This is a genomic window from Luteibacter sp. dw_328, from assembly GCF_018449605.1.
GTDB lineage: Bacteria > Pseudomonadota > Gammaproteobacteria > Xanthomonadales > Rhodanobacteraceae > Luteibacter.
In genome coordinates this window covers 57223-169557 of sequence record NZ_JAAVUW010000011.1, presented here as the reverse complement: position 1 = coordinate 169557, position 112335 = coordinate 57223, and the positions used below count along the sequence as shown (strand labels likewise).

Genomic DNA, 112335 nt, shown 5'->3' with positions numbered 1-112335 from the left:
GAAGACGGTCGCCTCAATGCCGTGCACGTGGAGTACCCGGGCCAGTGTCAGGCCGCCCAGGCCGGCACCCACGATCGCAATGGGGATATGCATGCAGTTTCCTGGCTCGCCTAATTTACTGGAACGTCGTTCCACAATATTGGAACGGCGTTCCAATCATGTCAATATGAGGAATGGCCAAAAAATCACCGGGCAGCCAAAAGCGGGAAGATTCACTCTCACGAGAGCGGATCATCGATGCATCGATCGCCCTGCTGGACGAAGCCGGAGAAAGCGGCCTCACCTTTCGCGCCCTCTCCCTCAAGCTAGCCACCGGCCCCGGTGCGATCTACTGGCACGTCGCCAACAAAAGCGAACTGCTTACCGCAGCATGCGACGCGATCGTCGCCCGTGCGATGAACGCACCACTTGCCGACGCGACGCCGGAGGCAACCCTCCGCGCCATTGCGCTGGGCATGTTCGACGCGATCGACGCCCATCCCTGGGTTGGCTCGACACTCGCTCATGCGCCAGGGCAGTTACCCGCGGTGCGGATCCTTGAACGCATAGGCCAGCAGCTTCGTCATCTGGGTGTTCCGCGCGAATTCGAATGGACAACCGTGTCCGCGTTATTGAGCTACATCCTCGGCGTGGGTGGCCAGAACGCGGCAAACGCGCAATTCGCCCAGGCAGAAGGGCTCAATCGAACCGATTTTCTCGCGTCCGTGGCGAATACATGGTCCGAGCTCGACCCGGCTGAGTATCCCTTCGCTAGCAGCATCGCAAAACAGTTGCCCGATCACGACGACCGGGCAGATTTTCTTACCGGGATCGATCTGATCCTCAAAGGCATTGGCTCGCGGTAACCTCGCGACAGTCATTCATCTGCCAGCCAGCTACTGAGCTCCATTCCGCGTAGCCTTTCGCCGAACCCGCTGTCTGGCATCGCCCTCATGACTGATCCGCTGCATCCGCCCCATGATCGGGCGGCGCTTCCGCTCGCCCCGGCTTTGGACCCTGCCCTCGCGCAAGCCCACATGCCAAGCCGCTTGCCGCGCATTCGTCGGCGGTTGGTCGCGTCGACATTGCTAGCCATGGTGCTTGGCACTGTCGTTGCGTTCATCGCGTTCGGCCTCACCCGGCTCATCGCGCTGGTCACGCAACTCGCGTTCTTCGGACACTGGAGCACCACATGGATCAGCCCCTCGACCCACCAGCGCGGCGCATGGGTCATCGTCATTCCCGTGATCGGCGGCCTCATCGTGGGGCTCATGGCGCGTTGGGGTTCACGAGCCATCCGTGGGCACGGTATTCCGGAGGCGATGGAGCAAGTGCTCACGAATGAAAGCCGCATTGCCGCGCGGATGATCTGGTTGAAGCCGCTGTCCTCGGCGGTGGCGATCGGCACGGGTGGCCCTTTCGGCGCGGAAGGTCCGATCATCGCGACAGGCGGCGCGCTCGGCTCGTATGTCGGGCAATTGCTTCCCGTAACTGCCGACGAACGCAAGACACTCTTGGCGGCCGGTGCGGCAGCGGGTATGGCGGCCATTTTTGCGGCGCCGCTGGCAGCGGTGTTGTTGAGCATCGAGCTGCTGCTGTTCGAGCGACGCGCGCGATCGCTGGTGCCGGTGGCCATGGCCGCCGCAACCGGAGCGGCCGTGCGCTTCGCTCTCGAAGGGCCGGGGCCCGTGTTTCCCATGCTGGCCCTCGGTCCGGCTTCGATCGTAGCCCTCGCGTTCTATACCGTGTTGGGTCTGATCTTCGGTGTGGCGGGCGTGGTCGTCACTCGCCTCGTGTACGGTCTGGAAGACGCCTTCGAAAAGCTTCCGATCCACTGGATGTGGTGGCCAGCGATCGGCGGCCTCGCCGTCGGAATCATTGGTTATGTGGTGCCGTCAACGCTAGGCGTGGGCTACGAGAACATCGTCGCCGTCATCGGTGGCCATCTGACCATCGGTGCGCTGGCGATCCTCGCTTTCGCAAAACTCGTTTCATGGTCGATCGCGCTGGGCAGCGGCACGTCCGGTGGCACGCTCGCGCCGCTGTTCACCATCGGCGGCGCGCTGGGCGGTCTGCTTGGCCTGGCCCTCGCGCAATGGCCGATCACCCAGGTGGATCCCCGCATGGCCGCCCTGGTAGGCATGGCTGCACTCTTCGCGAGCGCCTCGCGCGCGATGCTGACCGCCGCCGTGTTCGTCTTCGAGACCACGATGCAACCGCACGCCTTGCTGCCTTTGCTAGCGGCAAGCGTCGCAGCCTATCTGGTGTCGGGGCTGATGATGCAGCACACGATCATGACCGAGAAAATCGCCCGGCGTGGTGTGCACGTACCGACCGATCTCGTGGCGGATCCCACGCCACCGCAGTCGGCGGCTGGCTGACCGGCAACCTCAGTGCTCGTCGCGCTCCCGCGCCAATGCATGCGTGCGCTCGACGAAGTCCGCCTGCAGAGGCGTCGGCATCCAGTCACGTCGACGCGTCAAGGCGATGCGTCGACGTAGTTCCGCACCGAGGTTGCCGATCTCAGTCAGCGTCCCAGCGCGGTATTCGAAGAGAAACTGGTCGCGCGATACAAGCGTAAGCCAGTCGCCCTGAAGCAGCAGCCCACGCGTTACCAGCACCGAGCCACATTCGATACGAAGGCGCGGCGGCTCCACGCCGCGGCTGGTGAAGATCTGCTCCCACTTGTTCCGCAACGGAATGCCGGGTGCCGAGATGACCCACGGGTAGCCCAGAAGGTCCGACAGCTCCAGTTGCTCCTTGCCGCGTAACGGGTGATCCGCGCGACCGACAACCACCGGGTCGTCATCGAACAGCTCCTCCTGCACCACATCGCGGTGGGGTGCGGGATCGCGACGGGCGCCGATGATCAGATCCAGATCGCCCTGGCGAAGGCCGGCAAGCAGGTCGCGATACGAGGCCTCGACCACCTTCACCGCCGCGGACACGTGGGCCGTGGTGAACCGCGCAAGCAGGTCGGAGAAGAAGATGGCACGCGCGCTGGGCAGGATGCCAACCGTCACCCGGCCAGCATCGTCCGTGTTCATCGCCCGGACCTCGTCGAATCCTGCGCGCAATTCCGAAAGCATGAGACGGGCGAAGCGAACGAACCGGCTCGCGACATCCGTGGGCCGCACGATGCGGCCTACCCTCACGAACAGATCCGTACCGAGGATGTCCTGCAGCTCGCGCACGGCACGATGGACGGCGGGCTGCGACAAGCCGGTCAGCTCCGAGGCCTGCACGTAGCTGCTGTTGCCTTCCACTGCGATGAGCGCTCGCAGCTGCACCATGGTGACCCGCCGCTCGATATGCGGCAGCGGCGAGAGCCGGGCGGACCTTCTTACCAACCGCCCGCCGTGGGCGAGGTAATGCAGTGCACGATCGATGCGAAGCATCATGATCCGGCCCGCTGTCGTCGGTGTGACGCCGGCCGGCTGCCGGTCGAACAGACGCTCCCCGAGTACTCGCTCCATCTTGGCCATCGCCTGCGCAAGCGCCGGCTGGGAAAGATTCACCTCGCGCGCGGCCGCACTCATGCTGCCCGAGCGGCCGGTGACCAGCAGCGCATCCAGATGCCTGAGGTTGAGCTGGAAAATCTCGTTCACGAGCAATCAATCGTATTTACTTATACCTCGATCATAAAACGAAATAGCAAAGTGCGCACGGGACGGGCACGGTAGCGTCATCCCAAGCTACCGAAAACGGGCATGCCCACAGTCAATACCAAACTCCAAAGGCCCGGCAAGGCGGTTATCGACGAGCTTGCTGCCCTCGGGGTGGCCACGATCCACGAGGCGCAGGGCCGCAAGGGCCTCACCGGCCCGTACTTGCGCCCCATCTATGCGGGTGCCCGCATCGCAGGTTCGGCGGTCACCGTGTCCGTTCCCCCCGGCGACAACTGGATGCTCCATGTCGCCATCGAGCAGCTTCAGGAAGGCGACATCCTCGTCGTGGCACCGACGAGCGACTGCACCGACGGCTATTTCGGCGACCTGCTCGCCACCTCCGCCCTGGCACAAGGCTGCCGGGGCCTGGTCATCGACGCCGGGGTCCGCGATGTTCGCGACCTCACGGCCATGGGCTTTCCCGTCTGGTCCAAGGCGATCTCCGCGCAGGGAACGGTCAAGGAAACACTGGGCTCGGTCAACGTGCCGCTCGTCTGCGGCGGTGTCTGCATACGTCCCGGCGACATCGTCGTGGCGGACGACGACGGCGTATGCGTGGTCCTCCGTGAAGAAGCGGACGAGGTGCTCGCGAAGGGCCTGGAACGCGAAGCCCGCGAGGCACAGGTGCGCGATCGATTGGCGAAGGGCGAACTCGGACTCGACATCTACGCCATGCGTGAGCGCCTGGCGGCCAAGGGACTCGTGTACCGCTGACGGCGACCCCTGCGACAAACCCTCCCCACCTTACGACCCATAAGAGCCCCATGAAGATCTTCGATACCCACACGCATGTGATCTCCCCCGATACCGCGACGTACCCGACCGACCCCATCGGCGGTCATCAGTCGGAGTGGTCGCAGAAGCGACCCGTGGAAGCAGGCGGCCTGCTCAAGGCTATCGATGAGGCAGGCATTGCCAAGGCCGTCGTCGTGCAGGCATCGACGGTCTACGGGCACGACAACCGCTATGTCGTGGACACGGTGCGCGCGAACCCCTCCCGCTTCGTCGGCGTTTACTCGATCGATGCACTCGCACCGGATGCCGTCGAGCAGATCGACCATTGGCAGGCCCAGGGGCTGTCGGGATTTCGCCTGTTCACCACCGGCAGCACCATGCCCGGGCAGTCCGACTGGCTCGGCCACAAGGATTCATTTACCGCCTGGGCACATGCCGAAAAGCTCGGCATCCCCGTCTGCCTGCAGATGACGATGGAAGGGCTTCCCGCCCTGCGAGCGTTGCTCGAGCGCTTCCCCGCCGTTCGCGTGTTGCTCGACCATTGCGCGCGACCGGACCTGTCCGACGGTACGCCCTTCACCGCATCGCAGGCGCTTTTCGATATGGCGGTGTTCCCGGGTGTCTACCTGAAGCTCACCAATCGCACCCTCACCGCCGCAACAGCAGGCAAGTCGACCCCGCAGGACTTCCTGGCCCGGACCATCGACACGTTCGGTGCGGGGCGCATCGCCTGGGGCTCGAACTTCCCGGCGGCCGAAGGCACGCTGCCGACGCTCGTCGCCGCCGCACACGAGGCACTTTCCAGCCTCTCGCACGACGACCAGGCCATCATCTTCAGCGGCACCGCGGCAACGATCTATCCGGGCCTTTCGGGGAACGGCAAGCATGGCTGAGTCCACACGCCTGCGTACCGTCCTGGCCGACTCGCCGTTGTCCGCACCGATCAAGAGCGGCGCGCTCAGCAGCCCGGAGGTCACGTTCGATGTCGTCGAGGTCTCCCCGGTTCATAAGGCCTTCGCACCCATGGTGCGCGATCAGAGTTTCGACATCTCGGAACTGGCCATCGTCACCGGCCTCCAGGCGATCGCATTTGGCCGGCCCATCATCCTCCTGCCTGCGGTGGTCGCATCGCGCTTCCAGCGCGGTTGCCTGATTACACGGCGAAGCGGCGGCGTGACCACACCGGAAGGCCTGGTCGGCAAGCGTGTCGGCGTGCGCGCCTATACGCAGACGACCGGCATGTGGGTGCGTGCGCACCTCACCGAAGACTATGGTCTGGCAACGGACAGCATGCACTGGCTGACGCGCGACGCTGCGCATGTGGAGCAATACAAAGACCCGACCTTCGTCGAACACGGCGACGACGACCGCAGCCTGGTGGAGCTGCTTCGCGAAGGGGTCATCGACGCGGCTATCCTCGGCAACGACCTGCCGAAGGATGAAGAATTCATTCCGGTTATCACGGACGCCGCGACCCTCGACCGGGCGTGGTACGACCGGCACGGTTTCGTGCCGATCAACCATGTCGTGTCGGTGAGCACCGCCGTCGCCCAGCGCAGCCCGTCGGCCGTACAGGCGATGTATCGCCTCCTTCTCCAGTCGAAGTCCCGGCTCCGGGATGCACCCGGTACCCCTTCGCCGTATGCCTTCGGCTATGAAACGCTGCGCGAGCCGGTGGAATATGCCATCGACGCCTGCGTCGAGCAGGGACTACTACCCCGCCGCCTGAGCATTGACGAAGTATTCGGCCCGGCGCAGGACATACTTGACGGGGTCACCGAATGAACGCCGCGAAAGGGCTGAACGGCCCCCACCTGGAAACGCCAAGGTAATGAGCAAGCTGACCGCCACTACTGCCGCCACGCCGCTCAAGGCGCGACGCCCGTTCTACCAGGACCTCACCTTCCAGGTCGTGACGGGCATGGTGCTCGGCGTCCTGTTGGGCGCGTTGGCACCGGACATCGGCAAACAGCTCAAGCCACTGGGCGATATCTTCATCCGCCTGATCCAGATGGTGGTGGGGCTGATCATCTTCTGCACCGTCACGCACGGCATCGCCAGCGTGCGCGATCTGGGCAAGGTCGCGCGCATCGCAATCAAGGCCATGGTGTATTTCGAGGTCGTCACAAGCATCGCGCTGGTGCTCGGCCTGGTGACGATCAACCTGCTCAAGCCCGGCGTGGGCATGCACATCGACCCTGCCATGCTGCACACCGGTGTCGCCGTCGCCAAGGACGGACACACGGCCGTGCCGACCGGCGCGGGTGACTTCCTGGTCAACCTGGTGCCGAACTCCGCACTCGATGCCTTCGCCAAGGGCGATATCCTGCAGATCCTGGTGTTCTCGGTGTTGTTTGCCTGCGGCCTGGCGTCGCTCGGCGAGAAAGCCCAGCCGGTTCTGCATGTGGTCGACACGGTGCAATCCGCGCTGTTCTGGATCATCCGTCTGGTGATGAAGATCGCACCGATCGCCGCGTTCGGTGCCATCGCTTTCACCGTCGCGCAATTCGGTCTGGCCACGCTGCTGCCACTGGGCGCGTTGATCCTCGAATTCCTGCTCACCTGCGCCCTGTTCTTCGCACTGGTGCTCGCGCCGATTTCTGCCTATGCCGGTTTCAACCTGCTCAAGCTGATGCGCTACTTCCGCGAAGAACTGGTCCTGGTCCTGGGAACGAGCTCGTCGGAAAGTGTCTTCCCGCAGCTCACGGCGAAGCTCACCAGGCTTGGCGTCAACGAATCGGTGGTGGGCATGGTCCTGCCGACCGCGTACAGCTTCAACCACGACGGCACATGCCTGTACTTCGCTGCCGTGGCGGTGTTCCTGGCCCAGGCCACGGGCACCGCGCTGGGCTGGGAACAGCAACTGGGCCTGCTCGCCATATTGCTGCTCACGTCCAAGGGAGGCGCCGGCGTGTCCGGATCGGCCATCGCCGTCCTGACCCTCACGCTGGCCGCGACCAAGACGATCCCGGTCGGCAGCATCGCCCTGATTCTCGGGATCCACCGGATTCTCTCGGCGATGTTCGTGTTCACCAACATCGCAGGCAATTGCGTCGCCACCGTGGTCGTCGGTAAGTGGGAGAAAGCCGTCGATCACGAAAAACTCAAGCAGGAACTGGACACGGGTTACCAGCCCGCCTGATTCCGCCACATCGTCCGAAGTACAAGCCTCGCGAAGTCCCTCGACTCCGCGATCGGGGAGGGATTGCTCAAATGAACCGCAACACTTACATCGCCACCGCTCTATGTAGCCTCGCTGCCGCCATCGCACCGACGCTGGCATGGGCCCAGAACGTGCCCTCCGCCGCGCCCGCGCCGAGCTCATCGACCGCGGACGTAGCCGAACCTGACTCGGCAGGCAGTGGCCTGAAGTCGAAGGAAGCCTCGAAAGGCCCGCTGTCGGATGTCGCAGCGTCTTTACGTGACAAGGGCATCAAGCTACGCAGCGCGCTGATCGACCAGTACGCCAACAACACCACCGGCGGCATCTATCAGGGTCATAGCAATGTCGGCCAGTTCAACATCGGCGCCGATTTCGACCTCGACAAGATGGTGGGAATCAGTGGTGGATCGTTTCACTTCACGGTGTATCGCGACTACGGCGAAAGCCTGAACAAATACGTGACCGGTACGTTCACCAAGCAGCAGTACATCTACAAGAACGAGTTCTACCGCTGGCATCTGGGCCTGTTCGCCTATGAGCAGAAGTTGCTCGACGACAAGCTCGACATCACCGCGGGTCGCCTGGGCACGACTACGTACTACGGTCATCTGGTCACCAACTGCCAGTTCGAATCGGCCGATACCTGCGGTGAGCCACGCATCCTGGTTTCCGAAGCCGGCTTCAGCCTGCTTCCGTCAGCGACGTGGGGCCTGAACATCAAGGCACGGCCGACACCGCATACGTACATCGAAACCGGCGTTTTCGAGGTCAATCCGACGACGTCGGCGAGCAACGGCCTGGATTTCTCGGTCGGCAGTGCGACCGGTGTCACGATTCCGGTGGAATGGGCCTGGCAGGACGCCGATCCGACGAAAACACGTTATCCCTTCGAGCTCAAGGTCGGCGGCTTCGTCAGCACGGCACCCCTCACCGATCCCTACTACAACACCGCGGGACGCTCGAAGGCCCTGTTCGGCGGCACGGCGCGCACGATCAACAGCAGTCGCGATGGCGTCTACATCATGGGTGATCGCGTCATCTGGCGGCCGAACGATGCCAGTGCGCAAAGTTTCAATGTGTTCGGCGGCATCGTGCAGCAGCTGGACGAAGCGGAAATCATGCGCCAGCAGATCTATGCGGGCTTCGTCTGGACGGCACCCTTCGCCAGCCGCCCGACCGACACGCTGAATTTCTCCGTCTCCGAGTTCGAGCTGACGCCGCGCGAGCGCGAATTTCTCCGCGATGCGCGGGCCAAGAAGGGTGGCCACGGCACGAATGCCGCACACCAGACGGCTTACGAGCTGACATACGGCTGGCGTGTGGCTCGTGGCCTCGAGCTGATGCCGAGCCTGCAATACATCGTGCACCCCGACAACTCGAGTATCACCAACACCGCCATCTTCCCGAAGAACATGTTCGTCTACGGCGTGAGCCTCAAGATGGACCTGGGCACCATGCTCGGCTTCGACAAGACCGCCGGCGGCGACTGACCCTCCTCTACGAACGGATCCCCTCATGAGCAAGAAAACCGCCTTGGTCGTCAGCGCGCACTCGGCTGACTTCGTCTGGCGCGCCGGCGGCGCGATCGCCCTGCACGCCGCGGCCGGCTGGGATATCACCGTTGTCTGCCTGTCGTATGGCGAACGCGGCGAATCGGCCAAGCTGTGGCGCAAGCCCGGCATGACGCTGGACAAGGTGAAGTCGGAGCGCCAGGTCGAGGCCGAGAACGCTGCGAAGCACCTCGGCGTCGCCGATATCCAGTTCTGGGACCTCGGCGATTACCCGATCACACTGACTAACGACTCACTGTTCCGGCTCGCCGACCTCTATCGCTCCGTGCGGCCCAACTGGGTCATGACCCACTCCAGGAAGGACCCGTACAACGCCGACCACGTCGCGGTCAGCGCGTTTGCACAGGAGGCCCGGATCGTCGCGCAGGCGCACGGTCACGACCCGGAGACACCGGTGATCGGTGCCCCGCAGGTCTACCTCTTCGAGCCGCACCAGCCCGAACAGTGCGGTTGGAAGCCGGACACGATCCTCAACATCACCGATGCGTGGGACAGGAAGCGTGCGGCGATCGAGTGCATGCAAGGCCAGGAACACCTGTGGGAGTACTACACACGCGTGGCGCTGCAGCGCGGCGTACAGGGCGGTCGCAACTCCGGCACGCCGATGACGTACGGCGAGGCTTATGAATCGGTGTTCCCGGCGGTGGCGAGCGCGTTGGGCTAACATCGTTTTCTGGACGCGACTCTCGGGTGATGAATGTCTCGCGAAGACTGGTATCGAAACGTCGACTGGAATGATGGCATCGCGGCAGCGTTCGAGGAGAAGCTGTCGCGAGCACGCCACAAGAGCGATTACCTGAGGATCCAGGCCTGCAGCCTTACCGACAGGCATCCGCGAGTAGCGCTTGCCCTGTTGGATCGGTATTTCGCACTCGGTGAGCACTTCGATCATGCTCAGGCATATGTCGACCGAGCGACATCCTACCTCGCCCTTGGCGATGTCAATCTCGCCATCCAAGCTTACGAGGCGGCCCTGGCCAGAGAGGCGACTTATCCGCAGATGAAAACCTGCGCTTACTCGGACCTCCCTTACCTGATTGCCACCCTGGGTCTGGAGAGCCATTTCGATCGCGCAATGGAAGTTCTGGAACTCTCGAGCGGGCGCCTCATGTTTCCTGTCGATCGTTTCAAGCACCACGCTACTCGCGCGATCATTCTTGCCCGGCGCCATAGTCCGGAATGCCGAGCGCAGGCACTAGCAGCTCTCGAGGCCGCGACGATCGATCACTCGGGATTCCAGTACCATCCAAACATAGGGCTCGTATCTGAGAAGCATGCTCTATCCCTCTCTCTGCTTGCCAAGATAGTAGGTCTCCACTAGTCACAGGTAGCTCAGCCACCACGTTTTGTGAGTGGCCCGGTACCGCGCGTAGCGGCTTGCGATCGGATAGAGCACGACCAGCACCGCGAGCCACACGGCATACGTGCCGGCTAACGACAACCCCCATCCATCGGCGCGAAGCCGCGACTGATCGCTCAACGTGCCGATGAAGTGCGCCGCGGGCACGCCGTAGAACTGCGCGATGATCACCGCGAACGTATGCGCCAGATACAGGTGCAGCAGGTACGACAGCATCGGCGTGCGGCCGAAGGCCAGGAAGGGTTTCAGCAACCATGCCGGCGCACGGCCCAAGGCGAGGCCGAGCAGCGTGGAGATTCCCAGGGTGACCAGAACATAGTCCAGCGAAGGTGGGTACTTCGCCACCGACATGACTGCCAACGGTGTCAGTGAGCGATCAGTGGGAACCGTCCAGGGATGCGGGTCGCCATAGACGTTCGGCAGGCGAAGCACGAAGAACAGAAGCAACATGCCGATGGCCAGCAGCGCGAGCGTCCGGGTTCGCCGCGATGGCTCCATCAGATAGATGCCGCCGATGCCGTAACCCACGCACATGATCCCGAACCATGGCAGCACCGGGTAGGCAATGAAGCCGAACGGCAGCGGACCCGGCTGCATCAGCAGGTGCCATGGCAGCCCCCACACGCCGAGCGTGCCGGCATCCACGCCATCGAACAGGTTGTGCCCGGCGACCAGGGCGACGCCAATCCCCAGCACCACGCGGCGCGGCAGATGCACCACGGCGGACATCAGCACCATGCTCAGGCCGATTGCATAGATCACCTGCAGGAAGACGGCGGGACGGAAGTCGAAACCAAGGTCGACGAAAGTGACTTCGAGGAACATCAACCAGAGGCCGCGCGTGAGCAGGAACCGCGAGAGCGGCCAGCCCGTCTTGCCTCGATGGACCTGTAGGAAGATCGAAACACCCGACAGGAGAACGAAGGTCGGCGCACAAAGGTGCGTCACCCAGCGCGTCAGAAACAACGCCACCGACGTCTTGTCCAGATCCAGCGGATCGAACAGGAAGGCCTGGCGGTTGACGAAGTCGCGCGTATGGTCGAGCACCATCAGTGCGATGACGAGGCCACGTAGTGCGTCGATGAAGTCCAGGCGAGGCAGCGGCGCCGTTGAAGCCACGGTTGCGTTCGAAGCGTGCGGTTCCACCATCGCCAGTCACCCCGGAATCCAGACCCAACCTGACCGTTGTAGCGCCTTCGACCCGCGAGGTGAATCGGAGGAATGGCATAGGCCGCCGTCTATGGCGCAGCAAACCGCTGACGGTAAGCGCCCGGACTGGTGCCCAGCTTGCGCCGGAAGTGATGTCGCAGGGTGGTCGCCGTACCGAGCCCGGTCTGGCCGGCGATCAGGTCGATCGATAACGCCGAGCTCTCCAGCAACTCGCGCGCCCGATCGACTCGAAGCGTCGTCAGCCAGTCCGCCGGCGTGGTTCCCGTCGAAGCCTTGAAGCGACGGATGAAGGATCGCTCGCTCATCGCCGCCATGGCGGCGAGCGTGGCCAGCGGCAGGTCGTCGGCAAGGCGGCGACGCATCGCGTCCATCACGGGGCCCAGCAGGTCGCGTTCGCGCTGGGCCACGGGGCGCTCGACGTACTGGGCCTGGCCGCCGTCCCGATGCGGTGGGATGACCAGCCGCCTCGCTACGTGATTGGCAATGGCCGGGCCGCGGTCACGCCGGATGAGGTGCAGGCAGAGGTCGAGACCCGCGGCGCTGCCCGCCGAGGTGAGCAACTGACCCTCGTCGACATAAAGCACATCCGGATCCACCTCAATGGTGGGATAACGAACGCGCATGGCCTCCGCGTAGCGCCAGTGCGTCGTGGCACGCCTGCCGTCCAGTAACCCTGTGGCGGCGAGCACGAACGAACCCGAGCAGATGGAGAGAAGCCGCGCCCCACGTGCATGGGCACGATGAAGCGCGTCCACGACGGCTAAGGGCACGGGCTCGTCAACGCCCTTCCAGCCCGGCACGATGATCGTCCCCGCCTCCGCGAGCCGATCCAGATTCCCGTCGGGCTGAAGGCGGGTGCCGTACTGGCCCCGGACCTCGCCCTGCTCCGCGGCGCAGGTCTCGAAGCGATACCAGTCCTCGCCCAGTTCCGGCCGCGCCATGCCGAACACTTCGGCGGCACTGGCGAACTCGAACATGCACAGCCCCTCGTAGACCAGGGCCACGACGAGCGCATTGGGCGGCGCAAAAGGGATTGGCATGATCTGATCGCATGATGGCGTTCACGCCACTATGCCGCGCTTGCGCCATCGGGACAATGGCTTGCACACCCACCGCACGAGAGCACTGCCATGTCGAACGCCGTCACTCGCGTCCCCGCCGCCCCATCGGACCTCGCCATCGCCCATTTCGAGTCGGAGCTCAGCTTTGAAACCGACTGCTGGGATACGCACGACGCACTCGCCCTCGACGACCCGGGCTTCGTCCTGCTCGATGTCCGCAGCCCTGCCCTGTTCGCCCAGGGCCACGTTCCAGGCGCAATCAACCTGCCCCACGGCAAGATCATCGCCTCACGCATGGCGTCGTGGCCCGCATCGACGCTCTTCGTGACCTATTGCGCCGGGCCCCATTGCAACGGCGCCGCGCGAGGTGCCGCAAAGCTGGCTCGCCTTGGCCTGCCAGTGAAGCTCATGGCGGGCGGCGTGACGGGATGGATCGACGAGGGCTTCGAACTCACGAGCCACGCTCAATAAGTACCCGTTGCATCCGTGCCAGCCGCCGCTACGTATCAAGTGACCTGAACGGAACGCGCGCGCGTTGACATGGATGGCACAGGGCTTGCCTCTACCATCCCACGCTACTTTCAACCTCCGTTGCCGAGAATGGACATTCGGCCCGGCAGATACAGGTCATGTTGTTGGGATGGGATCAACTTTGATGATTTTTCAGCAGGACGCCCGCGTACCTCGCGCAAGGCTGTGCCTGGCGTTGTTTCTGGCCCTGCATGGGCCCGCGGCCTGGGCCGCGGTACCGCCCGAACGCGATGCACTCATGGCAAAAGTGCGTCAGGAGCGTGACCAGGGTCATCGGGTGGACGCATTGGCACAGGTCCAGGCAATCCTCGCCCGGTGGCCGGACGACCGCGAAGCACAGGCGCTCAACGTCACTTTGTTGACGGAAATCGGCGCAACGACGCGCGCCAGGGAACTGGCGTCGACCCTACAGCCACCGCAGAGTCCTGCGGACAGTGCGCGTCTCGACGCCGATCACGTGGCCCGGGAAACCCGGTGGGCCGAGGGTTCGCCGGCCGATCCGCGTGCACCGTACGCCGAAGCCGATCGCGCGGTCGTCGATGCACGACGACTCGCGGACGACCCCCTCCTTCCCGCCGACATGCGCCTTCGCGAACAGTTCGACCTCATCGTGGCGCTGGATCAGGCAGGACTCATGGACGAAGCCGTGCAGCGCTACGACGCCCTGCACAAGCAAGGGGTGACGCTACCCGCTTACGCCGAGCGCAACGCGGCCGACGCCCTTCTCGCCAAGCGCCGCCCGGCCGAGGCCGCACAGGTTTATGAAGACAGCATCGCCAGGGATCCCGGTCCTTACGACGCCGCCGATCTCGATCCGCGCATCGGACTCATGTACGCGTACCTGGAGTCGGGACAGACCGGCAAGGCGTTCACCACCATCGACAATCTGGCGGCGAAGGAACAGCCGTGGGTCCGTGTTCCCGGCATTCGCCTGCCCATCCAGAACCCGCGCAAGTTCGACGCCGAATCGGCCGCCATCTCGGCACGCAGCATCGTGGATATGCAAGCCGACGCGTATGCGCGCATCGTGCCGCTCAGCCGCGAGGCACCGGCCGATTCGGACATCCGTCGCCAGCTGGGCATGGTGGAACTGGCCCGCGGCTGGCCCCGGCGCGCCCAGGACGACCTCGCGATTGCCGATACCCTCAATCCGCGGGATGTCGATTCCTACCTCGACGCCGCGGATACGAAGCGCGCCCTGCACGATTACGAAGGCATCGACGACGATCTCGCCGAGGCCAAGGTGCTCGGCAGTCGCACTGACCGCGTCGACCGCGCCATCCAGTCGTGGGATCGCGAGCGCGGCTGGCAGTTCGACATCAGCCAGGAGAACGGCAAGGGTTCCAGCCCCGACTACGGCGACCGCGACAGCGCCACGCTGGCGACGATCGAAAGCCCGCTGATCGACGATCACTGGCGCGTCGTCGCGCTGGGCCGCTATTCCACCGCCGACCTGCCGGAAGGCGACGTCCGCCGGACGCGGTTCGGCGTCGGCGTGCGTGGCTACGCACGTGGCCTCGAAGCCTATGTGCAGGCGTTGCCCGCCGCGGACAGGTACGTGGGCAAGACCGCCCTGGAAGCCGGCGTGAACTGGGCGATAACCGACCACTGGGCGATCGCCACCGACTTCAGCACGGCCGGCGAAGACACGCCGTTGCGCGCGCAGTACTACGGTATCTCCGCGAAGACCCTCGAAACGGCCGTGACATGGCGGGCGAGCGAGCTCACGCAGGCGCGACTGGGTGTGGCCCGCGACAATTTCAGCGACGGCAACAAACGCACGAGCTGGCTGGCTGCCTTCACCCAACGCGTTTACACCGCGCCCAACCTCGCCCTCGACGGCGGCGTGGAAGTGGGCGGCTCGATGAACACGCAGACCGATCGCCCTTATTTCAACCCGCGCCGCGACAACAGCTACGCGCTCACTGGCCGGCTGGAAAACCTGCTCGGCCAGTTCTACGAACGCCAGGTCACCCAGCGTATCGACGTCGCCGTCGGCGAGTACGACGAACAGGGTTATGCCAGCGACTGGATGGCCAGCGTGCGCTACGGCCAGATCTTCCAGCCACGCGCGGGCATCCGCCTTGGCTGGGGAATCGGCTGGCACAACCAACCCTACGATGGCCGCCGCGAACATCGCGTCGTCCTCGACCTGACCCTGCACTGGGGAGAATGAGAGTCATGCGTTCGCTGTTGTTCCTGCTAGCCCTGCTCGGGCTCGCGCTTCCCGCATTCGCGCAGACCGTCGCTCCGGCGCGGCCCACGCTGATCGTGCTCGCCTATCACGACGTTCGCGACGATGTCGGCCTGCAGGCCGACCGCGATCCCGATGCGACCAGCACCGATCACCTGATCTCGCACTTCGACTGGCTCAAGGCCAGCGGCTACAACATCGTCAGCCTGCAGCAGGTCGTCGATGCCAGCCACGGCGGTGCCAGGCTTCCCCCGAACGCCGTGCTGCTCACCTTCGACGACGGCCTGGAGAGTTTCTACACCCGCGTCTATCCCCTGCTACGCGCTTATAACTATCCCGCCGTCGCCGCCATCGTCGGCTCCTGGATGGACATGCCCGCCGGCAAGCGCATGCCTTATAACGGTTCCGACTGCGATCGCGACTGCTTCCTCACCTGGGACCAGGTGAGCGAGATGCACAAGGGCGGCCTGGTCGAATTCGCCTCGCACTCCTGGGGTATGCACGAAGGCACCGAGGGCAATCCGCAAGGCAACCTGTTGCCCGCCGCCGCCTCGCTGCGTTACGACGACAAAGCCCACGTGTACGAAGACGAAGCGCAGTACCGCGCTCGCGTCGGCGCCGATCTCCAGCACAGTGCGGACGAAATCGCCGAGCACACGGGTGTTCGTCCGCGCGCCGTCGCATGGCCTTACGGCGCCTATACCCGTGTGGGTCGCGCCGTGGCCGCGGAACATGGCATGCCGGTGACCTTCAGCCTCGGCGACCGACTGCCCACCCTCGAGGTCGGCAAGACCATTCCTCGCCTGTTGGTCAGCGGCAATATCACCGCGAACCGCCTGGGCTGGCTGATGCGCCATCTCGATCGTGTCGAGCCCACGCGTGCCGTGCAGGTGGACCTCGATTACGTGTACGACCCCGACCCGGCCCAGCAGGATCGCAACCTCTCGAAGCTGCTCGATCGTATCAAGCGCCTGCACCCGAGCCAGGTCTGGTTGCAGGCCTATGCGGACCCGGACGGCGATGGCGTCGCCGATGCAGTGTATTTCCCGAACCGCCACCTGCCGATGCGAGCGGACCTTTTCTCCCGCGTGTCGTGGCAGTTGCGCACCCGCGCCGGCGTGCGCGTGTACGCCTGGATGCCCGTCCTCGCCTTCCGTTTTCCGGACGGCAAGGACCTGCCCTCGCTCGCCGGCGAACCTAAGCCCGGCGGCGACCATTATCGCCTTGCGCCGTACGACCCGAAGGTGCGCGCCATGATCGGCGATGTCTATGAAGACCTCGCCATGCATGCCGATGCCGCAGGCGTGCTGTTTTCCGATGACGCCTATATCCGCGACACCGACAACCTCGGCCCGTGGGCGAAGAACACCCCGGCGCAGAATACGCAGGCGCTCATCGATTTCACGCTCGAGCTCTCCGAACGCATGCAGAAGTGGCGCCCGCAGTTGCGTACGGCACGAAACCTCTACGCCCGGCCTGTCCTCGAGCCGAATGCGGAAGCCTGGACGGCGCAGAACCTGCCCGCCTTCATCAAGGCCTATGACATGACGGCCGTGATGGCCATGCCGCAGCTGGACCAGCAGTCGGACCGCATCGGCTGGTACAAGCACCTTGCCGCGAAGGTCGCGATGGTTCCGAACGGCTTCGAGCGCACCTTGTTCGAATTCGCCACGCAGAACTGGCGTACGCACCAGCCCATCGACGACCGCGACCTCGCCCAGCGCATGCGTACCATGCAGGCCGCGGGTGCGTGGCACATCGGTTACTACCCGGACGACTTCCTCCACGACCATCCCGACCTGGAAACCATCCGGCCTTATATTTCGGCATCCGACTATCCCTATCCGGAGCCCATCCGATGAACGGCGGGATTCTCCACATACTGCTGGAATTTGCGTTCTTCTATCCGCTGGTGATGTCGCTGCTTTGGATGACAGGCGGCGTGATCTATTTCATGCGTTGGGAACGTAACGAGCCGGTACGCGTCAAACCGCCCGAGCTGCCGGAATACCCCATGGTCACCCTCGTGGTGCCCTGCCATAACGAAGGCGAGCAGGTACGCGAAACCATCGCCCACCTCGCCTCGCAGCAGTACCCGAACTTCGAAATCATCGCGATCAACGACGGTTCGACCGACGATACGGGCGCCCAGCTTGATCAACTGCTCGACCAGTATCCGAAGCTGCGCGTGATCCACATGTCGAGCAATCAGGGCAAGGCCATGGGTCTGCGCGCCGCCGCCCTGGCGTCCAACGCGGACTTCCTGGTCTGTGTCGACGGCGATGCCCTGCTCGACGACTACGCCACTCACTGGCTGCTGTCGCACTTGCTCGATAGTCCCCGCGTCGCCGCGGTCACCGGCAATCCGCGCATCCGCAATCGCTCCACCCTGCTGGGCAAACTGCAGGTGGGCGAATTCTCGTCCATCATCGGCCTGATCAAGCGTGCGCAGCGCGTCTATGGACGCATCTTCACGATCTCGGGCGTGATCGCCGCGTTCCGCAAGAGCGCGTTGCACGACGTCGGTTACTGGAACACCGACATGGTCACCGAGGATATCGACGTGAGCTGGCGGCTGCAGATGCGCCACTGGGAAATCCGCTACGAACCGAATGCCCTGTGCTGGATCCTCATGCCGGAGACGATTCGCGGCCTGTGGAAGCAGCGCCTGCGCTGGGCCCAGGGTGGCTCCGAAGTGCTGCTGCGTTACACGAAGAAGCTGTTCGCCTGGCGTCAGCGTCGCATGTGGCCGGTCGCCATCGAATACGTGATGAGCCTTGTCTGGTCGTACACCATGGCGATCATCGTCACGCTGTGGGTGCTCGGGCTCTTCAGCGATCTGCCGCCGTCGTTGTACATCGAAACCCTGTTGCCGCAGTGGCACGGCGTCGTCCTCGGCGCGATCTGCCTGCTGCAGTTCCTGATCAGCCTGCTGGTCGACCGTCGCTATGAAACGCGCATCGGCCGGAACTACTACTGGATGATCTGGTACCCACTGGTGTACTGGATACTTAACACGGCGACCTCCATCGTCGCGATGCCCAAAGCCTTGATGAAGCGCAAGGGCACGCGTGCGGTATGGGTCAGCCCGGACCGGGGACTGCGATGAAAGCCGAAGCCATCCTGATCCAGCGGCCCGAGCGCCAGTCGTCGATTCAGAAAGCCATGTTCAGCGTGGTCACCGTCATCGCGTGGCTGTTCTGGGCATTTCTCTGGCTGCCGCTGATCACCCTCGGCGCCTGGGCCTTCGGCGTGCGCAACGCCTGGTTGCAGCTCTACGTCCTGCAACCCTCCCACAAGGAAGGCGACCTCAATGTGGTGCTGATCGCCGCCGTCATCTGCGCGCTCATATTCAGCACATGGTCGGGCTACAACCGTGCGCGGTTCTCCGGCAGACAGAAACGTCGTGGAAACGATCCTGTCGGCATTGAAGCGACGGCACGCGTGATCGGCGCGAGCACCGAAGACGCCGTGAGTATCCAGGCGCACCGCCGTGCCGTGGTGAGTGTTAGTGACGCCGGCTACATGACGGTCGACGAAGTGCGCTAGACCAACGCGAACACGCCAAACGCGGGATCGGGAGAAATCCACTCCCGGTCAACTCGCCAGCCACCGGCGGCGGCAAGACGCGCAAACGACGCCGGTGTGAACTTGTGCGAGTTCTCCGTGTGGATGGACTCGCCGGCGGCGAAGCCGAAGCGTTGGCCTGCCACCGTCACCTGCTGCGCTACGCGGCTCACCAGGTGCATCTCGATGCGCTCACGTTCCGCGTTCCACACCGCGCGATGCTCGAAGGCCTGCGGATCGAAGTCCCCACCCAGCTCACGGTTGATGCGTACCAGCATGTTGCGATTGAACGCCGCGGTCACACCCTCGGCATCGTCGTAGGCCGCGACCAGCGTATCCACCGGCTTGACCTGGTCGGCGCCAACGATGAAGTGCGCCTCGGGGCCGAGCCTCTCGCGCACCGACCGCAATAGCGCGATCGCCTCTTCCGGCACGAAATTGCCGATCGTCGAACCCGGAAAGAACGCCACCACTGGCCTGCCGGCAAGGGCGCCAGGCACGTCGATGGCGCGGGTGAAATCACCGACCACCGGATACACCTCCAGCGCCGGATACGCCGAGCGCAGCCGCTCTACCGCCCCGTTGAGGGCGTCCACGCTGATGTCGACCGGGACGTAAGCCGAAATCTGTGGCGCCGCGTCGAGAAGTACACGCGTCTTGTCACTCGCGCCGCTACCCAGTTCGAGCAGCACGGCGCCATCCGGAATGGTTGCCGCCAGTGCCGGTGCGATGTCGTGCAACAACGCCGTTTCGGTGCGCGTCGGGTAATACTCGGGCGTGACGCAGATGGCTTCGAACAAGGCCGATCCAGCGGCGTCGTAGAAGTACTTCGGCGAGAACGCCTTCGGCGACGCCGACAAACCTGCGAGCGTGTCACGCAGGAAGGTCAGGCGATCGTCGTCCGGAGAACTGCCGACATCGCGCGCCAGGCGCAGGCCGGAAAACATCCAGCGCTGGCCCGGACGATAGAAATTCCGGTAAGACGGCCGGACGTGATGCGGCGGCGTCACGCTGGCGCCACCCCGCAACACCATCTGGCCACTCATGAACTTGCCGTTGTATTCACCGACGGCATCATCCGTCGCACGGAAACCTGGATACGGCGAATAGGCGCTGGCGGTCCACTGCCAGGCGACATCCGAAACCTGATCCAGATCGGTACGCGTGCGAACGGCGTGCTCCCACTCGGCTTCGGTCGGCAGGCGTGCGCCGGCCCAGCGGGCGAAGGCTTCCGCCTCGTAATAGCTAATGTGCGTTACCGCAGCATCGGGGTCGACCGGTTTCCAGCCACCCGGCGTCATATGCGACCAGACATCACCCTCGCGACGCCAGTACAGCGGTGCCTCCCAGCCCTCCTCCTGACGTTGTGACCAACCGTCGGAGAGCCAGAGGTCCGCCCGGCGATAGCCTCCCAGCGCCATGAAGGCGAGCCACTGTCCGTTGGTCACGAGACGATCGGAGATTTCGAACGGTTCCAGCCACACCGTATGGCGAGGCCCTTCGTTGTCGAACGCGAAGTGCTCGTCCACGACGCCAATGCGTACCGGACCACCGCCGATGCGACGGAAGCGGCCGCTGGGGCCGGGTGCCTCTGTGGGCCATGCTGGCGCAAGCGCCGGCTTGAGCGGCGACTGGGCGAACAGGTGCTGCACGTCCATCACCAGCAATTCCTGGTGCTGTTCCTCGTGGGCAAAGCCAAGGCGCAACAACGCCTCCAGTTCCGCCGAGGGCGTCTCCCGCAGGAAGGCACGCATGTGCGTGTCGACGTGGTGGCGATACGCGACCACCTGTGCCACCGACGGACGCGTCAGAAGGCCACGCAAGGGGCGCGGATGTCGCGGTCCCACCGTCTCGTAGTACGAGTTGAAGAGGTAGCCGAAGTCGGCATCGAATACCTCGTACCCGGGCACGTTGGGCCCGAGCACGAAGGTTTCGAAGAACCAGGTGGTATGCGCGAGGTGCCATTTTGCGGGACTGGCATCGGGCATGGACTGGACGACCATGTCCTCGGCGTCTAGCGAAGCGACCAGTGCTTCGGTGCGCGCACGGACGGCGTCGTAGCGGGCGAGAAGCGACTGGCCGGCGTTACATCGGGTCGCCGCCGCGTCTTCGTCGGGACGAAGAGCGGCGGCACCAGGCGCCCAGGTGGTATCGACGATGGCTTGCATGTTCAGGTTCCCTGCGCGGGCCGATCAGCCCGGCGTATGCTCGATGCTGACGCGATCGGCGTAAAAGGCGAGATGTTCGCGAATCGGCGCGACCGCGTCGTAAGGCGTCTCGTAGGTCCATATGGCGTTGATCGCTTTTTCGGCGTTGCCCGGCAGGCTGAAATACGACGCCTCGCCCTTATAGGGGCAATAGGAATGGTGTTCGGTCTTCGTCAGCGCGGCCATGTCGGCATCGGCGCGAGGAATGTAGAACACCGCCGGATAGGTGGATTCCTTGAGGGTCAACGCGTTGCGGGTGTCGGCGAGCACGCGGTCGCCATCACGCACGACCACACGGCCGCCCGACGGGGTGACAGTGATCGGGTGGTCTGGCCCTGGGATACGAACGGGACGGGAGGACATGGCAATCTCCTTCATGCGGGTTTGCTGCAAGCCACACATCGTGCGACCGCGGACCGCCGTTTCCAAGGCGACAATCCGGAATAGGTGACATTACCCGCAGGCAAAGCTGGCCGGATTGGACGTTTCTGACAGCCTAGCGCGGTTTGGCAAAGCGGTAATGGGCCACCAGCCACTCCTGGCCACCGGCGTAACCGAACAGCTCCGCGCAAGCCATCCAGAACATCCGCCAGCGCTGGAACCACAGGCCGGACGCCGGACCGTAGGCCCCCTGGAGGACTTTCATGATCTCTTCACGCGCCAGATCCTGATTGGCCAGCCAGTGATTGGCCGTGCGCTGATAGTGCGTCCCATCGACGTGCCAGCGGCGTTCGATGCCCAGGTCCCCCTGGAACCACAGCAAGGTATCCGATGCGGGCATCAGGCCGCCGGTGAAGAAGTGCCGCCCCATCCAGTCGTCCTCGCCTTCCGTCTCGAACGGATACATGAGGGTCCGGTGGGCGAAGATGTGGACGAACAACTTGCCGCCCGGACGCAACCACAGCGCGACGCGCGACAGCAGGGTTTCGTAGTTGCGCATGTGCTCGAACATTTCCACCGACACGCAGCGATCGAACTGGCTCGGTCCCAGCTCCAGGGTGTTCGCGTCCGCGGTGATTACGTTGACGTTATGAATGCCGCGCGCTGCGCAGCTGGCTTCAATGTGGCGTCGCTGGCCCGCCGAATTTGACACGGCCGTAATGCGGGAACGCGGATAGCGCTGGGCCATCCACAAGGTCAACGAGCCCCAGCCACAGCCGAGCTCGAGAATCGACTGATCGTCGGCCAGCTCGGCACGCGTACCGTACAGCTCAAGCATCGCCTCTTCCGCCTCGGCCAGCGACTCGCTGCCGGTCGGATAGTAGCAACCCGAATACTTCAGGCGAGGCCCGAGGCACAGTTCGAAGAAGCGCGACGGCAGTTCGTAATGCTGACCGTTCGCCGCATCCGTATGGATGGCGACCTCGCTATGCTTCAGCCCGTCGATACGCTTCTGGTAGCGCGCGGCCACCGCGGCAAGTCCACCCGCACCCTCCTCCGCCAGACGCTTGTCGCATAGCCGGCGGATGCCGGCGCGCAGCAGTACATCGGGAACGAGGCCGCGCTCGGCAAGGCCAAGCAAACCGGGCGCGGCGCGATCTTCACGGACGTACGAAGCGGGACTGACGGCGGTATTCATGCGTTATCGCTCTCATGTTTCGGAAACCACGGAAAAAACATCGGGGTGTCACGCTGATAACGACGGTAGGCCTCACCGCGAGAACGCAAGGCTTGCGTTTCGGTGTAGGGCACGCCGCTGACGAAGCGCAGGAACAGGAACATCACCACCGGGCCGCTCCATGCCAGCCACCACAGCGGCGATCCGATCGCCAGCACGACGTAAGCGAACCAGTGCAGCCACTCGAAGAAGTAGTTGGGATGGCGCGAGTAACGCCACAGCCCGGTACGGCAGGTTTTACCCTGGTTGGCAGGATCGGCGCGGAACGCGGCGAGCTGTCGATCGGCGAGGGATTCGCCACCGACACTGACCACCCAGATGACGACAGCCAGAAGCATGCCGGTGATCGACACGGTCGGATTCGCGGCCACCGCGAGGAACGGAACGGCGAAGAGGCCAACAAGGAAGGCCTGGAACTGGAAGAAGCCGAAAAACTTCACCTGGCTACCTTTCCAGTGCTCGCGCAACGCGCGATAGCGCCCGTCTTCCGCTTCACCGGAGACGCGACGCCAGAGGTGCCAGGCGAGCCGAAGTCCCCAGAGGCCGCCAAGCACCGCCATCACCAGGCGTGGTCCGGCAGCCCCCGAACCGATGAGTGCGGCCAGCACCGCGGACCCACCGACGCCGGTCGACCAGAGCACATCGACGATGCCTGCGTTGGTGCGACGGCGTTGCCAGGCCCAGCCCGCCGTCATCAACCAGGCCGCGGCCAACCAGATAACCAGCAAGGTATTCGTCGTGCTCATGCGATTGCCCTCGCGCTGGACCACCGGTGGCTCAGTGCCGCGAGCAAGGGCATGGCCACGGCCCAACCCACGCCGAGCAAGGCCAGCGCTTGCCATTCAGGCGCATGAAACGTCAGCGCGTCCCATCCGCGCGCAGCACCCGCGTAGGCGAGCGGACCACCGATGCCGCCGAGTACGACGGCAAGCAGCGGTCGCGTCCCCAGCGCGCGCAACGGGCCGCCCAGCGTCAACGAGAAACACGCCCAGAGTCCGAGGATCCACAAGGGCGCACCACCGCCTGGCAAAGCCGGCGCCGCAGCGGCGTAGTCGGCCAGGCGCAGCCCATGCACGAGACCGTCGATCACCACGCCGCAGACGACCGCGATGACCAGTACCTGCAATGCGGCGCGACGCTGCGGTGATACGGCTACCTGCCACGTCACGAAAACCAGGGCCGCGATCACCCCAGGCCATGGCTCGCCGCGCCCGGCGTAGATCACCGCGACAAACCAGACCAGCTGGTAGCCAACGATGTTGGACCAGGCAGCGATCATCCGGACACGCTCCCGTGCAGCGGCTTCTCCATCAGCAGATGCGATACGCCGATGGAACGTTCGCGGAAGCCGCCTTCGCAATAGGCGAGATAAAACTCCCACGAGCGGATGAAGCGTTCGTCGAAGCCCTGCCCGCGCACCTGGGCCAGACTGGCGAGAAAACGTTCACGCCAGGCTTCCAGGGTCCGCGCGTACGACAGCCCGAAATCCTCGAGGCGGACCAGGGCAAGGTCCGTCACGCGTGTCTTCGCAGCGAGCATCGCGTTGATCGAGGGAATGAAGCTGCCCGGAAAGACGTGACGCTTGATGAAATCGACCGACGCCAAGGCCTGCGCGTAGCGGTGGTCCTCAATGGTGATCGCCTGCACGAGCGCCCGGCCGCCCGGGCGAAGCAGGCTGCCGAGTTTCGCGAAGTAGATATCGAGATAGCTCGCGCCGATGGCCTCAATCATCTCGATCGAGACGAGCTTGTCGTACGTACCGGTCAGGTCCCGATAGTCCTCAAGCAGTAGCGTGACCCGATCGTCCAGGCCGGCCTCGTCGACCCGCGTGGCGGCCAGGGCATGCTGCTCGCGCGAGATCGTCGTCGTCGTCACATGGCAGCCGTAGTGACGGGCGGCATGCACGGCGAAGCCGCCCCAACCGGTGCCGATCTCGATGACGCGATCGCCCGGTTTCAGGTCCAGCCATTGGCAGACACGGTCGAGCTTGCGCGTCGAGGCCGCTTCCAGCGTGTCGCCATCGCCGCCCCACAGCGCGGACGAATACATCAGGTCCGCCGAGAGAAACAGGCCGAAGAAGTCGTTGCCGAGATCGTAGTGGGCCGCGATGTTGCGGCGGCTGCCTTCGCGCGTATTCCGCCGCAACGCGTGCCAGGCCTTCATGGCCAGGGCGCCGAGGCGTGCCATTCCGGACTCCATGTCGTCCAGCAGATCGCGATTGCGCACGAGCAGGCGAATCAATCCCACCAGGTCGTCGCAACGCCACAGGCCGTCCATGAAGGCCTCGCCAGCTCCGACACTGCCGTTGCTGGCGACAGCCCTATAGAACGCGAGATCATCCACGTGCACGTGTACGACCAGGCCCGGGTCCGCGTCCATCGACTGCCCGCACTCCACCCGCCCCAACGGGTCGTGGATGACCAGGCGGCCATGACGCATGCCATCCATCCGCGCCAGCAACATATGGCGCAGCAGGCGCAGGCCTCGCGAAGCCGGCGCGGCATCTTCGTTGCTGACGATGGCGTTCATGGGTTTCTCACCGGATGATCGTGAATGGGATTGCGCTTAAGCCATAGGCGAAGCGCTTCGAAATGGATCGCGCCAACGACTTTTGCCGTCATCAGCGGATAGCGCCAGAGAACGCGCGCCAGTGAGGCGCCCGTCAGTTCACGGCGATGCAGCGACAGGTGGGCGTCGAACTCGCGTACCCCATCGCGCAGCACGTCCATGTGCACGCGGAGCCGGTCGTCGGGACGGGTGAAGCGCCAGCGATACTCGCGTTCCATCGGCATGAAGGGCGACACGTGGAAGGCCTTGGGAAACGTCTGGTCGACGACATGCCCTTCAGCCTGGCCGTCCACGCGAAGCACGTAGCTATGCCGTTCGCGCCAGGGGGTATTGGTAATCTCGGCGACCACGCAGTCGAGCGTCGTGCCGTCCAGCCGGTAGCAGTAATAGAACGTCACGGGGTTGAACACGATGCCTGCATAGCGCACGTGGGTGAGGATGCGCACCGGACCCTCCGGGCGATAACCCATCGACTCGCTCGCGCGGTCGCGCACGGCGTCAGCCAGCGACATTTCCGGTGGACCGAAGTAATCCGAGCGACGAAACTCGGCCACGTTGCGTCCCTTTGCCGACCATAGCCAGCGGCCGGCGAAGACCCGATCGATCTCGTCCAGGTCCAGGTAGAGCTGCGCCATGCGATAGCTGAAGGCGTGCTCGTGGGGCGCATGGCGGTGATGCGTCACGACGCCTTCGTACACGGCGCTGGCAAGACGTTCACTCATGCGACTGCCCTGCCCCGTGCCGCCAGGACGTGCTCGAAATCGCGTGCGAGTTCCACGGCGCTGCGCATGCCGTCCTCATGGAATCCCCACCCCCAGTACGCACCGGCAAACCATGCGCGACGGCGCCCCTGGATCTCGGTCTTGCGCCTTTGTGCAGCGACGGACGCATGCGTATACACCGGATGCGCGTAGCTCATGCGCCTGAGGATCCGGCGCGGGTCGATGGCGTCCGTCCGGTTCAGGGTCACGACGAACGGATCGGGCGAGTCGAATCCTTGCAGCACGTTCATGCAGTAACTCACCGTGCAAGCGCCGCCGGGCTCTGCAGGAACGAAGGCGTTCCATGCCGCCCATGCCTTGCGAGAACGCGGCAGGATGGAGGCGTCGGTATGCAGCACGGTGTCGTTGGTCTGGTAGGTCATCGCACCGAGGACCGCGCGTTCGGTCCCGTCGGCATCGAGCAGCAGCGCCAGCGCCTGGTCGCTGTGGCAAGCGAGCACCACGTCATCGAAGACATGCGTTCCGGCATGCGTAACGACCTCCGCGCGGTCGTCATGCCGGCGCACGGCAACCACCGGGGTGCTCAGGCATTCCTTCACCGACCAGCGGGCGCGCATCGCATCCACGTAGGTTCGCGAGCCCCCTGTGACCACACGCCACTCCGGTCGGCCGGAGAGGGCCAGCATCTGATGATTGGCCATGAACTGCACGAGATATCGCGCCGGAAAGCCGAGCACCGCTGCCGACGGGGACGACCATAGCGCCGACGCCATCGGCACGAGGTGCTCGTCGCGGAACGCCACACCGTAGCCACCCCGTTCCAGGTACTCGCCGAGCGTGGGACCGTCGCCGGCGTCATCGAGCAAACGAGGGGCGTCGCGGTAGAAACGCATGAGGTCGCGAATCATGCCAAGGAAACGCGGTGAGAGCAGGTTGCGACGCTGGCAAAACAAGGTATCGAGGTTGGCGGCGTTGTACTCGAGACCGCTGGCCTGGTTGCGCACCGAAAAACTCATGGCGGTCGGCTGGGTCGCCACCCCCAGCTCATCGAACAAGGCCGACAACAACGGATAATGCGCGCGGTTATGCACAATGAAACCCGTGTCTACCCTGTAGTCGCGGCCATCGAGCCGGATGTCATGGGTATGCGTATGCCCACCCGGGTAATCATTGGCTTCGAACAGGGTCACCTCGTGCTTGCGCGATAGCAACCACGCCGAGGCGAGCCCCGCGATGCCCGAGCCGATGACGGCAACGCGCATCGTCAGCCCCTCGCCTTCGCGGCGACCCAGGCGGGGATAGGTTTGAGGTCATGGACCAGACCCAGCCACGCCATCACGCGCAGACCGTAGTACGTCATGTCGATTTCCCACCAGCGAAAGCCCTGACGCACGGTGCCGGGAAAGAAGTGATGGTTGTTGTGCCAGCCTTCGCCGAACGTCAGCAGTGCAAGCCACACGTTGTTGCGGCTGTCGTCTGCGGTATCGAAGCGTCGGCGACCGAAGCGATGCGCGAGCGAGTTGATCGTCACCGTGGCATGAAAGAGGATGGTGGTGGAAATGAAGAAGCCCCACACCAGCATCTGCCAACCCGTGGTGCCGAGGCCCGGCGCCACATGCTCAAGAAGTTTGCCGAGGCCGAATAGCGCGACGGCGAGCAGTACAGGGACCGCCGTGTCGTAGCGGTCCAGCCAACGCAGCTCCGGATATTTCGCCAGGTCGGGGACGCGCTCGATCTCGGTACGAAACCCGTTGGGGGTCAGAAACCAGCCGACGTGGCTCCAGAGGAACCCATGAACGCCCGGCGAGTGGGGATCCAGCGGCGTGTCGGTATGACGATGGTGGTGGCGATGATGAGCGGCCCACCACAACGGGCCCCGCTGTACGCAACTCGCGCCGATCAGGGCGAAGAAGAACTGCACCGGACGCGACGTGCGAAACGTACGATGCGAGAAATAGCGATGGTAGAAGGCCGTCAGGGCGAACATCCGGACCGCATACAGGGCGATCGCCACGCAGATCGCCACAGTCGACACGCCCGTCCAGAGGGCCCCGATACACGCCAGATGCATGACCACGAACGGCGACGCACGGAGCCAGTCGATACGGTCACCCCGGGATGCGTCGACCGACGCGGCGCCAGAGGTATCGAACCATCGGCGCAGCGTACCGACGCGAAGTGCCACCGGGGGTGACTCGGGCGTGGCGTTGAGGCGGACGTTCATGCGGGCTCCCGTGGTGTTCCCTTACCTATACGGGGCGTTACGGGTTACGGATGCACGAACCTGGCCTAGATGGTGCAGCGACCGTCGAGTTTCGTGGCCAGCGCCTCGTCCACGGCGGCGTCGGCGATGTTGCCTTCGCGCTTGTCCGGCGGAAATTCGATACGTACGGGACGAAGCTTGCCGTTCTCCCCCCGGATCGAGCCCATGCCCTCGAAGCGGCGCAGGGTGCGGTCGGTCGTGGTGTAACTGAGCACGACCGTGGGTGCCGCGAAGGCGTACCAGGCATCGAGCTTCATCGTCATGCGCCGGACCCCGCCGCTGGTCTGCCCGTCCACCAGGCGCACGTCGTAGAAGGCGAAGCGGCCCGGCAACAAGAAGGGAATACCGTCCCCCCGCTTGCCAACGCTATCCCAGTGGGTACGGACGTAAACGTCGAAGCCCGCGTCGATCACGCCGTCCTTCTTGTCCGGCAGGGGCTTGGCGACTTCTCCACCCGCGCCACGCTTGGCGTAAACGCTGCGGGTGCCCCCGCTCGAGCGCACGCCCTCCGCGTCGCCGTTACGCGCATCGACAAAACTGAAGTCCGGACCGATGACCGTGCCACCGCCCTCCAGAACCTTGCGCGCGAACGCCTTCCCGTCGGGGCACTGGTACTGCACCACCTGGCGCCCGGTACCGACCGTATGGACCTCGCGGTACAACAGCTGCCCGTTGTCGGGCGCGTACGCATCGCCGACAAAGCGCTCGGTGGCGGCAGGGGCGGAGGCGCTGGCCAGGCAGGCGGCCGCGGCGAAGGGGACCATCGGAGCGGATGAAAGTAGCCTCACGGAGTGCTCGTCCTCGGCGGTAATGCGTGACAGTGGATACGAGAAGATGTGAAGGGCGGATGCGGATCGCGACGTGCTCACCACGGTCATGTTATAGATCGGCCTGCACTGTTCGACCGCCCGCCCGCCTTAAGGACCCACGCATGCCAGCCACCAGCCCCGCCGATCGCGACGAGCTGAATCGACTGTTGCAACGTACCGCGGAGGAAGACCAGCGCGCGTTTGAAGAGCTGTACCGGCGCACCTCATCGCGACTGTTCGGCGTCTGCGTGCGGCTGATGGGCGACCGTGAGGAGGCCGAAGAGGTGCTTCAGGAAGCCTTCGTCACCGTCTGGAAACGCGCCCGCAGTTTTGACGCGAAACTCTCCAGCGCCCTGACCTGGCTAGTCACCGTCGCCCGCAACAAGGCCATCGACCGGCTGCGCCAGCGTCCCGACCTGCGTCCGGTCGAGGTCGATTGGGAGACCCTCGTCGACGACGGCCCCGGCCCAGCGCATGGCGCGGAGAGCGACGAGGAGTATCGACATCTGCAGGCCTGCCTGGCCGAACTGGAAACCCAGCAGCGCCGCTCCATTCGTGAAGCTTTTTTTGGCGGCGCTACGTATAACGAGTTGGCGGAACGTGCAAAGGTGCCCCTGGGCACCATGAAAAGCTGGATTCGTCGCGGTCTCCTGCAACTCAGGGCGTGCCTTAATCCATGAACAGCACCTTCGAATCCGACAAAGACAACCTGCGCTACGCCGAGTACGCACTCGGGTTGCTCGATGCCGACGCGCGAGCCGCGGTGGCACGGGAAGTCGAGACCAGCCCCGAGGCCGCGGCGGCCGTGGCGTTGTGGCAGCGCCACGTCACGCCACTGGCCCTGGAAATCACCGACATCGCGCCTCCCGCCCATGTCTGGGCCGGCATCCGTCGTCGCCTCGCCTTCGACGCGGGCACGCCGTCACGCGAATCGTCGCGTCCCCGCACGAGTGTCTGGGACAGTCTGGGCCTGTGGCGCTGGATCGGCGTCGGCGCCACGGCGGTGGCCGCCTGCCTGCTGGTGATCACCATGACCCGGCAGTTGCCTCCGCCCGTCGCCATGCATCCCTCGGTCCTCATGGTCTCCACCATCGCCGGCGACAACGGCGTTGCCGGCTGGACGGCCACCATGGACATCGACCGTTCCGAGTTACTCGTCGTGCCGGCCAGCCCGGCCGCCGTCGCCTCGGACCGCAACACCGAGCTATGGCTGATTCCGGCCGGCGGCGCACCGATTTCCGTCGGCGTCTTCCCGCCCGGCGATCCGAAGCGCTTCCATCTGGCCAAGGCGCTCCTGGACCGCCTCGGCCCGACAGCCGCGCTCGCGGTCTCCCTGGAACCGGTCGGTGGCTCTCCCACCGGTCAGCCCACCGGTCCGGTCATCGCCAAGGGTGCCATCCGCGCCGCCTGACGCTTCATACAGCGTCGCTCATTGCTGTTAGCTCCTTATAGGAGCCGATTCATCGGCGATGGGGTGCTTGCAATATCCCGACACGCCTCCATAATGAGCAAGCACTCACTTATTATAGATACCCCATGGCCCGCCTCAAAAGCGAAGAAAAACGGACCGCCATCCTCGCCGCCGCCGCGCAAGCCGTGGCGGAACGCGGCATGGGCGCCCCGACCGCGCTGATCGCAAAGCGGGCCGGGGTGGCCGAAGGCTCGATCTTCACCTACTTCGCCGACAAGGACATCCTGCTCAACGAGCTCTACCTGAGCGCGAAAAACAGCCTGCGCGACACGATGTATGAGGGCTATCCCTCGCGTGCCCCGATCGAAGAGCGCTTCGAACATGTCTGGAATCGTTACCTCGATTGGGGCATGGCCGAACCCGCCCTTCGCGTCGCGATGTCCCAGCTCACGGTGTCCGAGCGCATTACGGCGGCCACGCGCGTCGAAGGTGAACGTGTCTTCGGGGATATCGCCGGTTTGTTCGACGAGGGGATGGCGTCGGGCGTATTGCGTCACGGGCAACCGATCGGGTTCATGGCCGGCATCATCACCGCCGTCGCGGAAACGACCCTGCAATTCATGGCAAAGAACACCGCTGAAGCCAGCGACTACCGGCGGGCCGGCTTCGAAGCCATCTGGCGCGCCATCGGGTCCGCCTGAGTCGCCCTTTCCATCCAGGTTTTTCCTGAGCCATTAATCGAGTGTGTACTCACTCACTATAACGAGGATTCTCCATGTCACAGGTCTGGCTCATTTCCGGCAGCGGCGCCGGTCTCGGTCGCGATATCGCCGAAGCGGCACTCGCCGCTGGCCATCGCGTGGTCGCCACCGCGCGACGCGTCGAGACGCTCGACGATCTCCGCAGCCGCTTCCCCGAGACGCTTAAAGTCACGGCGCTCGATGTCACCGACGAGGCCGCGTGTATCGACGCCGTACGCTTCACGCTCGACGCGTTCGGCCAGCTCGATGTGCTGGTCAACAACGCCGGCTACGGCCAGCTCGTTCCCTTCGAACAGATGTCGTCTGCCGACTACCGCGCGCAGATCGAGACCAATCTGTTCGGTGTCGTCAACCTCACCCGCGCCGCCGTCAGCCACATGCGCGAGCGTCGCAGCGGCCGTGTCATCAACGTCTCTTCTGTCGGTGGCCGTATCGGCATGCCCGGCATGTCGGCGTACCAGGCCGCGAAATGGGCGGTCGGCGGACTTTCCGAAGTGCTCGCCACTGAGCTCGGCGCGCTGGGCGTGCACGTCACGGCGATCGAGCCGGGTGGCATGCGCACCGATTGGGCGCGCCGCGCGGGCGCTGACCTCCCGCCTTTCCTGCCCGATTACGAGAGCACGGTAGGTGCCCTCCGCAACATGCTGTCCGGGTACGCCGGTAACGAGACCGGCGATCCGGTGCGTGTCGCCGAGGTGGTACTTCGCCTTGCCGCGCATCCGCGTCCACCGGTCCGCCTGCTCCTGGGTAGCGACGCGGCGAAGTACGCGGGCGAGGCGGAGCAGGCACGTCGCGAAACCGATGAGCGCTGGCTGGCGATCAGTCGCTCGACCGATATCGGCGCCACCGCCGCCCTTCCCGCCTTTCCTGCCTACTGAGGACACACCCATGAGGATCCTGCTGTTCGGTGCCACCGGCATGGTCGGCCAGGGTGTGCTTCGCGAGTGCCTGCTGGCGCCCGACGTGAGCGAGGTGGTCGCCATCGGGCGATCACCCAGCGGCGAGAGCCATCCCAGGCTCACCGACCTGGTCCACGCCGACCTCTTCGACTATCGCGCCATCGAGGATCGTCTCGGCGGTTTCGATGCCTGCTTCTTCTGCATTGGCGTGAGCTCATTCCGTATGGACGAGGCCGCCTACACGCACCTCACCTACGACATGACCCTGGGCGCTGCGACCACGCTGGCCCGATTGAACCCTGGCATGTCCTTCGTTTATGTGTCCGGCGCCGGTGCCGATAGCAGCGAATCCGGCAAAACGATGTGGGCTCGGGTCCGCGGACGTACCGAAAATGCCCTGGCACGGCTACCGTTCAAACGCACCCACGTCATCCGGCCCGGGATCATCCAGGCCAGGCATGGCGCGCGATCCCGCACGCCTGCCTACCGGATGATTTACCCGCTACTGGCCCCGATACTGCCCCTTTTCCGGGCACTCATGCCGCATAAGGTGGCAACCACGGAAACGATCGGCCGTGCCCTGCTCGCGCTGGCACGGCACGGCTATCCGAAGACCGTCCTCGAAACGCAGGACATCGAAGAGGTGGTGCGGCGGAAGTAAACCTCAACTTCTTGCTTCCACGGCCGATATGATGAGTGCGTTGCAGGTCGGGGGAGGCACGCCATGAAAGCACTCATCGCCGCGGCGGCCATCGTCGCAGCCCACGCGGCCGCGCTGGCCGTCCTGCCCGCCAGCGGCATGGCGATCTCGTACACGTTTTTCTTCTCGGTCGCCGCCCTTGCCATGGGTAGCGCGTGGCGTGCCTGGATGCGGTCAGGCACCCCTCGCGACCACCGCTGGTGGCTGCTGCTGGCGAGCCTGGGGTTATGGACAATCGGCATGTCGCTGTCGGCCAGGCAGAACTACGTGCTGGACAATTCCAACCCCGCTCCCGGCGACAGCATGTTCTTCTACATCCTGTACGTGCTGCCGGTGCTCGTCGCCGTCTCCTCCGCACCGGTCGCGGCACGCAAGAAGTGGGCGATGGCGATCGACCTGGTGCTGGCTGGCCTCCTCGGCGTGCTGTTTTACATCCGCACGTTCTCCATCGTGACCCTGGAAGGCGCGGTCGGCCCCCAGCAAGCCGTCGACGTGGCCTACATGCTCGACTTCGAGAACGTGTGCCTGGCCGTCGCCGCGCTGCTGCGCTTCGTCGCCACCGACCGCGCCGACGATCACGCGTTTTTCCGCGCGGTCATGGCGTTCTTCGTCGTGTACGCGATATCCGGTTTCTCGTACAACCATTACGTCGCCCTCAACGGCCATCCCGACTTCGGCACGTCGTCCTGGGATGCCTTGCTCGACCTGCCCTTCCTCGCGCTATTCATCGTCACGATGACGCGGCAACCCCAGCGCCACTGGCACCCACCGGTGTATCTGATCCGCTTCGTGCAGAGCGCCAGTCCGACCTTCCTCGCCATGAGCGTGCTGGGTTTCGGCTTGATGGTCATTCCGGTCTATCCGTCGCTCGGTATCGGTGGCGCGATCGCCGCGGTGATCGGCATCGGCCTGCGCGGTACGCTGGCCCAGGTCGATCTCGTCGAGGAGGAATATCGCCTCTCGCGCAGCCGCGACGAGCTGCAGGGGCTGGTGTTCACCGACAGCCTGACCGGGCTGGCCAACCGTCGCGCGCTGGACGAACGCCTCCTGCGCGAATGGCACCGACCCGCCCAGCGAGAGCCGATCGCCCTTTTGATGGTCGACGTGGACTTCTTCAAGGAATACAACGACCGCTATGGCCATCTTGCCGGCGACGATTGTCTGCGTGCCCTGGCTTCCGTGCTCTCCGGTCGCGGCCTGCGTGCCGGCGATTTCATCGCCCGCTTCGGCGGCGAGGAGTTCGCCGTGATCGCCCCCGGCACCCGCTTGCCCGACGCGGTGGCACTGGCCGAAGACCTGCGTTCGCAGGTTGAAGCGCAAGGCATCGTGCATCCGCTGAGCCCGTTCGGCGTGCTGACCATCACCATCGGCGTCGCCACCTTGCTGGCCAATGCCAACGGTGGCCCGCTGGATCTGCTCAACGCCGCCGACCGCGCTCTCTACCGAGCGAAGAATTCCGGACGTAACCGCATCGGCGCGCAAGGCGATGCGCGGCTGGAGCCCTCGCGCGCCTGAGTCGTCCCGGACATATCGTCGAACGCGATTTAACCCCTTTTCGCGCGGGCCACGTTTCATCTGCATGTCCCCCACGAGGCCACGCACGATGAATACGCTACGCATCACCCTTCCCCTGCTGTTTGCCGGGCTGGTCGCCGCCGCGGGAAGCGCCGCTTCCGATGGATCCTCCCGCCAGCGCGTGGCGGCTGAGCCCGCCGTTATCAACGACGCGCCCTGCGAGCAAGCCGTTCGCGGCTATGGGCCCGGACGCCCCTTTCCGATCCCGATGGTCGCGCGGCCGGTCGCGCCCGTGGCGCGCGTGATGTCACTGCCTGCGCCCGCCGCGGCGCCGGCTCCCGAACCGGTCGCGGAAGCGGATGCGATCGGCCGGGTCGCTGCTTCGCCGGCCATGGCAAAGTCCCAGGTCATGCGGCCGCGGGTCGGTGGGGGCGTGGTCGTCCTCGGGCTCGCGCCAGCCCAGCCTGAGGATCGCGACAACTACAGACATCGCGACGCTAATGCGGTGCACCTCGCCGCCGACGACCCGGTGTCGACCTTCAGCATCGACGTGGACACCGGCTCGTACACCAACGTGCGACACATGCTCAACGAAGGACGCCTGCCCCCCGCGGACGCCGTGCGAACGGAAGAGTTCATCAACTACTTCGATTACGGCTATGCACCGCCGACGGACCGCTCGCGGCCTTTCAGCGTGACCACCGAACTGGCAACCGCGCCGTGGAATAGCAGCCGCCAGCTGCTGATGGTCGGCATCCAGGGCTACAAGGTGCCACCCAGCGAGATCCCCGCTGCCAACCTGGTCTTCCTCGTCGACGTCTCCGGGTCGATGGACGAGCCCGACAAGCTCCCCTTGCTGAAGGCGTCGCTGAAGCAGATCGTGCCGAAGCTCCGCGCACAGGACCGCGTCTCACTGGTGACCTATGCCGGTGCCACCTGCGTGGCACTACCCTCCACGCCGGGCGATCGGCACGCGACAATCACCGCCGCCATCGATGCACTGGGTGCCGGCGGTTCCACCAACGGCGCCGCAGGCATCGATCTTGCGTACGCGCAGGCGGCGAAGGGTTACATCAAGGGCGGCGTGAACCGCGTCATCCTCGCGACGGATGGCGATTTCAACGTCGGCCTGACCGGTGTGCAGGCACTCAAGGATCGCATCGCCGAGAAGCGCAAGAGCGGCGTCGCACTGACTACGCTCGGCTTTGGCGAGGGCAACTACAACGACGAAATGGCCGTGGAACTCGCCGATGTCGGTAACGGCAGTCATCACTACATCGACAGCCTGGACGAGGGCCGGCGTGTCCTGGTCGACGCGATGTCGGCCACGTTGATGACCATCGCGAAGGATGTGAAGATCCAGGTCGAGTTCAATCCGGGAGTGGTCGCCGAATACCGCCTCATCGGTTACGAGAAGCGCGTACTGGCCCGTGAGGACTTCAACAACGATGCCGTCGACGCGGGCGAGATCGGCGCCGGGGCGAATGTCACCGCGCTCTACGAGATCACGCTCAAGGGTGCGCCAGGCGCTCGAATCGATCCCCTGCGCTACGGCAGCGAGGCGCCAACTGCGGCGAAAGGCAACGAGCTGGGCTTCCTCCGTCTTCGCTACAAGGCACCCGATGGCGACACGAGCAAGCTGATCGAAGAGCCGCTGTCCGCACGCGTCGCCACGGCACCCAGCGAACGACTGCGCTTCGCCGCCGCGGTGGCCGCCTTCGCCGAGAACCTGCGTGGCGGGAAATACGTCGATGGCTTCGGGTACGACAAGGTGGCCGCACTGGCACGTGAGGCGATTGGAAAGGACGAGGGCGGCTACCGCGCGCGTATGGCGAGGCTGGCGGCGCTGGCGGGCGGGATGCAGACCGAGCAGCCGGTGGCCGGGGCGTTTATTCGCTGAGGCGATCCAACGGAACCACGACCCTGCCCATCGCCGAATACCACCCGAATGCCTTACCCTCCCCGGCCATGGATGCACCCCTGGCCGACGATGGCGAACTGATGCTCGCCTGGGCGGGAGGGGACGCGGCTGCCTTCACGGAACTCTACGCGCGGCATAAGGGCCCGCTCTACCGGTTCCTCCTCAAGACAGTGAAGGATCGCGCGGCCGCGGACGAGCTCTTCCAGGAAACCTGGAGCCGTGTGATTGCGGCCCGTCAGCGCTATCGTGTCGAAGCGAAGTTCAGCACGTGGCTGCTGCAGATCGCGCACAACCTGGCGATCGACAGCTTCCGCAAGCAACGGCCACAGGCCGGTGCGGAGGAAACCGAAGCCGTATTTGCGACACAGGCCGCACCCGAACGCGAACAACCCGAGCACGCGCTGTCGGACTTTGAACTGCGTCGGCGCATGCAGCGCGCCATCGAGAGCCTGCCCGACGAACAGCGCACGGCTTTCGTGCTGCGCATGGAGAACGAACTTTCCCTGGAGGACATCGCCGCCGTCACCGGTGTGGGCCGTGAAACCGCAAAATCGCGGCTTCGCTACGCCATGGCCCGGATCCGCGAACTCGTTGCCGAATGACATGAACCCGACCACTCCCCCGCCCAGCGACGACGATCTGCCCGACGAGCACGAACTCGCCGCGCTGTACGCACGCCTGCCCAAGGTCGAACCGGACGCATCCCTCGATGCGGCCGTTCTCGCCGAAGCCGCGCGTGCGACACCGGTGAATCGTCGTCCACGCTGGCCCGTTGCCATGGCATCCGCCGCGGTGCTCGTCCTCGCCGTAGGCGTCGCCTGGCAGGTTCGCGAACAGCAGCCTGCGCCAAGGTCGATGGCCCCGGCCGCAGCCCCAGCCGCATGGCCGGTTGCTGCGGACAAGCTGGCGGGGAAGAGCATCGCCGCTGAAGCGGCTCCTACACCGGCGGCACGCGAACCTGCTGTTTCTGTGGGAGCCGCTTCAGCGGCGAAACCTACGCTACGCGCACACGTCGCTCGCACCGCGATACCTACGTTCGGAGCGAAGAAGGTATTGGCGCCACCGCCACCGTCGGCGCCCGCCGCACCGCCAGAACCACCAGAGCCGCCCACACCATCCGCTCCGGCGTCGCCGCCTGCTCCCGAGCCAGTCACCGTCTCCGCCGCCCCTGCCCCGGCACCGCAGCAACCGGCGTCAGAGCAGTACGAGATGGCGCGTCCGGCAGCTTCCGGCATGCTGCGCCAGACGATGTCTGCCCCGGCGCGTGTCGAAGCAGACAGCGCCGCCAGCCTCGGTCCGGACGACCGCATCGGCGAAATCCGCCGCCTTCTGGGCAGCGGCGACCGTGCCCGGGCCCTGCGCGAGCTGAAAGATTTTCGCCAACGCTATCCGCACTACGACCTGCCCCAAGACCTGCGTGACCTGAACCCTTGAACGCCCCGCTGGAAACCCTCGCGTCGCCCTGGCGGCACGAGGAAGACATTCGCAAGAGCCGCTTCCTCGCCCAGGCTGCGCCGGTCGGCAGTATCACGGAGGCACTCGCCTTCATCGAGACCGTCAGCGATACGGCGGCGACGCACAACTGCTGGTCCTATCGCATCGGCGACGCCTACCGCTTCAACGACGACGGCGAGCCCGGCGGCACGGCCGGCCGCCCCATGTTGCAGGCCATCGACGGCCAGGGCTGTGACCGTGTGGTCGTCGTGGTCACCCGCTGGTATGGCGGCATCAAGCTGGGCGCGGGTGGGCTCGCCCGGGCCTACGGCGGTACGGCGGCGGAATGCCTGCGCCTCGCCCCTCGCGTGGCGATCGTCGCGACGGGTCGGCTGTTCATCCACTGCGACTTCGCCGAGCTGGCGCTCGTCACGGCACGGATCCGTGAGATGGACGGGGTGCTCGAACAGGAGATCTTCGTCGCCGACGGGGCGGAATTGACCGTGCTCGCCCCGGCGGACCGCCTCGACGCCATCGCCGCGCGCATGATCGACCTCAGCCGGGGGCGCATCCAGCCGCGCCGGCTCGATTGAATACTGCACCGGCCGGCCCCATTCGTTGGCGAATGACCATAGCAAAGAGCGGCGCATGACCACCGAACGCAGGGAGAAGTCACGGAACATCGGTGCACTGCGCAATCTCTGGCCCTTCCTCAAGCCCCACAAGGCCCTGGCCGTCGGCTGGCTGGTCTTCCTCGGCATTTCCTCCGGCGCCTCACTATTAGTTCCGGTCGCCTTGCGCCATATCGTCGACAAGGGTTTCCTTGCCTCGAACCTGGCGACGATCAACGGGACCTTCCTGGGCCTGTTCGGGGTCGCCGTGGTGCTCGCCCTTGCCACCGCGGCGCGCTACTTCTTCATCGCCCTGCTCGGCGAACGCTCGCTCGCCGCCCTTCGCAGCACGCTGTACCGGCACGTGATCCATCTCGATGTCGGCTTCTACGAAAGCACCCGCGTAGGCGAGCTCACCTCGCGCCTGGGCACGGATACCGAACTGGTGCAGACCCTGGTCGGCTCGGGCATCTCGGTGGCGCTGCGCAGTACCGTCATGCTCATCGGCTCGGCAGCGGCCATGGCCTGGACCAGTCCTCGTCTGGCCGGCCTCACGGCCCTGGTCATCCCCGCCGTGATGCTGCCGATCCTCGTCTTCGGCCGTCGGGTGCAGAAGCTGTCGCGCACCAGCCAGGATCGCCTGGCCGATGCCGCCGCCGTCGCGAATGAGACGCTCAATGCGGCGCAGACGGTGAAGGCCTATGCCCGCGAGCCGGTCGAGAGCCGTCGCTATGCGAACGCCATCGCCCTCGCACTCGCCACGGCGCGTCGCCGCATCGGCATGCGCTCGATGCTGACCGCCGCGGTGATCGTGCTGATCTTCGGCGCGATTACCCTGGTGCTCTGGGCCGGTGCTCGCGATGTCATCGCCGGGGAACTCGAGCCTGGCGTGCTGACCCAGTTCGTGGTGTACGCCATCTTCGCTGCCGGCTCCGTCGCCGGGTTGTCGGAAGTATGGGGCGACGTGCTGCAGGCGGCCGGTGCGATGGAACGTATTGGCGAGCTTTTCGCGGAAAAGGCGAGCATCGCCACACCCGACGCGCCCGAGCCGCTGCCGACGCCGGTAACAGGCGCGCTTCGCTTCGACCACGTGGAATTCCGTTATCCCTCACGACCGGACGTGGCTGCCCTGTCCGACTTCGATCTCGAGATCGCGCCTGGCGAAACCGTCGCCCTCGTCGGCCCCTCGGGTGCCGGCAAGAGCACGGTGTTCAGTCTGCTGCTGCGCTTCCACGATCCGGTATCGGGTTCGATCCGTTTCGACGGCGTCGAGCTGCGTGCGCTGGCGCTTCCCGAACTGCGCGGCGCGATCGCCCTGGTACCCCAGGAGACCGTGATCTTCGGTGGCAGCGCCGCGAACAATATCCGTTTCGGTCGCGAGGACGCGAGCGACGACGAGGTGCGCGAAGCGGCGCGGTTGGCGGAAGCCGATGGCTTCATCCAGGCCCTTCCCGAAGGCTACGAAGCCCTGCTCGGCGAGCGCGGCGTGCGTCTTTCCGGCGGACAGAAGCAGCGCATCGCCATCGCACGCGCCATCCTGCGTGATGCACCGCTGCTGCTGCTCGATGAAGCCACGTCGGCACTCGACGCCCAATCCGAGGCGGCTATCCAGCACGCCCTCGAGCGCCTCGAGAAGGGCCGCACCACCCTGGTCATCGCCCATCGTCTGGCCACCGTGCAGCGCGCCGACCGCATCGTCGTGATGGACGGCGGACGGATCGTCGCCCAAGGCACCCATGAGGCGCTATTGCGTGAAGGCGGCCTTTACGCGGAGCTGGCAAGGCTTCAGTTCGTGGCCTGAAGGGTCCGAGCTTTGTGTGGGAGCCGGCTATGCCGGCGATGGGAGTTGGGGCAGGCTGGTTATCGCCGATGAATCGGCTCCTGCATGGAGCTTGTCGCTGCGTTGACGACTTGCCTCCTACTGTTCGGCGATGGACAGCGATCTGCTTCTGCCGCGCCCCGAAGGCCTGTACTGCCCGGCGGGAGATTTCTTCATCGATCCCATGCTGCCGGTGCCTCGCGCCGTAGTTACTCATGCCCACGGCGACCACGCGCGTTCGGGTAGCGAGCTGTATCACGTTGCCAGCGCCGGCATCGGACTCATGCGCGAACGCCTGGGCGCGACGGCGACGATCCGCGACCATGCGTATGGCGAGTCGTTCACGATGGGCGACACACGCCTCTCGCTGCATCCTTCCGGTCACGTGCTCGGCGCCGCACAGGTGCGGATCGAGGGACGCGGGTTGGTCGCCGTCGTGTCCGGAGACTACAAACGCGACCCCGATCCCACGTGCGTGCCCTTTGAGCCCGTGCCCTGTGATGTGTTCGTCACCGAATCCACCTTCGGCCTGCCGATCTACCGCTGGCCGCCGATGCATGCGGTTATCGACGACATGCTGGCGTGGCTTGAAGAGTGCGCCGAACGCGCGGTGCCCGCCGTCCTCTTCTGCTATGCGTTAGGCAAAGCCCAGCGCATTCTCGCCGAGCTCGCCGCGCGCAGCGACCGCACCGTCCACCTCCACGGCGCGATGCTACGGCTGGTCGAGGCGTATCGCGAGGCCGGCGTTCGCATGCTTCCCACCCAGGCTGTGAGCGAGTCCGCGCGAGGCAAGGATTTCGCCGGCGAGTTGGTCATGGCGCCACCGTCCGCCGCTGGTTCGCCCTGGATGCGTCGCTTCGCCAAGGCCTCCACGGGATTTGCCTCGGGGTGGATGCAGGTGCGTGGCGCACGGCGCCGTCGCGGCTACGACCGTGGCTTCGTGGTTTCCGATCACGCCGACTGGCCGGGTCTGCTGCAAAGCGTGCGCGACTGTGGCGCGAAGCGGATCTACGTGACGCACGGCGATGGCGAAGCGCTCATTCGTCATCTGCGCGAAACCGGGCACGATGCACGCCCGCTGCGCTCGCTGGGTGGCACGGTGTCGGACGTGCGCGACAGCGAGGAAGGCGACTGATGCGCCGCTTTGCCGTGTTATTCGAGGCACTCGACCGCACCGCTTCCACGTCGGCCAAACGCGATGCGATGGCCGCGTATTTCAGGAACGCTCCGCCCGAAGACGCTGCATGGGCGGTGTACGTCCTTGGCGGTGGCAAACTGAAACGCACCGCCACGTCGACGGAGCTCCGCCTCGCCCTCGCTGCCGAAACCGGCTATGCGGACTGGCTTATCGACGATTGCTACGCGCATGTCGGCGACCTCGCCGAAACGGTAGCGCTGATGCTGCCGGCGCCCGAGGAAACTGCCGACGACACACCACTGCACGTGTGGATGGAAACGCGGCTGCCGTCCCTTGGAAAGCTGGAATCGATCGAGCGAATGGACGTCCTTCGCCAATGGTGGCACGCGCTGCCTCGGGATCAGCTGTTCCTCGTCAACAAGCTTCTGACCGGTTCGCTGCGCGTCGGCGTGTCGCACCGCCTCGTCGTGCAAGCCATCGCGCAGTGGTCGTCGCTACCGACGGACCTCATTGCACACCGCCTGACCGGCACCTGGAAACCCGGCGCCGCCGCCTTCGAGGCCCTCGCCGGGCCCGAGCGCGACGACGAGCATGCCGGGGAACGGCCCTACCCGTTCTTCCTCGCCTCACCGCTGGAGCACGACGTCGCCAGCCTGGGCGAAAGCAAGGACTGGCTGGCCGAGTGGAAGTGGGACGGTATCCGCGCACAGCTGATGCGACGCGACGGCGGCGCGCTCATCTGGTCGCGCGGTGAAGAGCGGCTCGATGGCCGCTTTCCCGAAATCGAGCGGGCTGCGCTCGAACTTCCCGACGGCTGCGTCCTCGACGGCGAGATCCTCGCGTGGGCTTTCGACAGCGATAAGCCCTTACCCTTCGCCGCCTTGCAGAAACGTATCGGCAAGCTCAAGCCAGGCCCGAAGCTGCTCGCCGACACGCCGGTGCGACTGATGGTTTACGACGTGCTGGAGTTCGGTGGCAACGATCTCCGCGAGCAACCGCTCCACCGTCGCCGCGCCACCCTGGAGGCGCTGGTCGCCGGCCATGGGCCCACACTGATGCTTTCACCCGCCGTCACAGCCGAGCACTGGGAAGCACTCACGACGGTACGTACCGAGTCACGCGAGCGCCAGACCGAAGGGCTGATGCTGAAGCGCCTGGATTCGCCCTACCGTGTCGGCCGTAAACGTGGCGACTGGTGGAAATGGAAGGTCGACCCCTACACGGTGGACGCCGTGCTGCTCTATGCCCAGCCGGGACACGGGCGCCGATCCGGACTCTTCACCGACTACACCTTCGGCGTATGGGACGGCGACGCACTCGTGCCGGTCGCCAAGGCGTACTCCGGACTCGACGACGATGAAATCGGCCGTCTCGACCGCTGGATCCGCGCGCACACCGTCGACCGTTTCGGGCCCGTCCGCTCGGTGGAACCGACGCACGTTTTCGAACTCGCCTTCGAGGCGATCCAAGCCTCCGGCCGACACAAGGCGGGCGTGGCCGTGCGCTTCCCGCGCATTCTCCGCTGGCGAACCGACCTCGCGATCCGCGATGCCGACAAACTCGACGACCTCCGCCGCCTGGCGACGGGCTGAGGCCCGTCTCGTCGCCTGGTTTGCCGCGCAGGAGCGGCGGCCAGCGGCGTTTCAACGGGCAGCATGGCGAGCCTGGGCGGAAGGCAGGAACGGGCTCGTCCATGCGCCCACCGGTACGGGGAAAACGCTCGCCGCCGCGGGTGGGCCGTTGATCGATGCGGTACTGCGCCCACAGACGGGGCTGCAACTGCTCTGGATCACGCCTCTTCGCTCGCTCGCCACCGACACGACGCAACATCTCACCGCTGCTGTCGAGGCCATGGAGCTCCCTTGGCGAGTGCTCCGGCGCACCGGTGACAGCGGTAGTTCCGAACGTGCAAAACTGCGCCGCGGCGCGTGCGAGCTGCTGGTGACCACGCCGGAAAGCCTCGCCCTGTTGCTCAGCTACCCCGACGCGCGCGAGCGTTTCGCCCACCTGCGCGGCATCGTCATCGATGAGTGGCACGAACTCATCGGCAACAAGCGCGGCACCCTGCTACAACTCGGTCTCGCGCGCCTGCGGCACTGGCTGCCGGCACTGCGCAGCTGGGGCCTTTCCGCGACGCTCGGCAACCTCGACGAAGCACTCCACGCGCTGGCTGGCGACGGCGTCCTCATCGGGGGCAGCTCGCGTAAGAAAACCTATATCGACACGGCACTCCCCGAAGGCGGTGAGCGATTCCCCTGGGCAGGTCACCTTGGCCTGTCGCAACTGCCGCGCGTGCTGGGCGCCGTACTCGCGGCAAAGACAAGTCTCGTGTTCGCCAACACGCGTTCACAAGCCGAGCTGTGGCACGAGGCGCTGGCGTCGGTCTGGCCAGAGCCGCTGGAGACGCTCGCGCTGCATCACGGCTCCATCGATCCGAAGCTGCGCTTCGCCACGGAGGAGGCCTTGCGACGGGGCACGCTGCGTTGTGTCGTCGCGACGTCGAGCCTCGATCTCGGCGTGGACTTCTCCAGCGTGGAGCAGGTACTGCAGGTAGGAAGCCCCAAGAGCATTGCCCGCCTGTTGCAACGCGCCGGCCGAAGTGGACACCAGCCGGGTATGCCTTCGCGCATTCTCTGCGTGCCGACCCATCTGCTGGAGCTGGCGGAGATCGCCGCGGCCCGGCGCGCACTCGCGGAAGATCACCTCGAACCACGCCACCCGATGCGCGGTTGTCTCGATGTCCTTGCCCAGCACCTCCTCACGATGGCCCTTGGTGGTGGCTTCACAGCGGACGAGGCGTATGCGGAGATCACGTCCTCGTTCGCGTACGCGAAATTTCCCCGTGAACGGTTCGACGCCGTGCTCGCCTATCTGCGCACCGGCGGTACGGCGCTGGCGAGTTATCCCGAATACCGGAAGCTGGTCGAAACCGACGGCCGCTATCACGTCGAGAGCGGACGCATCGCACGCATGCACCGGTTGTCGATCGGCACGATCACCTCGGACGGGAGCCTCCAGGTGCGTTACATGAAGGGTGCGCGACTGGGCACGGTCGAGGAGAGCTTCCTGTCGCGACTCCGGCCCGGCGATCGCTTCCTCTTCGCGGGCCGCAATCTCGAGCTCGTACGCATCCGGGACATGACCGCCTACGTGCGCGCCGCACCGAACCGCCGTGGCGGTGTTCCGCGCTGGATGGGCGGACGCCTTCCGCTTTCCGGCGAACTCTCGGACGAACTTCGCCGCACCCTGGCCGAAGGCGCTCCGCACAGTGCCGAAATGCGCACCCTCGCTCCCCTGCTCGCGATCCAGCGACGTCGCTCCGCCGTTCCTGCCGTCGACGAAACGCTATGCGAACGTACCCGCACGCGCGAGGGTGACTATCTGTTCCTGTTTCCCTTCGCTGGACGCCTCGCGCACGAGGGCCTCGCTGCCCTGCTGGCCTATCGTCTCGCCCGCCTCCATCCCGGCGACTATGGTTACGCGGTGAATGATTACGGCCTGGCCCTCACGGCGGCGCGCATGCCGACGCTCGACGCCGAGGCGGTGCGGCAGTTGCTGCATCCGGCGCGCCTGCGCACGGATATCCTGGCCAGCGTCAACCTCACCGAACTGGCTCGCCGTCAGTTCCGCGAGATAGCTCGTGTCGCGGGGCTCGTTTTCAACGGCTATCCCGCCGCGGGCAAGACGTTGCGACAACTCCAGGTATCGAGTGGCCTGCTGTTCGACGTCCTGCGCCGGCACGACCCGACCCACCCTCTCCTCTGGCAAGCCGAGCGCGAGGTGCTCGACCAGCAACTCGACTACACGCGGTTACGCGCGTGCCTGCTGCGGGTCGCGCGCTCGCACCTGCTCTGGCGCGAACCGAAACGACTCAGCCCATTCGCCTTTCCGCTATGGGTCGAACGCCTGCGCGGTGGCATTGCCACCGATGACTGGAAGAGTCGCGTCGAACGCATGCGGGCCACGCTCGAAGCGGATGCCGACACATGATGACGCTCGACATCGTCGTCGCCGGTGAACGCCTCACGCTGCACGCGCAGCGCGCGGTGTACTGGGCAGCCGCGCGTACCCTGCTCGTGTCCGACGTGCATTTCGGCAAGGGTGCCGTCTTCCGTCGCGCGGGCATCGCCGTTCCCAGTGGCGACACCGACGACGACCTCGCACGCCTGGATGCCCTGATTCACGAGTTCGCACCGGAACGTCTCGTCGTCCTCGGCGACCTCGTCCACGGTGCCGCCACGGAACGGAGTGCGTGGGTGGACCGTGTGCGTGCGTGGCGCCGCTTCCACGCGGACATCGACGTGCTGCTGATCGCCGGCAACCATGATCGCCACTTCGATGTTCGCTCGCTCGGTATCGACGTGGTCCCGGACCGGCTCGATGTCGCGCCGTTCGTGTTCTCGCACCATCCGCATCCGCACACTACCGGGTACACGCTGGCCGGCCACGTACATCCCGGCGTCGTCATCCGCGACGGCTGGCGCAGGCATCGTCTGCCTGCGTTCGTCTTCGACCGCGATGTCGGCATGTTGCCCGCCTTTGGCACCCTCACCGGACTTTACGAGGTCACCGCCGCCCCCGGCCGGCAGATTGTGGCCGCTACACCAGCCGGTCTCGTTCCTGACATACGCTAGCTGGCATACTTTGCGGACCACCTGACATGGAGAAGCGCATGAAGCGTCTATTCGTTGGTTTGGCAGCCCTGGCCATCGCCGGCGTGGCGAGTGCCGGCGGCCCCGGTGCGGTGCGCAAGCGCGTCGAGGCCAGCATGATCCTCACCGGCAGCGTCACCGTCGCGCCGGATGGCAGCGTGGCCTCCTATGAGATCGACAAGAAAGACAAAGTGCCCGCCGACGTGCTCGGCCTGGTCCAGAACACAGCTGCCGCGTGGCGTTTCGAGCCGGTCCTGCGTGACGGCCACGCCGTCAATGCACGAGCGCCCATGAGCTTGCGCATCGTGGCGCGTCGTGAAGGTGCCGACAGCAGCGACTTCGTCGCCCGCGTCGCGGGTGCCACGTTCGGTGACGAACACAAGGACGGCGAGCAGATCAGCTATGCCGAGCGAAAGGCGCCCGGCTATCCCATGGCCGCCGTGACCGATCGCGTCGAGGGCGTCGTCATCCTGTTGATGAAGGTCGGACACGACGGCAAGGTGGTCGATGTCAGCGCCGAGCAGGTGAACCTGGGCGTGGTGGGATCCGATCCCGATATGCGCGTCTGGCGCAAGGCCCTTGCCGGTCCGAGCGTACTCGCGGCCAGGGACTGGACCTTCCACATTCCGAGCAGCGGGCCGCACGCGAACGACCCGTTCTATATTGTCCGCGCGCCGGTGATGTTCAGACTCAACCGCAATGGCGCCGCCGCCGACACGTACGGGCAGTGGACTGCCTACGTGCCGGGCCCGAAGGAAACGGCTGACTGGGTAAAGGAAGACCGCAAGGATAGCGGCAGCACGGACGCGCTACCGGACGGGCAGCTGTCCCTCGTCGGCAGCGGACTGAAGCTGCTCACGCCTGTCAGTTCCTCCTGAAAAGCATCACCGATGAATCGGCTAGCTCCTGCTCGGTAGGAGCCGATTCATCGGCGAAAGCAGGTCGCCTCAGCCTCAAGGCTTCGGCGGCCGCGTCGACGCGCTGATCAGCTCGATCGTCGAAACACTCCGAACCCAACGCGCCGCTCTCTGATCCCCCGGCACGACCAGCCGCAACGGCCCGTCCTTCTCATCGAGTGGCTTCCCCTCATGCCGATCGACCAGAACGACCCGTGCCGCACCCATGTCGGCATCGAGTTCACCCAGCCCGAAGACCACCTGATACCCATCCGTCGCGGTCACTCTGACGTAGTTCGCCAGCGCATCGCCGCGTAGCGCCTTGCCAAGCGGTGCACCTTCGGCGCGCAGTACCTCGACCAGCGCAACGCCTTCCCACGCGCTCGGTGCGTCACCATGCGAACCCGCCTGCACAGTCACGCGCGGCATCGCGGCGAGGGACTTCTCGTCGAGGGTCACCGGTGATTTACCCGGGGCAAGATAACGAACGCTTTCGGCGGCGATGACGGCCGAGGTGTGGGCTGCGAGGCCAATCAGGCTGGCGACGGCAAGGCGGTAGGTGAGACGCTTCACGGGATTCCCCTAGTTCAGCTCAGCGCCGCAACCAGCGCACGAACGGTTTCTTCATCGGTACGAATCTCACCGCCGCCCATGCCGAGATCGTCCGAGGGCGTTCGACGCATCCCGGACGGCAGGCGACGCTTGGCGGAGGCGTGGAATTCGCGTGCTCGGGTCACATTACGCAACGCGGCCACGTTGTCGGGCTCGATGCCCGCGCCAGGCATGACGACGATGCGACCGCCCGCCTGTGCCACCAGGCGCGCGATGGACGAAGCACCCGCCACGGCGCTGTGCATGCCGCCTGAGGTGAGCACACGTTCGAAGCCCAGTTCGATCACCGTCTCCAGCGCCGCGCTGCGATCGGCGACGAGATCGAAGGCACGATGGAAGGTGACGCCCATCGAACCGGCAGCCTGCAGGAACAACTGGCAGGCCTCGGCATCCACTTCGCCCTCGGCGGTCAGTGCACCGACGACCACGCCATCGCAACCGAGGTCCGCGCAGTGGGCAATGTCGTCGAGCATGGATTCGATCTCGGCGTTCTCGTAAAGAAAGTTTCCCGCGCGCGGCCGGACCAGCACGTAGAGAGGGATGTCCAGACCCTCCCGTGCCAGTGCGATCGTGCCGTGGGACGGCGTCACGCCACCTTCGTCCAGGCTCGCACATAGCTCCACGCGCCCGGCGCCACCGGACTGCGCGGCGAAAGCGGAAGCGATCGAGTTCGCGGCAACTTCCAGTAGAGCCATGGTCAATACGTGCTCTTGCCGGGAATCAGGGTGTCCTGCTTCTTCGCATCGCACACCGCGTAAGAGAAGCCGGACTGGATTGCCCACGCGCCGACGTTGCCTTTCTTGTCCATGGCAAGGAAGCCGACCTGGAGATCCTTCGCGTCCGGCTTGCGGCGGAGGATGCGCTCGACCGCCTCCCGGCAGGCATCCTCGGGCGATCGGCCCTGACGCATGAGTTCAACCACGAGGAAGCTGCCGACGTTGCGGATCACTTCCTCACCGACGCCGGTGGATGTCGCGCCGCCGATATCGTTATCGACGTAAAGACCCGCGCCGATGATCGGACTGTCACCGACGCGACCGTGGATCTTCCAGGCCATACCGCTGGTCGTGCAGGCACCGGACAGGTTGCCCTTCGCGTCGATCGCGAGCATGCCGATGGTGTCGTGATTGCTTGCATCGCCCGGCGTTCCGCCCGGACCGGCATTATAGGTCTTGACCTCGCTGTTGGCAGACGGCTTGTACTTCGCCGTCTTCAGCCATTCGTGCCAGGCCTTATCCGATTCCGGGGTCAATAGTTCCTCGCGGGGGAAGCCCTGTTCGATCGCGAACTGCGTGGCGCCGTCACCGACGAGCAACACGTGCGGCGTGCGTTCCATCACGCGGCGTGCCACGGAAATGGGGTGCGCGATGTGTTCCATTGCGGCCACCGCGCCGCAGTTGCCGTGCTCGTCCATGATGCTGGCGTCCAGGGTCACCTTGCCGTCGCGATCCGGATAACCGGCGCGGCCGACACTGTGATTGCGCAGATCCGCTTCGGGAACGCGCGCGCCCTGCTCCACCGCATCCAGTGCGCGGCCACCCCCCGAGAGGACTTTCCACGCTGCCTGATTGGCGGCGACGCCGAAGTCCCAGGTGGAGCAGACGCGCGGAACCATCCCACCCGATGCCGCCGGCGGCTCGCCCCTGGCAAGGCTCTTGGTAGCAAGGGCCACCCCGGACGCGATCGTCGCCCCCTGCAGGAATCGTCTGCGGTCCATGGACATCCTCGTTCTACGGCGCACCGTTTGCGCCCTCCCCGATGGTCGCATGCGACACGTGTGAGGTGCCACCGCGCCGGGCATCCTGCAGCGCCATCGACCGCGTATAGACGGACCGCGACAGGATGGCGCCCAGGATCGTCAGCATGGCTAACACCGCGAGCACAAGGATGAGGATCGATCCGCGGATGGGCTGTCGGTGGCGCCTCAAGGGCCCGGGCCTCACCGGGACACGACCTGGCTGAAGCGGCGACGGTCGCGCAGGGTCACGGTGATCTCCAACGCACGGGCCCGGTCCCCGTGCCATTGCAGAAGCGGCCGGCGATCAGTGAGTCCCTCGTGCGCGGGAATGTCCGCAATTACCTCGAGCGACGCAACGCCGTCGACGTACGTCTGGCAGACGTTATCGCAACGACGCAGCTCATCCGCGACCAGCCACGCGACGTTTCCCGCCAGCAAGGCAGGCATGTCGTACTCCCTGGCCATCGCCTTCTCCGGACAGTCACGCGCCTCCGTGCACATATGCCATTCATCGGCGAGCTGCAGATCGCGGACGATGGCGGCCAGCGCCAACCATGCCCGGTCTTCATCACGACTTGCGATCAGGTGTCGCTGTAATGCGATACCGGCCGCTGCGAGCGACGTCGTTGCCATGACCGCGACGATCGAAGCAATACACAACCCCACGCTCAGCTCGACGAGGCTGAAGCCACGGGCTCTCACAACCTGACATGCCATGCCAGCACCTCTCGCCCCTGCCGGGTCATGCGGATGTCACACGCTTCCGCCACATCGCATTGCACCCGGCCGTCCGCCGCCGGCCCGAGGTGTGTCGTCAGTGCTTCGCGGAAGCGCCGCATGTCGTCGGAGGCCAATGCGGCGGCATCGCAGGCATGAACGCAGCTCGACGCATCCACCGACACCGTGTAGTGACCTCCCGCCACACCGGCCCGGTTGTATCGCATGCGGGCCGCCAGGCTTGCAGCCATCGCATCCGCCGCCAACACCCGCGACACCTGCGCGTCGGCAGCGAGGCTCTGCGCGAACCATGCGCCGGTCGCTGCCGTTCCGATCGAAAAGATCGACATGGCGACGAGGGATTCGACGAGTGAAGAGCCACGACTATGCATGGGCCCACGTTCGCCCGATGAGGCGCTCGGTGATGCCCGGCCTTTCCGCAGCCTTCGTAAGCCCGAAAGCGGACCTGCCGAGCGCGTTCGGAAGACTCTCACGTAGGCGTGATGCCGCCCTGGCCCGCGCGATCGCTCACTTGACCCCTAGTACTTCGCCACGACATTATACAGTTTACCTGTACAGTTTTTCTGTATTCATGATATCGTCCGCCCATGGCCAAACCCTCTGCCGCCTCCGAAGCCCCATCCCTTGCCTCACTGGCCGCCGAACTACGAATTACCGGCGGCAAGCTGGTCAGGCGCTTAAGGGAGCAATCGCATCCGGGCGACTTCACGTCGTCGCAGAAGTCCGTCCTGCTCCGTCTCGACCGCGACGGCGCGGCTACCGTGTCGGCGCTGGCTCGTGCGGAAGGCGTGCGGCCCCAGTCCATGCGCATCACCGTGGCCGGGCTCGAAGCAATGAAGGCTATCGCCGGCAGACCCGACCCGACCGACGGGCGGCAAACCCTCGTCGACCTGACAACGGCCTTTCGCAAGACCATCAAGGCAAGTCGCGCCGCCAAGGACGACTGGCTCGTCCGCGCCCTGCACGCGCAACTTTCTTCCGTCGAACAAAGCGAACTCGCCGCCGCGATACGACTGCTGCAGCGACTCACCGACTTCTGAGCCCATCGCGGCCCGCTCCAGGAAACCACAGCAATGGCATGGCTTGATCTCGTGTCCTATTTCTTCGCGGGTCTCTTTTTCACGAACGCCATCCCTCACTTCGTCAGCGGGGTGACCGGAAGAGCGTTCCAGAGTCCGTTTGCAAAGCCGCGGGGGAAAGGTCTTTCCTCCTCGACAATCAATGTGTGCTGGGGCTTCTTCAATCTCGTCGTCAGCTACGCACTCATCCGGCGCGGCGGCAATTTCGACTGGAGGGCCACCGGCGATGTCGCAGCGCTCGGCCTCGGCGTCCTGCTCATGGGCCTGTTGTGCGCGCGACTGTTCGGCCGCTTCCACGGCGGCGACACCTCGACGCCTTCGTGAGCGCCACCGCAACGGGCATCGTCGCACCTCGCACCTCGCACCTCGCGCATGGCTCGCCTTCGGCTTCGCGGGCTCGGCTTCGCCGTCGCTCTCTACACTTTAGCGTCTCGCGGGGAGACCTTGGTCAGCGGGAAGGAGAGCCGTTGCGTGGTGCCGTCGTCGGGACCGGCCGGTCCCGGAACCCGCGCCGATGCGGAAGCGGTTGCTGGCACCGGTTGCCGGTCACGTCCTCGCGCCTGTGCCTGCGTGCCGGCGTGCCTGCCGACGACGCTGCCGCGCGTTTTGGCTCGACCCACGCGAACCTCAGGGTTCGGGAGAGCCTTCGGTGCCCACCCTCGAGGCGAGTTCCGCACAAGTGGAGCGGCCGTAGGCCATATAAGTACACGGCCGCGCAGCGGCCTTTCCGGTACGAAACGCGGAGGACGTGTCTGAGCAGCGAGGGTGGGCACCGAAGGCTCTGCGCCGCGACGTCCGCGTCCGCCGCGACGTCCCCGCCCGCCGCGGCGCCCCCGGCATTCCGCGAAGAGCCCAAAAAAAACCCCGCACTCACATGCGGGGTTTTCCTGGCGATGCTATCCCGGCGATTACGCCGCGATTTCGACGCCCGAAGCCTGCGCGCCCTTCGGGCCCGTGGTGACTTCAAATTGTACGCGCTGGCCTTCCTGCAGGCTGCGGAAGCCCTTGGAGTTGATCGCAGAAAAGTGGACGAACACGTCCTCCCCACCGTCCTCAGGCGCGATGAAACCGAAACCCTTGGCGTCGTTGAACCACTTGACCGTACCGAAACGCATGCGGAAACCTCTGGACATGGATTGGAAGCGCCCCTGCGTTGGCGAGGCGTTCCCCATGGATCCCCTTGGCCTGCCCCCGCGGCGCAGGCGAAGTATCGACAAGTTCGCAGGCAAAGCGCAACTGCGACTTTTTCCCAGTCGATCGCCGAAAATCAGACCCCAGCGAGGAGGCGACCGAGAATAGGCGGCACGTTCGCTGTGGCTGCGGCGAGGTGCGCGAAGATCTCTTCGATGCTGATTTCGGCCTCGTCACCCGCACCGGCGGCGTAGTTGGCGACCAGCGCAAGGCAGGCGAATTCGATATCCAGTTCGCGCGCCAGCACGGCCTCGGGCATGCCGGTCATCCCGACCAGATCGCAGCCATCGCGCTTCATCCGGGCGATCTCGGCGCGGGTCTCCAGGCGCGGTCCCTGGGTGATCCCATGACAGCCGCCGTCGATGATCGCCAGGCCTTCGGCACGGGCGGCGGCCAGAATCGCCTGGCGCAGGCTTTCGGTATAGGGCTCGCTGAAATCGATATGGCGGACTTCCGCCCCTTCCACGTCATTGAAGCTGGTGTAACGGCCATGGGAGTAATCGACGATCTGGTCAGGCACCACCAGGACGCGTGGACCCATGTCGTCACGGATACCGCCCACGGCATTGACCGCCACGACGCGGCGAGCGCCCAGCGAATGCAACGCCCAGAGGTTGGCCCGGTAATTCACGCGGTGCGGCGGTACCGTATGGCTCTCGCCATGGCGTGCCAGGAAGGCCAGACGCTTGCCGCCGAAGTCGCCGGTGACGATGTCGCCCGAGGCCGGCCCGAACGGCGTCTCCACCGCGTGCCGCTCCGTGTTTTCCAGTCCTTCGAACTGATAGAGCCCGCTGCCGCCAATGACGGCCAGATCGATCGACATGGCGTCAGTCCTTCAGCGCGTAGATGTCCGGCAGGTTGCGGGCCTGCTCGTGGTAGTCCATGCCGTAACCGAACACGTAGCGGTCCGGCAGGTCGACACCGTTGAAATCCGCTTCGATGCCATGCGCACGGCGATCGTGCAGCTTGGTGCAGAGCACCGCGAGCAGAACGCGCTTCGCCCCCATGTCCAGGCAGGCGTCGCGCACGGCCTTCAGCGTATGGCCTTCGTCGAGGATGTCGTCGACGAGCACCACCGTACGCTCGTGCAACGGCACCTGCGGCCTGCGCAGCCAGTGCAGGTCGCTGCCACTGGTCTCGCCGCGATAGCGGGTCGCGTGTACATAGTCGAATTCGAGGTCCGTGCGGATGGCGAAAGCCAGCTGACCGGCGAAGATGAGCGCGCCGTGCATCACGGTAAGGAAGACGGGAACCTCGCCGTCCAGGGCCGCGTCGATGTCGCGACCCATACGGACGATTTCGGTATCGAGCTGCTCGCGGGTGAACAGGACGTCGGAGTGCGCAAGCGCATAGTCGAGCGAAGCGGTGGCGGTCATGGGTGGATTACAGCTCCAAAGCGGTCACGCGCGCGATGAAACGATCGCGCTGGGGATTGTCGACGAGTCCTTCCCATGTCGAGCCGATCGCCCCGCGCAAGGGAGTGATCCGCTCGGCGAGCGACAGTCGGCGGTCCTTGACCGCCGCGATCGCCTCGGGAACGACGTCGGGAAAGCAGGCGAGCACGAGATCGCAGCCCGCATCGAGGTTGGCGCCGACACGAGCGGCGATGCCGCCGACGCTGCCGGCCGCGGCCATGCTGATGTCGTCGCCGAACACGCAGCCGCGGAAGCCGAGTTCACCGCGAAGGATCTCTTCGATCCATACGTGGGAATAGCCCGCTGGCTGGTCGTCCACGGCGGTGTATTTCACGTGGGCAGCCATCACGGCCTCCGCATGCGCTTCGATGCCGGCAACGAAGGGCAGCAAGTCCGTGGTGAGGATATCGTTCTTGCTACGCGTATCGACGGCCACGGATTCGTGGGTATCTTCCTTGACGGAGCCGTGGCCCGGGTAGTGTTTGAGCACCGCGGCCATGCCGCCCAGGTGCATGCCACGCACATAGGCCTGCGTCAGTTCAGCGGCGATGGCCGGATCGGCGTGAAAGGCTCGATCGCCGATGGCGGCACTGCCACGGCCGAGGTCGGCAACGGGAGCGAAGCTGAAGTCGACGCCCACCGCGCGCATTTCACTGGCCATGATCCAGGCATGTTCTTCCGCACGGTTGATCGCTTCATACGGAACGGTGTCGTAGAGCTTGCCGATCGAGGCCAGCGACGGCAGCCGGGTGAAGCCGTCACGAAAACGCTGCACCCGACCGCCTTCCTGGTCGACGCAAACGAGGAAGTCCTCCCCCGCCACCGCACGGATCGACTCGATCATGCGGGTCACCTGCTCGCGCGAAGCGAAGTTGCGCGAAAACAGGATGACACCCGAGACGCCATGGGCCGTGAGGCGCCCCTGCTCGTGCGGAGCCAGCTCGGTACCGGACAGACCGATGATCAGCATGCTGCGTCCTCCTTCCCTTCCCGTTCGGCCGACGACCAGAGCGCGTAAGGCCGGTCGATCAGGTTGACGTTGAAATAGCGCACATGCTCGCTCACCTCACGACCGAGCCAGCCCGGCGTCGGGTATGCGGCATCGGCATGCGCCAGCTCCACTTCGGCGACGATGAGCCCCGCGTTCGCGCCGAGGAATTCGTCGATCTCGAAGTGTGTACCGTCGAGCATGACATGATGACGAACTTTCTCGAGCACGCCATCGGAGAGGTCGGCGAGCAGGCGTTCGGCGTCGGTCACGGGAATCGGGTATTCGAATTCCTGGCGCGATATGCCGAGCGTGGCCGACTTGATGTTCAGCCACGCAAGCTCGCCCGATATCCGCACGCGTACCGAGCACTTCACCACGCCCGCCTGGATCGCCGCGGACCCGGACAGATAGCCCTGGGCGATTCGTTCGCTGCGGACCACGATGGCACGCCAGTCGTCGCTGGCGAGCAGGAACTTGCGTTCGATCTCGATACCCATGGGTCTCCCGTTGTCTCAGCCGCGCTCGAACAGCGCGATGGATTCCACGTGCGCGGTGTGCGGGAACATGTCCATTACCCCCGCCGACACCAGTCTGAAGCCGTGCTTCGCCACGAGAATACCGGCGTCGCGAGCCAGCGATCCCGGATGGCAGGACACGTAGACAATCCGGTTCGTGCCCTTGCGTGGCAAGTACTCCAATACCTTGTCGGCACCGGCACGGGGCGGATCGAGCAGGATCTTGTCCCAGGCCTGGCTGGCCCAGGGCGCCGAGCGCTGGTCGTCGAAGAGGTTGGCCACGCGGAACGAAACGTTCGCCAGTCCATTACGTGCGGCGTTGGCCGCGGCACGCTCGACCAGACCGTGCTCGCCCTCGACGCCGACCACCTCGGCCGCATGACGGGCCATCGGAAGGGTGAAGTTACCCAGCCCGCAGAATAGATCGAGCACCCTGTCCGTCGGCTGCAGGTCGAGCAGCTCCATCGTCCGCGCCAGCATGAGCTGGTTCATTTCCGCATTGACCTGGACGAAATCCAGCGGCAGGAACTCCAGTTCGATGTTGTCGGCCGGGACGGCGAACGATAGCCGCGGTGCCTCGGGCCAGATCGGATGAACGCTGCTCTGGTTGCCGGATTGCAGGTAGATGGCGAAACCGTGCTCGCTGCCGAAAGCCACCAGGGCGGCGCGATCGCGGTCGGACAAGGGCGAAAGATGACGGAACACCAGGGCAACGGTATCGTCGCCCGCCGCGAACTCGATCTGCGGGATATCGCGTGCCGCATCCATGCCGCTGACCAGGTTGGCCAGGAGGCCCACCTTGGGGCCGAGGGCAGGATGGATCACCTCGCAACGGTCGATGTCGGCGACGAGGCGGGTATTGGATTCGTCGCGGAAACCGACCAGCACGCGCTCCTTCTTGGCCACGTAGCGCACGGAGAACCGACCCTTGCGCCGGTAGGCCCAGGGCTGGGCGGACAGCGGCGGCAGCCAGGATGCCGGCGTGACCTTGCCGATCCGCTCGAAATTCTCGGCCAGTACGTGCTGTTTGGCGGCAATCTGCGCGGCGGGATCCATGTGCTGCAGGGAGCAGCCGCTGCACTGGCCGAAATGCCGGCACTTCGGCTCGACGCGATGGGGCGAGGCTTCGATCACGCTGACGATTTCGGCATCGTCGTAACTGCGGTGACGCTTGACGTACCGGAGCACGACGCGCTCGCCCAGCAGCGCGCCGGAGACGAACGTGGCCTTGTTGTCGATGCGGGCAACACCCCGGCCGTCGTGGCTGAGGTTGGTGATAGTGGCTTCGATGTCGGTCATGCGCTCAAAACGTAAAGCCCGGACGACAAGGGTCCGGGCTGGCTGGGAGGACGCGCCACATGGATCGGCGGCGAGCGTTCCTGGCGGGAGCCTACTTGCGCTTCCAGGCGCCGGCGGCGTCCTGATAATACCAGCCCGACGGCGAGCGCTGGACCCAACCATCAGCGAAGGTCTTGCGGATCTGTGCTTCCCACTCGGGGTGGCCGTTGGCCCGGGCGATCTCACGGTACAGCGCGTCGCGGTCGGTGTTCTCCTGGCCGACAATTGCGTTGGCCTGCGAGCGCTGATCCAACGGCAACGAGCCGGCGTCGCGAATGGCCACCTGGCCGTTGGCCGTGAAGCCCACGGCACCGCTGTCGAAGAGGGCCTTGAGCTGGCCACCGAAGCGCGCCTTCATGCGCTCGCGGATCGCGTCGGTCTGCGGTGTACGGACCTGGATGTCGGGAGCGTCCGCGGCCTGGGCCGCGGGAATGACCAGATCGAGCAACGAGGCGGAGGGCTGCTTACCTGGCGCAGGCCTGGCCGGCGTGGCCGTACCCGAACCCTGCGCGGGCTGCGCGACACCGCTGTCGTCCAGGACGTTGCCGATAAACTGGTCGGCTGCCTTCTGCGCCGCCGCTTCCGGGAAGTACACATTGATGGTGACACATCCGACCAAGGCGATGGCGGCAGACGTAACGACTCCAATCAGTGCTTTACGCATCATTGTTAACTTCCTTTCTAATGATCATCGTACCACCGGTCCACCACCTTCCGTAGCCGCCTGCAAGCGCCTTACCAGGGTCGGCCAGTCGACCTCCCTCTGATGGCCCACCACCGTGAGGCGCGGCAAGCCGCTGCCTTCGACGATAGTGTAGCCATCCTTCGCATTGCCCAGCCCACCCATGGAACACACGTCGCCCTTGAGCACACAGGTCAGCCCGATGCGCTTGTAGCCGAACGTCTTGAAGATCTTCAGCACGGTGCCCTGAATACCGCCCGCGATACCACCGCCGCCGACGGCGGTGAGATTGTTGACGGCCTTCTGACTGATCCGGCCACCGTCGTTCGCCGTGAAACTGGCTTTGAATGCAGCCGGTTTCCAGGCGACCAGACGAAGACCGATCAACGCACCGTCGAGACGACCGGTGATGCTGCCAAAGTCGAACACCGAGGTGAGCAGTGCGAGATCGAGCTGGCGCAGCGCGATGTCGCCGGTGAGAACCGGAGCAATCCCAAAGGGTTGCGAGACAGTCATGCGAGTGATGTCAACGAAGCCGTCGAAGACGTTGAGCGAAAGGCCACCCCCCATCTCCATGCGGTCGTCCACGTAGCGCATCGAAGGAATGGCGCCACCGATGGTGCCCTTGAACTCAGGCCAGCCAAGCGCGCGGCATAGCGCCCCCATGTCGATCTGGGTCAGCGCCAGCGACGTCTGCAGGCGCTCACCGCTCGCCGCCGCCGGCTTCCAGGCCAGACTCTGCACGCGGAACTGTCCGTCGAGGACAGGAATGGCAAGTGGTTTTTCCAGCGTCAGTGCGCCGCCGCGGCTGCGCCAGCTTGCATCGGCGGCGCCGTTGGGAATCCGATAGACCTGTAGGGCACGCCATCCGAGCTTCGTCGCCGGGCGGTCGCCCGTGGCGCTCCAGTCCAGCGCGCCATGCAAGCCCGAGACGCCAAGGCGGCCCTGGGCGAGTGACAGATCGAGGCCGCTGGTCTGCAGCGCGAACGTCGTCAGGCCACCCGCGTCGAGGCTGACCTGCCCGCTGATCTCGCCCGCGCCAACCAGCTCATCGATACCAAGGCTACGGAGCCATCCCTTGCCGTAACGTTCATAGGCGGCGGGAAGACGCGCGTTGACGTGGTCCAGCTGAAGCTGTGCCAGGTCGCCGTTCGGGTTGAAGCCCAGTTCGCCCTCTAGCTGCAGTGCATCCGGATCCGTCAGTCGCAGACGCGGTATCGACAGGACGCCTTTCTGGGAACGCGTCGCCAGCGACAGCTGCACGGCATGCGCGGGCAAGGCGGCGTATAGCGGGCCTAGGAGGATTTCGCCACCGCGCAGGCTGGCATCGAGGTCGATCGAGGTGCTGCCAGCATGGCTGTCGATGCCCAGCCTCCCGCTTCCCGAGAGTTTCTGCCCGGCAAGTTTGCCGCCCGGGCTGTCGAAACCCATCCCGTCGAGGGCGAACTGGCCGCCGGCCTGTATGCCGCTGTCGAGGAGATCGAGGGCAAGATCCGCGTCGACACGGCCGGTGGTGGTGCGACCCGACCAGACGGTGGACAGCAGGCCATTGAGCCATCCGGCCGGCAGCCCCTTCAGGGTGATCTGGGCGTGGGTGGTCTGATCGATCGGCAAAGCAATCCTGGCGCTCCCCTTGTCCTGGGTCACCGAGAGCTCGAGCGTGTTGGCCGATTCGTCGGCGACCATGTGCAGGCGCGCATTCGTCAGTGCGCCGCCTGGCGCGCCCTTCAGCCGAAGCGCGCCGTCGAAGACCCAGCGCCCGAGCTCGTCGCGATCAAGCCCTCCGTCGAGGGCCACGCCCAGCTTCTGCCAGCCCATGGCGGGCATATCGGCCTGCCTGGCTGACAGCGTGAGCTGCAACCCTTGTCCGCCTGGTGCCGCATTTATGTCGGCCTCCATGCCGGTCATGGCCACCCCGGGCAAGGACAGGCTATCGGCACCAACGGAAACGCCCGCGCAAACGCTTCCCGATCCCGCGAACAAGGCGCAGGCGACAAGAATGAGGACGAGCGTGCGGGTTGATACGGCGAGCATGCTCGGCCATTCTGCCAAACTCAGATGAACGACACGGAACGTTGCATGCCAGACCGCCTTTCTACACAGATACTCGTTGCCGACGACGACCCTTCGACCCGCGAATTCCTCCGCGGCGCCCTCACCTCGATGGGGTACATCGTCACGCTGGCGGAGGACGGCGCGCAGGCACTCGTCGCCGCGCGCGCCATGCGATTCGATGCCATGCTGCTGGATTGCCGCATGCCGTCAAGCGGCGCGATCGATGTCCTAGCTGCACTACGGGACGACCCCACCGCTGCCTCGCGCGACGCCGTGGCCATGGCGACAAGCGCCGACATGCCCGCGGTGCTGCGGCAGGCCCTGATCGACGCGGGATTCGCCTGCGTGCTCGAGAAACCGTGCCGGGTTGCCGCGCTCGTTAACGCACTGACCGCGACGCTGGGCGTCGGCGGCGATACCCGCTTGCTCGACGATGACGAAGCCCTCCTTGCAACAGGCGACGCGGCGACGATGCACGCCCTGCGCGACCTGTTCCGTGACGAGTTGATTCAGCTCGTGCCGGCGCTGGATACCCTGGCCGACGACCCGGCCGCCCTGGTCGAACGGATGCATCGGCTGCGCTCGGCGTGCGGGTTCTGTGGCGCAGCGCGTCTGGCCGCCCAGGCAACGGCCCTGCAAAACCACGTGATGGAAACGCGGCGGGTATCGCCGGCTGCCCTGCGGCGTTTCCGGTCGGAAGTCGAGCTCACGCTCACCGCCTTAGCGTAGGACGCGCCAGGCCTTGAGCTCGCCGCCGCCGAGATGGAAGGAGATCACCTGGCGCATCATGCGGCGGAGCGACGAGAGCCCGGCGGTATCCGGCGGCGTATCCCCTGCCAGCGCGAGCAGGTCGGCACCGCGGATAGCGCGTTGATCGCCGACGCGTCCCGGGAGCACGCCCGACTCCGGATCGTAGAAATAGACCAGCGCGGGTTCCACCGGTGAGCCATCGATCGCATCGATATCGAGCTGGAGGCCGTAGCCCAGGGCGCCGAGCATGTCGCGCTCGAATCGCCGCAGTGTCCAGGCCAACGGCTCACCGGCGGCCATCCGGCTTAGCGTGCCGTCGTAGAACGCAAAGAGTTCCGGATTGGCGTCCTGTCGGCCGGTCAGACGAACGACCAGCTCATTGAGGTACAGACCAGCAAGCCCTGCATCGCCCGTCAGGCGCAGCACCGCCCCCGAGGGTTCGGCGCTACGCAGCGTGGCGAGCTCGCCCTTCATCAACAGGTCGAGTTCGACGCGCTGGAACGGTTCGAGCTGGGCCCGCTGCGTGCGCGCACCCTCGCGCCGTACACCACGCGCGACCACGCCGATGCGGCCATGATCGCGGGTGAGACATTCGGCCAGCATCGATGTTTCCCGGTAAGGCCGGGCATGCAGGATGAAAGCGGGTTGCTGTTCGACGCGCATGTCGGCTCGCGCCCGGCGGCTTATTCGTAACCGAAACGCTTGAGCAGGTTCTCGTCGTCAGCCCAGCCTTCGCGGACCTTGACCCAGAGCTTGAGGAACACCTTACGATCGAACATGACCTCCATTCGCTTGCGCGCCGACGTGCCGATGGCCTTGAGCTGGGCGCCGCCTTCACCGATCACGATGGCCTTCTGGCCGTCGCGTTCGACCCAGATCACCGCGTGCACTTCGGCGATACCGTCGGGACGATCCTGGAAGGCTTCGATCTCCACAGTGGTCGCGTACGGCAGTTCCTGGTTCAGTCGCAGCATGAGCTGCTCGCGGACCAGTTCCGAAGCGAGGAAACGCTCGCTTCGATCGGTGATTTCGTCCTCGGCGTAGACCGCCGGCTGCTCCGGCAGACGCTTGAGGATGCCCTTTTCAAGGCCCTCGAGCCCCTTGGACTTCAGCGCGCTGACGTAATACACATCGTCGAATGGATGCTTCTGCATCAGGTCGGCGACGAACGGCAGCATGATCGTCTTGTCCTTCTGCAGGTCCACCTTGTTGATGGCCAGCAGCTTCGGCACGTCCGGCTGTTCGGCAATCGCCGCGTACATGGCGGCATCTTCGCCCGTCCAGCGGCCGGCCTCGATCACCTGGACGGCCAGGTTCACCTCGGAAATGGCCGTGCGCGCCGCCCGGTTGAGGCTGTGGTTCATGGCACGCTTGCCACCCCGGTGCAGGCCGGGCGTATCGACGTAGAGGATCTGCCCTGTCGGCTTGGTGGAAATGCCGAGAATGCGGTGTCGCGTGGTCTGCGGACGGTGACTGACGATGCTCAGGCGTACGCCGATCATGGCGTTGAGCAGGGTCGACTTGCCGACATTGGGTCGACCCAGCAGGGCGACGTAGCCACAGCGGAAGTCGTCGTCGACGATGGCGTCGTTTTCTTCAGGGATATCGATGTCGTTCATGATTTCTTTTCCAGCAAGCGGCGCAGCACCGTTTCGGCAGCGTCCTGTTCGGCGGCGCGCCGGCTGCCCCCGCGTCCTTCGACGCGAATCGGCTCCGGTTCGTCGATCGTACAACTGACGTCGAAGATCTTGGCGTGATCTTCGCCGTAGCTGTCGGTTAATTCGTAGATGGGAAGGGGAAGCCCCCTGCCCTGCAGCCATTCCTGCAGCTTCGTTTTAGCGTCCTTGCTGGATCGCTTGATTTCCGCCACGCGGGGCCAAAACAGCCGGCGCACCACCTGGCGGCAGGCGTCGTAGCCATCGTCGAAATAGACGGCGGCAACCAGGGCTTCGAAGGCATCGGCCAGAATGGAATCGCGGCGGAAGCCGCCGCTCTTCAGCTCACCAGGCCCCAGCTTCAGGTCGTCGCCGAGCTCAAGTTCCCGCCCGATAACGGCCAGGGCCTGGCCGTTGACGAGCTGGGCGCGCAGGCGAGAGAGCTCGCCTTCGCTCGCATTGGGATGCGCTTCGAACAACAACTCGGCAACGAGGGCGCCCAGCAAGGCGTCGCCCAGGAACTCCATCCGCTCGTTATTCGGCTTCCCGGCACTGCGGTGAGTCAGGGCCAGGGTCGCGAGACCGGGATCACGAAAGCGGTAAGGAAATTCCACGAAACCTCATTGCCCGACGGCACTTTTGAGCGGCACCGACTTCTCGAAATGGAGCAGGAAGGCGATGTTGTAAATAAACGGAATGACTTTGTCGTACGAAACTTTCAAGACCGGCGAGTTGCTCGCGTTCGTGATTGTCACGTCCTTTGGCTTGATCGTCGAATCGTCCACGTACTGGAAGCTCATCTTGAACGCGAGCTGCCGGCGAGCCTGCTCGAGATCCGTGTTGCCACCCTCGGTCGACATCTGATTGAGCGCTTTGACCACGCCCATGTACTCGATATAGGACGGCACCAGCTTCATTGCCATGAAGGCGAAGAAGCCAACGATGGCCAGCATGATGACGAACCCGATAAGGGTAATACCCGACTGCCTGGATTTCATGTTCCGGTCTCCGCCGCGCGAAGCGGCTCCCCTGTTCAAGACGTTAAATGCCGACGGGGCGCGCAAGGCGCCCCGCAGCGGAGATTACCTTGTCCGGGGCGTACCGCAACGCCTTGCAGCGTGACGGACGCCACCGTTCCGTCAGTGGATGACCTTACCCATCCTGGAAAAGTCCAGCAGGCCATTATCGAATCCGCGCCAGGCGAGCCAGACGAAGAAGGCCTTGCCGACCAGGTTGGCCTCGGGCATGCAGCCCCACCAGCGGCTGTCCGTGCTGTTCATCCGGTTGTCGCCCATGACGATATAGCAGCCCTTGGGCACTTCCGACGGCACCGACGCATTGGGGATGTCCTGCGGCATGTTGTAGGCCGGGGTCAGCGCGATCGTATGGTTGATGCTGCCCAAGTGCTCCGTATACAGCTTGGATCCGAAGGTCATCAGCAGGCGATCTTCCGGCCGCGACATGCTGCCCTTGAACGGCCCGATCTCGTCGGCGCCGACGCGCTCACCGTTGATGTAGAGCTCGCTGCCCCGGGTTTCGATGCGGTCGCCGGGCAGGCCGATCACACGCTTGATCCAGTTTTCGCTGGGTACGGCGGCGTGGGGATCCTGGCAGGTGATGTCGCCGCTGCGGATGGTCTTGCCGCTTTCGTCCTGGCAGACATAGCCCGGAAAGCGGAACACGACCACGTCGCCGCGACGCGGTTCGCCGTTCTCGAGCAGCTTGTTATTGAAGGCCGGCATACGCAGGCCATAAGCGAATTTATTGACCAGGATGAAGTCGCCCACGTCCAGCGTCGGCATCATCGAGCCCGACGGGATGCGGAACGGCTCGGCCACGAACGAGCGCAGCAGGAGCACGACCAGGATCACCGGGAACAACGAGCGAGCCCAGTCGACCGGCCACGGCTCGGGTTGCTCGGCGCCAAGGGCTTCGGCGCGGGCGCGGCGCGCCTTGACCAGGAAAAGGCGATCGAACAGCCAGACCACACCGAACAGGACGGTCAGCCCGAGAAGAATCGCCGAGAAATCAAATGCCGCCATACCATCTCCATCAGTCGTGTCGAAGGGCCTTACGGCCCGGTCCGGCGCATCCGGCGCCGGCTTTCCATGTCTCGTTTACTTATCCTGCCGCAGCACGGCGAGGAAGGCTTCCTGGGGAATTTCCACGCTGCCAACCTGCTTCATGCGCTTCTTGCCTTCCTTCTGCTTCTCGAGAAGCTTCTTCTTTCGCGATACGTCGCCGCCGTAGCACTTGGCCAGGACGTTCTTGCGCAGCGCCTTGACCGTCGAGCGGGCGATCACGGCCGCACCGACGGCGGCCTGAATGGCCACGTCGAACTGCTGGCGAGGAATCAGATCCTTCATGCGCTCGACAAGTTCCCGGCCGCGACGATCAGCGTGCGAACGATGCACGATCAGGCTCAGCGCGTCCACGCGATCGCCATTGATCAGGATATCGACGCGGACGAACGGGCCCGGATCGAACCGCTCGAGGTGGTAGTCCATCGAGGCATAGCCGCGGGACACCGACTTCAGGCGATCGAAGAAGTCGAGCACCACTTCGGCCAGCGGCAGCTCGTAGGTCACCTGCACTTGGGTAGCCAGATACTGGATGGAACGCTGCACGCCGCGCTTCTCTTCGCAGAGTTTGATCACGTTGCCGACGTAGTCACCCGGGGTGAGGATGGTGGCGACGATGATCGGCTCGCGGATCTCCACGATCTGCTGCGGCGGCGGAAGCTTCGCCGGGTTGTCCATCTGCAGGACGGTGCCGTCGGTCTTGGCCACCTCGTACACCACGGTCGGCGCCGTGGTGATGAGGTTGAGATCGTATTCGCGCTCGAGGCGCTCCTGCACGATTTCCATGTGCAGCATGCCGAGGAAGCCGCAGCGGAAGCCGAAGCCCATCGCCTCGGAGCTCTCTGGCTCGAAGAACATGGCCGCGTCGTTGAGGCGCAGCTTGTCGAGCGCCTCGCGAAGGGCCGGGTAATCATCAGCCGATACCGGGAACAGGCCGGCGAACACGCGCGGCTGCATCACCTGGAAGCCAGCCAGCGGCTCGGCGGCAGGCTTGCCCGAATGGGTCAGCGTGTCGCCCACCGGGGCGCCATGGACGTCCTTGATGGACGCATTGATCCAGCCCACCTCGCCCGCGCCCAGATGATCGAGCTTCTTGCGCTTGGGGGTGAACACACCGACGTCGTCGACAAGGTGGGTACGGCCGGTCGACATGACCAGGATCTTGTCGCCCGGGCGGATCTCGCCCTGCATCACGCGTACCAGCGACACCACGCCCAGGTAGTTGTCGAACCAGGAATCGATGATCAGCGCCTGGAGCCGGTCGGTGTTACCCGCCTTCGGCGCCGGGATGCGATGGATGATCGCCTCGAGCACTTCGATCACGTTCTGGCCGGTCTTGGCGCTGACCGGGATCGCATCGGTGGCATCCAGCCCGATCACGGCTTCGATTTCGGCCTTGGCCTTTTCCACATCCGCCGTCGGCAGGTCGATCTTGTTGATGACCGGAATGACTTCCAGGCCCTGCTCGATCGCCGTATAGCAGTTGGCCACCGACTGCGCCTCGACACCCTGGGCGGCGTCAACGACGAGCAGTGCGCCCTCGCAGGCGGACAACGAACGGCTTACTTCATAGGAGAAGTCGACGTGCCCCGGGGTATCGATGAAATTGAGCTGATAGGTTTTCCCGTCGCGCGCCGTGTACGGCAGCGACACCGACTGGGCCTTGATGGTGATACCGCGCTCGCGCTCGATCGGATTGTTGTCGAGGACCTGCGCTTCCATTTCGCGCTCGGTCAGACCTCCGCACAACTGGATGATTCGGTCGGCCAGGGTCGACTTGCCGTGGTCGATGTGGGCAATGATGGAGAAGTTGCGGATGAGTTCCATGGAGCGCCGTGGTCACGTTCACCATCGCTCGCGGCGCGAACGACGCGCGCCAGCCCTCAGGGCCAGCGCGAATCAAGCATTATCGCATGGAAGGCCGCCCACCGCCGACCGGCGGACGGCATCGACTGCGTCAGCGATCGCCAGGCACGGTGACACCCACGAATCGCGTCGAGTCGTCGCGCCGGACCAGCAACATGGCGGTATCGCCGGACTTGATGCCCCGGGTAGCGTCCCGGAACGCCGCGGCACTGCCGATGCGCTTCTGGTTGACCATGAGGATGATGTCCCCCGCCTGGAGCCCCGTCTGGGAGGCGGAGGATCCGGCGACCCGACTCACCACCACGCCTTCACCGGCCTTGAGACCCAGCTCGGACCGGGTCGGCGCGTCGATGTCCTGGACGGCGAGGCCCAGCGCGCTAGCGGATCCGCCGCCCGCGCCTTCCTCGCCGGACGAGGCGGCGGCGAGCGCCGTCTTGTCGCGGGGCAGCTCGCCGACGGTGACCTCGACCGTCTGCTTCTTGTGGTCCCGGAGGAACTCGACCTTCGCTGTCGAACCCGGCCGGGTGATGGCTACCAGCGGCGGCAGATCCGGCGCCTGGGTGATCGGCGTGCCGTTGAAGGAAAGGATGACATCGCCCTGCTTAAGCCCCGCCTTGTCGGCCCCACTGCCCGGCGTGACCTGCGCGACAAGCGCGCCGTTGGAGTCGGCGAGATCGAGATTCTTCACGAAGGGATCCACCGGCTGCACGGTGACGCCGAGCATGCCGCGAGAGACGTAGCCCTTCGCCTTGATCTGATCTACGACGTTCATTGCCACGTCGATGGGAATGGAGAACGACAACCCCTGATAACCACCGGACGTGGAGTAGATCTGCGAGTTCACGCCGATCACCTGGCCCTGCAGATTGAACAGGGGGCCGCCCGAATTACCCCGATTGATCGGCACGTCGGTCTGGATGAACGAGGTATACGGCTGGTCGCGGCTGCCCAGGTTGCGCCCTACCGCACTGATGATGCCGTGGGTCACGGTGGCGTCGAGGCCGAAGGGCGAACCGATCGCGAGGGCCCACTGACCGCGCTTCACGCTGCGCGAGTCGCCGATGCTGACGGCAGGCAAGGCACCGGCATCGATCTTCAGTAGCGCAATGTCGTACTGCGGGTCCTTGCCGACGACCCTGGCGGTGAAGCTGCGACGGTCCTGGAGCCGCACCTTGACCTCGTCGGCGTCATCGACGACATGGTCGTTGGTGAGAATGTAGCCATCGGCGGAGATGATGAATCCCGAACCCAGCGAGGTCTGCTCGGGCGGCTGCGCCGGAACGCCCGGCATGCCGAAGAAGCGGCGGAGCAGCTCTTCCTGGTCGTCCTGCCCGGCGGGGCCGCCTTTCGTCTTCTTATGCGCACCGGTCGTCTTTGCCTCTACGTGGACGACTGCCGGGGCGTTCTTTTCCACCACGCCGGTGAAATCGGGCAGGCTCTGCGCCTGCACGCCGGCGGTCGCCAGCACCAATGCACCGCCAAGCACGGCACGTGTATTCAACCAACCCATCCTCTTTCCTCCTTGTCAAAGCCACGGTTGCCCGTACGTCGAGGCGACCGCACGGGTGGTTACGAATAAGGGAACAGGCGCGCCGGGGACGGTCGGCGCGCCAGGGTGGCGTCGCGGCTTAGCGAGCCTGCGACGCGGCGACCGGCTGCACATAACGACTGCCGTCGGGACGGGTCAGCAGCATGTAGCTATTGCTTGCGGGGGCTTCTGCGGTCCGGCCACGCTGAATCTGGTACGGCGTGGAACGGGGAAGATAGGTTGCACCACCCTCGCTCGAACTGTCGAATGCCGCCTTCTGGGTGAACTGGGACGCCATGTTGCTACCGGCAAGCCACTGCGGCGCCACCGGGGCGGCAGCGGGCTCCGGCGTGGCATCGGCCACCTGGATGTCGCCGGAAACCGGCGCCTGGTGAGCGATTTCGGGAGCCCCGGAACGGTTGCCCGCCGGCTGCGACAGCATCAATGCGGCGACGGCCACGCTTGCGGCGATGGCACCCCCCGCGGACCAGTGCAGCCAACGGCGGCGCGGTGCGGCATCTGCAACGGCCGGCGCACTGGCTTCGGCCTCGATAGCCGCCATGACGCGATCGACGAAGTCATGGGATACCGGGGGCAACGCTTCGCGGCGCAGACCGTCACGACCCGCGTGATAACGCGACCAGACGTCGGCAAGGCCCTGATCGGCCTCCAGACGACGTAACAGGAAGCGGATTTCCTCCCGCGACAGCTCTCCGTCCATGCCGGCGGAGAGAATTTCACGATTGGCTTCACTCATGGATTGTGATCCTCGCGGTCGGATAGAAGCGGCCGCAGTTTTTCGTCGATGGCTTCACGAGCCCTGAAGATACGCGAACGAACCGTTCCGATAGGACAGTTCATGATGGCGGCGATTTCGTCATAGCTTTTGCCGTCCACCTCGCGCAGGGTAATCGCGACCCGAAGTTCTTCAGGTAAGGCTTGGACAGTGGAAAACACCGTTTGTTCCACCTGTTCACGCATCAGTTCGCGCTCCGGGGTGGCCCCGTCGTGCATTCGCGTGGCACCCGGGACGTAAACCGCATCGTCCACGTCGATGTCCCCCGTGGGCGGGCGGCGCCCCATGGCGACCAGGTGGTTCTTGGCCGTATTCACGGCGATCTTGTAGAGCCAGGTGTAGAACGCGCTTTCGCCGCGGAACGACCCAAGGGCACGCCAGGCGCGCACAAAGGCCTCCTGGGCGATGTCCTCACATTCGGTCCAGTCGTGCACGTAGCGGGAGATCAACGCGATGACCTTGTGCCGGTATTTCCGCACAAGCAGGTCGAACGCGCGGCGGTCTCCTTGCTGCACACGCTCGACAAGTGCTTGATCCAGTTCGTTTTCGCCCATCCGGGCCGTCTCCTCACATCATTCGGGGCCAGTCGCGGGCGCAGCTGAGACAAGCGCGGACCGAGCAAGTTCACTGCCCGGTCAACCGGTCATCCTTTGAAAATATGCGCAACCCGGCCTGAACCTCAAGTTGGAACCGGCCCGTCAGGCACTGACGGGCGTCCGACCTTCGGTGATCACACGCTCGCGCTCGGCGAGTAGCTTATCGAAAGCCACCACCGGTAGCGGTCGGCAGAACAGGTAGCCCTGGAGTTCGTCACAGCCGTTCGCGCGAAGGAACTGCAGGTGCTGCTCGATTTCGACGCCCTCGGCCACCACGCCACGTTTGAGTCGGTGGGCCATGTCGATAGTCGCCCGGACGATGGCCTCGTCGTCGGGATCCACACCGATGTTGCGGACGAAGCTCTGATCGATCTTGATCCGGTCGGCCGGCAGCCGGCGGAGGTAGTCGAGGGACGCCGCGCCGGTGCCGAAGTCGTCGATGGCGATATGGCAACCCATCGCGTGCAGGGCGTCGAGCGTTTCGACCAGGTGCGGCACCGTCTTCACGCTGATGCTCTCGGTCACTTCAAGCTCGAGGCTGTCCGGGTTGAGCCCGGTATCGGTCAGGGCGCTGGTAACTACCTCGGCAAGGTTCTGCTGCATGAGCTGCACTGCCGAAAGGTTCACGCCAATGCGCAAGCCCAGGCCATAGGTGTCTTCCCAGGCCTTCGCCTGCGCGCATGCGGTACGCAGCACCCACTCGCCGATCGGCACGATGAGGCCGCTGGCCTCGGCCAGCGGGATGAAGAACGCCGGACTGATCATGCCCAGTTCGGGGTGCTCCCAGCGCACCAGGGCCTCCATGCCGATGATGTCTTCGGTGACGGCATTGACCTGAGGCTGATAGAACACGCGCAGTTCGTTGTTCTTCACCGCGTGACGAAGACTTGCCTTCAGGGCCACGTGCTGTTGCTGCGACGCGTCCGTATTGGCCGCGTAGATCTGGTAATTGTTCCGCCCCAGACTCTTCGCCCCATACATCGCCTCATCCGCATGGCGCAGCAGCAGCTCGCCTTCGGTCGCGTCGTCGGGGAAGAAGGAGATGCCGACGGACACGGTGGCCTGAAGTTCCGAGCCGTCATCGAGCCCCAGCGGAATCTCCATCGCCTGCACCACTTTCTCGGCGATACGCAGCACGTCGTCGCGTTTGATGATGTGGCGCAGGATCATCGTGAACTCGTCGCCGGCGTAACGTGCGACCGTGTCGGAAGCACGCACACTGGCGCGCAGCCGCTTCGCCACGGCGGTCAGTACCTGGTCGCCCACGGCATGGCCGAGCGTGTCGTTGATACTCTTGAAGCGGTCGAGGTCGACCAGCAAGGTGGCAAAGCATTCGCCGGTTCGCTCCGCCTCGCGGATGGTCGTATCCAGGCGATCGTTGAACAGAAGACGATTGGGCAAGGCGGTCAACATGTCGACGAGGCCGCGGGCGCGCCCCTGTTCGCGTGAGCGCCGTAGTTCCAGCGCGGAGGCGAAACGTGCCGCGGCCGCGCGTAACGCCGGCTCGAGGACGCGACCATCGCTGCCGGTGCGACGGCGACCGGCCAGCAACGCGCCGAGCACGTTACGCCGCTCGTCGAGCAACGGCAGGAACGCATAGGAGCGCAAGCCCAGCGTCTCGACCAGGGGGTCGGCGACGGACGTGTCGCCGCCGTCGCCCAGATGCGAAAGCGTTTCACCGCCCAGGCAGATCTTCAGCAGCGGCAAATCGGTCGCGTCGGGCCATTCGACCAGGCCCGGACCGTTCCAGATGCGCGTAAGCACCTCCGGTCCGAACTCACTTTCCGGCAGGGCGGACCACACGGCGACGACATCCAGTTCGAGCGCGTCGGCGAGCATGGCGGCAGCCTCGCCCATGCCCTCATCGTCACTGGGACAGGCATCCAGCACCGACAGGAGGGACAAGGCCCTTCCCGCCATCTCGACGGCGCGAAGGTCACGAAATGCAACCGCAATACGATGGGCACCGCGATCGACCAGATGGCGTACATCGACCTCGCCGGCGATGTCACTGCCATCGAGCCGGCGCAACGTGCAAGCCATGCTGTCGCCATCGGGCACCGGCCAGACCGCACCGCCGTCCATCTTGAACAGGTCGGTGAGCAGGCGGCCGTGCACGGGGCCATCGCCGGCCATCAGCCGATTCATCGCTGTGCCGCTTTCGATCACGCAGCCGTCGGGTGTCGATGCAACCACCCAGGCCGCGCCGGCCTCGAAGGCAAACCGATAGTCCAGTCCGCTGGGCTCGCTGGGAACGACCGGCGCCTCGGCGCCGATCGCCGCGCGGACGCGTTGGGCGAGTTCAGCCGCGATGGCGTTCTCACGAAGCCAGTCGGAGCTGTCTTCCGGGGCAACGCCAGGCGCCTCGCCGACGACGTAGACCACGGGCAGCCGCGAGTACGCGGCCGAGCCACGAAGGATGCGCAGGCCCTGGGCCATGTCGGCCGTGCCGTCCGCACCGATCACGGCCACATGCAGCGGTGGTGCATCCGCCAGCAGGGCTTCGAGTTGCGCGGCGTCGCGAGCGCTCAGCAGAACGAAATCGCCATCCGCGTCGAGGGCGTCGAAAACGGCCCGACGCACATCGCGGCGCGGGGTAAATATGAGTACGCCACTGGGTTCCGGCGTCGACATGCGCGCGCTCAAACGATCCACCGGCCGTCGCGCAGGCGCGGCGCGGCGGAGCGGGCACGCCAGTCGGCGTCGACGCGGATGATGTCGTCCTCGAACGTGGCAAGCAGGCTTGGGCTGGCGCCCATCAGCACCACGCGGCGCACGTGACCCGTCTGCGCCCGTGCAAGTTGCCGTAAAAGCGCACCGTCGGTGGCGCTCGGCGGCCCGGGCGGCATGTCCAGCAGGTACACGCCGAAATGCAGGCTCTGCGAGATATAACGCAGGGCATCGCCCAGCCGCGTACAACCGGGCACGCGCATCTGCGCGTCGCGCAGGCTGGCCAGGCCCTCGGCGTGGCGCCACAGGTACACAGCCTGCCCCGTCCGCCGCGCGACCAGGCGGAACTGATCGATCAGCTGGTTGGTGTCGCCGGTCTGCAACGCGACCAACGGTCCCGACGCGGACAGAATGCGGTCGAAGACATCGGTTCCTACATGGGGGTCGGCGGGCATGGGCGACACATCGGCGGCAGTGGCGCGAAGTATCGGCCCAATACGGGGGAGTACGCTAGGGATCGCACACCATACGCCGGGGTATCTCGCATTCGGCCCGACAGGAAGGTATGGTGATGCGCTCATTCGCCAGCGTACTGCCTGCCATGTTCGAAGGACTCCGATTCAAGCACTGGAAGACCAACGTGGGCGACGACGGCATCGTCGTGCTCACCTTCGACCGCGAGGGTGCGAGCGCCAATGCCCTGTCGCGCGAGGTGCTCGATGAACTCGACACGATCGTCGAGCGCCTGGCCATCGAGAATCCGCGGGGCGTCGTCATCCACTCGGCAAAGCCTTCGGGCTTCGCCGTGGGCGCCGATATCCGCGAATTCGTCGAATATGCCCAGACCGGCACCGTCCTGGCCAACATCGAGAACGGCCAGCGGGTGTTCGAGAACCTCGCCCGCCTGTCCTGCCCGACCGTGGCGGCGATCCATGGCGCCTGCATGGGCGGTGGCACGGAACTCGCCCTCGCCTGTCGCCAACGCATCGCGGTGGACGACGAGGCAACGAAGATCGGCCTGCCTGAGGTGATGCTCGGCATCCACCCGGGCTGGGGCGGCACTGCCCGCCTGCCGCGCCTGATCGGCGCACCCGATGCCCTCCCCGCGATGCTCACCGGCAAGCCCTTCAACGCACGTCGCGCGAAGGCCGTCGGCCTGGTCGACCGGCTTGCCCGCGCGGACGAACTGCTGGCCGAGGCACGCCATCTGATTAAACGGCCGCACCAGCGTCCGTTCGCCCAACGCGCCAAGGCGTGGGCGACCAACACCCTTCCGGCGCGTGCCATCCTGGCACCCATGGTTCGTAAGCAAACCGCGGCCAAGGTACGCAAGGAGCATTACCCGGCCCCGTTCGCGCTGATCGATACCTGGGCGCGCGGAGGCTCCAGCATCCAGCAGCGGCTCAAGCTCGAAGCGAAGTCCGTAGCGAAACTGGCCACCACGCCGACCGCGCATAACCTCATTCGCATCTTCTTCCTGCAGGAACGCCTGAAGAGTCTCGGTGGCGGCACGGACCACGGCATCAAGCACGTGCACGTCGTCGGTGCCGGCACCATGGGTGGCGATATCGCCGCCTGGTCCGCCCTCAAGGGCTTCGATGTCACCCTGCAGGATCGTGAGCTCCGCTTCATCGACCCCGCGATCAACCGCGCACGCACGCTATTCGAAAAGAAACTCAAGGCACCGGCCAAGGTCGACGCGGCCGTGGGCCGCCTTCGTGCAGATGTCGATGGCAAGGGCGTGGCCGATGCCGACCTCGCCATCGAAGCCATCTTCGAGAATCCGGAAGCCAAGCACGCGCTGTACGCGATCATCGAGCCGCAATTCCAGGCCGATGAGATCCTTGCCAGTAATACCTCGTCGATTCCGCTCGACGAACTACGCAAGGGGCTGAAGGCACCGCAGCGATTCCTCGGCCTGCACTTCTTCAATCCCGTGGCGCAGATGCCGCTGGTGGAGGTCGTGCGCCACGATGCGCTGGACCCGGCCATCGAAAAGCGTGCACTCGCGTTCTGCAAGGCCATCGGCAAGTTGCCGGTGCCGGTCAAGGGCACGCCGGGCTTCCTGGTCAACCGTATCCTCATGCCGTACCTGATGGAGGCGATGCGCCTTTACAACGAAGGTGTACCCGGCCCCGTGCTCGATCGCGAAGCGAAGAAATTCGGCATGCCGATGGGCCCGATCGAACTGGCCGACACGGTCGGTCTCGACGTATGCGCGTCGGTCGGCAAGGAACTCGCCCCGTTCCTCGGCCTGGAAATTCCGCACGGCCTGGAAGAAAAAATCGCTGCGAACAAGCGCGGCAAGAAGGACGGCGAAGGCCTGTACGTATGGAAGGAAGGCAAGCCGGATAAACCCGAAGTGGACCCCGACTATGTGCCGCCGGCCGACATCCAGGACCGCATGATCCTGCCGATGGTCAACGAAGCCATCGCCTGCCTGGCTGAAGGCGTGGTCGACGACGCCGACTTGCTCGACGCTGGCGTCATCTTCGGCACCGGCTTCGCGCCGTTCCGTGGTGGCCCGATCCAGTACACGCGCACTGAAGGCGTGGCCGCGGTGCGCGAACGGCTGGCAAAGCTCGAAGCGAAGCACGGTGCGCGCTTCGCGAAGAAGGAAGGCTGGGATAACCCGGAACTGACTCAGCCTGCAGCCTAAGCCATGTAGGAGCCGATTTATCGGCGATGCTTTACCGATCGAGGAAGAGCATCGCCGATGACTCAGCTCCTACCAGGCAGGGCGAGGCTAGCTTGGTAGGAGCCGCCTCAGCGGCGATCCCTCACCACATCAAATCGTCTGGCACGCCATCATCCGACTCGCTCACGGCGTTCGGATCGACGAGCAGCGCGATGAACTCCGGGGCCAGCACCTGCAGCTCCGCGATCACTGCCTTGTCCACGACAAGGTAACGACCACCCTGCTGCACGACGCCAAGCTCGCCCGCGTTGATCGCGACCAGCTGAGCGGCGTCCACATGGACACGACGGATCTTTTCGCCGTACGGGAAATGACGAACCTGGTCGGCATCGGCGAGGTTAAGGGACTTGCCCTTGAGCAGTTCCTCGACTTTCCGCTTCTTCTCCTTGCGCAGTCGGGCCACCTCAGCCGCCTCGGCTTCGATACGGCGACGCTCGGTGGCATCGGTCTGCGCGCGGATGGCGTAGGCCTTCGCCAGATCGATCTCGCCATCCTTGCGCGGCGGACGTGGCTGTCCGTCAGCGCCCGGCTTGGCGCCCTGCTGAGGTCGCCCACCGCCCTGGGGTCGGTTGCCTTGCTGCGGACGGCCACCTTGCTGCGGCTTGCCACCCTGCGGCGGCCGACCACCCTGCGGCGGTTTCGCGCCCTGACGCGGACTGTTGCCCGCGTAGGGCTGGCCGCTCCCGGCGGACGGGCGTCCGCCCTTGCCGGTATCGGCACCACCTTGTCGCGGCGGTGCGGACGCCCTTTTCTCTTCGCGGACCTCCTTGACGAGGCCGCTCTTCAATAACTGGTCGCGCAGGGACTCTGCCATGATCGGTAAGGCTCGTTCGGTTGCTTTAGTAATGCGGCGGCGGGGGCTCGTTGGCAGCTTCGCTGCCGAGCCCCGCACGCATGTTCATGAGGTCGGAGCGCAGGTCGCGCAATGCCCTCTCCAGTCGGTCCAACCGTCGGGATATCTCGGTATCCGCCGACGACAGTCCGTTCACGGTGTCGTCGATGAAAGCCAGACGCATCTCGAGTTCGATCAGGCGGTCGTTGGTATCAGTCATCGTGGCGACCCACCAGGCTCCGGCCGCGACCGATGCCGTAATAGGCGATGCCCGCTTCCTCGACGGCCGCCGGATCGTAGAGATTGCGGCCATCGAAAATCACCGCATTCTTAAGCAGCGACTTGACGCGCGCGAAGTCCGGGGCACGGAACGCCTTCCATTCGGTGACGATCATCAGCGCATCGGCGCCGTCGATCGCCTCGTACGGACGCCCGACCAGTTGAAGGTCGGCACGTTCGCCGTAAATGCGGCGTGTCTCCTCTGCCGCCTCCGGATCGAATGCCCTGACATGGGCACCCGCCTCCCAGAGCTGCTCCATCAGGCGACGACTCGACGCTTCGCGCATGTCGTCCGTATTCGGCTTGAAGGCCAGACCCCACAGCGCAATGGTGCGCCCTTTCAGTTCACCGCCGAAGTGACGCGACAGCAGCGCGAACAGGCGCGACTTCTGCGCATCGTTGACCGCCTCCACCGCGTCGAGCAGGCGCGCGTCATAGCCGACCGCGTGTGCCGTGCGCGCGAGCGCCTGCACATCTTTCGGGAAACACGAGCCACCGTAGCCGGCGCCGGGATAAATGAAGTGATAGCCAATGCGCGGATCCGCACCGATGCCCTGACGCACGAGCTCCACGTCCGCGCCGACGTGCTCGGCGATGTTTGCGATCTCGTTCATGAAGCTGATCTTGGTCGCGAGCATCGCGTTGGCGGCGTACTTCGTGAGCTCGGCCGAGCGTTCGTCCATCACGACCATGCGGTCGTGGTTGCGGTTGAACGGCGCGTACAGCTTGCGCAACACGGCGATCGCCTTGGGGCTCGACGCGCCGACGATGATCCGGTCCGGACGCATGCAGTCTTCGACCGCGTCGCCTTCCTTGAGAAATTCGGGATTGGAAACGACATCGAACGGCACGTCCACACCACGGGCCTGGAGGCGCGCCAGGACCGCCTCGCGCACAAGGTCGGCAGTGCCGACGGGTACGGTCGACTTGTTCACCACGACCGTATAACGGTCGATGTTGTCGCCGATGGTTTTCGCCACGGCCAGCACATACTGGAGATCCGCGCTGCCGTCTTCGTCCGGCGGCGTGCCAACGGCAATGAAGACCACCTCGCCGTGCCCCACGGCGGGGACGGCATCGGTCGTGAAGTCCAGGCGCCCGTCCCCATGGTTGCGGACGACCATCGGCTCCAGACCCGGCTCGTAGATCGGGATGTCGCCAGCCTTCAGGCGATCGACCTTACCCGCGTCGACGTCCACGCAAACGACATGGTTGCCCATCTCCGCAAGGCAGGTGCCGGTAACGAGACCGACGTAGCCGGTGCCGAAGATCGTGACTTTCATGGAACTCCCAGGGACATCAGCGCCCGCTGTCGTAACGGTCGATTGTAGTCCCGGCCGGCGCGCAGGCAAAGAAAAAGGGCGCGGATCGCTCCGCGCCCTTTCATTTTTCTACCGGTGGGGCGAGGGCTTACTTGCCGCCCGGCGCTGCGCCACCCGGACCGCCAGGACCGCCGGCCGGAGCCGGACCCGTCTTGAGCAGTTCGACGTCGAAGATGATCGTCGCGTTCGGCGGGAAGCCGTTTTCCGGCTTGGCGCCGTAAGCGATGTTCGACGGGATGAAGAGCTTGTACTTGCCGCCGGTCTGCATCAGCTGCAGGCCTTCACGGAAACCCGGGATGACCGCCTGGAGCGGGATGTTGGCCGGGCCGGCGGGCTGGTGGTCGGCCGAAGCATCGAACTTCTCGCCGTTCACGAACGTACCGGTGTAGTTGATCGAGACCTGGTCGTTCGGGCCCGGACGTGCGCCGGTACCTGCCTGGACGACGGTGTACTGCAGGCCCGAAGCCGTGACCTTCACGCCAGCCGCGGTCTTGTTCTTGGCCAGGAATGCGTCGCCTTCCTGCTTGTTCTGGGCAGCGACCTTGTTGTACTCGGCTTCGGCCTTGACCTTCAGCTGGGCCACGAAGGCTTCGCGGACCGTCTTGGCTTCGGCTTCGGTCATGGTCGGCTTCTGGCCGGAAAGGGCAGCCTGCAGGGCCTTGGCGACCGTAGCGGCATCCACTTCCTTCGCGACGAGCGGCGGCAGGGAGCTTGCAAGGTCCCAACCCACGACGTAGCTGGCCTTCTGCTTATCAACGGTGCCCGCACCAGCAGCAGCCGGCTTGGCTGCCTGGGCGGATGCGCCCGCGGCGGTACCCAGCGCAACCGCCAGGGCGACGGCCGTCATCGTGGGACGCAAAAATTGCTTCATTCGGTATTCCCTCTCTTGGAAAGATTCGGCGACGCCGCCGGTACACCTCCGTGTGGAGGTTGAAACGCCATTGTGCGGTGCTTCGCGCCTTGCTTGCAATGACGTGGCGAGAGACAAGGTTTCACACTAAAAGTTCAGCAACCTTTCAACGGAATGACGATTGGGTCACTCATCGTGCCCCGGACCCGGTTTTTCCAGGGTATCCCGCAGGGCCGCCTGCAGGCGGGCATGCACCTGTACCAGCACCCGCCAGAGCAGCCAGACCAGGCCGATACCGATCAGGACCAGCACCCCGGCGACCTCACGCGGGGGCAGGATGGTGGACGCCAGGGCCGCCACGAGGAGGCCGAGGATCAGCATCGCCACCACCGGGATGATCCGCCCCAATACGGCACGGATCCGGTAGGTGCGGCTGCCGAACCGGTCCGGAATGCTCAGCTCGGCCAGCAACATGCCCAACGCTCCCGCCTTGCGGTAGGCCGCGACCACCATGGGCAGGGACAACAGCGCGGCGAGCGACCAGGCCAGGCTGCGGCGCACCGTGGGGTCGTCGCTGAGGATGTCCACGTGGAGGAACCCACGGCGGTACGCAAAGGCCACGATGATGAAGACCGCAATCACCAGCATCATGTTGATGATCACGTGCCAGACCAACCGGCGGATCATCTTCATCACGATGGCGCCCTGCCCTTGCAGGCCCAGGTTGCCCATCCACTCCGTGTAGGCGCCGAATACGCCGGTGACGCGCGCAGGCAAGGCCCGACCGAGGAAGCTCGCCAGCGGATCGGAGGAACGGATCAGGTAGGGGGTAAGAAACGTAGTGATTGCCGACACCGCCACCGCCACCGGGTAGAGGAAGTTGCTGGTCACCTTGAGCGTGAGGCCCAGTGAGGCGATGACGAAGGAGAATTCGCCGATCTGCGCCAGCCCCATGCCCACGCGCAGCGACGTGCGGCCATCGTTGCCGGCGACGAAACTGCCGAAACTGCAGGTCACCACCTTGCCCACGACCACGGCGATGGTCACGACGGTGATCGGCCAGGCGTATGCCACCAGCAAGGCAGGGTCGATCAACATGCCGATGGCGACGAAGAAGATCGCGCTGAACATGTCGCGCACCGGCATGATGATGCGCTCGATGCGCGCCACGCTCTCCGATTCCGCCACGATCGCACCGATCATGAAGGCGCCCAGCGCGACGCTGTAGCCCATCTCGGTGACCAGCAGGCAGAAGCCGAAGCAGATGCCCAGCACGGCAATCAGCAGCACGTCGTTGCGGCTGACACGCGCGATATAGTCGACCACGCGTGGCACCAACAGCAGCCCCACCACCAGCGACACGGCCATGAAAAGACCGAGCCGACCGATCGCCGCGAAAGCCTGGCCCGCCTCCACGCCCCCGGTACTGGCGATACCCGTGAGCAGGGCCATCAGGACGATGGCGAGCAGGTCCTCCACGATGAGGATGCCGAACATGAGCTGGGCGAAGCGCTCGCGCTTGAGACCCAGGTCCTCGAGCGCCTTCATGATGATGGTGGTCGAGGAGATCGACAGCATCGCGCCGAGGAAGATCGCATCCATCGCGGACCAGCCGAAGAACCGGCCGATCTCGTAGCCGATCCAGACCATGAGCACGATTTCGGCGAAGGCGGCGACTAACGCCGCCCCACCGACGGCACGCAGTTTCTTCAGGCTGAACTCCAGCCCGAGCGCGAACAGCAGCAGGATCATGCCTAGCTCGGACAAGGTACGAATGGTTTCTTCATCGTGGATGAAGATCACCGGCAGCGTATGCGGCCCGATCAACAACCCCGCGATGATGTAGCCGAGCACCACCGGCTGCCTCAGGCGCTGGAAGATCACGGTCGTCAGGCCGGCAACAAGCATCACTGTCGCGAGGTCCTGGATGAAAACGATGCCGTGCATGCCTGTCCTCGAGAGTGCGAAGGGACAGGTTAGCGCGTGCGCAGGAACATGCGCACGGAATGCGGGCCGGCACGCGAGGGCGTATCGTCACGCAAGTACGTGCCAGCGTTCGTCATTCTCGAATTCGTGAAAATAATTTCAAAAAAAATGTAACGAATGCTTGACGAATTAGCGGGTCGGACGTAATCTTTGCGGCTTCCAGCAGGGGGCCATAGCTCAGCTGGGAGAGCGCCTGCATGGCATGCAGGAGGTCGCCGGTTCGATCCCGGCTGGCTCCACCAACTTCTAAGACGTCCCCATCGTCTAGAGGCCTAGGACATCACCCTTTCACGGTGGCGACCGGGGTTCGAATCCCCGTGGGGACGCCACTTTCTGGTCCGCCAGAGAGTGTTAAGGACGAAGAAGTTGGAAACGTTGGAAAGCTGGAACGTAAGTGTGGAGCGGTAGTTCAGTCGGTTAGAATGCTGGCCTGTCACGCCGGAGGTCGCGGGTTCGAGTCCCGTCCGCTCCGCCATTACTTCCAAAAAGAATCCCGCCATCTGGCGGGTTTTTTTTTGCCTTGAATTTGCCTGGCCGGAGACTGGCTTTGCCGGAGACTGGCTTTCTGTGGGAGCCGCTTCAGCGGCGAATGGGTTTGCCTCAACCCGGCCCGCTGCCGCGGGATCGCCGATGAATCGGCTCCCATCAATCGGGTTTGTGGTCCTCGAGGCGCTCGAGGGTACCGATCGAATGCCCCTGCTCGGCCAGGAATTCCAGCCATCGGTTGAGAAAGCCATTCATGCGCAGGCGATGCTGGAGCACGGTATTGGCCGGGGGAAAGGGCCCGAGTACCTGCCACAGCTTGCGTCCCGGATGGCAATGCATCGCCTCGGCTACATGGGCATCGGTATACATGCGTAACTGGGCGGAGGGGGACGGCTGCCCGGTGGTCTCGTCGACGAAGTCGTAGGTGAGCTCGAGTTCCAGCGTGTACGGGTGCTTTTCCTGTACATCCAGGCGCACCTTCAGGCCGTCGTCCACATCGGAGATGTAACGGCCCGGCGCCAGCCGCTGCGGCGCGAACAACCGTGCCAGCCGGTGATAGTTCTCCGCATACAGCCCCATCAGGAAGCCGAAGCGTCCCGGGAGGAAAGCGGATGGGCGTTCGATGACGGCGGTCATGTCGGGCGAGGGTCTCCGTAGGGCTGTCTAATACATGTGACGTTCGATGCCGAGGTACTCGAAAATCTTGCTCGAAATCTCCTCGATCGACGTATGCGTGGTGTTGAGGACCGGAATATTTTCCCGTCGCATGAGCCGGTCGGCCTGCTCCAGTTCCCAGCGACACTGTTTCAGGGTCGCATATCGGCTCCCCGGGCGCCGCTGCTCACGGATCTGCGCAAGGCGGTTCGGGTCGATGGTCAGCCCGAACAGGCGGCTTCGATAAGGGCGGAGACGGGTTGGCAGCTCCAGCTTGTCCAGGTCGTCGTCCGTGAGCGGATAGTTGGCGGCACACACGCCGTAATGCAAGGCCATGTAGAGGCAGGTAGGCGTCTTGCCGGAACGGGAAACGCCGACGAGAACGAGGTCCGATTCGTTGTAATCGACATCCAGGCCATCGTCATGCGCCAGGGCATAGTTGGTGGCGTTTATCCTCGCTTCGTAGCGTTCGAAGTCCACCAGGCCGTGTGAACGGTTGACCGCGCCCGACTGCTTGGTGCCCAGTTCCGCTTCCAGCGGGTCGATGAAGGGGGCAAAGACGTCCAGCATGAGTGCCCCGCTGCCGGCCACGATGTCGCACAGGGCACGGGAAGTCATGGTGTTGACGACGATCGGCCGCTGCCCGTCCTGGGCGTACTTGGTCTTGATGCGCAGGGAGGCCGCCTCGGCTTTCTGCGGGTTGTCGATGAACGGCAGGCGGTGGGTATCGAACTGGACCCCCTCGAACTGGGCCAGCATGCTGTTCCCGATGGTTTCGGCGGTGATGCCGGTGGAATCGGAAATGAAGAAGACGGTACGGCGCATCGGGGGTTTTCCCAGCGGTTGGTCCATGGGCAAACCTTAGCGCAAGACGCCGCCATAACAAGCGACCCCTCATGATCCCTGAACGTTTGTGCATCGCGCCTTGTTTCCACGGTGACAGGGCTACCACAATGCGCGGATTTTCTAGCGCGGCCCGCCGCAATACCGACGAACCGATGTGAGGACTTTCCTTTGAGCGACCTGGTACTTTGGCTCGACGCGCTGCGCATGACCGATCTGGGCAAGGTAGGCGGCAAGAACGCCTCCCTTGGCGAGATGATCGGCAACCTGGCGAAACTGGGCGTGTCCGTTCCGGGTGGCTTTGCCACCACGGCCGACGCCTTCCAGACCTATCTCGAAAAGAGCGGCCTCGCCAAGCGCATCCAGAAACGTCTGGCCACGCTGGACGTGGACGATGTGGATGAACTGGTCCGTGGCGGCAAGGAGATCCGCGGCTGGATCGTCGATACCGCCCTGCCCGCCGATCTCGAGCAGGCGATCCGCGACGCCTACATCAAGCTCTGCAAGGATGCCGGCGCCGACGATATCGCCGTGGCCGTGCGCTCGTCCGCCACGGCGGAAGACCTGCCCGACGCCTCGTTCGCCGGTCAGCAGGAAACCTTCCTCAACGTGGTCGGCATCGACGACGTGCTGCACAAGGTGAAGGAAGTCTTCGCCTCGCTCTATAACGACCGCGCCATCGCTTATCGCGTGCACCAGGGCTTTAAGCACGAGGATGTCTTCCTCTCCGCCGGCGTGCAGCTGATGATCCGCTCGGATGTCGGCGCCTCCGGCGTGCTGTTCACCCTCGACACCGAATCCGGCTTTCGCGACGTCGTCTTCGTCACCGGTTCGTACGGCCTGGGCGAGATGGTGGTCCAGGGCGCCGTGAACCCGGACGAGTTCTACGTATTCAAGCCTACCCTGCGCGAAGGCAAGCCGGCCGTGCTTCGTCGCAGCCTCGGCGCCAAGCAGCAGCGCATGGTGTATTCCGACCAGCCCGGCGAGCGCGTGCGCATCGAGGAGACCCCGGTCGACCTGCGTCACCGCTTCTGCATCGAGGACGCCGATGTCGAGGAACTCTCGCGCCAGGCGCTGATCATCGAGAAGCATTACGGCCGCCCGATGGACATCGAGTGGGCGAAGGACGGCAACACGGGCAAGCTCTACGTCGTCCAGGCGCGCCCGGAGACCGTGAAATCGCGTGCCACCACGACCACGCTCGAGCGCTTTCAGCTCAACGAAAAGGGCAAGGTACTCACCGAAGGTCGCGCCATCGGCCAGAAGATCGGCTCGGGCAAGGCGCGCGTGATCCGCTCCCTGGCCGATATGAGCAAGGTGCAGCCGGGCGACGTACTCGTGGCCGACATGACCGACCCCGACTGGGAGCCGGTAATGAAGCGCGCCGCGGCGATCGTTACCAACCGCGGCGGCCGTACCTGCCACGCGGCGATCATTGCCCGCGAGCTCGGCGTACCGGCGGTCGTCGGCTGCGGTAACGCGCTGGAGACCATTCCGGACGGCGCCGAAGTCACCGTGTCCTGCGCCGAAGGCGATACGGGCACGATCTACGAGGGCCTGCTCAAGTTCGACCGCATCACCGCCGACCTCGGCGCGATGCCCGAGGCGCCGCTCAAGATCATGATGAATGTGGCCAACCCCGAGCGCGCATTCGACTTCGGCATGCTGCCGAACGCCGGCATCGGCCTGGCGCGCCTGGAAATGATCATCGCCAGCCACATCGGCGTGCATCCGAAGGCACTGCTCGAGTACGCCAAGCAGGATCCGGAAACCAAGGCCCGCATCGACGCGCGTATCTACGGCTACAAGGACCCGGTGTCGTTCTATGTCGACCGTCTCGCCGAGGGCATTTCGACCATTGCCGCCTCGGTCTATCCGAAGCCGGTGATCGTGCGCCTGTCCGATTTCAAGTCGAACGAGTACGCCGGCCTGCTCGGTGGTTCGCGTTATGAGCCGCACGAAGAGAACCCGATGATCGGCTACCGCGGCGCCAGCCGTTATGTCGATCCGGGCTTCGCCGATTCGTTCGCGCTCGAGTGCAAGGCCGCCAAGTACGTGCGTGAAACGATGGGCATGACCAATGTGTGGATCATGATTCCCTTCGTGCGCACGCTGGACGAAGGCCGCAAGGTGATCGAGGTGCTGCGCAAGAACGGCCTCGTGCAGGGCGAGAACGACCTGAAGGTCATCATGATGTGCGAGGTCCCCTCCAACGCCTTGATGGCCGACGAGTTCCTCGACATTTTCGACGGCTTCTCGATCGGCTCGAACGACCTCACCCAGCTCACCCTCGGCCTGGATCGCGATTCGAGCATCGTCGCCAACCTCTTCGACGAGCGCGACCCGGCGGTGAAGAAGCTGCTCTCGATGGCGATCAGCACGGCCCGCGCCAAGGGCAAGTACATCGGCATCTGCGGCCAGGGCCCGTCCGATCACCCTGACCTTGCCGAATGGCTGATGGACCAGGGCATCGAATCGGTATCGCTGAACCCGGATACCGTCGTCGATACCTGGCTGCGTCTGGCAAAGAAAAAGGCCGGCTGAAATGACGGCTCCTACCGGGCGTTTTTTTGCTCGGTAGGAGCCGATTCATCGGCGATCGGGTGCTTGTCTCAAACTGGCCCGCTACCGCGGGATCGCCGATGAATCGGCTCCTACAGATCCTGTTGCCAGCGGTTACACAGGCTGGTGTTACATGTGCACGGTCACGCCCGCCGCGCGATAACGCGCCACCACCGCCGCATCCGTATCCGACGCGACCACCAGATGCGAGATGCCGGTGATCGGTGCCGTGTGATGCGTCGCCGACGCCACCAGTTTGTCGGGTGTCGCGATGGCGACCGTCTCGCCACTGGCCTCGATGATCGCCTGCTTGAAGACCGTCTCCTCCTCGTCGTAGGTCCATAGCCCACGCTGTGGATCGATCGCGCACACGCCCGGGAAACACAGGTCCGCGCGAATATCCTGAGCCTGCCGCACGGTGCGCGAGCCAATCGCGCCACCGATCGCGGGATCGAGCTTGCCACCGAGCATGATCACGTCGAATCCCGGCCGCCCCAGCACCGCCAACGCGACATCGGGTGCATTCGTCACCACTGTAAGGTCATGGTGATCGGGGAGCATCTTCGCCAGCACCGTGTTGGTGGAGCCGGCGTCGATGAAGAGGATCTGGCCGGTGCCGACCAGACTTAGCGCCGTGCGGGCGAGCGCTCGTTTCAGCTCGGTACGTTCGGCATGTCGCTCACCCAGGGGCGGGATATTCACGGCAAGCAATGCGCCGCCGTAAACGCGACGGCACAATCCCTGGGCAGCAAGGTCGCGCAGATCACGGCGGATCGAATCTTCCGATACGCGGAATTCCTGGGCGAGATCCGCGGCAATGACTTTTCCGTCGCGCTGCAGGCGTTCGAGGATCAGTTGCTGCCGCTCGCGCGGCAGCGTGGTGTCCGGCGCGTTCATTTCGGCAGGAATCCGAGCTCGATCAGTTCGGCGCGCAACTGGGCCGGGGTATGGAAATGGATGCCGTGGATACCAAGGGCCTCCGCGGCTTCCACGTTGATCTTGTTGTCGTCGATGAAGATGGCGCAGGTCGGGTCGATGTCGTATCGCTCGAGCAGGGTTTCGTAGAGCTTCGGATCGGGCTTGATCATGCCCTCCTCGCCCGACACCACGATGCCGTCGAAGCAGTCGAAGAATGCATATCGCTGACGTGCGATGGGAAAGGTCTCGTGCGACCAGTTGGTCAGGCCATACAAGGGATGCCCTGCGTCCTTGAGCTCACGCAGGATATGCAGGCTGTCGTCGATGGGACCGCCCAGGGTCTCTTCCCAACGATGCTGGTAGGCCGCGATCAGATCGGCCTGGGTGGGATGCTCCGCGGTCAACAAACGCACGGCTTCCTCCCACGGGCGTCCCGCATCCTGCTGCAGGTTCCACTCAGGCGTGGTCACTTCGGCGAGGAAACGCTCCATCCCGGCTTCATCGTCGCCGAACAGCTTGCTGTAGAGGTAGCGGGGATTCCAGTCGACAAGTACCCCGCCGAAATCGAAGATGACCACATTGCGTTTGGAATGCATGGAAGACTCCTTGGATCAGCGGCGCGCGATGGACGCGCAAAGGGATACCACGACGAGCTGGGACGCGACGCCGCCCAGGGCGATCGATAGCGTGCTGGCCTTGGCGACGAAACCGATGACGGCCGGCCCGGCAAGCATTCCGGCGTAGCCCAGCGAGGTAACCGTGGCGATGGCGATGGCGGGCGAGGTGCGGGGCATCCGGCCAGCGGCACTGAACAGCACGGGCACGATGTTCGAGGCACCGATGCCGACCAGAGCAAAACCGAGTAGCGCCGCCGGCCCCCACGGCAGCGTCGTAGCGAGGAAGAAGCCGGCGGCGGCGATCAGGCTACCGATGCGAACGATGTTGACCGGACCCAGTGCAGCGGTGATGCGGTCGCCGAGCAGCCGGCCCACAGCCATGGCGATCGAGAACGCGGCGTAGCCCAGACCGGCCACGGACGGATCGAAGCCGCGTGAGAAACGCAGGAATACGGCGCTCCAGTCGAGCATGGCACCCTCGGCAAGGAACACGACCATGCAGAGGAAGCCGAGAAGAAACACCGCACCGCCAGGCAGACGGAAACGAGCATGCGGTTCACCAGAACCGTCGTCGTGGCGGACGAGGAAGTGCCGCCACTGCGTGGCAACGATGACCAGCAACAGGATCGATACCGCGATCGCACTACCCGTCAGGGGTGAGCCGGCATGCAACAGGGCCGCCATGCCCGCGGAGCCTGCGAGGCCGCCGACGCTGAACAGGCCGTGGAAACCGGACATCATCGGCCTCCCCTGCTGCTTCTCGACATCCACCGCGTGAGCATTCATCGCCACGTCGACGACGCCGATCGACCCACCAAAGAACAGCAAGGCTGCGCCCAGCCACCAGACGCTCGGGGCGAGGGTCAGCAAGGGCAACGCCACGCAGACCAGAAGGCCGCTCACGCCGATCACGTAGCGGTGGCCGAACCGATGACTCAGGAAACCCGCGATAGGCATGGCGATGACCGCACCAAAGCCCATGCACAGCAGCACGAGGCCCAGGGTGGCGTCGTCGAGGGCAAGGCGGGCCTTGGCGTAAGGCACCATCGGTGCCCAACTGGCCATGCCTATGCCGGAGAGGAGAAAGATCAAACGGGTGGCGCGTACGGGATTCATGCGGCTTCCGGGGACGAGGAATGCGCATCAATGTACGTAAACGTGCACAAACGTGCAATAGGGTCTTAAACCCAGTGAAAGCCTTTAGCCATCAGAGCCGCCATACCCACGGCCAGGCTGATGATTGCGCCGAAGAGGAGACGGAAATCCGTGCGCGCCTGATGGCGGACATCGCGGAACTCTGAGCGGACCTCCTTTCGAAAGTCACGCATTTCGCCGCGCATTTCGCCCTTGAATTCGCGCATTTCAGCTTTGAACTCGCCCACATCGGTACGAAGATCGCGAAGATCGTCCTGGATATGCTGGGTGGTGACTTCCAGCCTGCTAAGTCTGTGTTCCATGTCGGCATCCTGCTTTGGCGATGGGGGGCATGCAAGCTGCTCATGGCCAGCCGGCTTAGAGGAAGATGTCGCGCTGGAGGCATGGACGGGGGTCATGGCGGTTCTCTGGGCCTCTCAGACGGCTTATCCCGGGAGTTCGTCCATGGTTTGCCCAATGGCAAGCCATCTCCAGATGCCCTTGCCCTCGCCTTCGTGTAAGGGAAAACCGGATTGAGATAGGGCGACAAGCCCTTGAGTCATCCCGTAATCGAAGCTCCCCCTTGCGCCGCTCTCCTGGCATGTGTACAAATGTACGCATGTCGACACCTACCCTTACCGAGCGTCAGCAAAAGACCCTTTCCTTCCTGCAGGAATACCTGCAGGCGCAAGGGCTCCCGCCGACACTGCGCGAGATCGCCGATGCCCTGGGCTTTTCCAGCCACAGTTCAGCACAGGCCTGTGTCGAGTCTCTGGTCCGTAAAGGCGTGCTCGAGCGCTCCCCGCAGCACCGCGGGCTGCGCATTCCCCCCGGTCTCGCCTCGAGCCTGCGCGGCCAGGCAGCCAACGAGTTGCCGCTGATCGGCCGCGTTGCCGCCGGCTCGCCCATCCTCGCCGAGGAAAACATCGAATCGCAACTGGAAGTCGATCCCGCGCTGTTCCGCCCGCGCGCCGATTACCTCCTGCGTGTCGTCGGCCTGAGCATGCGCGATGTGGGCATCCTCGATGGCGACCTGCTTGCCGTGCATAAGACGGCCGTCGCCACCGATGGCCAGATCGTGGTCGCCCGGCTGGACGACGAAGTCACCGTGAAACGCCTCAAGCACGACCGCAACCGCGTCCTGTTGCTACCCGAAAATCCCGACTTCGAGCCGATCGAAGTCGATCCCCGTCGCCACGCGTTCGCCATCGAAGGGCGTTACGTCGGCATCATTCGCAGGACCTGACCATGAACGCCATCGCCTCCCCGAATCTCGCTCAGGTGCTCGACCATCCCGGTATCTGGCGGCGTTCCGCCGACCGTCAGCCGCGCGTACGCGCGCTGTCCACGGGCTGGACCTCGCTCGACGCGAAACTGCCCGGCGGTGGCTGGCCGCAGGGTGCCCTCAGCGAAATCCTGTTCGAGCATGATGGCCTGGGCGAACTGGATCTGGTCATGCCTGCACTTGCCGCGCTGACCCAGGAGCACCGCCGCGTGATCTTCGTCGCGCCGCCTTATCTTCCCTATGCCCCCGCGCTGGCCGCGGCCGGTGTCGACCTACGCTTTCTGCATGAAATCCATGCCGGCAGCACCGAGGCCGCATGGAGCATGGAGCAGTGCCTGCGCTCGGGCTGCTGCGGCGCCGTGGTCGGCTGGTTGCCCGACATCGACTACCGCAGCCTGCGTCGCCTGCAGCTGGCCGCCGAAACCGGCGACGCCTGCGCCATGCTTTTCCGCCCGGCCACGCACGCCGCGCAGAACAGCCCGGCCGCGCTCCGCCTCAAGGTCAGCAACAGCGACGAGGCCACCTACGTGGATGTCCTCAAGTCGCGTGGCCTGCTGACCACCACCGCTCCGCTGTTGCGCATGCGGGCCTGATGGATCCCGTCATGACGCCGCGTTCCACACGCCGTCGTGACGGACGCTCCGTCGTCGCCCCTCTTCCGCAGCCATGCTTTGGGCCTGTCTCCGTTTTCCCGGCCTGGCGTTCTCCGCCGCCTTCGCCGCGACACCGGAGGCAGGCCCCTCCGCTCTACTCGACGGCCACGCGCGCCAACGCCTGATCGCCGCCGCAAATGAAGAAGCCGCCGCCTTCGGCGTACGCCGTGGGCAAAGCGTCGCCGCCGCACGGGCGCTATGCCCAGCCCTCGATGTGCGCCCACGTGACCGCGATGCCGAAACCCGCCTGCTCGCCGGCATTGCCGCGTGGTGTTACCAGTTCAGCGGTCATGTCAGCCTGGCGCCGCCCCAGGCCATCCTGATGGAAGTCGGTGCCAGCCTTCGTCTTTTCGATGGCTGGCCGGTACTCGCCGAACGCCTGCGTAGCGGATTGCTCGAACAAGGCCATCCGCACACCCTCGCCGCCACGCCCTTTGCTGCCGCCTCGTGGATTTTTGCCGCGAGCGAGGATGGCATGGTGCTGCCGGAACGCGAGGGCGTACTGCGCATGCTTGCCGCGTTGCCGCTGACCCGGAGCGGACTTTCCGCCAGCATGGTGAAGTCGTTGCAGGCGATGGGCTTCCGTCGCCTGGAAGACATCTTCCGCCTGCCCCGTCCCGAATTGACCCGACGCATCGGTCGCGATGGCGTGGCATGGCTCGACCGCATCCGTGGCCAGTCGGCGCATGCCCTGCCCGCCTGGCAACCACCGGCAAGCTTCCTGCAGAGAATCGAATTCGACAGTGAACTCGACGGCAGCCAGCCGTTGCTGTTCCCGTTGCGCCGCCTGACCCGTGAACTGGCCAACCTGCTTGCCGCACGCGACGGCGGCGTGCAACGTTTCACCCTGACGCTCGAACACGCGCGTGGCCAAAGCACCCGCATCGTGGTTGCCATGGCGGCACCGCAGCGCGAAGCGGAGCGACTTTTCGAACTGGCCCGTACACGCCTCGAGCGAACCACCCTACCGGCGCCGGCGCGGGCGATCGAACTCGTCGCGGAAGAGCTGCCGGTTTTCCGGCCACCCCTGCGCGACCTGTTCGAACCCGTTCGCGGTGATGGCCTCGACTGGCCGACACTCGACGAGCGGCTGCGCGCACGTCTGGGCGACGCAGCGTTGCGACAGATCGCACTGGTCGCCGACCACCGGCCCGAGCGCGCCATGCGTTATGGCACCCCCGGCCCCGTCGTCTCCCTACCGCGTCGCCGCCGGCCGCTCTGGTTGCTGCCTCGCCCGATGCCCATGCGACCGGATCCGGTCGCCGTCCTTGCCGGCCCCGAGCGAATCGAGAGTGGCTGGTGGGACGGTGCCGATGCGCGTCGCGATTACTACATCGTGCGCACGGTAGAGGGCCAGCAGGCCTGGGCCTACCTGCCGCCCGGCACACTCGACGGCTGGATGCTGCACGGCTGGTTCGCCTGAGTTTCCATGCTTCCCTTCGAACTACCGCCTCCCGCCAACGACGGAGATGCCCCCGCCCCCGCTTATGCCGAGCTGCATGCACTGAGTGACTTCAGTTTTCAGCGCGGTGCATCCAACGCGCGCGAACTGTTCGAACGTGCGAAGGACATCGGTTACGGCGCCTTGGCCATCACCGACGAATGCTCCCTCTCCGGCATCGTGCGTGCGCTGGAGGCCTCGCTGGAAAGCAACCTGCCCCTGATCGTCGGCAGTGAGTTCCGGCTCGAGGACGGCACCGTGCTGGTTCTGCTGGTGGAGAACCAGGCCGGCTATACCGAATTGTGCAGGCTCATCACCCTGGGTCGCCGACGCGCGGCCAAGGGCCACTACGAGCTGCACCGTACCGACATCGAGTCTCTCGCCGGGGGGCTTTGCCTGCTATGGATTCCCGGGCCCCTGAACGCCGCCGACGCCACGCTGCACGACGAGCGCGCCCACTGGGTGGCAAAGCATTTCAGCGAGCGCGCATGGCTTGCCGTCGAGCTGCACCGTGGCCAGCACGACGACGCTGAACTGATGGCTCTGCGCGAGCTTGGCGTGCGTCACGCGTTGCCTTGTGTCGCCGCCGGCGACGTCCACATGCACCTGCGCCGGCGTCGCGCCCTGCAGGACGTCATGACGGCGATCCGGCTCAACCGACCCATCGCCGAAGCAGGCCACGCCCTGTTTCCCAACGGCGAGCGTCACCTGCGCCGGCGCGAGACCCTCGCACGCATCTATCCCGCGGACCTCATCGACGAGACGCTCGTGGTCGCCGCACGTTGCACGGGTTTCGATATCCGCGGCATCAACTACGTCTATCCACGTGAGCTGGTTCCCGATGGCATGGATGCACCGGCCTACCTGCGCCAGCTCACCTATGCCGGCGCCGCCACGCGCTGGCCCGAAGGCATCCCCGAGCGGCTGGTCGAACGCATCGAGAAAGAATTGATGCTCGTCGGCCAGATGCAGTACGAAGCCTTCTTCCTCACCGTGCAGGACATCGTGCGGTTCGCCCGCTCGCGCGAGATCCTCTGCCAGGGCCGCGGCTCGGCAGCGAACTCCGTGGTCTGTTTCTGCCTGGGCATTACCGAGGTCAATCCGGCGCAGATCTCCACCCTCTTCGAACGATTCATTTCGATCGAACGCGATGAGCCGCCGGATATCGATGTCGACTTCGAACACGAACGCCGCGAGGAAGTGCTGCAGTACGTCTTCAACAAATACGGACGCGAACGTGCCGCACTCGCCGCCACCGTGATCAGCTATCGGCGCAAGAGTGCCGCGCGCGATGTGGGTCGCGCGCTTGGCCTGTCGGAAGACCAGCTCGACCAGCTCAGCCATGCCTACTCGCATGCGCATGGCGATGTACCGATCACCGTGCGCCTTCAGGAGCGTGGTTTCGACATCGGCAGCCGGACCCTTCGCCAGCTGGTCGTGCTGGTGGAGGAACTCAACGGCATGCCCCGGCACCTGTCGCAACATGTCGGTGGCTTCGTCATCTCCGACACGCCATTGCACTACCTCGTTCCCGTGGAGAACGCCGCCATGGACGATCGCACGATCATCCAGTGGGACAAGGATGACCTGGAAACGATGAAGCTGCTCAAGGTGGACTGCCTGGCGCTGGGCATGCTCACCTGCATGCGCAAAGCGGTCGAGCTGTTACGCAAGCTTGGCGGTGAGGATTACCGTCGCCTCGCCGACATTCCCATGGACGACCCCGACACCTACACGATGATCCAGAACGCCGATACCGTCGGTGTCTTCCAGATCGAATCACGCGCGCAGATGTCCATGCTGCCGCGACTGAAACCCGCGTGCTATTACGACCTGGTTATCCAGGTGGCCATCGTCAGGCCCGGTCCTATCCAGGGCGGCATGGTCCATCCCTACCTGCAGCGTCGAAAGCTTCCCGCCAGTGAGATCGTCTACGAACACGGCGTGCGACCGGTGCTGGAACGTACGCTCGGCGTGCCGATCTTCCAGGAGCAGGTCATGGCGATCCTGCAGGTCGTCGCGAATTTTACCGCTGGCGAATCGGACGAATTGCGCCGCTCCATGGCGGCATGGAAGCGCCGCGGCGGTCTGCAGAAATTCGAGCCGAGGATTCGCCGCAATATGGCGGAGAACGGATACACACCGGAATTCACCCAGCAGATCATCGACCAGATCCAGGGCTTTGGCAGCTACGGTTTTCCCGAATCGCATTCGGCCGGTTTCGCCCTGATCGCCTATGCGTCCTCCTACATGAAGTGCCACCACCCGGCGGTCTTCACCTGTGCGCTGCTCAATAGCCAGCCGATGGGCTTCTACGCGCCAGCACAACTGGTGGCCGATCTTCGTCGGCATGGCGTGGAAGTTCGCCCGCCGGATGTCACAGCCAGCGACTGGGACTGCACCCTGGAGCGCTTACCGAATACACCCGACACCTTCGCCCTGCGCCTGGGCTTACGACTGATCGGCGGCCTGTCCGCCGATCTCGGTGTGCGAATCGTCGCCGCACGTGCTGAGACACCGTTTCGCGACCTGGCCGATCTCGCCCGCCGCGCCGGCATGAATCGCTTCGAGCGAGAACGCCTTGCCGACGCGGGAGCCTTGCGCGTCCTCAGCGGCCATCGGCATCGCGCACGCTGGGAGAGTTCGGGCATCGAGCGGGCGCTGCCCCTGCTCGACAACGTCGCCGAGGAACGCCCGACCCTGCGACCGCCTACTCTCACGGAAAATGTTTTCGCCGATTACGCCACTCATGGCCTCTCACTTGCCGCACATCCGCTCAGCCTGATTCGCAAGAACTTGCAATCCCGGCGCGTGCGTCGCGCCAGCGAACTCGAAACCACTCGTAACGGGGCCTGGATACGCCACGCCGGCCTGGTCACTGTGCGCCAGCGACCGCAAACCGCGAGCGGCATCACCTTCGTCACCCTGGAAGACGAAACCGGACAGGTCAACGTGATCGTGCGGCCCAGGGTGGCCGAAGCCTGTCGCCAGGCACTGCTCGATGCCGTGCTCCTGGCTGTCGACGGGCAATGGCAGTCGATCGATGGTGTGCGCCACCTGGTAGCGAATCGTCTTCACGATTTCAGTGACCTGCTGCCGGCTTTGGGCTCGGTCTCGCGCGACTTTCACTAGTCCACGCCCTGCTCACACCACGCGTCCCACGCCGTCACTTAACGGATGCTAATTTTCACCTGAACGAACGCCTAGGAAATGCTGCGTTGCAAGAGCAACGTTCATCGAAAAAGGGATAGCGTCTGCATCACGTACTTAGTCCGGGTCACCGGTGAGCGATGCCTACGCGCCGGGTATCGCAATGTTCCTATCGGCGCCACAAGTTCCAGGAGCTACGTCATGCGCAACACGAAACTGATCCTCGCGATGCTGGTTGGTTGTACGGTGATGGGCAGCGCGGCCTTCGCGCAGGATGCTGCCCAAAAAGCGGACAAGAGCGCCACGCCCACGCAGACGAGCAGCGATTCGATGAAGTCGGGCGATTCCTCGATGAAGTCGGACGATTCAATGAAGTCTGGCGATTCGATGAAGTCCGGTACGTCTGACGGCACCATGAAGTCGACCCACAAGAAGACGCACAAGAAGGCTGCCACGGGTGACACGGCGGCTCCGGCCAAGTCGTCCTCGTCGGGCATGTAATCTCACGCGCATGAACGAAAAAACCCGGCGCTGCGAAGCGCCGGGTTTTTTTGTGCGTGCCGCTGGGTTCAGTCGACTTCGGGCAACACGCTGATCTCTTCCTCGCCGAACTTCACCACTTGTCCGGCACGTACCTTGTGCGTCTTGCGCAATTCGACGACACCGTCGACCGTCACAAGGCCATCGGCGACGAAACGCTTGCCTTCGCCACCGCTACCGGCAAGACCGGCGAGCTTCAGCAGCAGGTTGAGTTCGACATACTCGCCTTCGAGGCGGAATTCATGAAACGACATGGCGGGCGGCTTTCGGATGATCGGGTCTGCCATTAGAGCGCAATTCGGCCACCAATGTTGAGGAGCATGAAGTCCTCCTCCGTCAGGCCCGCCTCCGCCAGTGCCTCGCCGAGCAGCCGCGGCGGCTCATCCAGCTGGTCATCGGCCAGTTCGAACACGCCCCAATGGATCGCGATGGAGCGCTTGCAGCCGATCTCCTGGTGCAATTGGACCGCCTGTGCGGGGTCGACGTGCTGCCCCTGCATGAACCAGCGAGGCGCATAAGCGCCAATGGGAATGGCGGCAAGATCGATCGGACCGGCCCGCCGACCGATCTCGGCGAGCCTGTCGGAATAGCCCGTGTCGCCCGCGAACCAGAAACGGAAGCCCTGATGGTTCATGACCCAGCCACCCCAGAGCGAGCGATTACGATCCCACAGCGTTCGCGCACTCCAGTGACGCGCCGGTACGAAGGTGAACATGGCACCCCGAACCTCGGTGCTCGCCCACCAGTCCAGCTCACGGACGTTGCCGATGCCCGCCTTGTCGAACCAGCGCTTCAACCCTAGCGGTACGAGGAAAACGGCCTGAGGGAAACGCCGGGCGAGCGCATGCACCGTCGCGTTATCGAGATGATCGTAATGATTGTGCGAGATCACCACGACGTCGATGGCAGGCAGGCCAGCCACGTCGACGGGCGTTATCGTGCGGCGCGCCGGCCCTGCAAACGAGAGCGGCGAGGCGCGTTGGCCCAGAACCGGATCGGTGAGCACCGTAAGCCCCTGGTGCCGTACCAGGACAGTGGCGTGACCCAGCCACCAGGCGGCATCCTGATGGCCATCGAAGTTAGCAGTCTGCCACCAGCGCCGGGCAAAGGCTTCGTAGCCGGCATCGGGTGGACGGGGCAGCTGTTGCTCCTTGCGCTCCCGACGCCAGCGCTTGAGCCCGCCGGGCGGCCGGATGTCCGGCTCGAGGTTGCGGAATCCTTCCGGTGTGTGGTGTTCCTTGGAACGGTCGAAGAACGGGTTCGTCCAGGCCATGCTCAACCTTGAATGAGAAACGGGTCGCAGAAGACCTGCGGCCCGTTGCCCACTCGTTCAAGGCTCAGTCGACATCGATCCGACGTATCTGGGAGAGCCAGTCCTCGAGGTTGTAGTAGTTGCTGACCCGAAGGATCCTGCCATCGGCGATGTCGAAGAAGGCACCCCCGGGCATGGCATACGACTGGCCCTGAGCGAGAGGAAGCCCTTCGTCGGTAGCCTTGTACACACCGTGGATGATGTATTCCGCCGCCGCCCGGGTGCCGGTCTCGTTGACCATGACCACGACGTTTTTAAGCTGCTCGTCATAGCTGGCGGTCGTACGCTGGAGGAAAGCAGCGAAACGTTCACGCCCGACTTCGCGGCCGCTCTGGTTCAGGTCATGAATGACGTGCTCGTCCAACAGGGCCAGCATGCCTGGCCAGTCGGCACGGTTGAATGCCTCGTGATACCGGCGGATCAGGTCGATCGATGCATTCATCGGCAAGCTCAGTAAATGATGACGGAGCGGATGGCCTTGCCCTCGTGCATGAGGTCGAAGGCGCGATTGATGTCTTCCAGCCCCATCGTATACGTGATCATCGGATCGATCTTGATCTCACCACCCATATAACGGTCTACGTATCCTGGCAGCTGGCTGCGGCCCTTCACGCCACCGAACGCCGAACCGCGCCACACGCGCCCGGTGACCAACTGGAACGGGCGTGTGCGGATTTCCTGGCCGGCGCCGGCGACACCGATGATGATCGACTCGCCCCAGCCCTTGTGACAGCACTCGAGCGCGGCGCGCATCACGTCGACGCTGCCGATGCACTCGAACGAATAATCGACGCCGCCGTCGGTCAGGTCGACGATAACCTGCTGGATCGGCGTGTCCGGGTAGTCGCGCGGGTTGATGCAGTCGGTAGCACCCAACATCTTCGCCATCTCGAACTTCGACGGATTGGTGTCGATCACGATGATGCGCGAGGCCTTGGCCATGACCGCACCCTGCACCACCGAGAGGCCGATGCCGCCCATGCCGAAGACGGCCACGGTCGAGCCGGGTTCCACCTTGGCCGTATTCAGCACGGCACCGATGCCCGTGGTGATCCCGCAGCCCAGAAGGCAGACCTTCTCCAGCGGCGCCTCTTTGCTGATCTTCGCCAGGGAAATCTCCGGCAACACCGTGTACTCGCTAAAGGTGCTGGTTCCCATGTAATGAAGGAGCGGCTTGCCGCCCATCGAGAACCGTGACGTGCCATCCGGCATCAGCCCCTTTCCTTGGGTGACGCGGATCTTCTGGCAGAGGTTCGTCTTGCCCGACAGGCAGAACTTGCACTCGCCGCATTCGGGCGTATAGAGCGGTATAACGTGGTCGCCCGGCTTGAGGGAGGTGACGCCCTCGCCGACTTCCTCCACGATCCCGCCGCCCTCATGGCCGAGGATGACCGGGAAGGCGCCTTCCGGGTCATCGCCCGACAACGTGTAGGCGTCGGTGTGGCACACACCCGTAGCAACGATCCGCACGAGGACTTCGCCCGCCTTCGGACCCTGAACGTCGATTTCTTCGATGGAAAGCGGCTTTCCGGCCTCCCAGGCAACGGCGGCGCGAGACTTCATGGCGGAACTCCTCGTACAAAAGCGGTCAAACCGGCTCGGAGCCGGGGGGATCGTCGATTCTAACTGAACGGTTGCTCACGCCCTACGTGGCAGGCAGTCACCCCTTGAGTTAAACTACGGTTAACAGATGGGGCTCAAACGGCGAACGAAAGGCCACCGCAAGAGACCAGACAGACGCCTCGAACGGCCTCGATAACTTTTTTTTTGAACCTTTTGCTTACACCCGCTGTCCAAGCCTTTAACGCTTGAAAGCCCTTGTAAAGGCTGAGGGCGCCCATACACAGGGGTGCATAGGAAACTGGTTAGTACAGAAATTAAGCCCGAACGTGGCATGACGAAAGACTAACGAACCTATTGTTCACCAAACGAAACGGACCAGTCGCTCAGCGCCTCTCAACACCGGCCTGCAGCAGCGTAAGGTCCCCGTCACGCCAGAGACCGGCGGTGTGGCGTCAGACGATTGATAACCGGTCCCGATAAAGGCTGGGAGAAACGATATGAATGAGCTTCGCAACGATTACGGCATCTCGACGTTCGAGTTCTCGAATGGTTACCGCGCCGCCGACATGGCCGGCATGGACCTGTTCGGTGGCGAAATGGACGGTTACGACTGGCTGGGCGAAGTCGCCAGCCGCCTGAGTGGCGATTCCGTCTAAGACGCTGCTCCCATTCCCCGCTCTCTCATCCGAGATGAGCGAAAGCATCGGGCCCGCATAACGCGGGCCCGATGACGATCAGGAGGCTCTTTTCGCCCTGGTCCGCGCCGCCTTCTTCGCGGCGGTCTTCCTTCCCGCAGCACCCTTGGTGTGCGCCGCCTTCTTTGCTGCGGCCGAGCGGCTGCTCGCCGTGCGCTTGGATGCGCTCTTCCTTGCTTGCGTGGAGAGCGCCCGCTTTGACACGGCGGCGGTCCCTTCGCGTTTGAGTGCTTTGGTCGAGGCGCGCTTGCGGGCAGTGGATTTCTTCACCGCGGTCCCAGACGACCGCTTGCGCGTGGCCGCTTTGGTTTCCTGCGCCGCCTTCTTCTTCGTGGCGGCGCTCGCGGTCTTCGACGGCTTGGCCTTCACGCCAGCCCGGCGCGCCTTGGAAAGACCGATCGCTATGGCCTGTTTGGCCGACCGCGCGCCATGCTTGCCTTCACGCACATGGTCGATCTCTTCCCGCACATACTCGCCGGCCTGGGTCGAAGCCGATTTACCTTCGCGTTTGTCCTTCCGTGCCCTGGCAGTGGTTTTTTTCTCTGGCATGAGCGGAATTCCTCTGGCTTCTGGGAATGCGTGCTGTCATGGAATGCGAACATCCAGCGCCTCGGGCGCCGGTGGCCTGGGAACGCCATCATCTTCGGGGTCGTCCGGATGCGGACGAGGCTCCTGGGGCCGATCCCCCGCCGGGCGGTTGCCGGGTATTTCCGGCTTTGGCGCGTTCGGCTTCTCTTCCGGGATGACCGGTGAGCTGCCAGGTGTTTCCGGAACGTAGGGACTCTGCATCGCGTCGGGCGCCGGTGATGTCGTCGGTGGCCGAGACTGCACGGCGATATGTGACGCGCATGTCGGCCTCGCGTCACGCCATGTCGAACACCTGAGCAACCAGCCAGAGGTTGGCCGCAGAGATCACCACGAACAGGAACCACGCCGAGTACGAGACGAGTCGGCTATTGGCGAACACACCCATCAACCCGGGATCGTCGGTGAAGCGGATTAACGGATACATGGCGAAGGGCAACTGCAGACTCAGGACCACCTGGCTGGCCACCAGCAGGGCACCGATCGCCCGGTCGCCCATCGTCACCACGCCGATGAAGGCCGGAATGATGGCCAGCCCGCGGGTAATCAGGCGCCGCTGCCAGCAGGGAAGCTTCATCTGGAGGAAGCCATCCATGATCACCTGCCCGGCTATCGTGCCGGTAAAGGTCGAGCTCTGCCCCGAAGCGAACAGGCCGATGGCAAAAGCCATGGCGGCGACGGTGGTGCCGGCGATCGGCGCCAGCAATTGGTAAGCATCGGAGATATCGGCCACGTCCGTCCGCCCCGTGCGATGGAAGGCGGAGGCGGCCACGATGAGGATGGCCGCATTGATGAGCAGCGCGAGACACAGCGAGGCGATGGTGTCGACACGGGTGAGCCGGATGGCAGCCCGTTTGCCCTCTTCACCGGACACGGCGCGCGTCTGCACGATGGACGAATGCAGGTAGAGGTTATGCGGCATGATCGTCGCGCCGAGGATGCCGATCGCCAGGTACAGGGGTTCGCGCGACGACAGGGCGTGCATGGAAGGCACGAAGCCGGCCGCCACCGCAGCCCAGTCTGGCCCGATAAGGAACAGTTGCACGACGAAGCAGATGCCGATGGTGCCGACGAGGCCGAGGATGATCGCCTCCACGCGACGGAAGCCCTGCCCCTGCAGGCCCAGCACGATAAAGGTGTCCAGTGCGGTCAGGGCCACGCCGACAGGCAGCGACACGTTGAAAAGAAGCTTGAAGGCCAGCGCGCTGCCGAGGACCTCGGCCAGGTCGCAGGAAATGATCGATATCTCCGCAAGTACCCACTGCACCCGCCCCACGGCCTTCGGATAACGCTCACTGGACAGCCGCGCGAGATCCTTGCGCGTGGCGATACCCAACCTTGCGGCCAGGCATTGCAAGAGAATCGCGGCAAGGCTGGAAAGCAGGACGACGAAGAGCAGCCGATAGCCAAAGCGAGACCCGGCCTCGATGTCCGTCGCCCAATTGCCGGGGTCCATATAGCCGACGGATACGAGAAGCCCGGGCCCGGCGAAGCGCGCAGCCTTCTTCCACCACGGAAGTCCGGCCGGCACCACGATCGAGCCAGCAACTTCGGACGGGCAGAACGGCGCGGTGGCCGTCTTGGGTAAGGAAAACATGGGCGTCATGCTAACGAAGAACCGCAGTGACGTATGCACCTGAAGACGACGCGCATTGCACGGACGCGGCGTCACGTTTAGACCTTTCCAACGGAGAGGCCCCCATGACGCTGAAAGCCCTGGGACTGAACTGCACGCTATCGCCCTCACCCAAGCCGTCCTCGACCCAGAAACTGCTGGACCAATTGCTTGACGGCCTGAAGAAGCACGGCGTCGAAACGGACAGCGCGCGCGTGGTCGACCTGAACATCAAGCCCGGCGTGAAGCATGACGAGGGCGAAGGCGACGACTGGCCAAAGCTGCGCGAACGGCTCATGGCGGCGGACATTCTTGTCATCGCCACGCCGATCTGGATGGGACAACCCTCCAGCGTCTCCAAGCGCGTTATCGAGCGTATGGACGCCATCCTCGGTGATATCGGCGACGATGGCCGCTACCCGACATTCGGCAAGGTCGGCATCGTCGGCGTGGTAGGCAACGAGGATGGTGCGCATCACGTGACCGCCGAGCTGTATCAGGCCCTTGCCGACGTCGGCTTCACGATTCCTGCGGGTAGCTCGGCCTATTGGGTGGGCGAAGCGATGAGCGACACAAACTATATCGACCTGAAAAAGACACCCGAAAAAGTCGCCAGTACCATCGCGACGCTCACCACGAACGCGGCGCACCTGGCGACGATCCTGAAGGCGTCGAACTATCCTGCGCCGCCGTGAACGAGTGAATGCCGACGCACATTCGCTTCACGCGTCTGTAATGCCGTAACGGCGTAAATCGATCCCGCTGCGAATGACGCAGAGCCAGGTGAGGATCTCCATCGTGGACAAGAATCGTACCGAAGGCACGAAGCACGAAGTGAAAGGCGCCGTGAAGGAAGTCGTCGGCAAGGTGACCGGCAACCACGCCAAAGAAGCGGCGGGCAATATCGAAAAGAACGCCGGCAAGGTCCAGAAGGAAGTCGGCAAGGCCGCGGACAAAGCACGTGACACCGATCGCCATCATTGATTCGGCAGCGCGGGAGGTCTTAACCGACTCCCGCGCCCCTTGATCATGTCCCTGCGCCGCTGGCTCGACCTCGCGACCAAGTCCGTCCGCACCGCGATCGACGGATTCACGGACGACGAGCTGATGACCCGGGCCGCGGCGCTTTCCTTTTATTCGGCCTTGTCGTTCGCACCCTTGCTGGTGCTTTTGTTGTGGGTGCTCGCGGCACTTCGCCCCGAATGGCAAAACGACCTCGTCGACAGCCTCACCAGTGTCATCGGCACGCAAGGCGCCGGCGCCGTAAAGCTTGTCATCGACAACGCAAAGCAACGGCCCCACCTGGGTAACGTGGTCGGCCTCATCGGCCTGTTCATCACGCTCTTCAGCGCTTCCGCCGTCTTCACCCAGTTGCAGTCCACGCTGAACCGGGTGTGGAAGCTTCGGGCCAAGCCCGGTGAGGCCGTCGTGGGCTGGCTTCGCACGCGTGCACGGGCCTTCGGCCTGCTGGTCGGCATCGCCTTCCTGCTGATCATCTCCTTTGTTATCAACGGGCTGATCAAGGCCATGATTCCGGGCGATACGACGGCCTGGCAGTTCACCGAAGCAGGTGTTTCGTTCGTCGTGTTCGCGATCGCCTTTGGCGCGATGTACCGCGTGCTACCGGACGCGCAGATTGCCTGGAAGGACGCTACCCGAGGCGGCATCCTCACCGCCGTTCTGTTCGCGGCCGGGAAGTTCGTCATCGGTCTTTATATCGAGCATGCATCCATCGGAGGCGCCTACGGTCCCGCCGGCGCCATTGTCGTGCTGCTGACGTGGGTGTATTACGCGTCCATCATCGTGCTTCTGGGCGCTGAGCTCACCCGTGGGCTAGCTGTGGCGCGCGGGGCAAAGATCCGGCCAGCGGAACATGCCGAGAGCTTTGCCGATGAGGTCACACCGTCGCAACCGCACGAGCGGGCTTGAGCATGCGCGCCCGAAGTGCACGGTTAGCGGGCTCCGACACATAACGTGAAACGAGCCCGCCAAGCAGCCAGCAAAGGCCCAATGCGGGCAAATACCATACCCATCCCCAGACCGTGTCGGTGCCGGTCATCCTGGCAACGCCCACCAGCGCGAACACGATGAACATGTGCGTGAGATAGATCTCGTAGCTGGCCCGCCCCATCGACCTCAGCCAGCCGCCTCCGCGTGGCGCGTTTCCGCCTTCTGGCGCCGCAAGGACCAGGCACACCGCGGAGCCAATGAGGACGAGCATGTAGCCCTCGTGGATCGCGTGCCACAACCATCCCCCGGAGAACATCACGAGGGCCAGGGCAACCACCCCGATGACGGCAAGCACTCGACGAGCCCGGCGCGGGAGAACGCCGTGGCGCGCGGTGAACAGGGCGGCGAGAACCCCTGCGGCAATGGCACCCATGCCCGGCAGATACGCTTTTTCCTGCCAGATCTCGTTGTCGACGATCGCCGCGCGCGTAAAAGGCACGGAGAAGACCAACAGCAGTAACAGCGGCACCAGCCATCGTGTCTTGCCAAGGCCGAGGCACATCAGGGGAAAAGCAACATAGAACAGCTCTTCGACGGAAAGCGACCAGAGCACGTCCCATCCCCCCGGTAGCCAACCCGTATGGCCCTCGTAGACATTCAGGGTAAACGTGAGCGCGGACAGCGTGGCGCCGCCCGGCGATTGCCGACCCGCATCTATCACGTAGTTGGGCACGCCCAGCGCGTGGCAGGCGAGCAGGATCGCAAGGATTCCGAGCAGACAAGGCGCAATGCGTGCCACGCGGCGCGCGTAAAAGCTGCGCCAGTCGATCGTCCCCAGGGCGCCGTCTCGCTCCAGCGTGTGTCGCGTGATCAGGAAGCCGGATACCACGAAAAAGAGGAAAACGGCCTCGTATCCGTTGAAGATCAAACCCTTCAGGATAAATACCGGAACCCAGCCCGCGGCCCCCGTCTTATGTAACGGAAGCCGCAGGCCCAGGTGGTGAATCACGACGAGAGCGATGCTGACACCGCGCAGCATGTCGATACCGGGACTGCGCGGCAGGGTTGCCTGGGACATGGGCACTTCCGTAATGGATCACGGAAGCTTATACGACAGTACGGGGCGCTTCGAGGGGGGTTACGTGCAACCGCGTACAAGGAAGATCAGGATGAGGATCGGAATCGGCACGCCCAGCACCCAGAGCAGGATGTAGCCGATGCCGCCGCGTTGCTTGTCCGCTACGGGGGTGATGTCTTTCTCTTCCATTGCCTGGTGCTCCGCGGTGGATGTGGGTACGGAGATTCGGCCGCTGCCTGTGCACCGCGTGTGACAACGGCGCCACGACGAATTTCGCAACGACACGGTCTTCGCACCTCGTGCATTATTCGTGACGGGCAATCACCAGGAAGGATGTTTTCCATGACCCTGCTCCGCCCCACCCTGCTCGCCCTCGCGCTGGCTGCCGCTTCCAGTCCGGTCGGCGCCGCGACCGTGATCCGCGGCGCACGCGTCATCGACGGCACCGGTGCACCGCCACGGGAGGATGTCACCCTGGTGATCGACGGCGACCACATCTCGCTCATGGGCTCGGGCCTTCGCGCGAAGATGCCGGCGGGTACCAAGGTCATCGATTACACGGGAAAGACGATCATTCCCGGGCTGGTCTCCGACCACGGACATATCGGCTCCGTGGACGGCAGCAAGAGCGGACTGCCCGAACTCTATACGCGCGAGAACGGGCTTCGCCAACTGCGCCAATGGCGGGCCTACGGCGTGACCACGGTGACCTCGCTCGGCGTGAACAACCCCGACATTTTCTATCCCCTCCGTGCCGACCTGCATGCCGGCAACGCTGACGGTGCCGACCTGTTCGGCGCCGACCGGGGTATCGGCGTGCCTAACGGGGCGCCACCGGCCAAGATGATGCAGGCCGGGCCCAACCAGCTCGACCGCCCTGCCACGCCGGAGGAAGCTCGCGCCGATGTGGACGCCGCAGCGGCACGCGGAACGGACCTGATCAAGATCTGGCTGGACGATTTCAACGGCAGCCTTCCCGTCAAGATGAAGCCGGAGATCTGGCACGCCGTGATCGACGAGGCCCACGCGAAGCACCTGCGGGTGGCCGCACACGTCTATTACCTGGAAGATGCGCGGCAACTGGTCGACGCCGGAGTGGACATCCTTGCCCATGGCGTGCGCGACAAGCCGGTCGACCCGGGTTTCATCGAGGCGCTGAAACAGCATGGCACCTGGTACATCGCCACACTGGATCTCAACGAAGCTGCGTTCATCTATGCGCGCCACCCCGGCTGGATGGACCGCCCCTTCTTCCAGCATGCCGTGCAGCCAGACCTGGCCAAACAGTTTGCCGATGGCGCGTGGCGCGACAAGGTAAACAACGACGGCTCGACACCGGTCAACGAAGAGGCCTTGCAGGTCAACCTCAAGAACCTGAAGACCCTGCACGACGCCGGCGTAAAGATAGGTTTCGGCACGGATGCAGGCGCCATGCCGCTACGGATTCCCGGCTTCGCGGAGCATCGCGAGCTGGCCCTGATGGTCGACGCCGGCCTGACCCCGCTGGAGGCGATCCACGTCGCGACACAGAGCGCCGCGCAGCTACTGGGCCTGGACGATCGCGGCGTGCTTGCGAATGGCAAGCGGGCCGACTTCATCGTGCTTGATAACGATCCCTCGGGTGACATCGAAGCGACAACGACCATCGACGCCGTGTGGCAGCGCGGTCGCCAGGTTTCAGGGCCCGTCGACACGTTCAAGCCCTGAGCCGGCAATGACCGACGGCCGGGAAAAGATTTGGGCCATCTCGCGCGACCTCTACGTGGTGCTTGCGCGCGACGGCCGTTTTCGGGACACCAACCCCGCCTGGCAAAGTGAGCTGGGCTACGAGGCCAGCGAGCTGGTCGGCCTCGACTTCGAGGCATTGGTCCACGCCGACGATCTCGACCGCGCGCGCGACGCGGTCAGCCAGATGTTTGACGGTGACGTTGTCGAAGATCTCGAGTTACGACTGCGCACGAAAGACGACAACTACCGATGGTTCGCGTGGACCGGCGTGCCTGACGGCAACGTCATTTACGGCATGGGCCGCGATACGCAGCGCCGCCGGGATATGGACGAACAACAACGCCACGCCCAGAAGCTGGAGGCACTGGGGCGCCTCACGGGCGGTATCGCGCACGACTTCAACAATATCCTCGGCGGCATCGGCGGTGCGATCGAAGTCGTCGCCGAACGACTGGACAACGGGCGTCTCGATGGCACGCGCCGGCTGCTCGACGCTGCCAGCGGCGCGGTCAAGCGCGCCGCCGGCCTCACGCATCGGCTGCTTGCCTATGCCCGTCAGCAGGCCCTGTCGCTGTCCGACGTGGACGCCAACGCGCTTGTCAGGGAACTGGATCTGCTACTGCGTCCGCTGATCGGCGAACAGGTCACACTCGACCTCCAGATGCAGGACGGCCTCTGGCGCACCCTGTCCGATGCCAGCCAGTTGGAGAGCGCCGTCCTCAACCTGGCGATCAATGCGCGAGACGCGATGCCGGCGGGCGGCATGATGACCATCCGGACCCGTAACGTCGAGCGCGCGGACATCGGCAGGGGACGCCGAGATTACGTGGTGATCACCGTGAGCGATACCGGCACCGGCATGTCGCAGAGCGTGGTCGAGAAGGCGTTCGACCCTTTCTTCACCACCAAGGCCATCGGCCAGGGAACGGGGCTTGGGCTGTCGATGGTGGACGGGTTCGCACGCCAGACCGGAGGCCGCGCCATCATCGAATCGAGCCCTGGCGCAGGCACGTCGGTAAGCCTCTGGCTGCCCCGGCACGTCGGCGAAAATGCTGCCGTCCATGCCCATGTCGACGCTGCGCTCGTGCGCGGCAAAGGCCAGCACGTTCTCCTGGTCGAGGACGAAGAGATGCTTCGTTCCATCGCGCGAGAAGTGCTGGAAGAAGCGGGTTACCGGGTCAGTGACTGCGCCGAAGCCTACGAAGCGCTCCACCTGATCGACGCCGGACCGCCACCCGACATCCTGGTCACCGATATCGGCCTGCCGGGCATGGACGGTCGGCAACTCGCGCTGGCCGTTCGCGAAACCTTGCGGAACGTGCCCGTGCTGTTCGTGACCGGCTACGCGTGGGATGCTTTCGCGGACACGCCCGCGTTGCCGGAGCGCACAGCCATGCTCAGCAAGCCGTTCTCCGTTCACGCGCTCATCGATGCCGTGGCCGATCTGCTTGGCACCACGGGCACGTAACGTGAGCCATCCATTTCGTTGACCCAGGCCCACGGAGACTGGCCTCATGAATCGAACCCGCTATTACGCCCTGCTCGCCCTCATTGCGGCGACGATAGCGATCGTCGTCGTCGGCGGCATTCTTAAAGGCGGCCCAGCCGGCGACACGCCGGACGATGGCGCGCGGGCACCTCGCTCGCATCCCTCGGAACGTTAAGCAGGCTCGACTTCGTCCGGCGCCACGGCGGTGTCGTGCGCGGTGGCGGTGCGCTGCATGGCGACCAGGAAATCCACCCCATAACGCATGACGAACGGCGCCACCGTGCCGGGCATGAAGCCATCGGGCCAGGGCGCTGCGTTGGAACGGATGTCTTCGACGACGGGTGAGCTGACTTGCGTGACTCGACGTGCCATGGCCTTGACGGCCCCCTTTTGGTGTTCCCCCATCGCTCTTACTAAGGCAAAACCACGACAAGGTCAATGGGTGGGTCCCCTGCGGCAAAAGCGCACGGCGGGATGACCGTTCTCATCGCCCTCCACATCGGGGCCTAAAATGCGGGTGCGCTTCGTGAGTGCCGGAGGTTACCCGTGTCGACCGCATCAGCCATCGCCAGCCAGTCCAGCACCTCACGCCGGCCGTCCGTCTGCTGCAATGCGTCGTGTCGGCACGCCGCCGCCTGTGAAGCAACCCGTGGTGGCGACCCCGACCTTCTCGACATGCGCGAGGTGGTCGAGCGTGTCGGTCCCTTCTCCGAAGGAGACCGGCTGGTCCAGCCCGATGCACCTCACCTCGCAGCATTCGCCGTGCACAGCGGCCTGGCGAAGACCGTGACCGAAGGGCGTGTTGTTGCCTTTCATTTGCCGGGCGAACTGTTCGCACTCGACGCCCAGCGCACACAGACGCACAGCGCGTCGGTGGTGGCCGTCGGCAAGACGTGGTTTTGCCGATTTCCCCGCACCGCCACCGACGCACTGTGCGAACACAGTGCAGCGATTGCCACCCATCTCCGCACGCTGCGCCGGCGCGAACGCGCCTTTACGCGCCGCGCCACCGACGGATCGGCCCTGGAGCGGGTGACGTCTTTCCTGCTGGAGCTCTTCGATCGCCGCCGCCGGGTGGAAGGCATCGGCAGCGGCTTCGTGCCCCTGCCGATGTCACGCGACGATATCGGTTCGTACCTGGGCATGAGTGCGGCCACGGTGACGCGCATGCTGGCGAGGTTGCGAAGCGACGGATCCATCGCCATCCGTGCGGATGGCGTGGATGTGCTCCATGAAGCATCCCTGCGCGATCGGTTCTTATAGTTTCACCCGCACGCCCACGGTGAAGAACCGCCCGACCACACCGTTCTGCGCATAGGTCGGGTTGTAGTTCAGCGCTGCATAGTTCAGCGGATCGAACGGCGCTTTCTTGTCGAATGCGTTCATCACCGAGCCGGTGAGTGCGATTTTCTCCGTGAGGTCATAGCGGCCCGTCAGGTCGAAGTCCGTGAACGAGGCCATGCGGCAATCCGCCGGGAAGTTGTCGCCCGTATCCGTATTGGTCGAGAAGCAGCCGTCCTGAACGTCCGGCGCGGTCAGCTTCAGTCCGCTGGTGTAATACAACGTGCCGGTGATCGTCGCCTTTCCGAACGAGATGCTGTTCGCCCACGAGCCACGGTAACGCGGCGTGCCCGCACCTGACGACACACCGTAAGGACCGTGCGTACCGACGAACTCGAGCGTCGTGCCGTCCTCCAGCTTCAGCTTCCAGCTGATGATCTTGGTCAGGTTGATTTCACTGGTGAAGCGCACGTTCTCGTTGAAGCTGTAGCCAGCCTTGAGGTCGAGGTCCACGCCCTGGGTCTTCAGGGAGTTCTGGTTGACCCACGGTGCCGCCACGACCAGGGGCCGCGCAAGCGCGCCCGGCGCCGCCGGGTCCGGACCATCCGCCACGATCGCCGAGCCCGCCGGCAGTGGCTGACCGGCAAAGTACGCATCGAGCACGGCGTTTGGATCCTGCTGCGCGATCACGCCGGTTTTCTTGATCCGATAGAAATCCAGCGACGCGCTCAGGTCCTGCGTCGGCTGGAACAGCAGGCCGAGGGTGTAGCTCTTGGAGCGTTCCGGCTGGATTTTGGGATTGGACGTGGTGAGGAAAGCCAGCGGATAAGGCTGCACATAGCCGCTGTTGTTATGCGCATTCTGGAAATCCGCCGGCGGCGTGAATGTCGCAAAGCCCTCGCTCTGGCTGTTTCCGCTCTCGGAGAATCCCGGCGCACGGTAGCCTTTCGAGAACGTGCCACGCACGGCCAGCTGCTCGATCGGCTTCCACTTGAAGCCGATCTTCGGTGAGAAGTTGTTACCGAAGTCCGAGTAGTGGTCGAAACGACTGGAAGCATCCACTTCGAAAGACTCCGTGAATGGCGCATCCAGTTCGACATAGACGCCTCCCACCGTACGCTGACCACTCGTACGGGCGACGCCGAGACCCTGTGCCTGCAGGTTCGCGTTGAGGTCCGGGTCGTTCTGCTGTTCATGGCGCACGTCGACACCGGTAGCGAGACCCAGCGAGCCACCACCCAGATCCATCAGCGGACGCGTCACATGGAAGTCGAGCGATTGCAGGTCGCTGGTCGACGTCTTCCGCAGGGTGGGTGCCAGGGCATCCAGCAACTCGCGCGAGTTCGCCGACGGATTGACGAAGTTGTACGTGCCATTGGTGACAGCGGAAAGCAGGGCACCGTAGTTGAGCAGACCATCCAGGCGCGTATCCAGCGAATCATGGTTGATCACCAGGGCCGTGTCGTAGCTCCATTCACCCCACTGCCCGGTGAGACCGCCGACGAGGCGGAGGTTGTGGTTGTCGGTCTGACCGCTGGCCAGGGCACTGGGGAACGAGTAGTTGATCAGTGCCGCGCTACCCTGCGCCGCGAACGGGTTGTTCGGATTGAGCGAACCGTTCGGCAGCGTTGCTGGCAAGGCGATCGCGTTGGTGTTGTTCGGCGTGCTGGCCTGGATCTGCGCCGGGGTGCCCGGGAACGTCGTCTTCACCTCGTAATAGCTCGCGCCGATATAGGCCTGCGAAGTGTCCGAGAGCTTGATGGTGAAGCGGCCATATAACCCGCCCCGTTCGACGGTGGGCTGGATCGCGGTATACAGCGCACGATTCTGCGAGCAGTAGCTGCCCGGATTGGCTGGATCGTCCGTCACCAGGGTGCCAAGCGAACCGCACGATTGCAGCGGCTGCGCCAGACCACCCGGATCGGCCACGCCAGAGGTTACGTCGCCTGGACGTGACAGGGTACCCGGCGTCACCGTGCCGTAGATCGAGCCGGAATTCTGCGAGGGCTGACCACCGATGAGGTTGTTGCCGCCGCTGCGGCGCAGGTCCGCTGTGTTGTACGGATAGCCACGGTCACGGGTCATGATGCTGTTGTCTTTCTGGTACTCGGCACTGAAATAGGCATTCCAGCCGTCCTTCTTCAGGTCGCCGCCGCCGAACAACACCGTGCCACGCTTCGTCAGCCCTCCGCCGTGTTCCGACGTACCGACATCGGCGGTGAATTCGGCACCCTTGAAGCTGGGCTTGAGGATGATGTTGACCACGCCGGCGATGGCATCGGCACCGTACAGCGATGACGCACCGTCCTTGAGCACTTCGATACGATCGATCGCGTTCGAGGGGATGGTGTTGAGATCAACGAAGGAACGCTGGCCGTCATCGGTCACCGGATAGTTCGCCGCACGACGGCCGTCGATGAGGACAAGCGTCGAGTTGACGGTCAGGCCACGCAGCGCCACGCCTGTCGCACCCACGGCGAAGCCCGCGGTGAACGAGGCCGGGATGGAGCCGCTATTGTCGGCGGAGATCGACCGCACCACGTCGGAGACGGTCGTCAGGCCGCTCTTCTGGATATCCGCAGCAGTGATGGTCGTCACCGGCGACGGCGTTTCCACGTCGATGCGCGGTAAGGCCGAGCCAGTGACGGTGATCGCCGTCAGCTCAGTGGTTTTCTGCTGCGCCTGGTCGTCCGGCGGAGGCGTCTGGGCAGGCGTGGCGGGGACTGGCGCAGGGGGCGTTTGGGCCGCTGCCTGCGCACAGGCGCATGCGAGTGCGGCGGCGATGGCCAAAGCGAGGCCGTGGCGCCGGGGCGCCATGATGTTTTTCATTTTCATTGTGAGTCTCCGGGCCTTAGGGGAGTGGGGCTGGGACCAGGCGACCCTACGAATGAGAACGCAACGAGACATTCACAGGGACGCAAGGAAAACTTACGCCGTGTAAACGAATCGCACCATCGGCCATTCGGAATAACTTGCAGCGCCCTGAAAGGGCACTTTCTGGCACGCGCTATGCTTGCGTGAGTGAAGCGTTCAAGCGGACTTCGAGGCCTTGCGCAGCGGATCCAGCAGGCGGCGCAGACCGTTATGGTCAAGCTCGAGCATGATCGCGAGAAGTCGGCCGAGTTCGCCCGGCGGAAAGCCCTCGCGCGCGAACCACGCGAGGTAGTTTCCGGGAAGGTCCGCAATCGCCCGGCCCTTGAACTTGCCAAAGGGCATCACAGCCGTGGCGAGCTTCGCGAGATCCTGGCGGAAGGCTTCATTGGGGTCGGTCATGCGGCCATTCTAACTGCCTACTCGTCGCCCGGATCGAACCCCTCTCGTTCTTTCATGAGCTTGCGGGCGGCGGCCACGCCGAGCGTCATGCCTTCGGCGCACGCGTCTTCTTCGTTCTCGTGCAAGGTGACGCAGAGTTTCTCGGCGAGCTCGTCGCCGTCTTCGCTAATGACGTACTTGCCGCGCCAGCGCCCGGGTTTGGCGACATAGCACGTGCCTTCAACGTCGAAGTAACCAATCTTTCGATGCGCCATGGGTGAGATGTTCCTCCTCTCGTGCCCCCATCCTATGCATCGCGCATCAAGGTGACGTGCAGCGCTATTGCAGGCCGCTCACCGGACGCTTCGCGTTCGACTCGAATTCACGCCAGATACCATCGGCCCCTTCGACCGAAACCAGCACCTGCAGGCCGTTCTGGACGCCCAGCAACTTGGACTGCTGCACGGCGTAGGCGATCGCACCCACGCGGGTTTCGAAATTTTCCATCGGCACACCGTTCATCTGCACGTGCCATAGCCCGGCGAGATCGGGACTGAACGGAATGTCGTAGATCACCAGTGCCATGAATCGGTGGGTAACCCTGAGTTGTTACGGACGCGACGGATGGGCAAGATTATCCGTTCGCGAATGCCCCCACAATGGAAGGATGACGCACTATTTCCTTCACGCCGGAATCACGGCGGGAGGCGTTAACGGACGTGAACGCAAGGCCAGCGGCTACGACCAAGGGCAGGCGACAGGTAAGCGCGTTCGTCTAGACTTCGCCGATGACGACCACCCGCCTCCTCCTTGCCCTGCCCTTCCTCTTTGGCCTGGCCGACGCGGGCAGCGCTCGCGCCCAGACGACGACCCCGCCAGCGCCCGCGAGCAGCGTACCCACCCTGGAGACCGTGACGGTCAGTGGCGTGCAACCCGGGCCGGGCCTCTGGAAGGTGACCCGCGGCGAGCACACCCTGCTGATTCTGGGGAGCCTGTCACCCCTGCCGCAGAACATGACCTGGAAGTCGGACGACATCGACGACGCCCTCGCCCATTCCAGCGAGCTGATCCTTCCGCCCAAGGTGGAGATCAAACCCAATGTCGGTTTCTTCGGCAAGCTTGCCCTGCTGCCCTCCCTGATCGGTGTCCGAAATGCGCCGGACGGTGCGACCCTCAAGGACACCGTGCCGCCGGATGTCTACGCGCGCTGGCTCACGGTGAAGACGCGCTACATCGGGGACGATCGTTCCGTGGAGCGCTACCGTCCGATCTTCGCCGTGGTCGAGCTATACAAGAACGCCGTCAAGAAAACCGGCCTGGGCAAGGCCGGTGTCATCACGCGAACCGTCGTGGCCATCGCCACCAAGTACAACGTCAAGCAGACACCCGTGCAGTACACGCTGATGGTCGACGACCCGCGCAAGGCCGTGAAGGAGTTCAAGCGTTCGACGCTGGACGACCTCTCCTGCTTCACCCTCAGTGTCGACAACATCGATGCCCAGCTCGCCGACATGACCCGGCGCGGCAATGCATGGGCCACCGGCGATATCGCTGCGCTCCGCGACGACCGCACGGCGAAACAGCGCGCGGCCTGCCTCGATGCCGTCACCGACGGCGGCGTGGCGCAACGGATCGGCCTGACCGACATACCCAAGGCCGTACGCAACGCGTGGCTCGCCGTGGTGGACACCGCCATGGCCCACGACACCCAGGCCGTCGCCATCGTGCCGATCGAGGACCTACTCGGCGACGACGGCTACCTCGCGGCGCTCAAGGCAAAGGGTTACAAGGTCGAGGCACCCGACGACGGCGACTGAGCCGGTGATGGAACCTGCGCGGGCGGCACGCCCTCGCGAATGATCGCCGAGAAGTCGTCGCCCGGTCGGGTGGCCCTCGCCCGGTCGGTGATTCGCCCGAGCCGCCGCCATTCGTCGGTGGAAAGCCGACTGTCGAGCGCGCCGTTGTCTCTCAGGTAGCCAGGAAGGTAGCCGGTCAGCAGCAGGCGGATATCGAACGGAAGGCCACTGTCGATGCGCCGCGCCATGCGATAGACGATGGTCGTGCAGTTCGACGTCACCGTGTTGTAGAAGCGCGGGTGCTGCACCAGCTCGTTGGCTGCCGTCACGTACGAAAGGAACAGCGAACGCATCGCGTCTTTCGGCATCCGCAGCGGGAAGACGTAATCGTCCTCGCCGCGCACATTGGTCCGCACGCGCACGATGTCATGCTCGTCGGCGGCGATCAGGACCAGCTCGAACTGCTTGAAGAAGCCCCCGACCTCCGAGAATGCCTCGCCTT

Annotated in this window: 113 protein-coding genes and 3 tRNA genes (2 of these 116 cut by a window edge); 52 read left to right on the top strand and 64 right to left on the bottom strand. The window is 64.7% G+C overall.

Annotated features, from left to right (window positions below):
• Nucleotides 1–93, bottom strand: partial view of an NAD(P)/FAD-dependent oxidoreductase gene (locus tag HB634_RS22630; RefSeq protein ID WP_213950205.1) — the start only. The gene continues 1041 nt to the left of window position 1, outside the view; only the first 93 of its 1134 coding nucleotides appear in the window; the start codon lies at nt 91–93; its stop codon lies beyond the left edge, outside the window.
• Nucleotides 94–173: 80 nt separating this feature from the next.
• Here HB634_RS22630 and HB634_RS22625 point away from each other — a divergent pair, with 80 nt between their 5' ends.
• Nucleotides 174–845 carry a TetR family transcriptional regulator gene (locus HB634_RS22625; RefSeq protein WP_213950204.1) on the top strand — a complete coding sequence of 224 codons (672 nt, stop codon included), beginning with the start codon at nt 174–176 and terminating at the stop codon, nt 843–845.
• A 171-nt stretch (nt 846–1016) separates the two neighbouring features.
• Nucleotides 1017–2360 (top strand): chloride channel protein, encoded by a 1344-nt coding sequence (locus HB634_RS22620; RefSeq protein WP_213950203.1) that lies wholly within the window; start codon nt 1017–1019, stop codon nt 2358–2360.
• 9 nt (nt 2361–2369) lie between these two features.
• Here the strand turns inward: HB634_RS22620 and HB634_RS22615 are convergent, their stop codons facing one another.
• On the bottom strand, nt 2370–3587 hold the full coding sequence (locus tag HB634_RS22615) for a LysR family transcriptional regulator (protein WP_213950202.1): 1218 nt from the start codon (nt 3585–3587) through the stop codon (nt 2370–2372).
• Nucleotides 3588–3689: 102 nt separating this feature from the next.
• Here HB634_RS22615 and HB634_RS22610 point away from each other — a divergent pair, with 102 nt between their 5' ends.
• The 7 genes from HB634_RS22610 (at nt 3690) to HB634_RS22580 (ending at nt 10437) form a co-directional block, all read left to right on the top strand.
• Nucleotides 3690–4361: a 4-carboxy-4-hydroxy-2-oxoadipate aldolase/oxaloacetate decarboxylase gene (locus HB634_RS22610; RefSeq protein WP_213950201.1), complete on the top strand. Its 672-nt coding sequence runs from the start codon at nt 3690–3692 to the stop codon at nt 4359–4361.
• A gap of 50 nt (nt 4362–4411) precedes the next feature.
• A complete protein-coding gene (locus HB634_RS22605) occupies nt 4412–5275 on the top strand; it encodes an amidohydrolase family protein (RefSeq protein ID WP_213950200.1) in 864 nt (287 codons plus the stop codon).
• The gene (locus HB634_RS22600; RefSeq protein WP_213950199.1) at nt 5268–6167 is read left to right on the top strand and encodes a hypothetical protein; all 900 of its coding nucleotides are present in this window, start codon (nt 5268–5270) and stop codon (nt 6165–6167) included. Before HB634_RS22605 ends, HB634_RS22600 begins: the two co-directional genes overlap by 8 nt.
• 46 nt (nt 6168–6213) lie before the next feature.
• Nucleotides 6214–7524, top strand: coding sequence for a C4-dicarboxylate transporter DctA (dctA, locus tag HB634_RS22595; RefSeq protein WP_213950198.1), 1311 nt, complete (start codon nt 6214–6216; stop codon nt 7522–7524).
• A 71-nt stretch (nt 7525–7595) separates the two neighbouring features.
• A complete protein-coding gene (locus tag HB634_RS22590; RefSeq protein WP_213950197.1) occupies nt 7596–9035 on the top strand; it encodes a carbohydrate porin in 1440 nt (479 codons plus the stop codon).
• 25 nt (nt 9036–9060) lie between these two features.
• Nucleotides 9061–9780: a PIG-L deacetylase family protein gene (locus HB634_RS22585; protein WP_063571308.1), complete on the top strand. Its 720-nt coding sequence runs from the start codon at nt 9061–9063 to the stop codon at nt 9778–9780.
• Between the two features lie 33 nt (nt 9781–9813).
• Nucleotides 9814–10437, top strand: a complete 624-nt coding sequence (locus HB634_RS22580) for a hypothetical protein (protein WP_063571307.1) — start codon at nt 9814–9816, stop codon at nt 10435–10437.
• On the opposite strand, the gene HB634_RS22575 is transcribed toward HB634_RS22580, so the two are convergent.
• The gene (locus tag HB634_RS22575) at nt 10438–11625 is read right to left on the bottom strand and encodes a heparan-alpha-glucosaminide N-acetyltransferase domain-containing protein (RefSeq protein WP_213950196.1); all 1188 of its coding nucleotides are present in this window, start codon (nt 11623–11625) and stop codon (nt 10438–10440) included.
• 89 nt (nt 11626–11714) lie between these two features.
• Nucleotides 11715–12686, bottom strand: a complete 972-nt coding sequence (gene ftrA / locus HB634_RS22570) for a transcriptional regulator FtrA (protein ID WP_213950195.1) — start codon at nt 12684–12686, stop codon at nt 11715–11717.
• Between the two features lie 90 nt (nt 12687–12776).
• Between ftrA and HB634_RS22565 the strand changes: the two genes are divergently transcribed.
• The 5 genes from HB634_RS22565 (at nt 12777) to pgaD (ending at nt 18981) form a co-directional block, all read left to right on the top strand.
• Nucleotides 12777–13178, top strand: a complete 402-nt coding sequence (locus HB634_RS22565; protein ID WP_063574016.1) for a rhodanese-like domain-containing protein — start codon at nt 12777–12779, stop codon at nt 13176–13178.
• Nucleotides 13179–13362: 184 nt separating this feature from the next.
• The gene (gene pgaA, locus HB634_RS22560; protein ID WP_213950194.1) at nt 13363–15414 is read left to right on the top strand and encodes a poly-beta-1,6 N-acetyl-D-glucosamine export porin PgaA; all 2052 of its coding nucleotides are present in this window, start codon (nt 13363–13365) and stop codon (nt 15412–15414) included.
• 5 nt (nt 15415–15419) lie between these two features.
• Nucleotides 15420–17294 (top strand): poly-beta-1,6-N-acetyl-D-glucosamine N-deacetylase PgaB, encoded by a 1875-nt coding sequence (gene pgaB / locus HB634_RS22555; RefSeq protein ID WP_213950193.1) that lies wholly within the window; start codon nt 15420–15422, stop codon nt 17292–17294.
• Nucleotides 17291–18541, top strand: coding sequence for a poly-beta-1,6-N-acetyl-D-glucosamine synthase (gene pgaC / locus HB634_RS22550; RefSeq protein WP_213950192.1), 1251 nt, complete (start codon nt 17291–17293; stop codon nt 18539–18541). The genes pgaB and pgaC overlap by 4 nt, the downstream gene beginning before the upstream one ends.
• Nucleotides 18538–18981 carry a poly-beta-1,6-N-acetyl-D-glucosamine biosynthesis protein PgaD gene (pgaD, locus tag HB634_RS22545; protein WP_063572409.1) on the top strand — a complete coding sequence of 148 codons (444 nt, stop codon included), beginning with the start codon at nt 18538–18540 and terminating at the stop codon, nt 18979–18981. The genes pgaC and pgaD overlap by 4 nt, the downstream gene beginning before the upstream one ends.
• Here the strand turns inward: pgaD and egtB are convergent.
• The 10 genes from egtB to HB634_RS22495 all read right to left on the bottom strand — a co-directional run bounded on the left by egtB (nt 18978) and on the right by HB634_RS22495 (nt 29255).
• Nucleotides 18978–21167 (bottom strand): ergothioneine biosynthesis protein EgtB, encoded by a 2190-nt coding sequence (gene egtB, locus HB634_RS23090; protein WP_345777528.1) that lies wholly within the window; start codon nt 21165–21167, stop codon nt 18978–18980. The two genes, pgaD and egtB, sit on opposite strands and share 4 nt — an antisense overlap.
• 24 nt (nt 21168–21191) lie before the next feature.
• A complete protein-coding gene (locus tag HB634_RS22535) occupies nt 21192–21569 on the bottom strand; it encodes a DUF427 domain-containing protein (protein WP_063572408.1) in 378 nt (125 codons plus the stop codon).
• Between the two features lie 133 nt (nt 21570–21702).
• On the bottom strand, nt 21703–22785 hold the full coding sequence (locus HB634_RS22530) for a cyclopropane-fatty-acyl-phospholipid synthase family protein (protein ID WP_213950191.1): 1083 nt from the start codon (nt 22783–22785) through the stop codon (nt 21703–21705).
• Complete coding sequence (locus tag HB634_RS22525; protein ID WP_063572411.1) at nt 22782–23570, bottom strand: DUF1295 domain-containing protein; 789 nt, start codon at nt 23568–23570, stop codon at nt 22782–22784. Before HB634_RS22525 ends, HB634_RS22530 begins: the two co-directional genes overlap by 4 nt.
• Entirely contained in the window at nt 23567–24103 is a 537-nt protein-coding gene (locus tag HB634_RS22520) for a DUF2878 domain-containing protein (RefSeq protein ID WP_063572406.1), read from the bottom strand. Before HB634_RS22520 ends, HB634_RS22525 begins: the two co-directional genes overlap by 4 nt.
• Entirely contained in the window at nt 24100–25353 is a 1254-nt protein-coding gene (locus HB634_RS22515) for a cyclopropane-fatty-acyl-phospholipid synthase family protein (RefSeq protein WP_213950190.1), read from the bottom strand. The genes HB634_RS22520 and HB634_RS22515 overlap by 4 nt, the downstream gene beginning before the upstream one ends.
• The gene (locus HB634_RS22510) at nt 25350–26114 is read right to left on the bottom strand and encodes a DUF1365 domain-containing protein (protein ID WP_213950189.1); all 765 of its coding nucleotides are present in this window, start codon (nt 26112–26114) and stop codon (nt 25350–25352) included. Before HB634_RS22510 ends, HB634_RS22515 begins: the two co-directional genes overlap by 4 nt.
• Nucleotides 26111–27376 (bottom strand): FAD-dependent oxidoreductase, encoded by a 1266-nt coding sequence (locus HB634_RS22505; RefSeq protein ID WP_213950188.1) that lies wholly within the window; start codon nt 27374–27376, stop codon nt 26111–26113. The genes HB634_RS22510 and HB634_RS22505 overlap by 4 nt, the downstream gene beginning before the upstream one ends.
• Before the next feature lie 2 nt (nt 27377–27378).
• Nucleotides 27379–28338, bottom strand: a complete 960-nt coding sequence (locus HB634_RS22500; RefSeq protein WP_213950187.1) for an acyl-CoA desaturase — start codon at nt 28336–28338, stop codon at nt 27379–27381.
• A 65-nt stretch (nt 28339–28403) separates the two neighbouring features.
• Complete coding sequence (locus HB634_RS22495; protein WP_213950186.1) at nt 28404–29255, bottom strand: hypothetical protein; 852 nt, start codon at nt 29253–29255, stop codon at nt 28404–28406.
• A gap of 53 nt (nt 29256–29308) precedes the next feature.
• On the opposite strand from HB634_RS22495, the gene HB634_RS22490 reads away from it, so the two are divergent.
• The 16 genes from HB634_RS22490 to HB634_RS22415 all read left to right on the top strand — a co-directional run bounded on the left by HB634_RS22490 (nt 29309) and on the right by HB634_RS22415 (nt 46925).
• Entirely contained in the window at nt 29309–29866 is a 558-nt protein-coding gene (locus HB634_RS22490) for a sigma-70 family RNA polymerase sigma factor (RefSeq protein ID WP_213950185.1), read from the top strand.
• Nucleotides 29863–30597: an anti-sigma factor gene (locus HB634_RS22485; protein WP_213950184.1), complete on the top strand. Its 735-nt coding sequence runs from the start codon at nt 29863–29865 to the stop codon at nt 30595–30597. Before HB634_RS22490 ends, HB634_RS22485 begins: the two co-directional genes overlap by 4 nt.
• 125 nt (nt 30598–30722) lie before the next feature.
• Entirely contained in the window at nt 30723–31298 is a 576-nt protein-coding gene (locus HB634_RS22480) for a TetR/AcrR family transcriptional regulator (RefSeq protein WP_213950183.1), read from the top strand.
• A gap of 74 nt (nt 31299–31372) precedes the next feature.
• A complete protein-coding gene (locus tag HB634_RS22475) occupies nt 31373–32236 on the top strand; it encodes an SDR family NAD(P)-dependent oxidoreductase (protein ID WP_213950182.1) in 864 nt (287 codons plus the stop codon).
• Nucleotides 32237–32246: 10 nt separating this feature from the next.
• Nucleotides 32247–32918, top strand: coding sequence for an NAD-dependent epimerase/dehydratase family protein (locus HB634_RS22470; RefSeq protein ID WP_213950181.1), 672 nt, complete (start codon nt 32247–32249; stop codon nt 32916–32918).
• 63 nt (nt 32919–32981) lie between these two features.
• Nucleotides 32982–34472 (top strand): GGDEF domain-containing protein, encoded by a 1491-nt coding sequence (locus HB634_RS22465; protein ID WP_213950180.1) that lies wholly within the window; start codon nt 32982–32984, stop codon nt 34470–34472.
• Between the two features lie 88 nt (nt 34473–34560).
• The gene (locus HB634_RS22460) at nt 34561–36372 is read left to right on the top strand and encodes a VWA domain-containing protein (RefSeq protein WP_213950179.1); all 1812 of its coding nucleotides are present in this window, start codon (nt 34561–34563) and stop codon (nt 36370–36372) included.
• 68 nt (nt 36373–36440) lie between these two features.
• Nucleotides 36441–36995, top strand: a complete 555-nt coding sequence (locus tag HB634_RS22455) for an RNA polymerase sigma factor (RefSeq protein ID WP_063573221.1) — start codon at nt 36441–36443, stop codon at nt 36993–36995.
• Between the two features lies 1 nt (nt 36996).
• Nucleotides 36997–37827 carry a hypothetical protein gene (locus HB634_RS22450; RefSeq protein WP_213950178.1) on the top strand — a complete coding sequence of 277 codons (831 nt, stop codon included), beginning with the start codon at nt 36997–36999 and terminating at the stop codon, nt 37825–37827.
• Nucleotides 37824–38420 carry a YigZ family protein gene (locus tag HB634_RS22445; RefSeq protein ID WP_213950177.1) on the top strand — a complete coding sequence of 199 codons (597 nt, stop codon included), beginning with the start codon at nt 37824–37826 and terminating at the stop codon, nt 38418–38420. The genes HB634_RS22450 and HB634_RS22445 overlap by 4 nt, the downstream gene beginning before the upstream one ends.
• Before the next feature lie 55 nt (nt 38421–38475).
• Nucleotides 38476–40239 carry an ABC transporter transmembrane domain-containing protein gene (locus tag HB634_RS22440; protein WP_213950176.1) on the top strand — a complete coding sequence of 588 codons (1764 nt, stop codon included), beginning with the start codon at nt 38476–38478 and terminating at the stop codon, nt 40237–40239.
• Nucleotides 40240–40369: 130 nt separating this feature from the next.
• A complete protein-coding gene (locus tag HB634_RS22435) occupies nt 40370–41392 on the top strand; it encodes a ligase-associated DNA damage response exonuclease (RefSeq protein WP_063573587.1) in 1023 nt (340 codons plus the stop codon).
• On the top strand, nt 41392–42987 hold the full coding sequence (locus tag HB634_RS22430) for an ATP-dependent DNA ligase (RefSeq protein ID WP_213950175.1): 1596 nt from the start codon (nt 41392–41394) through the stop codon (nt 42985–42987). Before HB634_RS22435 ends, HB634_RS22430 begins: the two co-directional genes overlap by 1 nt.
• Nucleotides 42944–45385 (top strand): ligase-associated DNA damage response DEXH box helicase, encoded by a 2442-nt coding sequence (locus tag HB634_RS22425; protein ID WP_213950174.1) that lies wholly within the window; start codon nt 42944–42946, stop codon nt 45383–45385. The genes HB634_RS22430 and HB634_RS22425 overlap by 44 nt, the downstream gene beginning before the upstream one ends.
• Nucleotides 45382–46029, top strand: coding sequence for a ligase-associated DNA damage response endonuclease PdeM (gene pdeM / locus HB634_RS22420; protein WP_213950173.1), 648 nt, complete (start codon nt 45382–45384; stop codon nt 46027–46029). Before HB634_RS22425 ends, pdeM begins: the two co-directional genes overlap by 4 nt.
• A gap of 38 nt (nt 46030–46067) precedes the next feature.
• Nucleotides 46068–46925, top strand: a complete 858-nt coding sequence (locus HB634_RS22415) for an energy transducer TonB (RefSeq protein ID WP_213950172.1) — start codon at nt 46068–46070, stop codon at nt 46923–46925.
• A gap of 75 nt (nt 46926–47000) precedes the next feature.
• Here the strand turns inward: HB634_RS22415 and HB634_RS22410 are convergent, their stop codons facing one another.
• From HB634_RS22410 to HB634_RS22390, 6 genes are all read right to left on the bottom strand, one after another.
• Complete coding sequence (locus HB634_RS22410; protein ID WP_213950171.1) at nt 47001–47516, bottom strand: molybdopterin-dependent oxidoreductase; 516 nt, start codon at nt 47514–47516, stop codon at nt 47001–47003.
• Between the two features lie 14 nt (nt 47517–47530).
• Nucleotides 47531–48250 (bottom strand): copper homeostasis protein CutC, encoded by a 720-nt coding sequence (locus HB634_RS22405; RefSeq protein ID WP_063572394.1) that lies wholly within the window; start codon nt 48248–48250, stop codon nt 47531–47533.
• A gap of 2 nt (nt 48251–48252) precedes the next feature.
• Nucleotides 48253–49272, bottom strand: a complete 1020-nt coding sequence (locus HB634_RS22400) for a N(4)-(beta-N-acetylglucosaminyl)-L-asparaginase (RefSeq protein ID WP_213950170.1) — start codon at nt 49270–49272, stop codon at nt 48253–48255.
• Between the two features lie 13 nt (nt 49273–49285).
• Nucleotides 49286–49420: a hypothetical protein gene (locus HB634_RS22990; RefSeq protein ID WP_255548750.1), complete on the bottom strand. Its 135-nt coding sequence runs from the start codon at nt 49418–49420 to the stop codon at nt 49286–49288.
• A gap of 74 nt (nt 49421–49494) precedes the next feature.
• Complete coding sequence (locus HB634_RS22395; RefSeq protein WP_213950169.1) at nt 49495–50010, bottom strand: prepilin-type N-terminal cleavage/methylation domain-containing protein; 516 nt, start codon at nt 50008–50010, stop codon at nt 49495–49497.
• A complete protein-coding gene (locus HB634_RS22390; RefSeq protein ID WP_213950168.1) occupies nt 49992–50402 on the bottom strand; it encodes a prepilin-type N-terminal cleavage/methylation domain-containing protein in 411 nt (136 codons plus the stop codon). The genes HB634_RS22395 and HB634_RS22390 overlap by 19 nt, the downstream gene beginning before the upstream one ends.
• 216 nt (nt 50403–50618) lie before the next feature.
• On the opposite strand from HB634_RS22390, the gene HB634_RS22385 reads away from it, so the two are divergent.
• Both HB634_RS22385 and HB634_RS22380 read left to right on the top strand, forming a co-directional pair.
• Nucleotides 50619–51071: a MarR family transcriptional regulator gene (locus HB634_RS22385; RefSeq protein WP_063572398.1), complete on the top strand. Its 453-nt coding sequence runs from the start codon at nt 50619–50621 to the stop codon at nt 51069–51071.
• A 33-nt stretch (nt 51072–51104) separates the two neighbouring features.
• Nucleotides 51105–51434 (top strand): hypothetical protein, encoded by a 330-nt coding sequence (locus HB634_RS22380; protein ID WP_063572399.1) that lies wholly within the window; start codon nt 51105–51107, stop codon nt 51432–51434.
• Between the two features lie 584 nt (nt 51435–52018).
• Here HB634_RS22380 and HB634_RS22375 read toward each other — a convergent pair.
• The 8 genes from HB634_RS22375 to HB634_RS22340 form a co-directional block, all read right to left on the bottom strand.
• Nucleotides 52019–52225, bottom strand: coding sequence for a cold-shock protein (locus HB634_RS22375; protein WP_063573812.1), 207 nt, complete (start codon nt 52223–52225; stop codon nt 52019–52021).
• A gap of 152 nt (nt 52226–52377) precedes the next feature.
• Nucleotides 52378–53124: an S-methyl-5'-thioinosine phosphorylase gene (locus HB634_RS22370; protein ID WP_213950167.1), complete on the bottom strand. Its 747-nt coding sequence runs from the start codon at nt 53122–53124 to the stop codon at nt 52378–52380.
• A 4-nt stretch (nt 53125–53128) separates the two neighbouring features.
• Nucleotides 53129–53677 carry a hypoxanthine-guanine phosphoribosyltransferase gene (locus tag HB634_RS22365; RefSeq protein ID WP_213950166.1) on the bottom strand — a complete coding sequence of 183 codons (549 nt, stop codon included), beginning with the start codon at nt 53675–53677 and terminating at the stop codon, nt 53129–53131.
• Between the two features lie 7 nt (nt 53678–53684).
• The gene (gene nagZ / locus HB634_RS22360; RefSeq protein WP_213950165.1) at nt 53685–54686 is read right to left on the bottom strand and encodes a beta-N-acetylhexosaminidase; all 1002 of its coding nucleotides are present in this window, start codon (nt 54684–54686) and stop codon (nt 53685–53687) included.
• Nucleotides 54680–55204 (bottom strand): CYTH domain-containing protein, encoded by a 525-nt coding sequence (locus HB634_RS22355; protein WP_213950164.1) that lies wholly within the window; start codon nt 55202–55204, stop codon nt 54680–54682. The genes nagZ and HB634_RS22355 overlap by 7 nt, the downstream gene beginning before the upstream one ends.
• Before the next feature lie 15 nt (nt 55205–55219).
• On the bottom strand, nt 55220–56521 hold the full coding sequence (gene rlmD / locus HB634_RS22350) for a 23S rRNA (uracil(1939)-C(5))-methyltransferase RlmD (protein WP_213950163.1): 1302 nt from the start codon (nt 56519–56521) through the stop codon (nt 55220–55222).
• Nucleotides 56522–56612: 91 nt separating this feature from the next.
• Nucleotides 56613–57227 carry a YdbL family protein gene (locus tag HB634_RS22345; RefSeq protein WP_345777527.1) on the bottom strand — a complete coding sequence of 205 codons (615 nt, stop codon included), beginning with the start codon at nt 57225–57227 and terminating at the stop codon, nt 56613–56615.
• 21 nt (nt 57228–57248) lie between these two features.
• A complete protein-coding gene (locus HB634_RS22340; RefSeq protein ID WP_213950162.1) occupies nt 57249–59276 on the bottom strand; it encodes a hypothetical protein in 2028 nt (675 codons plus the stop codon).
• Between the two features lie 45 nt (nt 59277–59321).
• Here HB634_RS22340 and HB634_RS22335 point away from each other — a divergent pair, with 45 nt between their 5' ends.
• A complete protein-coding gene (locus HB634_RS22335; RefSeq protein WP_213950161.1) occupies nt 59322–60026 on the top strand; it encodes a response regulator in 705 nt (234 codons plus the stop codon).
• Here the strand turns inward: HB634_RS22335 and recO are convergent.
• The 11 genes from recO to HB634_RS22280 all read right to left on the bottom strand — a co-directional run bounded on the left by recO (nt 60018) and on the right by HB634_RS22280 (nt 71694).
• Entirely contained in the window at nt 60018–60710 is a 693-nt protein-coding gene (gene recO, locus HB634_RS22330; protein ID WP_213950160.1) for a DNA repair protein RecO, read from the bottom strand. The two genes, HB634_RS22335 and recO, sit on opposite strands and share 9 nt — an antisense overlap.
• A gap of 20 nt (nt 60711–60730) precedes the next feature.
• Nucleotides 60731–61666: a GTPase Era gene (gene era, locus HB634_RS22325; protein WP_213950159.1), complete on the bottom strand. Its 936-nt coding sequence runs from the start codon at nt 61664–61666 to the stop codon at nt 60731–60733.
• Nucleotides 61663–62316 (bottom strand): ribonuclease III, encoded by a 654-nt coding sequence (gene rnc, locus HB634_RS22320; RefSeq protein ID WP_213950158.1) that lies wholly within the window; start codon nt 62314–62316, stop codon nt 61663–61665. Before rnc ends, era begins: the two co-directional genes overlap by 4 nt.
• A 6-nt stretch (nt 62317–62322) precedes the next feature.
• Nucleotides 62323–62700, bottom strand: coding sequence for a DUF4845 domain-containing protein (locus tag HB634_RS22315; protein ID WP_063572742.1), 378 nt, complete (start codon nt 62698–62700; stop codon nt 62323–62325).
• A gap of 141 nt (nt 62701–62841) precedes the next feature.
• Nucleotides 62842–63744: a signal peptidase I gene (gene lepB, locus HB634_RS22310; RefSeq protein WP_063572743.1), complete on the bottom strand. Its 903-nt coding sequence runs from the start codon at nt 63742–63744 to the stop codon at nt 62842–62844.
• A gap of 75 nt (nt 63745–63819) precedes the next feature.
• The gene (gene lepA, locus HB634_RS22305; protein ID WP_063572744.1) at nt 63820–65610 is read right to left on the bottom strand and encodes a translation elongation factor 4; all 1791 of its coding nucleotides are present in this window, start codon (nt 65608–65610) and stop codon (nt 63820–63822) included.
• A gap of 130 nt (nt 65611–65740) precedes the next feature.
• Nucleotides 65741–67150 carry a Do family serine endopeptidase gene (locus tag HB634_RS22300; RefSeq protein WP_231873960.1) on the bottom strand — a complete coding sequence of 470 codons (1410 nt, stop codon included), beginning with the start codon at nt 67148–67150 and terminating at the stop codon, nt 65741–65743.
• A gap of 127 nt (nt 67151–67277) precedes the next feature.
• On the bottom strand, nt 67278–67934 hold the full coding sequence (locus HB634_RS22295; RefSeq protein ID WP_213950157.1) for a sigma-E factor negative regulatory protein: 657 nt from the start codon (nt 67932–67934) through the stop codon (nt 67278–67280).
• Nucleotides 67931–68527, bottom strand: coding sequence for an RNA polymerase sigma factor RpoE (gene rpoE / locus HB634_RS22290; protein ID WP_063573712.1), 597 nt, complete (start codon nt 68525–68527; stop codon nt 67931–67933). Before rpoE ends, HB634_RS22295 begins: the two co-directional genes overlap by 4 nt.
• Before the next feature lie 144 nt (nt 68528–68671).
• Nucleotides 68672–71203 carry a bifunctional diguanylate cyclase/phosphodiesterase gene (locus HB634_RS22285; protein ID WP_213950156.1) on the bottom strand — a complete coding sequence of 844 codons (2532 nt, stop codon included), beginning with the start codon at nt 71201–71203 and terminating at the stop codon, nt 68672–68674.
• Between the two features lie 8 nt (nt 71204–71211).
• Nucleotides 71212–71694: a hypothetical protein gene (locus tag HB634_RS22280; protein WP_213950155.1), complete on the bottom strand. Its 483-nt coding sequence runs from the start codon at nt 71692–71694 to the stop codon at nt 71212–71214.
• 146 nt (nt 71695–71840) lie between these two features.
• Here HB634_RS22280 and HB634_RS22275 point away from each other — a divergent pair, with 146 nt between their 5' ends.
• On the top strand, nt 71841–73898 hold the full coding sequence (locus HB634_RS22275; RefSeq protein ID WP_213950210.1) for a 3-hydroxyacyl-CoA dehydrogenase NAD-binding domain-containing protein: 2058 nt from the start codon (nt 71841–71843) through the stop codon (nt 73896–73898).
• Nucleotides 73899–74019: 121 nt separating this feature from the next.
• Here the strand turns inward: HB634_RS22275 and HB634_RS22780 are convergent, their stop codons facing one another.
• The 5 genes from HB634_RS22780 to HB634_RS22245 all read right to left on the bottom strand — a co-directional run bounded on the left by HB634_RS22780 (nt 74020) and on the right by HB634_RS22245 (nt 79167).
• Nucleotides 74020–74751, bottom strand: coding sequence for a DUF2058 family protein (locus HB634_RS22780; RefSeq protein WP_218625589.1), 732 nt, complete (start codon nt 74749–74751; stop codon nt 74020–74022).
• 25 nt (nt 74752–74776) lie between these two features.
• Nucleotides 74777–74989 (bottom strand): SlyX family protein, encoded by a 213-nt coding sequence (locus HB634_RS22260; RefSeq protein WP_213950154.1) that lies wholly within the window; start codon nt 74987–74989, stop codon nt 74777–74779.
• Nucleotides 74982–76331, bottom strand: coding sequence for a UDP-glucose/GDP-mannose dehydrogenase family protein (locus HB634_RS22255; protein WP_213950153.1), 1350 nt, complete (start codon nt 76329–76331; stop codon nt 74982–74984). The genes HB634_RS22260 and HB634_RS22255 overlap by 8 nt, the downstream gene beginning before the upstream one ends.
• 127 nt (nt 76332–76458) lie before the next feature.
• Nucleotides 76459–77241 carry an FKBP-type peptidyl-prolyl cis-trans isomerase gene (locus HB634_RS22250; RefSeq protein ID WP_063574304.1) on the bottom strand — a complete coding sequence of 261 codons (783 nt, stop codon included), beginning with the start codon at nt 77239–77241 and terminating at the stop codon, nt 76459–76461.
• 165 nt (nt 77242–77406) lie between these two features.
• Nucleotides 77407–79167, bottom strand: a complete 1761-nt coding sequence (locus HB634_RS22245; protein WP_213950152.1) for a cation:proton antiporter — start codon at nt 79165–79167, stop codon at nt 77407–77409.
• A gap of 205 nt (nt 79168–79372) precedes the next feature.
• Between HB634_RS22245 and HB634_RS22240 the strand changes: the two genes are divergently transcribed.
• The 3 genes from HB634_RS22240 (at nt 79373) to HB634_RS22230 (ending at nt 79681) form a co-directional block, all read left to right on the top strand.
• Nucleotides 79373–79448, top strand: a tRNA-Ala gene (locus HB634_RS22240).
• 11 nt (nt 79449–79459) lie between these two features.
• Nucleotides 79460–79535, top strand: a tRNA-Glu gene (locus tag HB634_RS22235).
• 69 nt (nt 79536–79604) lie between these two features.
• A tRNA-Asp gene (locus HB634_RS22230) sits at nt 79605–79681 on the top strand.
• A 170-nt stretch (nt 79682–79851) separates the two neighbouring features.
• On the opposite strand, the gene HB634_RS22225 is transcribed toward HB634_RS22230, so the two are convergent.
• Nucleotides 79852–80328, bottom strand: a complete 477-nt coding sequence (locus HB634_RS22225; RefSeq protein ID WP_213950151.1) for a DUF1249 domain-containing protein — start codon at nt 80326–80328, stop codon at nt 79852–79854.
• A gap of 27 nt (nt 80329–80355) precedes the next feature.
• On the bottom strand, nt 80356–81171 hold the full coding sequence (locus HB634_RS22220; RefSeq protein WP_046966780.1) for a pyruvate, water dikinase regulatory protein: 816 nt from the start codon (nt 81169–81171) through the stop codon (nt 80356–80358).
• A gap of 189 nt (nt 81172–81360) precedes the next feature.
• Between HB634_RS22220 and ppsA the strand changes: the two genes are divergently transcribed.
• Nucleotides 81361–83733, top strand: coding sequence for a phosphoenolpyruvate synthase (ppsA, locus tag HB634_RS22215; RefSeq protein ID WP_213950150.1), 2373 nt, complete (start codon nt 81361–81363; stop codon nt 83731–83733).
• A gap of 147 nt (nt 83734–83880) precedes the next feature.
• Here the strand turns inward: ppsA and HB634_RS22210 are convergent, their stop codons facing one another.
• The 4 genes from HB634_RS22210 to HB634_RS22195 all read right to left on the bottom strand — a co-directional run bounded on the left by HB634_RS22210 (nt 83881) and on the right by HB634_RS22195 (nt 86743).
• Nucleotides 83881–84648: a DeoR/GlpR family DNA-binding transcription regulator gene (locus HB634_RS22210; RefSeq protein ID WP_213950149.1), complete on the bottom strand. Its 768-nt coding sequence runs from the start codon at nt 84646–84648 to the stop codon at nt 83881–83883.
• Entirely contained in the window at nt 84645–85265 is a 621-nt protein-coding gene (locus HB634_RS22205) for an HAD family phosphatase (protein ID WP_213950148.1), read from the bottom strand. The genes HB634_RS22210 and HB634_RS22205 overlap by 4 nt, the downstream gene beginning before the upstream one ends.
• A 15-nt stretch (nt 85266–85280) precedes the next feature.
• Nucleotides 85281–86402 (bottom strand): MFS transporter, encoded by a 1122-nt coding sequence (locus HB634_RS22200; protein ID WP_213950147.1) that lies wholly within the window; start codon nt 86400–86402, stop codon nt 85281–85283.
• Nucleotides 86403–86467: 65 nt separating this feature from the next.
• Nucleotides 86468–86743, bottom strand: coding sequence for a hypothetical protein (locus tag HB634_RS22195; RefSeq protein WP_213950146.1), 276 nt, complete (start codon nt 86741–86743; stop codon nt 86468–86470).
• A 296-nt stretch (nt 86744–87039) separates the two neighbouring features.
• Here HB634_RS22195 and lexA point away from each other — a divergent pair, with 296 nt between their 5' ends.
• The 5 genes from lexA (at nt 87040) to HB634_RS22170 (ending at nt 93450) form a co-directional block, all read left to right on the top strand.
• Nucleotides 87040–87666, top strand: coding sequence for a transcriptional repressor LexA (gene lexA, locus HB634_RS22190; protein ID WP_063571833.1), 627 nt, complete (start codon nt 87040–87042; stop codon nt 87664–87666).
• A 2-nt stretch (nt 87667–87668) separates the two neighbouring features.
• Nucleotides 87669–88298 carry a translesion DNA synthesis-associated protein ImuA gene (gene imuA, locus HB634_RS22185; RefSeq protein ID WP_063571834.1) on the top strand — a complete coding sequence of 210 codons (630 nt, stop codon included), beginning with the start codon at nt 87669–87671 and terminating at the stop codon, nt 88296–88298.
• A 73-nt stretch (nt 88299–88371) separates the two neighbouring features.
• Complete coding sequence (locus HB634_RS22180; protein ID WP_213950145.1) at nt 88372–89781, top strand: DNA polymerase Y family protein; 1410 nt, start codon at nt 88372–88374, stop codon at nt 89779–89781.
• 6 nt (nt 89782–89787) lie between these two features.
• Nucleotides 89788–92931: an error-prone DNA polymerase gene (locus tag HB634_RS22175; protein ID WP_213950144.1), complete on the top strand. Its 3144-nt coding sequence runs from the start codon at nt 89788–89790 to the stop codon at nt 92929–92931.
• A gap of 219 nt (nt 92932–93150) precedes the next feature.
• Nucleotides 93151–93450, top strand: coding sequence for a hypothetical protein (locus HB634_RS22170; RefSeq protein ID WP_063573271.1), 300 nt, complete (start codon nt 93151–93153; stop codon nt 93448–93450).
• Between the two features lie 68 nt (nt 93451–93518).
• Here HB634_RS22170 and HB634_RS22165 read toward each other — a convergent pair whose 3' ends face one another.
• The 4 genes from HB634_RS22165 to HB634_RS22150 all read right to left on the bottom strand — a co-directional run bounded on the left by HB634_RS22165 (nt 93519) and on the right by HB634_RS22150 (nt 96364).
• Nucleotides 93519–93743, bottom strand: a complete 225-nt coding sequence (locus tag HB634_RS22165) for an RNA-binding S4 domain-containing protein (protein ID WP_063573273.1) — start codon at nt 93741–93743, stop codon at nt 93519–93521.
• A 32-nt stretch (nt 93744–93775) separates the two neighbouring features.
• Nucleotides 93776–94762, bottom strand: a complete 987-nt coding sequence (locus HB634_RS22160) for an MBL fold metallo-hydrolase (RefSeq protein ID WP_213950143.1) — start codon at nt 94760–94762, stop codon at nt 93776–93778.
• Nucleotides 94763–94826: 64 nt separating this feature from the next.
• A complete protein-coding gene (locus HB634_RS22155; protein WP_063573269.1) occupies nt 94827–95243 on the bottom strand; it encodes a ketosteroid isomerase-related protein in 417 nt (138 codons plus the stop codon).
• A gap of 8 nt (nt 95244–95251) precedes the next feature.
• On the bottom strand, nt 95252–96364 hold the full coding sequence (locus HB634_RS22150; protein WP_213950142.1) for an S-(hydroxymethyl)glutathione dehydrogenase/class III alcohol dehydrogenase: 1113 nt from the start codon (nt 96362–96364) through the stop codon (nt 95252–95254).
• A gap of 497 nt (nt 96365–96861) precedes the next feature.
• On the opposite strand from HB634_RS22150, the gene HB634_RS22145 reads away from it, so the two are divergent.
• Entirely contained in the window at nt 96862–97020 is a 159-nt protein-coding gene (locus HB634_RS22145; RefSeq protein WP_157504675.1) for a hypothetical protein, read from the top strand.
• 78 nt (nt 97021–97098) lie between these two features.
• On the opposite strand, the gene HB634_RS22140 is transcribed toward HB634_RS22145, so the two are convergent.
• Together HB634_RS22140 and HB634_RS22135 are read right to left on the bottom strand one after the other, a co-directional pair.
• Nucleotides 97099–97608 (bottom strand): DUF6496 domain-containing protein, encoded by a 510-nt coding sequence (locus HB634_RS22140; protein ID WP_213950141.1) that lies wholly within the window; start codon nt 97606–97608, stop codon nt 97099–97101.
• A 313-nt stretch (nt 97609–97921) separates the two neighbouring features.
• Complete coding sequence (locus tag HB634_RS22135) at nt 97922–99241, bottom strand: Nramp family divalent metal transporter (protein ID WP_213950140.1); 1320 nt, start codon at nt 99239–99241, stop codon at nt 97922–97924.
• A 104-nt stretch (nt 99242–99345) separates the two neighbouring features.
• Here HB634_RS22135 and HB634_RS22130 point away from each other — a divergent pair, with 104 nt between their 5' ends.
• From HB634_RS22130 to HB634_RS22120, 3 genes are all read left to right on the top strand, one after another.
• Nucleotides 99346–99954, top strand: a complete 609-nt coding sequence (locus HB634_RS22130) for a flavodoxin family protein (protein WP_213950139.1) — start codon at nt 99346–99348, stop codon at nt 99952–99954.
• A gap of 103 nt (nt 99955–100057) precedes the next feature.
• Nucleotides 100058–100243 carry a CsbD family protein gene (locus tag HB634_RS22125; RefSeq protein WP_063572082.1) on the top strand — a complete coding sequence of 62 codons (186 nt, stop codon included), beginning with the start codon at nt 100058–100060 and terminating at the stop codon, nt 100241–100243.
• A gap of 45 nt (nt 100244–100288) precedes the next feature.
• Entirely contained in the window at nt 100289–101188 is a 900-nt protein-coding gene (locus HB634_RS22120; RefSeq protein ID WP_213950138.1) for a YihY/virulence factor BrkB family protein, read from the top strand.
• Here HB634_RS22120 and HB634_RS22115 read toward each other — a convergent pair.
• Both HB634_RS22115 and HB634_RS22985 read right to left on the bottom strand, forming a co-directional pair.
• A complete protein-coding gene (locus HB634_RS22115) occupies nt 101157–102287 on the bottom strand; it encodes an acyltransferase (RefSeq protein WP_213950137.1) in 1131 nt (376 codons plus the stop codon). The two genes, HB634_RS22120 and HB634_RS22115, sit on opposite strands and share 32 nt — an antisense overlap.
• A 60-nt stretch (nt 102288–102347) precedes the next feature.
• Nucleotides 102348–102476, bottom strand: a complete 129-nt coding sequence (locus HB634_RS22985; protein WP_255548749.1) for a hypothetical protein — start codon at nt 102474–102476, stop codon at nt 102348–102350.
• Nucleotides 102477–102629: 153 nt separating this feature from the next.
• Here HB634_RS22985 and HB634_RS22110 point away from each other — a divergent pair, with 153 nt between their 5' ends.
• Genes HB634_RS22110 through HB634_RS22100 form a run of 3 tightly spaced genes read left to right on the top strand, consistent with a single transcriptional unit; the run spans nt 102630 to nt 105679 of the window.
• The gene (locus HB634_RS22110; RefSeq protein WP_213950136.1) at nt 102630–103994 is read left to right on the top strand and encodes an amidohydrolase family protein; all 1365 of its coding nucleotides are present in this window, start codon (nt 102630–102632) and stop codon (nt 103992–103994) included.
• 7 nt (nt 103995–104001) lie between these two features.
• Nucleotides 104002–105483 carry an ATP-binding protein gene (locus HB634_RS22105; protein WP_213950135.1) on the top strand — a complete coding sequence of 494 codons (1482 nt, stop codon included), beginning with the start codon at nt 104002–104004 and terminating at the stop codon, nt 105481–105483.
• Between the two features lie 46 nt (nt 105484–105529).
• The gene (locus HB634_RS22100; protein ID WP_213950134.1) at nt 105530–105679 is read left to right on the top strand and encodes a hypothetical protein; all 150 of its coding nucleotides are present in this window, start codon (nt 105530–105532) and stop codon (nt 105677–105679) included.
• On the opposite strand, the gene HB634_RS22095 is transcribed toward HB634_RS22100, so the two are convergent.
• On the bottom strand, nt 105676–105876 hold the full coding sequence (locus HB634_RS22095; protein WP_213950133.1) for a hypothetical protein: 201 nt from the start codon (nt 105874–105876) through the stop codon (nt 105676–105678). The two genes, HB634_RS22100 and HB634_RS22095, sit on opposite strands and share 4 nt — an antisense overlap.
• A gap of 174 nt (nt 105877–106050) precedes the next feature.
• On the opposite strand from HB634_RS22095, the gene HB634_RS22090 reads away from it, so the two are divergent.
• Nucleotides 106051–106767, top strand: coding sequence for a Crp/Fnr family transcriptional regulator (locus tag HB634_RS22090; RefSeq protein WP_213950132.1), 717 nt, complete (start codon nt 106051–106053; stop codon nt 106765–106767).
• Here the strand turns inward: HB634_RS22090 and HB634_RS22085 are convergent.
• The 4 genes from HB634_RS22085 to HB634_RS22070 form a co-directional block, all read right to left on the bottom strand.
• Complete coding sequence (locus HB634_RS22085) at nt 106762–109620, bottom strand: TonB-dependent receptor (RefSeq protein ID WP_213950131.1); 2859 nt, start codon at nt 109618–109620, stop codon at nt 106762–106764. The genes HB634_RS22090 and HB634_RS22085 overlap by 6 nt on opposite strands.
• Nucleotides 109621–109815: 195 nt before the next feature.
• Complete coding sequence (locus HB634_RS22080) at nt 109816–110058, bottom strand: DUF3820 family protein (protein ID WP_063573673.1); 243 nt, start codon at nt 110056–110058, stop codon at nt 109816–109818.
• 17 nt (nt 110059–110075) lie between these two features.
• Nucleotides 110076–110312: a hypothetical protein gene (locus tag HB634_RS22075; protein ID WP_063573674.1), complete on the bottom strand. Its 237-nt coding sequence runs from the start codon at nt 110310–110312 to the stop codon at nt 110076–110078.
• 64 nt (nt 110313–110376) lie between these two features.
• Nucleotides 110377–110622, bottom strand: coding sequence for a hypothetical protein (locus HB634_RS22070; RefSeq protein WP_063573675.1), 246 nt, complete (start codon nt 110620–110622; stop codon nt 110377–110379).
• A 203-nt stretch (nt 110623–110825) separates the two neighbouring features.
• On the opposite strand from HB634_RS22070, the gene HB634_RS22065 reads away from it, so the two are divergent.
• Entirely contained in the window at nt 110826–111854 is a 1029-nt protein-coding gene (locus HB634_RS22065) for a TraB/GumN family protein (protein ID WP_213950130.1), read from the top strand.
• Here the strand turns inward: HB634_RS22065 and HB634_RS22060 are convergent.
• Nucleotides 111821–112335 carry the 3' end of a DUF4105 domain-containing protein gene (locus HB634_RS22060; RefSeq protein WP_213950129.1) on the bottom strand. The gene runs 526 nt beyond the window's last position, so the window shows 515 of its 1041 coding nt (coding positions 527–1041); its start codon lies beyond the right edge, outside the window; its stop codon occupies nt 111821–111823. The two genes, HB634_RS22065 and HB634_RS22060, sit on opposite strands and share 34 nt — an antisense overlap.

What these genes read in the sequence shown, in the direction of transcription:
- egtB (WP_345777528.1), bottom strand. Translation starts at nt 21,167, where the DNA reads ATGCAAGCCATCGTCGATACCACCTGGGCGCCTGGTGCCGCCGCTCTT.
- HB634_RS22435 (WP_063573587.1), top strand. Translation starts at nt 40,370, where the DNA reads ATGGACAGCGATCTGCTTCTGCCGCGCCCCGAAGGCCTGTACTGCCCG.
- HB634_RS22450 (WP_213950178.1), top strand. Translation starts at nt 36,997, where the DNA reads ATGAACCCGACCACTCCCCCGCCCAGCGACGACGATCTGCCCGACGAG.
- pdeM (WP_213950173.1), top strand. Translation starts at nt 45,382, where the DNA reads ATGATGACGCTCGACATCGTCGTCGCCGGTGAACGCCTCACGCTGCAC.
- HB634_RS22255 (WP_213950153.1), bottom strand. Translation starts at nt 76,331, where the DNA reads ATGAAAGTCACGATCTTCGGCACCGGCTACGTCGGTCTCGTTACCGGC.
- HB634_RS22780 (WP_218625589.1), bottom strand. Translation starts at nt 74,751, where the DNA reads ATGGCAGAGTCCCTGCGCGACCAGTTATTGAAGAGCGGCCTCGTCAAG.
- HB634_RS22170 (WP_063573271.1), top strand. Translation starts at nt 93,151, where the DNA reads ATGCGCAACACGAAACTGATCCTCGCGATGCTGGTTGGTTGTACGGTG.
- HB634_RS22145 (WP_157504675.1), top strand. Translation starts at nt 96,862, where the DNA reads ATGAATGAGCTTCGCAACGATTACGGCATCTCGACGTTCGAGTTCTCG.
- HB634_RS22495 (WP_213950186.1), bottom strand. Translation starts at nt 29,255, where the DNA reads ATGACCGTGGTGAGCACGTCGCGATCCGCATCCGCCCTTCACATCTTC.
- HB634_RS22525 (WP_063572411.1), bottom strand. Translation starts at nt 23,570, where the DNA reads ATGAGCACGACGAATACCTTGCTGGTTATCTGGTTGGCCGCGGCCTGG.
- HB634_RS22460 (WP_213950179.1), top strand. Translation starts at nt 34,561, where the DNA reads ATGAATACGCTACGCATCACCCTTCCCCTGCTGTTTGCCGGGCTGGTC.
- HB634_RS22065 (WP_213950130.1), top strand. Translation starts at nt 110,826, where the DNA reads ATGACGACCACCCGCCTCCTCCTTGCCCTGCCCTTCCTCTTTGGCCTG.
- HB634_RS22600 (WP_213950199.1), top strand. Translation starts at nt 5,268, where the DNA reads ATGGCTGAGTCCACACGCCTGCGTACCGTCCTGGCCGACTCGCCGTTG.
- HB634_RS22175 (WP_213950144.1), top strand. Translation starts at nt 89,788, where the DNA reads ATGCTTCCCTTCGAACTACCGCCTCCCGCCAACGACGGAGATGCCCCC.
- HB634_RS22465 (WP_213950180.1), top strand. Translation starts at nt 32,982, where the DNA reads ATGAAAGCACTCATCGCCGCGGCGGCCATCGTCGCAGCCCACGCGGCC.
- HB634_RS22075 (WP_063573674.1), bottom strand. Translation starts at nt 110,312, where the DNA reads ATGGCGCATCGAAAGATTGGTTACTTCGACGTTGAAGGCACGTGCTAT.
- HB634_RS22530 (WP_213950191.1), bottom strand. Translation starts at nt 22,785, where the DNA reads ATGAATACCGCCGTCAGTCCCGCTTCGTACGTCCGTGAAGATCGCGCC.
- HB634_RS22100 (WP_213950134.1), top strand. Translation starts at nt 105,530, where the DNA reads ATGAATCGAACCCGCTATTACGCCCTGCTCGCCCTCATTGCGGCGACG.
- nagZ (WP_213950165.1), bottom strand. Translation starts at nt 54,686, where the DNA reads ATGCTGATCATCGGTCTGTCCGGTACCGAGCTGGCTCCGCACGAGCAG.
- HB634_RS22490 (WP_213950185.1), top strand. Translation starts at nt 29,309, where the DNA reads ATGCCAGCCACCAGCCCCGCCGATCGCGACGAGCTGAATCGACTGTTG.
- HB634_RS22440 (WP_213950176.1), top strand. Translation starts at nt 38,476, where the DNA reads ATGACCACCGAACGCAGGGAGAAGTCACGGAACATCGGTGCACTGCGC.
- HB634_RS22150 (WP_213950142.1), bottom strand. Translation starts at nt 96,364, where the DNA reads ATGAAGTCTCGCGCCGCCGTTGCCTGGGAGGCCGGAAAGCCGCTTTCC.
- HB634_RS22505 (WP_213950188.1), bottom strand. Translation starts at nt 27,376, where the DNA reads ATGCGCGTTGCCGTCATCGGCTCGGGCATCGCGGGGCTCGCCTCGGCG.
- HB634_RS22115 (WP_213950137.1), bottom strand. Translation starts at nt 102,287, where the DNA reads ATGTCCCAGGCAACCCTGCCGCGCAGTCCCGGTATCGACATGCTGCGC.
- HB634_RS22105 (WP_213950135.1), top strand. Translation starts at nt 104,002, where the DNA reads ATGACCGACGGCCGGGAAAAGATTTGGGCCATCTCGCGCGACCTCTAC.
- HB634_RS22130 (WP_213950139.1), top strand. Translation starts at nt 99,346, where the DNA reads ATGACGCTGAAAGCCCTGGGACTGAACTGCACGCTATCGCCCTCACCC.
- HB634_RS22605 (WP_213950200.1), top strand. Translation starts at nt 4,412, where the DNA reads ATGAAGATCTTCGATACCCACACGCATGTGATCTCCCCCGATACCGCG.
- rpoE (WP_063573712.1), bottom strand. Translation starts at nt 68,527, where the DNA reads ATGGGCGAAAACGAACTGGATCAAGCACTTGTCGAGCGTGTGCAGCAA.
- HB634_RS22485 (WP_213950184.1), top strand. Translation starts at nt 29,863, where the DNA reads ATGAACAGCACCTTCGAATCCGACAAAGACAACCTGCGCTACGCCGAG.
- HB634_RS22200 (WP_213950147.1), bottom strand. Translation starts at nt 86,402, where the DNA reads ATGAATCCCGTACGCGCCACCCGTTTGATCTTTCTCCTCTCCGGCATA.
- HB634_RS22470 (WP_213950181.1), top strand. Translation starts at nt 32,247, where the DNA reads ATGAGGATCCTGCTGTTCGGTGCCACCGGCATGGTCGGCCAGGGTGTG.
- HB634_RS22080 (WP_063573673.1), bottom strand. Translation starts at nt 110,058, where the DNA reads ATGACCGACCCCAATGAAGCCTTCCGCCAGGATCTCGCGAAGCTCGCC.
- HB634_RS22160 (WP_213950143.1), bottom strand. Translation starts at nt 94,762, where the DNA reads ATGGCCTGGACGAACCCGTTCTTCGACCGTTCCAAGGAACACCACACA.
- HB634_RS22990 (WP_255548750.1), bottom strand. Translation starts at nt 49,420, where the DNA reads ATGCTGACGATCCTGGGCGCCATCCTGTCGCGGTCCGTCTATACGCGG.
- HB634_RS22475 (WP_213950182.1), top strand. Translation starts at nt 31,373, where the DNA reads ATGTCACAGGTCTGGCTCATTTCCGGCAGCGGCGCCGGTCTCGGTCGC.
- HB634_RS22155 (WP_063573269.1), bottom strand. Translation starts at nt 95,243, where the DNA reads ATGAATGCATCGATCGACCTGATCCGCCGGTATCACGAGGCATTCAAC.
- HB634_RS22225 (WP_213950151.1), bottom strand. Translation starts at nt 80,328, where the DNA reads ATGACCGCCGTCATCGAACGCCCATCCGCTTTCCTCCCGGGACGCTTC.
- imuA (WP_063571834.1), top strand. Translation starts at nt 87,669, where the DNA reads ATGAACGCCATCGCCTCCCCGAATCTCGCTCAGGTGCTCGACCATCCC.
- ftrA (WP_213950195.1), bottom strand. Translation starts at nt 12,686, where the DNA reads ATGCCAATCCCTTTTGCGCCGCCCAATGCGCTCGTCGTGGCCCTGGTC.
- HB634_RS22400 (WP_213950170.1), bottom strand. Translation starts at nt 49,272, where the DNA reads ATGGACCGCAGACGATTCCTGCAGGGGGCGACGATCGCGTCCGGGGTG.
- HB634_RS22390 (WP_213950168.1), bottom strand. Translation starts at nt 50,402, where the DNA reads ATGCATAGTCGTGGCTCTTCACTCGTCGAATCCCTCGTCGCCATGTCG.
- HB634_RS22195 (WP_213950146.1), bottom strand. Translation starts at nt 86,743, where the DNA reads ATGGAACACAGACTTAGCAGGCTGGAAGTCACCACCCAGCATATCCAG.
- HB634_RS22295 (WP_213950157.1), bottom strand. Translation starts at nt 67,934, where the DNA reads ATGAGTGAAGCCAATCGTGAAATTCTCTCCGCCGGCATGGACGGAGAG.
- HB634_RS22335 (WP_213950161.1), top strand. Translation starts at nt 59,322, where the DNA reads ATGCCAGACCGCCTTTCTACACAGATACTCGTTGCCGACGACGACCCT.
- lexA (WP_063571833.1), top strand. Translation starts at nt 87,040, where the DNA reads ATGTCGACACCTACCCTTACCGAGCGTCAGCAAAAGACCCTTTCCTTC.
- HB634_RS22535 (WP_063572408.1), bottom strand. Translation starts at nt 21,569, where the DNA reads ATGTCCTCCCGTCCCGTTCGTATCCCAGGGCCAGACCACCCGATCACT.
- lepB (WP_063572743.1), bottom strand. Translation starts at nt 63,744, where the DNA reads ATGGCGGCATTTGATTTCTCGGCGATTCTTCTCGGGCTGACCGTCCTG.
- HB634_RS22395 (WP_213950169.1), bottom strand. Translation starts at nt 50,010, where the DNA reads ATGGCATGTCAGGTTGTGAGAGCCCGTGGCTTCAGCCTCGTCGAGCTG.
- HB634_RS22405 (WP_063572394.1), bottom strand. Translation starts at nt 48,250, where the DNA reads ATGGCTCTACTGGAAGTTGCCGCGAACTCGATCGCTTCCGCTTTCGCC.
- HB634_RS22625 (WP_213950204.1), top strand. Translation starts at nt 174, where the DNA reads ATGGCCAAAAAATCACCGGGCAGCCAAAAGCGGGAAGATTCACTCTCA.
- HB634_RS22165 (WP_063573273.1), bottom strand. Translation starts at nt 93,743, where the DNA reads ATGTCGTTTCATGAATTCCGCCTCGAAGGCGAGTATGTCGAACTCAAC.
- HB634_RS22070 (WP_063573675.1), bottom strand. Translation starts at nt 110,622, where the DNA reads ATGGCACTGGTGATCTACGACATTCCGTTCAGTCCCGATCTCGCCGGG.
- HB634_RS22515 (WP_213950190.1), bottom strand. Translation starts at nt 25,353, where the DNA reads ATGAACGCCATCGTCAGCAACGAAGATGCCGCGCCGGCTTCGCGAGGC.
- dctA (WP_213950198.1), top strand. Translation starts at nt 6,214, where the DNA reads ATGAGCAAGCTGACCGCCACTACTGCCGCCACGCCGCTCAAGGCGCGA.
- HB634_RS22275 (WP_213950210.1), top strand. Translation starts at nt 71,841, where the DNA reads ATGTTCGAAGGACTCCGATTCAAGCACTGGAAGACCAACGTGGGCGAC.
- rlmD (WP_213950163.1), bottom strand. Translation starts at nt 56,521, where the DNA reads ATGACCGACATCGAAGCCACTATCACCAACCTCAGCCACGACGGCCGG.
- HB634_RS22285 (WP_213950156.1), bottom strand. Translation starts at nt 71,203, where the DNA reads ATGTCGACGCCGGAACCCAGTGGCGTACTCATATTTACCCCGCGCCGC.
- pgaD (WP_063572409.1), top strand. Translation starts at nt 18,538, where the DNA reads ATGAAAGCCGAAGCCATCCTGATCCAGCGGCCCGAGCGCCAGTCGTCG.
- HB634_RS22620 (WP_213950203.1), top strand. Translation starts at nt 1,017, where the DNA reads ATGCCAAGCCGCTTGCCGCGCATTCGTCGGCGGTTGGTCGCGTCGACA.
- HB634_RS22510 (WP_213950189.1), bottom strand. Translation starts at nt 26,114, where the DNA reads ATGAGTGAACGTCTTGCCAGCGCCGTGTACGAAGGCGTCGTGACGCAT.
- HB634_RS22430 (WP_213950175.1), top strand. Translation starts at nt 41,392, where the DNA reads ATGCGCCGCTTTGCCGTGTTATTCGAGGCACTCGACCGCACCGCTTCC.
- lepA (WP_063572744.1), bottom strand. Translation starts at nt 65,610, where the DNA reads ATGGAACTCATCCGCAACTTCTCCATCATTGCCCACATCGACCACGGC.
- HB634_RS22375 (WP_063573812.1), bottom strand. Translation starts at nt 52,225, where the DNA reads ATGCGTTTCGGTACGGTCAAGTGGTTCAACGACGCCAAGGGTTTCGGT.
- HB634_RS22455 (WP_063573221.1), top strand. Translation starts at nt 36,441, where the DNA reads ATGGATGCACCCCTGGCCGACGATGGCGAACTGATGCTCGCCTGGGCG.
- HB634_RS22565 (WP_063574016.1), top strand. Translation starts at nt 12,777, where the DNA reads ATGTCGAACGCCGTCACTCGCGTCCCCGCCGCCCCATCGGACCTCGCC.
- HB634_RS22580 (WP_063571307.1), top strand. Translation starts at nt 9,814, where the DNA reads ATGTCTCGCGAAGACTGGTATCGAAACGTCGACTGGAATGATGGCATC.
- recO (WP_213950160.1), bottom strand. Translation starts at nt 60,710, where the DNA reads ATGCGCGTCGAACAGCAACCCGCTTTCATCCTGCATGCCCGGCCTTAC.
- HB634_RS22370 (WP_213950167.1), bottom strand. Translation starts at nt 53,124, where the DNA reads ATGTCGATCGATCTGGCCGTCATTGGCGGCAGCGGGCTCTATCAGTTC.
- HB634_RS22220 (WP_046966780.1), bottom strand. Translation starts at nt 81,171, where the DNA reads ATGCGCCGTACCGTCTTCTTCATTTCCGATTCCACCGGCATCACCGCC.
- HB634_RS22500 (WP_213950187.1), bottom strand. Translation starts at nt 28,338, where the DNA reads ATGAACGTCCGCCTCAACGCCACGCCCGAGTCACCCCCGGTGGCACTT.
- HB634_RS22985 (WP_255548749.1), bottom strand. Translation starts at nt 102,476, where the DNA reads ATGGAAGAGAAAGACATCACCCCCGTAGCGGACAAGCAACGCGGCGGC.
- HB634_RS22590 (WP_213950197.1), top strand. Translation starts at nt 7,596, where the DNA reads ATGAACCGCAACACTTACATCGCCACCGCTCTATGTAGCCTCGCTGCC.
- HB634_RS22205 (WP_213950148.1), bottom strand. Translation starts at nt 85,265, where the DNA reads ATGCATTCCAAACGCAATGTGGTCATCTTCGATTTCGGCGGGGTACTT.
- HB634_RS22135 (WP_213950140.1), bottom strand. Translation starts at nt 99,241, where the DNA reads ATGTTTTCCTTACCCAAGACGGCCACCGCGCCGTTCTGCCCGTCCGAA.
- HB634_RS22260 (WP_213950154.1), bottom strand. Translation starts at nt 74,989, where the DNA reads ATGACTGATACCAACGACCGCCTGATCGAACTCGAGATGCGTCTGGCT.
- era (WP_213950159.1), bottom strand. Translation starts at nt 61,666, where the DNA reads ATGAACGACATCGATATCCCTGAAGAAAACGACGCCATCGTCGACGAC.
- HB634_RS22120 (WP_213950138.1), top strand. Translation starts at nt 100,289, where the DNA reads ATGTCCCTGCGCCGCTGGCTCGACCTCGCGACCAAGTCCGTCCGCACC.
- pgaC (WP_213950192.1), top strand. Translation starts at nt 17,291, where the DNA reads ATGAACGGCGGGATTCTCCACATACTGCTGGAATTTGCGTTCTTCTAT.
- HB634_RS22355 (WP_213950164.1), bottom strand. Translation starts at nt 55,204, where the DNA reads ATGGGTATCGAGATCGAACGCAAGTTCCTGCTCGCCAGCGACGACTGG.
- HB634_RS22480 (WP_213950183.1), top strand. Translation starts at nt 30,723, where the DNA reads ATGGCCCGCCTCAAAAGCGAAGAAAAACGGACCGCCATCCTCGCCGCC.
- HB634_RS22180 (WP_213950145.1), top strand. Translation starts at nt 88,372, where the DNA reads ATGCTTTGGGCCTGTCTCCGTTTTCCCGGCCTGGCGTTCTCCGCCGCC.
- HB634_RS22315 (WP_063572742.1), bottom strand. Translation starts at nt 62,700, where the DNA reads ATGAAATCCAGGCAGTCGGGTATTACCCTTATCGGGTTCGTCATCATG.
- HB634_RS22520 (WP_063572406.1), bottom strand. Translation starts at nt 24,103, where the DNA reads ATGATCGCTGCCTGGTCCAACATCGTTGGCTACCAGCTGGTCTGGTTT.
- HB634_RS22380 (WP_063572399.1), top strand. Translation starts at nt 51,105, where the DNA reads ATGGCATGGCTTGATCTCGTGTCCTATTTCTTCGCGGGTCTCTTTTTC.
- HB634_RS22110 (WP_213950136.1), top strand. Translation starts at nt 102,630, where the DNA reads ATGACCCTGCTCCGCCCCACCCTGCTCGCCCTCGCGCTGGCTGCCGCT.
- HB634_RS22345 (WP_345777527.1), bottom strand. Translation starts at nt 57,227, where the DNA reads ATGATGCGTAAAGCACTGATTGGAGTCGTTACGTCTGCCGCCATCGCC.
- HB634_RS22365 (WP_213950166.1), bottom strand. Translation starts at nt 53,677, where the DNA reads ATGACCGCCACCGCTTCGCTCGACTATGCGCTTGCGCACTCCGACGTC.
- HB634_RS22385 (WP_063572398.1), top strand. Translation starts at nt 50,619, where the DNA reads ATGGCCAAACCCTCTGCCGCCTCCGAAGCCCCATCCCTTGCCTCACTG.
- HB634_RS22610 (WP_213950201.1), top strand. Translation starts at nt 3,690, where the DNA reads ATGCCCACAGTCAATACCAAACTCCAAAGGCCCGGCAAGGCGGTTATC.
- HB634_RS22085 (WP_213950131.1), bottom strand. Translation starts at nt 109,620, where the DNA reads ATGAAAATGAAAAACATCATGGCGCCCCGGCGCCACGGCCTCGCTTTG.
- HB634_RS22425 (WP_213950174.1), top strand. Translation starts at nt 42,944, where the DNA reads ATGCCGACAAACTCGACGACCTCCGCCGCCTGGCGACGGGCTGAGGCC.
- pgaA (WP_213950194.1), top strand. Translation starts at nt 13,363, where the DNA reads ATGATTTTTCAGCAGGACGCCCGCGTACCTCGCGCAAGGCTGTGCCTG.
- HB634_RS22280 (WP_213950155.1), bottom strand. Translation starts at nt 71,694, where the DNA reads ATGCCCGCCGACCCCCATGTAGGAACCGATGTCTTCGACCGCATTCTG.
- HB634_RS22095 (WP_213950133.1), bottom strand. Translation starts at nt 105,876, where the DNA reads ATGGCACGTCGAGTCACGCAAGTCAGCTCACCCGTCGTCGAAGACATC.
- pgaB (WP_213950193.1), top strand. Translation starts at nt 15,420, where the DNA reads ATGCGTTCGCTGTTGTTCCTGCTAGCCCTGCTCGGGCTCGCGCTTCCC.
- HB634_RS22140 (WP_213950141.1), bottom strand. Translation starts at nt 97,608, where the DNA reads ATGCCAGAGAAAAAAACCACTGCCAGGGCACGGAAGGACAAACGCGAA.
- HB634_RS22210 (WP_213950149.1), bottom strand. Translation starts at nt 84,648, where the DNA reads ATGAACGCGCCGGACACCACGCTGCCGCGCGAGCGGCAGCAACTGATC.
- HB634_RS22575 (WP_213950196.1), bottom strand. Translation starts at nt 11,625, where the DNA reads ATGGTGGAACCGCACGCTTCGAACGCAACCGTGGCTTCAACGGCGCCG.
- HB634_RS22245 (WP_213950152.1), bottom strand. Translation starts at nt 79,167, where the DNA reads ATGCACGGCATCGTTTTCATCCAGGACCTCGCGACAGTGATGCTTGTT.
- HB634_RS22250 (WP_063574304.1), bottom strand. Translation starts at nt 77,241, where the DNA reads ATGAAGCAATTTTTGCGTCCCACGATGACGGCCGTCGCCCTGGCGGTT.
- HB634_RS22415 (WP_213950172.1), top strand. Translation starts at nt 46,068, where the DNA reads ATGAAGCGTCTATTCGTTGGTTTGGCAGCCCTGGCCATCGCCGGCGTG.
- HB634_RS22585 (WP_063571308.1), top strand. Translation starts at nt 9,061, where the DNA reads ATGAGCAAGAAAACCGCCTTGGTCGTCAGCGCGCACTCGGCTGACTTC.
- HB634_RS22340 (WP_213950162.1), bottom strand. Translation starts at nt 59,276, where the DNA reads ATGCTCGCCGTATCAACCCGCACGCTCGTCCTCATTCTTGTCGCCTGC.